This window comes from Roseibium sp. SCP14 (genome assembly GCF_040329475.1).
Classification (GTDB): Bacteria; Pseudomonadota; Alphaproteobacteria; order Rhizobiales; family Stappiaceae; genus Roseibium.
Genome location: NZ_JBDZYH010000011.1, coordinates 55953 through 170170 on the forward strand (window position 1 = coordinate 55953; position 114218 = coordinate 170170).

Genomic DNA, 114218 nt, shown 5'->3' on the forward strand with positions numbered 1-114218 from the left:
CCATCCTGGTAGAGGAAGAGAATCCGAACACATGCCTGAACGGGCCTGTCTCCTCGTTCCCTATCGCCTGAAAACCGGCACGCTCATAAAGCGCACGCGCCCGAGGATTGGTGTCGATCACGTCCAAACGGACACTTGAAAGACCTCGCTGCCTGGCTTCTTCAAAAACCGCTTCCAACAGGGCCGTCCCGATACCTTGTCCGCGCGCTTTTTCGGAAACGAAGATACCGTCCATCAGCAACTGGTCCGGCGTTGCTTCCCGCTCCAGAACATCCAGTACCAGGCCGCGCCAGAAACCACCCCAGAGGCCGTAGACGGAGCGCATGTCCTCCAGGGTTCCGTCAACAAGCGCACCTTCATCGGTTTTGAAACCGGCCATGCCGAGCAATTCGCCCTCTGGGCCCAGTGCACTCAAGGCGAACTCCTGGTTCAGGAGTAATTCGCAAAGCTTGAGCGCTTTGGTCTCAGGGGCCAGGATCTTGCCCAACTTGCCACGGAAGGCCTGCCAGAAGAGGCGCGCAGCAGTTGCCCGCTGGTCTTCCGGAAACCCTCTTTCAATGTGGAATTCGACCGGCATTGCAGAATGTTAGCGGAGATAAACCGCAGTGCCCGTTGCGCTGACCATCAGCATCGACCCGTTTTGGCCAACGGTCTCATAATCGAGATCGACACCGATCACGGCATTGCCGCCAAGTGTTTGCGCGCGGGAGCACATTTCATCCAGAGCGATCTGACGAGCCTTTGCCAACTCTTCCTCGTAAGCAGCGGAGCGACCGCCGACAATGTCCCGAATTCCGGCAAAGAGATCCTTGAACAGGTTGGCGCCCAGGATCGCCTCGCCGGTCACCAGCCCCTTGTAGTCAATGTCCTTGCCCTGAACGGAATTCGTCGTCGTCACCAGCATGCCATGTCTCCTTAGTCCTTTGCCTTTGGACACATGGGAACCGGGCGAACGCAATGCAAGAATGCCATGTCTGTAGGAATACCCACGGAATCAAGGGAGCCTTTGTCGATGCTGGCCTCGGGATTTCTCCCGCAAACGCACCGATAGAAGGGCTTCAGCCAATTCAGCCGCGTCTGTCGGCCAGTATTCTTGAGGTCTGGGATGCACAACAGCTTCTCTGCCCGATGGCCGGCAATCCTCTATCTTGTCGATCCAGCGTCTGGGAACTGCCGACTGACCCTGAGCCGCACCCAGCAACGCGCCGCAGATGGCCGCGTTGGTGTCCGTGTCGCCCCCATTGCCAACGGTCGAGACCACTGCCTCTTCGAAAGTGATGCCGGACAGCAGATGAAAAAAGGCGTTCTGAAACGCCGTCAGGACCCACCCCATCTGATCGAAAAACTCAGGTGGAGGATTCGTTCTTGCCAGGTCCAGACGCTCGCGAACAGCTGCCGCGCCCGGTTCCGATTCAGGGTGATGGTCTGCATACTCGTTTGCGGTCTGCCACATGGCTTCGGCATCCGCTCCAGCTACTCCCACAGAAATCGCTGCGGCAAAGGCCGCGCTTGCCGACTGGCAGACGGGATGAGGATGGGTCAGTGCAGCGTCCAACGCTCCTGCGGTCGCAGCTTCGGCCGGGGTTCCCGCCGCGAACACGCCGATCGGACTGACACGCATCAACGCCCCGTTGGCCTGACTGCCGGACACCGCTCTTTTTCCGTTCGACAGCGCAATGATTGCAGATTTCGTCGTGAAGCCGATGTCAAACGGTGCCGACATCCACCAACGGATATAGGCTTCCGCCACTCTGTCCGGGTCAAAAGTGCCATACTGAACAATGGTTCGGGCAAGAGCCAGGGCCATCTCGCTGTCATCCGTCGGCTGACCGGCGATTAGATTGAAGGTGCCGCCGTCCTTCAGATCCCGAACACCCTCCGGATAGAGCTTTGCTATTTTTGAAGCGTTTTTGAATTCGACAAGCGAACCGAGCGAGTCTCCTGCCAGCTGTCCGAACAGACAGCCTTTGGCCCGGTCTTTTGTTTCTTCGCAAGCAATCTGCAATCTGTTTCTCCTGGTTCGGGCTTCGGTTCAGCTTCTCGAACGGCCGAGGGATGATCTCGTGACCATCGCAACTTTCCGCACCGTACTCCGCGATCACCCATTGTGGTAATCTGAGCGCTTCAAAGGACTATCGAAAGGCTTTCCAGAGTAGGTGAGGTGCCTCCATGTCCGTCAAATCGCTTCTTCTATCGCTTACACTTGTTTTCTGGGTTTCGGCGGGCAGCGCACAGGGCTTGCTGATTTCGCGCATGCAGTGTCAGACGACTTATCAGGGCATTCCGTTCGCCGGCGTCTTCGAAGTTCAGTTGTTTCAATACGCGTCCGCAGTACCCCAGGGTGCTGCAGGATTGCGCCAGCAGCTTAACTTGATGATACGGCGCGGTCAGGCAGCGCAAATACCCGGTACGCTTGTGCTCATGGGCGAATTCCAGGGTGGTGGCGCCATTGTCCATATCGAAGCGCCGAATATGGTCGGTGGTCAGGGCACTGGCGGCATTGTGGTCAACGGCCAGGCCCATCGCGCCACCCACGCGACATTCTATCTGGTTCAGGGCGGCGTCATCGCCCAGACTGAGGATGGCGTCCAGATACAGTATGTCTGTCAGTAGGGGTCGGCCGACCAGCCGTTATGCAGCCAGTCGCGATGCATCCTGGCCCCGATAACTCAAGGCTTCTGCCAGATGAATCCGACTGACTTCGTCCACGCTATCAAGATCGGCGAGCGTACGGGCAAGCTTGAGAACGCGGTGGTATCCGCGCGCGCTCAGTTGGAGCGTTTCGGCGGCATCGCGCAGAAAAGCAAGACCCTTGGCATCCGGTTGAGCCATCGCTTCAACGACTGAGGCAGGCGCCTGGGCATTGGTGCGGCAGGCAATGCCGAGATCGAAGAAGCGCCTTTCCTGGATCCGACGTGCTTCAGCCACCCGTTCCGCCACAACAGCGGAGGGTTCCGCTTCCGCCGGGCCGATCAGATCGGCTGCCGTGACCGCCGGAACATCGATCCGAAGATCGATCCTGTCCAGGAACGGACCTGAGACCCGTGCCTGATATTCACTCACACAGCGCTCCCCCCGGCGGCACTGATGGCCGGGCTCGCCTGCGTGCCCGCAGCGGCACGGGTTCATGGCAGCGACAAGCTGAATGCGCGCCGGATAGGTGACCCGGTGGTTCGCCCGTGCAATCACCGCTTCGCCGGTTTCAAGCGGTTGGCGCAAGCTGTCGAGAACCTGCGGATTGAACTCCGGCAGCTCATCGAGAAACAGGACCCCGTGATGGGCGAGCGACACTTCACCGGGCTTTGCCCGCAGGCCGCCGCCAACCAATGCCGCCATCGACGCGGAATGGTGCGGAGACCGGAACGGGCGCCGGTCGGTGAGTTTTCCTTCGGCGAGCTCTCCGGCAAGGGAAGCAATCATTGAAACTTCCAGCAATTCGCGCGGGGTTAAAGGCGGAAGGATCGAGGGCAGCCGGCTCGCCAGCATGGATTTTCCGGACCCCGGAGGGCCAGTCATAAGCAGATTATGTCCACCGGCAGCGGCAATTTCCAATGCTCGTCTGGCGCTTTCCTGCCCTTTGACTTCGGCAAGATCCGGCAATGGACCAGCGTTGCCATGCAGTTTCGCGGTGGGCCTGGAGAGCACCTGAGTTCCCTTGAAGTGATTGGCCAGCTGGATCAGGGAGCGTGGTGCCAGAATATCCATGTCACTGTCAGCCCAGGCCGCCTCGCCGCCGCTTTCCTGCGGACAGATCAGACCTTTTCCGAGCGCATTTGCACCCATGGCTGCGGGCAGAACTCCGGTCACCGGTGCCAACGTGCCATCGAGACCAAGTTCGCCCAGAACCACAAAGTTTTCCAGAAACTCACCGGGAATTGCACCGATCGCCGCCATCACACCGAGCGCAATCGGCAGATCATAATGAGACCCTTCCTTGGGCAGATCGGCGGGGGCCAGATTGACGGTGACGCGCTTGGCCGGCAGCGCCAATCCGGAGGCGGAGAGCGCCGCGCGCACACGTTCCCGGCTTTCCGCGACCGCCTTGTCCGGCAGACCGACGATGGTGAAGGCCACCATGCCCGGTCCGACATGCACCTGCACATCCACCTGCACAGCTTCAATCCCCTGAAACGCAACCGTCGTAACGCGACTGACCATAAACTGCCCTCTACCTTGAGATGTAGCCAAGCGAAGCATATCTCGTAAAATGATGCAAGAACAAAGACGGAACAATCGTCACTCGATCTGCGCTAACACCTTGAAACATTTGCCAACAACACTTGGCAGTTCGCGGTAAGTCCGAAATCCCATTGCCTCATAGTAGGCCTGCCCAATGGTGTTGGTCTTGCCGATGGTCGCGTCGATGTTTTGCAGCCCGGCTTGTCTGGCCGCTTCAAGCGATGAGGCGAAGAGCGCGGAGCCGGCGCCCTTTCTGCTAGAGGACAAGCTGACATAGGTGCCGATAATGCCCCAGCCGACGGGCAGGTCGAACATGTTGCCATCAGTTGCCATTTTCAGGGCCTGAAAGCCGAAGACGTTGCCTTCATCGTCTGAAATCACCGAGCAACGCACATTGTCAAGGTGCTCGATATAGTATGCGGTCACGAACTCGGGATCGCTTTGCCTGTCGCTGCCCCATTCTTCGAAGATTTCCACCAAGACTGCGCTCATGGCGTCCGCATCGACGCGTGTGGCCTTCCTGACGATCATGTCTTTGTCGAATCCAATTGTATTTTGCCTCTCAAAGCCCGAACATGCCCACAGGTTGCAACCTTCGCAACCTCATATTGCAAGTTTGAGAATGGGGGAGCCGAGCGTTCGCGAAGCTCAAAAACAAATTCTCACTCGGAAAGATGCCGGAACACAATTGCCCGGATATTCGAGACAAACGCCGGAGCCGCTCTGATTGTCGTTCGGTTCAACAGGATTAGGAGGACGCTTTCATGTGTGATCTTTGCGTGATGAATTCCGTCAAGGAGAGGATGCTGTCGCGGCGGGATTTCTTCAAGGCCGCTGCCGTGGGAACCGGAATTGCAGCAACCGCCTCCGTATCGGGAACCATGCCCGCAATGGCGCAGGCTCCGCAAAAGATCACCGACATGACCCATGAACTTCACAGCACATTTCCGACCTATGGAGGCGGGCAGCAGTTTCATGTGAATCAGGTCTTCGAGATTGCCAAGGATGGCTACAACCTGCTGGAACTGACCTTAAACGAGCACACCGGAACGCATATGGACGCACCGCTGCACTTTTCCGCCGATGGCCAGTCCGTCGCCGAAATTCCGGTCGAGAACCTCGTCGCGCCGCTCTGTGTGATCGACATAAAGGCCAAAGCGGCGGAAGACGCCAATGCCCAGGTAACGCCGGACGACCTGAAAGCCTGGATCGCGACCCATGGCGATATTCCCAAGGGTGGTTGTGTTGCAATGAACTCGGGCTGGGATGCGCATGTGAACTCAGACAAGTTCCGCAATGCCGGCAGTGAAGGCGTCATGCACTTTCCGGGCTTTCATCTGGAAGCCGCTCAAATGCTGATGGAAGAAACGGACGCCGTTGGCATCGCGGTCGACACGCTGTCGCTCGACTTTGGCCAGTCCAAGGATTTTGCCGTTCACTATGCCTGGCTGCCAAGCAATCGTTGGGGCATCGAATGCCTTGCCAATCTTGACGCCTTGCCGCCGGTCGGCGCGACGTTGATCGTCGGCGCACCGAAATTCCGGGGCGGTACAGGCGGACCGGCGCGTGTGATGGCGATGATGTGATCCAGTGGGACCGGTGAAACTGAAGACCGGATTCCGGTCCAGGTTCTGCGATCGCATCCATGAACCTCATCGAAATGAGTGAGACGTCGTTGTCTGTGTTCACCTCGACATAATGATCCCGTGACATCAATCGACGAATGCGGCCGCGCTTTGAAAACGGCAACCGCTTCAGCAACGCAGGTTCTTCAGTTCCAGGCTTGCGGCTTCCACCGCAGGTTCCGATGGTATCAGATTGATGACAATCACCACAAAACCCGTCACCGCGGCACAGTTTGGGAGCATCACCCCGCACGGCGGGCCGGAGGCCGCAAAGCAGCAGTCGGCTGGCCTGCTCTTATCCAGCATCTACAAGTTCTGTGTGGTAGTGGAACAACGACAATGACCCCGGATCGATACCGGGGTCACGAGAGTCGTTGAAATACGAACGTTTAGTGCGCTTCGTCCCAGTTGCTTGCGGCGCGGGCATCGACCTTCAGCGGCACCGACAGCTTCAGCGCCGGTTCGCAGGCAGTTTCCATGACCTCGCGGATGACCGGGATCGTGTCGTCCACCTGTGCGTCCGGCACTTCGAAGATCAATTCGTCGTGCACTTGAAGCAACATCTGGGCGTCCAGTCTGGCGGCGGCGAGCTTGTCTTCCATGCGAACCATGGCCCGGCGCAGAATATCGGCGGCCGAGCCCTGGATCGGTGCATTGATCGCGGCCCGCTCATAAAAGGCGCGGTGGTTCGGGTTCTTGGTGTTCACTTCAAGATAATGCGCCTTGCGGCCGAAAATCGTGGTGACGTAGCCGTCGGCATGGACCTTTTTCTTGGTCTCTTCCATGTAGTCCTTGATGCCCGGGAAGCGCTCAAAATAGGTCTTGATGTAATCACCCGCCTCACCGCGCGATATGCCCAGCTGGTTGGCAAGCCCGAAGGCGGAAATGCCGTAGATGATGCCGAAATTGATGGCCTTGGCCTGGCGGCGGACCATCGGGTCCATGCCTTCGATCGGCGTTCCAAACATTTCGCTCGCCGTCATGGCGTGAATGTCGAGCCCGTCCTCGAACGCCTTTTTCAGCTGCGGAATATCGGCGATATGCGCGAGCACCCGGAGCTCGATCTGGCTGTAATCGGCGGAGATCAGCTTGTGCCCCTTTTCCGATACAAAGGCCTGACGGATCTTCCGGCCCTCCTCGGTCCGAACCGGAATGTTCTGCAGGTTCGGCTCGGAGGATGACAGGCGGCCCGTCGTCGTTGCCGCGAGGGCATAAGACGTGTGCACCCGGCCCGTCTCCGGATTGATGTAACCGGGAAGGGCATCGGAATACGTGGATTTCAGCTTCGACAACTGACGCCAGGCAACAATCTTGGACGGCAGCTCATGGCCTTCGGCAGCAAGTTCTTCCAGAACCTGTGCAGAGGTCGACCAGGCACCCGTCTTGGTCTTCTTGCCGCCCGGCAGTTCCATCTTGCCGAAGAGAATGTCTCCGAGCTGCTTCGGCGAACCGATGTTGAAGTTCTGACCGGCCAGCTCGTAGATTTCCGATTCCAGCCCGGCCATGCCTTGCGCAAAATCACCGGAAAGGCGCGAGAGCATCTGACGGTCGACGGAAATGCCACGCTTTTCCATACGAGCCAGCACCGGCACCATCGGCCGTTCCAGGGTCTCGTAGACCGTTGCCATGTGATCACTGGCAAGGCGCGGCTTCAGGATCAGCCACAGGCGCAAGGTGACGTCAGCGTCTTCGGCTGCATAAGCCGTTGCCTTGTCGATGGCCACCTTGTCGAAAGTGATCATCGACTTGCCGGATCCGCAGACTTCCTTGAACGGGATCGGCTTGTGACCGAGCCAGCGCTCGGACAACTCGTCCATGCCGTTGCCGCCCTTGCCCGCGTCCACGGTGTAGGAAAGCAGCATGGTGTCATCAAACGGACCGATATCGATGCCGTAGCGGGTCATCACCAGCCAGTCATACTTGAGGTTCTGCGCAATCTTCAGGACCGACCGGTCCTCCAGCATCGGCTTGAGGACTTCCAGTGCGTCCTTCAGCGGGATCTGGTCGGGCAGCAGGCCACCACCGCCGAGAAGGTCGCCTTCGCCATCAACATGGGCGAGCGGCACGTAACAGGCCTTGCCGGGCTCCGTCGACAGTGACAGGCCAACCAGATCAGCCTGCATGGCATCAAGGGACGTGGTTTCGGTGTCAAAGGCAACATAGCCTTTTTCAAATGCCGCCTCGCACCATTCCTGCAGCCGTTCGACCGTTGTCACGGTCTCATAAGCGTTGGAGTCGATCGCGATTGCCTTGATGCTTTCGGCCCGCGCATCGGCCACCGTCTGCGGCACCATTGCACCGTCAACACCTGAACCGGCGTCTGCCGATCCCGATCCGGAAGCGCTCGTGCTTTCGGGCCGTTCCGCCATACGGCCCTTGTGGTCGGGAACATCCCAGCCCGGCACCTGAAAATCGGTTGCCTCGATATTGGCAAGTTCGGCACCGGTCGTCTCGGCCACTCGCTTGGTCAGCGTGTTGAAGCCCATGGTTTTCAGGAAGCCGACGGCTTTGGGGCCATCCACTTCCATGACCGAGAGATCGGTCACCGGAACCTCGACTGGGACATCCTGCTTCAAGGTCACAAGTTCCTTGGAGACGCGCGCCTGGTCGGCGAACTCGATCAGGTTTTCCCGGCGCTTCTTCTGCTTGATGGTCTCGGCCTGAGCCAGCAGGGTTTCCAGATCGCCGAATTCGTTGATCAGGAGAGCCGCGGTCTTGAGACCAATGCCCGGGACACCCGGAACGTTGTCGACGCTGTCACCCGCCAGCGACTGCACCTCGATAACCTTGTCCGGACCGACGCCGAACTTCTCGAAAACTTCCTCTTCGCCGAAAGTCTTGTTCTTCATGGTGTCGATCATGCCGACATTCGGGCCGATCAACTGCATCAGGTCCTTGTCGCCGGAGACAATGGTCACCGTTGCACCCATGTCGGATGCCTGACGGGCATAGGTGGCGATCAGGTCGTCCGCCTCGAAGCCGGCCTGCTCGATGCAATGAACGGAAAACGCCCGTGTCGCCTCGCGGATCAGACCGAACTGCGGCACCAGGTCTTCCGGTGGTTCCGGCCGTTGGGCCTTGTATTCGGGGTAAATGTCATTCCGGAACGTTTTGGCCGAATGATCGAAAATCACCGCGAAATGGGTCGGCTCATCGCCTTCTTCCGGTGTCAGACCTTCCTGCAGCAGCTTCCACAGCATGTTGCAGAAACCGGACACGGCGCCAACGGGCAATCCGTCCGGCTTGCGGGTCAGCGGCGGCAGCGCGTGATAGGCGCGGAAGATGAAAGTGGAGCCGTCGACCAGGATCAGGTGGTCGTCGGCGGTGAGGGCGGGTGAGGAATCTTGCGTCGACATGGCGCGGATCATGCCCGGACTGGGCCGAGGAGGGAAGAGGGAATTTCAGCCATTCTCAGGAATGTCACGGCGAAATGGTGCGCCCGGTGGCACCCAACTGAGTGTTCACCGAAAGATCGCCATTGGGATGGTTTGTCTCATTGTGAACGCAATGCCGATCCACCAGACTCTTACAAACTGATCTCTTGCCGACCAAGTGCTTGCGATGCCCTTTTCAGACTCTCATATGCAATCTGTTCTCGTTCGGCTGGCCCGGATCGATGAAGCTGAGCTGATCAATGAAATAAAGATCAATGCTTACGTTCCAACATATCAAGGCTTGATCGGAACAGTGCCAAGTCCAGCGCGTGAGGACTACAGGACGCGGATAGAGAGCGGTCATGTCTGGATTGCAGAGTGGTCAGGTACCGCAGCCGCTGTAATGGCCGTTGATGAAAAGATCGGCTACCTGATGATCTACAGCGTTGCCGTTGATCCACGATGGCAGGGTAAAGGACTGGCGAAGGCGTTGTTTGCTCAAGCGGAGCAATACGCAATCCGGAACTCGTTACCGGAATTGCGCCTTCACACCAATAGCAAGATGCTCAAAAACATCGCGCTGTATGAAAAGCTCGGATTCACAAAGACGGGTAAACGCCCCCATCCAAGCCGTGAAGGCCATTATCTGATTGACATGGCAAAACCCATTTTGAATGAAACAATGCATCAAACCGGCGCTGGCTGAGCACTCACGTGATCACTCCGCCGCCTGAGCCTGCCCTTTGCGCCCGAAGGTGCCGCTCAGATAAGCCCATTGCGGCCTCTTGAACAGGAACCAGCCAAGGTTGGTCCAGCGGATCAGCCAGAACAGGATCATCGGACTGACGGAGGCGACGATGGTCACGACCAGTGACGCTGTACCGATATCAAGGATGCCCAGTTTCAGCAGGATCACTCGGGTAACCGCCATCGGAAAGAAGAAGGCGAGATAGATGACGATGGAGTTCTCGCCGAAGTGGCGGAGGAAATCCATCCGGCCCCATTTCACAATCAATGCACTCGTCAGGATGATTGCACCGGCTCCAGCTGCGCCCAATGCAAGGGAAATGATCGGGTCAGCTGCGAGCCCGGCATAGACCAGCCCTCCGTTCACAAGCCCCCAGCCAAGCAGATAGGCAAGGCTGACACCTATGCGCTCACGCGCCCATCCGGCAAGCTTGAAGATCTGCGGAGCGAAGATGTAACCGCAATAGAAATAGACAAAGCGCGAGGCAAACTCATCAACCAGCAGCCAACCGGTATGGATCGGCGCAATCTGCAGGATCGCGGCGACAACCAGCATAGCTTGCCAGGGAACTCCCTTGTCATGGGCCAGTTTGCAGACCAGGAAAAAGACCGGCAGCATGTAGATGAACCACAAAGTGCCGAAAGGCTGGATGAAGCTCAGGAAGTAGAACTCCAGGGCACCGGCCGTGCCCATTTCACCGGCAAAGACAGGAGCCTTTACCGCGAACTGGATCGTCATCCAGAGCACGTAAAAGTATGCGAAATGGACGACCTTTCGATCGAGATATAGCTTCCAGTCGCGGGTGATGACCTTGGAAAGGAACAGGCCGGAAATCAGGAAGAAGTCCGGCATCCGGAACGGCGCGGCAAAAGCGACAATGGCGTGCATCCAACCGGTCTCACCAGCTGCGGCCTCGACACCGAGAACCGAATGCATCATCACAACAAAGATGATGCAGATGCCCTTGGCCGTATCGACCCAGTCAACGCGATGTGCACTCATGGTCCGCACCTTTTTCCTGTTCCGGAACGGTTTTCACCCAGGATCAGCGTGCAGAAGTACCCCCAACTGGTAAATTTGCCCCTACGACCCTAGTCACGATTTGGTGAGCCGGATCGAGGTTCCGTTAGGATTTCGCGTTGTCGGAACCGTCCTGCCAGGGGCTAATTCTGGGTTGGCCGTTTCCTGACGGGCCCTCGGAAGCGCCATCGTTCTTTTCCGACCAGTCGCCTTCATCAAGGTCAACGACATGATCTCCGGGCCTGCGGGGGCCCTGTCCTCCCTGGACGATCACGACATCGGACCGGGAAATGATGAATTTGGCCAGTGCCTCGCGAACCGGCGGGATAAACAGCAATAGGCCGATCGCATCGGTCACAAATCCGGGAATGAGCAGCAGGATACTGGCAAGAACGATCATTGCGCCCTGCATGACTTCATTGCCCGGAGCCCGCCCTGCATCAAGTTCCTTCTGCATGCGCATGAGCAGCGACAATCCCTGCTGACGCAGCATGATTGTGCCCGCCACCGCTGTGACAAGCGTTAGCAAAATGGTCGGGAACACCCCGATCAGACCGCCAACCCAGATGAAGACTGCAATCTCGATCAGAGGCAGCAAAAGAATAGCGGCAATGATATAAAGTCCCACGGGACCTCCAACGTCTGATAAGCTGTTTGGACTTGGGCCACGGACTCACAAATGAGTTTGAAATGGCAAAGGACCACGAAAAATTTTGCGCGGCACGGGTCAATTCCCCGGATGGTTGCGCTGAACCGGCGTGGCCGGGCCGTTTCCATGACCTTCGCATTTGACCGGACAGTTCCTCGCCATTGTCGCGAAAGGCTTGAAAATGAACCACATTTCCTGCACTTTCACTACTATTAGACGAGCAATCCGCCTCAAATCATTTCAAACTCAATTATGAGTCCGAGACCTAAGGTAGACATTCGCTCACAAAAATGCGAGCAGGCAGTCGCGTGAAAGAAGCACTTAGCAAAAAATCTGTCTTGCTCTTGGGTCTGGATGCTGGTTCAAGAACCCCCTAAATAGGAAGATAACAGAGTTGAGTGTGAGCCAGCGCGCACCTTAAAGAACAAAAGGGCGGCGTTAATTGCCTTCAAAGGGTAGCCGGAACGAAAAATGAATGAGATTTTTGACCCATTAAACCTCCTCCTTATGGGACTTGCGGTTTTCATTCTCTTCAGACTGAGGTCTGTATTGGGCAAGCGTACCGGCAACGAACGCCCGCCTTTTGACCCTTATTCCAAGCCCGAGCAATCCAAGGATCAGGCAAACGGACAGGACAACGTCATCCCGTTGCCGAACCAGACAGCTCAACAGTCCGAAGCCATGGAAGAAAACGCGCCCGCCGGCGACGTGGTTATCGACAAGGTCGCTCCTGAGGGATCGGCACTCAACAGCGCGCTGAAGCAAATTCTTTCCGTCGACCGCAGTTTCGAGCCGGAGCCCTTTCTGCAGGGTGCGCGCGCCGCTTACGAAATGATCGTGATGGCGTTTGCCGACGGTGACAAGAAAGCCCTCAAGAACCTCCTTTCTCGTGATGTCTATGAAGGCTTTGTTGCCGCCATCGACGATCGCGAAAAGAGAGGCGAAACCATTGAATCGACCTTTGTCGGCATCGACAAGGCCGAGATCGTTGAAGCGGCGCTCAAGGGCTCGACCGCTCAGGTCACGGTCAAGATCCACAGTCAGCTGATTTCCGCGACGCGCGACAAGGCGGGCGAAGTGGTGGACGGCGACCCTGCCAAGGTGACCGAAGTGGTCGATATCTGGACCTTCGCGCGTGACACGAGCTCCCGCGATCCGAACTGGAAGCTGGTTGCGACCGAATCCGCCGAGTGATCGTGGCGCAGACGGGGCGGCCCAAGAGGGCAATGCCTTTCCCATTGCTCGCCGTAATTTTGAAGGGCGCGGTTCTAGCCGCGCCGCTTTTCTTTGCAGGAGCTGCTTCGGCCATGCAGCAAGGCCCGCAATTTCCCGAACAATTTCAGAAAACCGCCTTCGACCGTGTTCAAGGATGGGAACAGGACAACCAGTTGGCTGCCCTGAGGAGCTTTCTTCGCTTTTGCAAACGCCCGAATGCCATGGACGGTGGCCCCGAGCTGTTGCGTACCACAACTGACGAACTGAACTCGCTGTGTGAGTTGGCACGCGGGCAAGCCATGGAAACCAACAGTTCAGCCCGGCATTTTTTTGAAACCCACTTCACGCCATTCCGCATCAACGAGAAAGGCTTCGTGACCGGGTACTTCGAACCCGAGGTAACGGCTTCTCGCGAGAAAACTGAAGACTATTCCGTTCCGCTGCACAAAAAACCCGCAGGACTGGAGGCTGTAACGGCAAAGAACCGTCCAGTCGATTGGCCTTCGCATCTCAGCCACGGCCGATGGGTAGACGGGACACTTCAGGAGCTGCCGGATCGAGCTGCGGTCATGGACGGCGCATTGGACAAGGAAAACCTCGAACTTGTCTGGCTGGCAGATCCCGTTGACGCCTTTTTCATTCACGTGCAGGGATCTGCTCGTCTGCGTCTGACCGACGATTCGACGATGCGGGTGGGATACGCGGGCAAGTCCGGTCATCCGTATACCGGCATCGGACGACTTCTGGTCGAGCGTGGTGAAGGAACGCCTGAAGACTTTACCATGTCGGGTCTTCGTACCTGGCTGACGAAAAACCATGAAAAACGTGATGCGCTTTTCAAGGAAAACCGTTCCTACATCTTCTTTCGCGAAGTTCATGAAGCGAAACCGGAAGACGGTCCGATCGGCGCTGCCAATCTATCCCTGGTGCCGGGCCGGAGCCTGGCTGTCGACCCGTCACACTTTCCCTATGGTGCACTGATATTCGTTTCCGCCGGGTTTCAGGATCCCGACGCGACCGGGCGATCCTTTGCCCGCTTGATGGTGAGCGACGATACGGGTTCTGCCATCAGGGGGCCGGCTCGCGGGGATGTCTTTACCGGATCGGGAAAACGTGCCGGTCAGATCGCCGGAGATATCCGTCATAAAGCGGAGTTCGTCGTGCTGGTGCCGAATTCGAGACTGGCGAATGCCGGGGCGACAGTGGACTGAGCCATGGCCAAGAGGGGAAAAAAGGGCGCGCTGTCACCGGAAGACCGGGACCTGTGGGGCAAGGTCGCAAAAACCCTGACCCCTTTGCACCCGGATCGCGCCAAGGCGCTTGAAGAAGAACTGACAAAGGCCGCCGCCGAATCCGCACCGCGGAAGTCCGTCAAGTCACAGCAGACAGCGACTGCAATCAGTGCTCCTTCGCCTGCAAAACAGCCGCAGGCGCCATTGCCCTTGCACCAGCTGGAACATCGCTACCGCCGAAAGATTGTTCGAGGCGTCACGGCCATCGATGCCCGTATCGATCTCCACGGCCTGACGCAGTACCAGGCCCATGACCGGTTGCTCGGTTTCCTGTATCAGGCACAGGCCCGCAGACATAGGGTGGTTCTCGTGATTACAGGAAAAGGCGGCAGTCCGGAGCGGGCCTATATGGACGAACGCGGCGTTTTGCGCAGAATGGTTCCCCAGTGGCTGGCAATGCCGGATCTGCGTTCGGTCGTCATCGGCTATGAAGAAGCGCATCCCAGCCACGGTGGGGCAGGGGCGCTTTACGTCCGAATTCGAAAGAAAAGGTAGGAACGTGACACCGCTTGGGGCAAAAATTCGGGAACTGAGGACAAAACAAGGCGTGTCACTCAAAGAGATGGCTGCGGCGCTGTCCGTCTCCAGCGCATATCTGTCAGCACTCGAACACGGAAAACGCGGCAAGCCGACCTGGTTTCTGGTTCAAAGAATCATCACCTATTTCAATGTCATCTGGGACGAGGCGGAGGAAATCCAGCGGCTGGCGGAACTCTCCGATCCCCGGGTGACGATCGATACCGCCGGAATGCACCCCAAGGCAACCGAACTTGCCAATCACCTGGCACTCAAGATCGGTGGTCTTTCGGAGGAGTCCCTCGGTTCCCTGCTGCACCAGTTGCGCGTTGCCGCGGTGAAGGACGATGTTTGAATTGAAATGCTTGGTTGCCCTCAGCTCCAAAAGGATCTGATTTCAAGAGAAGACATGCTTGTTTGACCCGGCGATTGGCGGCAGCAATTGCCCGCCAATACCGCAATGAAAATCTGCACGAAATACCATGGGCATCTGCAATCGAGATTTACGTGTCCTTATCCCTCGTTCCCTATATAACCGGCACGTGGGACCTGGATGTGCCCGCCCCTGCCTCTGTTGAACGGACGCGTGAAGAAAATGAAATTTTCCCAAGACGAACTTGCCGGACTGATCGATTCTGAAGATCTCGGAAAACGATTGAGTGCCTTGACGTCGGGAAACGAGGGCAATGGTTCAGACCTGAAAACCCGATCGGCTGTTCTGGCGGAGCTTAAGTCGACCGTCAAATCTTCCCGGGAAACCGCCCAGAAGCTGCTTAATGAAGACGGCAAGGGGCTGCTGTGTGCCGCCAGGCTGTCCTACATTCAGGACGAATTGATCCGGCTGATTTACGAGTTTGCCGTCAAGCATGTCTACCGGGTGAAGAACCCGTCTGCGGCAGAACGCATGTCCGTTGCCGCGGTCGGCGGGTATGGCCGGGGGACCCTGGCTCCCGGCTCCGATATCGATCTGCTTTTCATCCTGCCATACAAGCAGACCCCCTGGGGCGAGCAGGTGGTCGAATACATCCTCTACATGCTTTGGGATCTCGGCTTCAAGGTCGGCCATGCGACGCGCAATCTGGATGAGTGCATTCGCCTGTCCAAGTCGGACATGACAATCCGCACGGCCGTTCTCGAAGCCCGCTATATCTGGGGCGACGAAGAGCTGTTTCGCGAACTCGTCCGGCGCTTCGATACCGAAGTTGTCGAGGGAACGAGTTCGGAATTCATCGCCGCCAAGCTGCAGGAGCGCGATGAGCGCCATCAGCGCCAGGGCATGTCCCGCTATCTGGTCGAGCCGAACATCAAGGAAGGCAAAGGGGGCCTGCGCGATCTCAACACGTTGTTCTGGATCGCGAAATACCATTTCCGGGTCAACCGTCAGTCGGAACTGGTCAAGAAGGGCGTTCTCACCCGGTCCGAATATTCAAGGTTCGTCAAATCGGAGGATTTTCTCTGGGCGGTCAGGTGTCATCTGCATTTCCTGACCAAGCGGCCGGAGGAAAGACTCTCATTCGATGTCCAGCGCGAGATTGCCGTTCGTCTCAGCTACACCCAGCATCCGGGCATGAAGGATGTCGAGCGCTTCATGAAGCACTATTTCCTCGTGGCCAAGGATGTCGGTGACCTGACACGCATCATCTGTGCCGCGCTGGAAGAGGAACACGTCAAGGCACCACGCGGCAAGGGGCTGTCCAGCATCGTGAAACGGCTGCGCAGTGGCCGGATCTCCGGTGCAGCCAAGGCGGTGAAGGGTGCACCGGGTTTCGTTGTCGAGAACAACCGGCTCAATGTCACCTCAGATACGATTTTCGAAACCGATCCGACCAATATCCTTCGCGTTTTCCAGCTTGCCGACAAGCATGAATACAATCTGCATCCACAGCTGACGCGACTGATCCGCCATTCTCTGAAGCTGGTGGACAGCAACCTGCGTTCCGATCCGGAAGCCAACCGGTTGTTCCTGTCGGTGCTCACGTCGCGCGTTTCACCCGAGAAAACCTTGCGCAAGATGAACGAGACCGGTGTACTCGGGCGGTTCGTACCGGATTTCGGTAAGGTGGTGGCGATGATGCAGTTCAACATGTATCACCACTACACGGTCGACGAACATCTGATCCGGTCCATCGGTGTCCTGTCGGAAATCGAACGGGGGGATTCCGGGGATGACCATCCGCTGGCAACCGATCTGATCCTGACCCTTCAGAACCGCAAGGTGCTTTTCGTGGCGATGTTCCTGCATGACATTGCCAAGGGGCGGCCGGAAGACCACTCCGTTGGCGGTGCGAAAGTCGCCCGGAAAATCTGCCCGCGTTTCGGCCTGAACGACGCGGAAACCGAAACGGTTGCCTGGCTGATTGAACATCACCTGGACATGAGCACGATTGCGCAGTCCCGGGATCTTTCCGATCGCAAGACAATCACGGATTTTGCCCAGACGGTGCAGTCTCTGGAACGTCTGAAACTGTTGCTGATCCTGACGGTTGCCGATATCCGCGCGGTCGGTCCGGGCGTATTCAATGGCTGGAAAGGGCAGCTTCTCAGAACGCTCTACTACACCACGGAACCCCACCTGTCCGGCGGCCACAGCAAGATGTCTCATGCCAAGGCCATCGAGCAAGCCAAGGACAGTCTTTCCGAGCAACTCGATCACTGGACGAAAAAGGACCGCAACGCCTATCTGAAGCGGCATTATCCGGCCTATTGGCTCAGAACCGAACCTGATCGGCTCGTCTCGCATGCCGAGCTGCTGCACAAGGCAGACAAGAACAGCAAGCAACTTGCATTTCAGGTTGTTCCACGCGCATTCGAGGGGGTAACCGAGCTGACGATCATGGCGCCGGACCACCCGCGGCTGCTGTCGATCATCGCCGGAGCCTGCTTTTCCACCGGCGCGAACATCGTGGATGCGCAGATCGACACCACCACGGACGGTTTCGCGCTCGACACGATTTTCATCAGCAGGGAATTGCCGAACAATGAAGATGAACACCGGCGCGGTGAACGGATCTCGCAGCTGATCAAGACGACCTTGCGGGGTGAAGAGCGCCTGCCTGAACCCGTGCCGAAGAAAAGCGCCGTGAAGGGCCGCATGAAGGCGTTCAAGGTTGCCAGCGAAGTCCTGGTCAACAATGCGCTTTCAGACGATTACACGGTGCTGGAGATAAGTGGCCTTGATCGGCCCGGTCTTCTTTACGACCTGACCCGGTCCATCGCCACGCTCAATCTGAACATCGGTTCGGCTCACATTTCGACCTTTGGCGAAAAGGTGGTCGACGTCTTTTACGTCACCGATCTGACCGGGCAGAAGATTTCCAATATCGGCCGTCAGGACATCATCCGTGAACGCCTTGCCAACGCTGTCGAGGGTCAGATCGAGCTGGACCCGGCAGCTCCTGTCGCCCGCAAAGCCCAACGGCAGGTGAGCTAAGTGACCCGCCCCTCTCACGGAGCCCTTCCTGCATGAGCCTTGTCCGCAATTTCGCAACGGTCGGTGGTGCGACGCTGTTAAGCCGGCTGCTCGGGTTTGTGCGCGATGTGCTTCTGGCGGCCGCGGTCGGCGCCGGTCCGGTCGCCGACGCTTTCGTGGTGGCCTTCAGGCTGCCCAACCTGTTTCGCAGGCTTTTTGCAGAGGGTGCCTTCAACTCGGCATTCATTCCACTGTTCGGACGCGCCGTGGAAGAAAGTGGCGAAGAGGGCGCAAGACGCTTTGCCGGCGAAATCGGTTCCGCGTTGTTATTCTGTCTCCTGATCCTGACAGCGGTGGCCCAGATATTCATGCCCGCCGTGGTCTGGGCGCTGGCGCCGGGATTTCTCTCGGACCCGGAGAAATACGACCTCACCGTGCTGATGGCTCGGATTGCGTTTCCCTACCTCATCTTCATGTCCTTGCTGGCTTTCATCGGCGGTATATTGAACACCTATCAAAGGTTTGCCGCAGCGGCCTTCGCGCCGGTGATGCTGAATGTCGTGATGAGTATCGTTCTGGGTACTGTCCTTCTGACCGGCGTAACAGACAATACGCAACTCGGCATCATGCTGACCGTGGGCGTCAGTGTCAGCGGCATCATTCAGCTTCTCGTTGTCGTCATCGACCTGAAGAGACTGGGATTTCGCATACCGGTGTTTCGCCCACGTTATACGTCATCCGCTAAACGTCTGCTGACACTGGGAATTCCCGGCATCATTGCCGGAGGGGTCACCCAGATCAACATCGCTGTAGGCCAGATCATCGCCTCTCTTCAGGAAGGGGCCAACGCGCTTCTCTATTTTGCCGACCGGCTCTACCAGTTGCCGCTCGGGGTCATCGGAATTGCAATCGGTGTCGTGCTGCTGCCAAGTCTGACGCGCCAGTTGCGCTCCGGCCAGTTCAACGCCTATCAGCACAGTCTCAATCGGGCGCTCGAAATCTCTCTTGTACTGACACTTCCGGCTGCCGTCGCCCTGGCTGTCATCCCGCATGAGATCGTTGCGGTTCTGTTTCAGCGTGTGCGCTTTGATTCCGCTGCGGTCGACGGCACCGCTGCCGCACTGATGGCCTTTTCCTTCGGCCTTCCGGCCTTTGTGCTGAACAAGGTGTTCTCGCCTGGCTATTTCGCCCGGGAGGATACCAAGACGCCGATGAAGTTTGCCGCCGTCGGCATGGTCGTGAACGTTACCCTTTCGATCGCTCTGTTTCCGGTTCTGATGCATGTCGGCATTGCACTTGCAACGACACTGGCGGGATGGGTGAACACCGGGCTGCTGGTTGTCGTTCTTTGGCGCCGAGGACACTTTGTGCCCGACTTCCGTCTGTTGCGCAGGCTTGCGCTTGTTCTTCTGGCCAGCTTGCTTATGGGTGTCAGCATCCATTTCGCGGCCCTATTCCTGGAGTCGTACCTGACCAGTCCCTGGCTTGCCATCAGGGTTGCCAGCCTTGCGTTGCTCGTCAGCACGGGCATTGTGACATTCGCCATTTTTGCGCAGATCAGCGGCGGTGCGGACCTGTTGGGCATGATGAAAACGTTGACAAGACGCAACACTCAGGCCTGAAACGCGAATTCTTCCTCTAATCCGCTTGCATAGCTGCTCCGCCGGGCTTACACCCGGCGCGCCCAAATGTTCACAGCGCCCTTCCAACCGGCCGCACCAATAAAGGGAATTGAAATGACGGAGTTCCAGCCCCGTGTTTTTTCCGGCGTTCAGCCGACCGGCAATCTCCACCTTGGCAACTATCTTGGCGCGGTTTCGCGCTGGGTTCCGTTGCAGGATCAGATGCCGACCATTTTCTGCGTGGTCGACTCCCACGCCATTACTGCCGGATTTCCTGATCCGCTCGAATTGACCAATGCCACACGGGAAGTGACCGCTGCCTATATGGCTGCCGGCATTGATCCGAAGAAGTCTATTATTTTCAACCAGTCCCAGGTTCGCGAACACACCGAACTTGCCTGGATCTTCAACTGCGTGGCGCGGATGGGCTGGCTCAGCCGCATGACCCAGTTCAAGGAAAAGGCCGGCAAAAACCGGGAAAACGCATCCGTCGGGCTTTTCGCCTATCCCAACCTGATGGCTGCCGACATCCTGGCCTATCGGGCAACTCACGTTCCCGTCGGCGATGACCAGAAACAGCATCTGGAGCTGACCCGCGATATCGCCGCCAAGTTCAACAACGACTTTGGCGACCGGATCAAGGAACTGGGTATCGGCGTACCTAACCCGACACCTTCGCCGGAATTGCCCGAGCAGCTCTATTTCCCCATGACGGAACCCATGATCGCCGGACCGGCCACCCGGATCATGTCGCTGCGTGACGGTACCAAGAAGATGTCGAAATCCGATGCGTCGGATCTTTCACGCATCAACCTGACCGACGATGCCGACACGATCGCCAAGAAGGTGAAGAAAGCCAAGACTGATCCGGATGCCTTGCCGAGTGAAGTCGACGGACTGGAAAGCCGTCCGGAGGCTGACAATCTCGTCGGTATCTACGCCGCACTCGCCGGTATGACCAAGGACGAGGTTCTGAAGGATTTCGGAGGACAGCAGTTCTCTGCCTTCAAGCCTGCCCTGTCCGAACTGGCTGTCAGCAAGCTGTCGCCCATGACCGATGAAATGCGCCGCCTGATGGACGACAAGACCCAGATCGACGCCGTTCTCAAGGAAGGCGCTGAAAAGGCATCGGCGATCGCGGAACCGGTCCTCAAGGACGTTCGCAAGATCATCGGCTTCCTCGAAGTCCGCTGATTTTCGACAAGCAACACTCAAGCCCGGGCATCGTCCCGGGCTTTTTTGTTGGGTCATTGTTTGCCATCCATGCCGGTTTTGACCGGTCCGAAAACCTTCAGTTTCAGCACACGTCCGAAGCCCTTTCTACCTGCCATCACAAGTCGATGGTTCGTGCCAATTCGAACGCGGAGTGAAACGGTTTATCAAAGATTAAGAGGCACACTCACATCAACTGGGTCTTGTAGTGAGTAGCGATCTTGGTCAACAAAAACAGCGAACGGGCTGCCAAAGCCGTGTCGGAGGCAGACAAAGCCCCGAATGAGCACTTCGTTGGCCGGGACCGCCACGCAGGTTCCGCCTCCCGGGAGTATCAGGACCGCGTCGCACACCAGGACCGGTCCGGATCTGAGACGGCAGCAGGTCCCGACGTCGGTCGCGGGCGCAGGGCAACGGACATACCGGTCTCCGCGCCGAAAAAATCGCTTCAACACCTTGCTGTTGCAGGTCTGGTCATCGGATTGGTTTCCGCGCTCTTCCTGGTATCGACAGATGGCTTTAACCGCTTCCTGGGGATCGGTCTGGCTTTCTTTGCCGGAGGTCTGGCGGTCTGGCGCCTGTTTGCCGATGAGATGCACCGATCTGTTCAGGCACTTCAGATCAAGGACGACAAGATCCGGCGGCTGATGGCCAGGACCGAGGAACTGGAAGACAAGGCGTGGGAATTGGGCGAATCCGACGAACGCCACGCCAGCATTCTCGCCACGCTTGGCGACGTAGTCATCCGGCGCGATGCCGAAGGAGTCATTACCTACGTCAATTCCGCTGCCGAGGATGTGTTCGGACCAGATCATGACCTGAACACCGGCAATCTCATGGATTTGCCGCAGGTTCGTATTACCGATCCGTCCGCTCCGACAGAGTCGGACTTTGAAAGCAATTCCGACGGAATGGGATTTCAGGACCTTCATCTGGAAACGGTTCAGGGACGGCGCTGGTTCTCGCGCATAGATATCCCGGTTCGAGATACCGCCAGCGACCGGCAGCTTGTACAGACTGTTTTGCGGGACGTTACAGAACGCCGCCTCATCGAGGAAGAATTGCTTGCCGCCCGTCATTCTGCGGAAAGCTCAAGCGCCGCCAAATCAAGATTTCTGGCGACCGTCAGTCACGAGATCCGTACTCCGCTCAATGGCGTTCTGGGCATGTCGGCCCTGTTGCGGGACACCCGCCTGACCAAAGAGCAGCTTGCCTATATCGAAGCACTGGAAACGTCCGGTGAAACCCTGTTGCTGCTGATCGACGAGGTGCTCGATTTTTCCAAGGTCGAGGCCGGAAAACTCGATATTCAGGCAGCGCCGGTGCGCGTCGGGACACTGGCCGAAAGCGTCGTTGAACTGCTGGCTCCGAAAGCCCATGCAAAGAACCTTGAAATAGGTACGAAACTGGACGCCCGTCTGCCGGATGAAGTCACGCTTGATGCAACCCGGGTGCGACAGATCCTGTTCAATTTGATTGGAAACGGCATAAAGTTCACCGACGAGGGCGGCGTTGCCGTCCGGTTGTCCGGGCAAGCCAATCCCGCCGGCGGCAGTTTTCTCGAAATCGAAGTTCGCGATACCGGCATCGGATTCGACGAAGCCGAAGCGGAGCGCCTGTTTCAGGAATTCGAGCAGGTCGATCACGGTCCAGCCCGCAAATTTGGCGGTACCGGTCTCGGACTTGCCATCGCACAGCGGCTCGCAAATCTGATGGGGGGCTCGATCAATGCCCGGCCCGCTGCGGATGGCGGCGCGATCTTCCATGTCTCATTGCCCATTCCCGAAATTCTGCTGGACGGGACAGATCCAATCCTCGAAGCATTTGCGGACAAAAAGATCGTTTTCGTGACAGAAAGCCGGATCGAGTGCCCATTGCTTGCCGACTGGTTGACTGACCACAAGGCAGTTGTCTGTGTTCATGCACCGGGCAGCGCCGGCCTCGAAGACGGACTGCCCGAAGCTGACCTGCTTGTGGTCGATAGCGCCGCGATCGCCGACAGTGGCGGCTGGTTGGCTTCCGCGCGCCTTGCGGGATGCGAAGCACCTGCTGTCGTCATGATCTCTCCGCCGGAAAGAGACCGGCTCAACCATCTCAGACAGGCAGGCTATGCCGCCTTTCTCATTCGCCCCGTTCGGATCGAGACCCTGATGCAGATCTTTATGGGTCTGTTGAATGAGGAAGACGCCGAGCACGCCTGGGATGTCAGCGCCGAACCGGTGCAGGGCGGACCAAAGGCGGGCAGAAACAGGCTCCCGGCCCGTCCATTGCGCCTTCTTGTTGCCGAAGACAACGACATCAATCGGCTGCTAGGGGAAGCCTTACTGAGAAAACTGGGCCACGTTCCGATCATGGTTACGGATGGTGAAAAGGCCGTCGAAGAAGCCGCATCCGGATCGTTTGACGCCATCTTGATGGATCTGCACATGCCGGGACTGGATGGATTTCAGGCAATCGAGAAAATACGGGAAGACGAAAAAGTCAGCGGGCGGGCGCCCGTGCCGGTGTTGATTGTCACGGCAGATGTGATGAAAGATGCCCGCGACAAGGCTGCCGAAGTCGGAGCGGCCGGTTATCTGACCAAGCCACTTTCCGTCGAAGCAATCTCCCAGGCACTCACACAGATTGGCCGGGCCTGACCCTATCAATCGACTGCCATCGTATGTGCGACTACAACCTTCTGGCTGAAGTCCTGCAAATTGCTCGTCAGATTTCACAAAAGTCAAAGACTGAGCTAAGCTTTGCCTTGAACCTGCGTGGAAAAGAACCAACTGTCATGCAGCTGTTGGAAAAATATGTTCTACGCCAGGGTCAAAGCACACTGTCCTGCGCCGGGGGATATATGCCGGCGAAGAAAAAAATTTCGGTGAAACAGCACCAAGACTGTGAAACCCGTCAGAGTGCCCTATAACGGAAGTAAGAGGGTGGGATGTCCATAATGCGACAAGGGCTATTTTCTCCACGAAAGCTGGTACGGAAGATTGCGCCGGCATCACGCGCAGGTGCACCCATGGCCAACGCCGCTCGGTTGAGCGCCCCTCTCCAGTCTCCGGTCAAAACCGGTGAATCGCTCGGTCGCATCGGCTCTCTTGAAGTCCGGATGGCCAGAAACTTCAAGGAAGTCAAAAAGGCACAGCGCCTGCGTTACGACGTTTTTTATGAGGAAATGTCGGCGATTGCCGATGCCCATACGCAGACAACCCGCCGTGATGCCGACCCGTTTGACGCGTATTGCGATCATTTGCTGGTCGTGGATCACGACACGCTGAAGCGCAACAAGCTTGGTCGCCTGAAACCGGAAATCGTCGGCACCTACAGGATCCTGCGTCAGGAAGTTGCCGATCAGCACAGCGGCTTCTACACCGCAGGTGAATATGACGTCCAAAAGCTGATCGACGCGAACCCGGGCAAGCGTTTCATGGAGCTGGGCAGGTCCTGTGTCCTGAAACCGTACCGCAACAAGAAGACGGTCGAGCTTCTGTGGCATGGCATCTGGTCCTATGTGCTTCGCCACAAGATCGATGTCATGATCGGCTGCGCATCCATTGAGGGCACAAACCCGGATGCACTGGCCGGCCAGTTGTCGTTCCTGCATCACAACGCGCGGGCTCCGGAACAATGGCGGGTGCGTGCCGTGGATGAACGGTATGTGGAGATGAACCGCTTGCCGGCTGACAAGATAAACGCCAAGGAAGCCTTGCGTGCGCTTCCCCCCCTCGTGAAGGGGTATCTTCGTCTCGGAGCGTTCATCGGCGATGGCGCGGTCGTGGATCATCAGTTCGGCACGACGGATGTCCTGATCATCATGCCGGTGTCCGAACTCAACACGCGCTATGTGAACTATTACGGCGCTGACGCGAGCCGCTACTCCAGCTGACACTCACAATTCGCTGCTTCGCAGACAACCGGCCGGCAAATCGGCCGGTTTTTGCATTTGGGCCGGCGTAAACGCCCAAAGCCTTAACGCCCCCTTAAATTGCCGCATTCTAGGATCATCACCGGGGAAGCCGGCAGATTGCCGGAATTTTTTACGGGACGGATGATCAATGGCGCCTCGGGCGAAACGCCAGCCGCGAATTGAGCCGACATTTGGGGAAACGAGCAGCAGTCTGCTCGACCTGCGCCTCGGACCGCAGGATCGCTCCACCGTGCCTGCAGGCAAGTCCTCCTCCAAATCCAAAACCCGAAAGACATCCACGTCCGGTTCGCAGAAAAAAGCATCTTCGAAAAAGTCGCCAAAGTCCCAGAGTACCCGAGCCAAAAGCAACTCCGGCAACCGGGGAGGCGGCCGGTCCGGCGCGAAACGGCGTAGCCGCAAGCGGAAGAACCGCTTTCAGGCACCGACATTCCTCGGGCGCCTTTTCAAACGCGGCGTCTACTGGAGCGCGGTCCTGGGCATATGGGGCGCGATCGCCGTTGTCTGCATCGTCGGCTATTACGCAGCCTTCCTCCCGCCTACATCCGAATGGCAGGTGCCGGCACGTCCGCCGAACGTGAAGATCGTTGCGGCCAACGGCCAATTGATAGCGAACCGGGGAGATACCGGCGGGGAAGCGGTTCGTCTGGAACAATTGCCGCCTTACCTGCCGAACGCGGTGATCGCCATTGAAGACCGGCGGTTCCGATCACACTTCGGCATCGATCCCATTGGTCTCGCACGTGCTTTCTATACAAATTTGACCACCGGTCGCCTTGCGCAGGGTGGGTCGACGCTGACCCAACAGCTTGCCAAGAACCTCTTTCTGGAACCGGACCGCACGATCAAGCGGAAGATACAGGAACTGGTGCTCGCGTTCTGGCTGGAAGCGAAATACTCCAAGGATGAAATCCTGGAGATGTATCTCAACAGGGTCTATCTGGGATCCGGCGCTTATGGCGTGGATGCGGCGGCGCGTCGCTATTTCGGAAAGTCGGCCAGGCTGATGACCGTGGCGGAGTCTGCAACGATTGCAGGACTGCTGAAAGCCCCCTCGCGTTATTCCCCGGCGCGCAATCCGGATCTTGCCGAAGATCGCGCCCAGCTCGTGCTCGCCGCGATGCATGAGGAAGGTTACATCGGTTCCGATGAGGCCAAGAACGCCATCGCAGCCCCGGCCAAGGTCGTGCGTCGCTACACCACCGCAAGCGAAAACTATGTGGCCGACTATGTCATGGATGTCCTGCCGCATTACGTCGGCTCGATCGAAAGCGACATCATCGTCGATACGACGGTAGATCCGGGAATTCAACGGGCTTCGGAGACGGCCCTGCGGTCCGCATTGAATGACAACCGTCAGAAACTCGGTGTGTCCCAAGGTGCCGTCGTCACGCTTGACACAGCCGGAGCGGTCAAGGCGCTGGTCGGTGGTGCCGATTATTCGAAGAGCCAGTTCAACCGGGCTGTTTATGCCAAGCGCCAGCCCGGATCCGCCTTCAAGCCGTTTGTCTATCTGGCCGCCCTGGAAAACGGTCTGACGCCGCAGACCATACGTCAGGACCAGCCGATCACAATCGGTGGCTGGTCACCGAAAAACTATACCAAAGAGCACTACGGACCCGTTACGCTGACCCGGGCCCTGAGTCTGTCGCTCAACACGGTTGCCGCGCGGCTTGCGCATGAGGTCGGCGCCGGAACTGTGGCAAGCACGGCAAAGCGGCTGGGTATCAGCTCCGATCTGAAGAAAAACCTGTCGCTGTCTCTGGGAACTTCAGAAGTCACGCCTCTTGAAATCGCCGCGGCCTACGTCCCGTTCTCAAACGGCGGCTATGGCGTGCTGCCGCATGTCATCCGCCGCATCAGGACTGTAGACGGCAAGACGCTTTATTCTCGCTCCGGAGACGGCCGCGGGCGGGTGGTCAACCGTCAGCAGGTCGGCAACATGAACCTGATGATGTCGGAGACACTGCTGACCGGAACGGGCCGCAAGGCTCGGCTCGACAGCGGCCGTCCTGCAGGTGGAAAGACCGGAACCAGCCAGGATTTCAGGGACGCCTGGTTCATTGGTTACACTGGCAATCTGACCACGGCCGTCTGGTTCGGCAATGACGACAATTCGCCTACCAGGAAAGCCACGGGCGGCAGTTTGCCTGCTTTGGTCTGGAAAGATGTGATGGACGCTGCGCATAACGATCTGCCGGTGGCTGATCTTCCCGGCGTGCCGAACCTGCCTGCAAATGTCTCGGCCCCGCGCAAGCCAATTCCCGGCGGACAGGAGACCGTCGGCTCCGGCAGCGACCCAATTCCTCCGGCTCCGATAGGCGGTGGAGGTTCCGGCGAGCGCCGCGGACCGCTCAATCTCCTGCGCAACCTGTTTGGCGGTGGTTAGGACAAGCCTCTAGAGCCGGTCCCTGAAAAATCTGACGATGCGTTTTCTGGCGTCGGCATGTGCACCGGCATCGTATTGCAGCCAGTGCCGCTGTCCTGAAGCTCCCGGAAAATAGAAACCGGCCCCAACTGATGGATTGTCAAACGCGTGGAACGCACCGGGATAGACGATTAACTCAACATCGTTTTGCCGCTCCCTGTTGAGTTGTTCCAGCTTCCGGCATTCGGAAACGGGGGTCCAATCATCCGCTTCACCGATCAGGACCAGCAGTGGAACGGGATAGGTCCGGTCAGCTATGCAATAGGGATAAAAGGCAACCGCTGCCTGAAAAGTTTTCTCAAATCGGCTGCCGGGACCATGGGTGTTTGTGGCATTCTGCACCGTAATTCCACCATGAGACCAGCCGATCAGTCCAATTCTGTCCGGATCGACAAATTCGAACCCACTCAGGAATTTCAATGCGCCGAATGCATCAAGCGCCCTTGCCGACGGAGAGGCACTGCTGCTCACGCCCCTGCAATCGCTTGTCAGGTTTCTGGGGCGAAAACTGTCCACGACCAGAGTTACAAATCCCGCATCTGCCAGCAATCGGGCCCAATCAAGATGGGATTGCTGAATGCCTCCGCAACCATGCAGGAGCACGAGCGCAGGGTGCGGCCTGTCTCCTTCAGGCCTGGCCAGATGTCCCCAGATCGGTGTTTCCACATTCCCCTGAGCAGAGCCCGGAAGAGTGCTTGCCGGAAAATGAACGACTTCGAACGGCCTTTTGGCCAGCGAAAGGCCGGTCAAAGCCAGCAGACAGGCAATGCAAAGCAGGATGCGAATACTCGCGCTCGAATGTGTTCCGAAGCTCGGCTGCATGTCGAGCTGGCTCGCTTCACGTCTGACGCGCTGGAAAATCGCATGTTCCGCTTCTCCGCAGTCATTGGTCCAGCGAACCACATCTGCGCATTAATGCAAGATTTCAGGCTTTGAGGAGAAGCGTGGCCCTAGCCGAAGCCATGCAGTTGCTGGCCGTTTTGCTTCAGCCAGATGCGTGCCGTCGGGGTTTGAGGCGCCAATTGCTCACACAGGCGCCAGAAGCGTGCAGAATGGTTCATTTCCTGCAGATGGGCTACTTCGTGCGCCGCGACATAGTCGAGTATGTCCGGTGGTGCGAGGATCAGTCTCCAGGAATAGGAAATCCTGCCGTTGGATGCACATGATCCCCAGCGGCTCCTGGTATCGCGCACGCTGATCCCGGTGATTTTCTTGCCGATCGTCCTGGCATGAATTTCCGAGCGTTGCGTCAGTTCCTTTCGTGCCTGCTCCTTGAGCCAGCTTGTCACTTTTCTCGGAATGTGGTCGTCGGCACCAGGAACCATGAGAGCGGGATAGCCGTCTTCCGTTTCACCGATTGAGACCAATCCGCGCAGCTTTCCGGTGGGAACGATGACATGATCTTCTCCACGAAGAGGCACGATGTCCCCTGGCAGAAACTCGACATGGTCGGGCCGCCCCTGCAAGCGCTCAACCAGCCAGCTGATGTGCTGGCGGGCAAACTTTTCGGCGCGTGCAAGATCCCCTCCCTCGGGGACTGTCAGCACGGGTCCCGAGCGATCCGCGGGGATGCGCAGCAGATACCGCTGAGCCCTCGGGTTCGCACGCAGACGAATGCGCACGTCCTTGGTCTCTGTTTGAATATCAATGTGCTCTGGCAGAGATTTCTTGCCGGCGCGGTACAGCATGAACAGCGGAACCCAAACGAATCAGTTGCGACAAGTTTAAGGGAGAATTTTCCATCCATAAACGGACGAAAGCGACGCCTGAAAAGGCGCCGCTCTCGGACTGGCCGTCAGGAGACGGGTCTGGGAGGAGGAGGACTTACAACCCAGCGGAATCGTTGCCGCCGGTCGTCCGACCCCTGTTGGCCATAAAGCGATCGAATTCCTCCTGGTCACGCGCGCGGCGCAGTTCACGAAGGAAATCATCAAAGTCGGCGCGCATTGCATCGAGTTTCGCGCGTTCTTCTTCCAGGCGCTTCAACTCGCGCTCACGGTAGTCGTCGAAAGCAACGTTGCCTGTACGTGCATAGCCTGCGGTATTGGACATTTGATCGAATGCTCCCTTCAGCGGGCTTGACCGCCATTGATCCTTTGCGTCTCGGGCCATTCCTTCAAATCGGTCGCCCCACAGAATGTAGGCCAGCATGGCAAGGCCAAGCGGCCAGAAAACCACAAACCCCAATACCATCAGACCGATGGTCACAGGTGTCCAGGCAGGTTTGATCATGCAACTTTTAGTCGTCGTCATCGTCCCATCCATTTAAGACATCCACTTCAATCAGGTGGGGATTGTCCGATGCCGCTTCAAGGATTTGTGACCGGGAAACGCAGAAGAAAAAGCGCGAATTGTGAGTAATCCGTTGAGGTAGCTTTTCTGTAAGCAACTGTTTTCATTGAAAAATGGAAATCAGGAATAATCTATTCGCCGCAATCGGTCGTTGCAGTGAATTATTTGAATTTTCATTGGAAATAACGTCGAACATCAGCTGCGGGCGCTTGCAGAAGCGCCCGCAATATCAACTGTCAGCTGACAACTTCCGACAGCTGTTTTGCCTGTTCGATCCATTCATCTCTGGCGATACGGCCACGGAAATCAAGCTTTGTGTCCAGAGCCTCGATCTGCTTTTCGGTCAGGGAAGCAATCTGCCAGTAATGGAAAATCCCTGCCTCGTTGAGCGCGATTTCCAGCTTCGGGCCCACACCGCTTATCGCTTTCAGATCGTCGGCGGCGCCGTCCGGCTTGGTCAGCAGGATTTCCTCCAGGGAACCCGTCGCTTCCCTGGCCTTCACCTTCTTCTTCGCCTGAGGCTTGGCCGGCGACTTTGCGGCCGGCTTCACTGCCTTTTTCTCAAGGGCAGGTGCGGTTGCTCCCGGACGATTGGAGCGGATGAAGTCCATGACCCGCGGCGCGATTTCAGACCGCCAACGAGAACCGTTGAAGACACCATAGTGACCGACATTCGGCTGTTCGTAATGGACCTTTTGTTCATCCGGCAGGTTGTAGCAGAGTTCATGAGCGGCGCGGGTCTGGCCGCGGCCGGTGATGTCGTCCTTTTCGCCCTCAACCGTCATCAACGCGGTGCGCTTGATCTTGCTGCAATCCACGACGCTGCCATTGTGCAGCATTGTGCCGTTGGGCAGCGAATGATCGATGAACACCGTTTCAACCGTCTGCAGATAGAACTCGGCGGTCAGATCCATGACGGCGAGATATTCGTCATAGAATTCACGATGCTTTTCTGCGCTGTCACCGTCGCCTTCGACCAGATGCTGGAAGAAGTCCCGGTGCGCCGTCAGGTGACGATCGAGATTCATGCCCATGAAGCCGGAGAGCTGCAAAAAGCCCGGATAGACATCACGCATGAAACCCGGATGCGGGAACGGCACCTTCATGATGACGTTGCTCTTGAACCAGTCGAGACCCTTCGATACGGCCAGATCGTTCACCGCGGTTGGAGCAACACGCGTATCGATCGGGCCCCCCATCAGGGTCATCGAAGACGGAACATATGGATCCTCCCGTCCTTCCATGACCGCGACGGCCGCCAGAACGGGGACGGATGGCTGGCACACACCGAGAACGTGTGTGTCCGGCCCCAGAAAATGCAACATCGAAATGATGTAGTCGATATAGTCGTCCAGATCGAATTTGCCTTCCTGGATCGGCACCATGCGGGCGTCGATCCAGTCGGTGATGTAGACATCTGCGTCCGGCATCAGGGCTTCTACTGTGCCGCGCAGCAAAGTTGCGTAGTGGCCCGACATCGGAGCCACGATCAGCACTTTCGGATCGTTGCGGTGCGAAGTGACCCCCCGCTCGAAATGAACCATGTCGCAGAACGGCCGGCTCCAGACGATGTTCTCGCGCACAGGAACACGGACTCCGCCCACGACCGTTTCGTTCAAGCCGAATTCCGGTTTGCCGTACCGCCGCGTCGTGCGTTCAAGAACTTCACAGCCGGCGGCAATCGAACGGCCATAGCTGGTATGAGTCAGAGGGTTAAGCGGGTTCTGGAAGTAGAGCTTCGTCATGTCGGCGACAGCTCTGAACGGCGCCATGGCCGCGTGATTCAGCTCGTAAAGATGATAAAAAGGCAAAGACGCCTCTCCTTTGTTTACAAAGCCGCTGCCTTCCCCTTCGGCGAAGTTCCAAAACGCACTAGCGCGGCTCGCTTGTTTTCGCATCACCTATTGCATCGCAACAGAATAGCTAGGCATGCAACCGCGTGCAATACTGCTAATTGTTATCCGGCCGCGAACATAACTTCACATAGTTGCGGTCAAACTCATTTTGGCATCAAATTTCTGTGCGGCGCACAAAAGCAGATAGAGTATTTAAATCAACTTAGTAGAAAAATTTTCCGAAGAGTAAGCTTGGAGCTACGCAGCGAGATCGGCGACGACCGCGTCGAGAACAAAGAAACCTTCTCGGGTCGCTCGCACTCGGTTTTCCCCGATTTCTTCGATCATTCCATGCTCGAGAAGAGCATTCAGCCGCCGTTGATCAACAGATCTGTGCGAAAAACTCTCGTAACGGGACAAATCTATCCCTTCGGTGAGCCGCAGCCCCATCAGAAGAAATTCGTCACCCTGCTCTTCCTCGTTCAAGCCCATATTCTCGATCATGCCGTGACCATGTTGCTCGACATTTTCAAGCCAGGTCTCGGGGTGGCGCTCGATCGAAGTGGCCAGACGGTTAACCCCGACAGTCAGGCGGCCATGAGCGCCCGGACCAACGCCGACATAGTCTCCGTAGCGCCAATAGACCAGGTTGTGGCGGCATTCCGCGCCCGGTCTGGCGTGGTTGGAAACCTCGTAGGCCGGCATTCCGGCATCCGCGGTCACATCCTGGGTCAACTCATAGAATACGGCTCCGAGATCCGGATCCGGCATCTTGAGTTTTCCAGCGTGATAGAGCGTGTGGAAGGGCGTGCCTTCCTCAATCGTGAGCTGGTAGAGAGACAGGTGATCGGCAGCAAGCGCAATGGCTTCGTTCAGTTCTTCCGCCCATCCTTCCGGCGTTTGTCCGGGCCGGGCATAGATCATGTCGAAGGACAGGCGCGGGAACGTTGCGCGAGCCGTTTCGATTGCCGCACGGGCAGTCTGCGCATCGTGCAGGCGGCCCAGAAGCTTCAGATCCCTGTCGATAAGCGATTGAACGCCCAGGGACACCCGGTTGACACCTGCTGAGCGATACCCTTTGAACCGTTCAGCCTCCACCGAAGACGGATTGGCTTCCATCGAGATTTCGACATTCGCGTCAATCGACCAGTTTTTGGCAATGGTCTCGAGAATGCGCTCAACCGTTTTCGGATCCATCAGGGACGGCGTGCCGCCTCCCAAAAACACGGACTCCACGGTCTTTCCCCGGGTCAGTTCCGCAAAATGGGCCAGTTCGCGTTCAAACGCAGCGGTATAGCGGAGCTGATCGACCGGTTGATGGCGAACGTGGGAATTGAAATCGCAATATGGACACTTGGCGGCACAAAACGGCCAATGAACATAGATGCCGAAACCACCATCCCTGGTCGCGTGCGACGTCACTTCATCAATCTCCCAGACAACCAGCGGCAAATTTCTGGAATGCGCGGGCCCGATGAGACAGGGCCGGCGTGTCTTCCGACCAGCCGTGCTTTTGCTCCGACGACATTTCGCCGAAGGTGATGGCGTGGCCGTCCGGCTGAAAGACCGGATCGTAACCGAAGCCCTGGGTGCCACGCGGCGGCCAGACGATGTCGCCTTCGACTTCACCGCGGAAATATTCCTGGTGCCCGTCCGGCCAGGCCAGACACAGAACTGCGACGAACGAACCGCGGCGCTGTTCCGGTGAGGTTGCGCCGATCGACTGGAGCTTCTCCTCGATCGTGCGCATGGCCATGGCAAAGTCCTTGTCCGGACCGGCCCAGCGCGCGGAGTAAATCCCGGGATCGCCATTCAAGGACGCGACACAAAAGCCACTATCGTCGGCCAATGCCGGAAGGCCGGAGGCGTTTGCTGCCGCCACAGCCTTGATGGCGGCGTTTTCCTCAAAGGTCAGTCCGGTTTCTTCCGGCTCCGGCAGATCAAGCTCACCGGCTGAAACCACTTCAAATCCGTAAGGAGCAAGCAGTTCGTTGATCTCTCGGATCTTGCCCTTGTTGTGGCTGGCCACGACAAGTTTTCCAGGTTCCAGTTTCCGGTGGCTCATCACGACGGATCCTTAAAGAATTGCCATTTTCTGCAAGTCGACCAACCGGCCGATTCCGGCTTTCGCCAGACCGAGAAGTTGCCCGAATTCCTCTTCGGAGAAGGGCGCACCTTCCGCGGTACCCTGGATCTCGACAATGCCGCCGGAGCCGGTGAGAACGAAGTTCGCATCGGTTTCGGCCGTGCTGTCCTCGGCGTAATCCAGATCGAGAACCGGCGTTCCCTCGTAAATGCCGCAGGAAATCGCGGCAATATGATCCTTCAGTACTTCACTGGAGACCATGTCGCGCGATTTCATCCATTCAATGCAATCGCGAAGCGCCACCCAGGCACCGGTGATTGCTGCCGTGCGTGTTCCGCCATCAGCCTGGATAACGTCACAATCGACGGTGATCTGGGCCTCGCCCAGCGCTTCCAGGTCAACCACTGCCCGAAGGGAGCGGCCAATCAGGCGCTGAATTTCCTGCGTGCGCCCGGACTGCTTCCCGGCGCTTGCTTCACGACGCATGCGATCGCCGGTTGCGCGCGGCAGCATGCCATATTCAGCAGTTACCCAACCGCGGTTCTGACCACGCAGCCACGGCGGAACGCGTTCTTCAAGGCTGGCGGTGCAAAGAACATGCGTGTCTCCGAACTTCACAAGACAGGAGCCTTCCGCATGTTTGGAGACACCGCGCTCAAGAGTGACCGCACGGAGTTCATCGGCTGCGCGTTTTGACGGACGCATGAAAATCCCTTTCGACTTTCGCTTAAATGAAACAGCTGTTTCCCTTCATTCCTGAGGGCCTTGTAGACCTCAACTCGACAAGTCGTAAAGGGCCAGCTTCACGCCGGACCCATTTTGGGCCTATATCTTGGGAGCAAGACCTTTCCGGACCCCGGTTTGCAGTCATTCATACGGAGAACATGCCTTGAGTCTCAGCGACCTCGACAAGAGATCCCGCGAAATCTTCCGCTCAATCGTGGAAACCTACCTGGAAACCGGCGAACCGGTCGGATCGCGCAATGTGTCGCGCAACCTGACCATGTCACTGTCGCCGGCTTCGGTGCGCAATGTCATGTCGGACCTGGAACATCTGGGTCTGCTTCATTCGCCCCATACCAGCGCCGGGCGTCTGCCGACCGAAATCGGATTGCGGTTCTTTGTCGATGCGCTCCTGGAAGTCGGGGACCTGACACAGGACGAACGCCAGCAGATCGATGTTCAGGTCCGTGCTTCCCAACAGACGAATTCCACCGAGCAGGTGCTGACCGAGGCAAGCCAGATGCTGTCCGGCCTTTCGATGGGCGCAGGCGTGGTCCTGACCCACAAAACGGACATGCGGCTCAAACACATCGAATTTGTCCGTATCGAACCGCAAAAAGCACTGGTCATTCTGGTCAGTGAGGACGGATCGGTGGAAAATCGCGTGATCGATCTTCCGGCCGACCTGCCGTCTTCAGCTCTCGTGGAAGCAACCAACTATCTGAACGCCCAGCTGCAGGGACGGACCATTGCAAATATTCGCGCTGAACTGGAACGGGTGCGCGATGCCGACCAGGCCGAACTCGACCAGCTGAGTCAAAAGGTGATCAATGCGGGTCTCGCGGTCTGGAGCGGGGAGAACAACAGCGATCCGGGCACGCTTATCGTCCGCGGCCGGTCCAACCTCCTGACCGACCTGGAAGCCGTGGAAGATCTTGAACGCATCAGGTTGCTGTTTGACGATCTGGAGAACAAGAAGGATCTCATTCAGTTGCTCGGCCTGGCCGAACAGGGCGACGGAGTGCGGATCTTCATCGGATCGGAGAACAATCTGTTTTCCCTGTCCGGTTCCTCGCTCGTCGTTTCTCCCTACCGCGACAGCAACCAGCGCATCGTGGGTGTTCTGGGTGTCATCGGTCCGACGCGGCTGAATTACGCGCGAGTCATTCCGATGGTCGATTACACCGCACGCCTCGTCAGCAAGATCCTTGGGTAGGATTTGATGTCATGACAGAAACATCAGCCTGCAAATGTTGCGGATGCTACACGCTCGGTCCGATAGACAGTTTCATCTTTGAACTATGCGACGTCTGCTATTGGGAAAGCGATCCCGTGCAGGCCGCGGATCCCGACTTTGAGGGCGGTGCAAACCGCGTCAGCCTGAAAACCGCCAGGCAAAACTACAAGAGCTTCGGCGCTTCCGAGTTGCAGTTTGTGAAATCCGTTCGTAAACCCACCGCAGATGAACTTCCGGAAAACAACTAATCAACGGACCCGATTCAGATATGCTTTCCCAAGCTGAACTTGAACGTTACGCCCGTCACATCGTCATGCAGGAAATTGGCGGTGCGGGGCAGCAGAAGCTGAAGAACGCTCGCGTTCTTGTCATCGGTGCCGGCGGTCTGGGTGCTCCGGTCCTGCAGTATCTGGCAGCTGCCGGCATCGGCACGCTCGGGATCGTCGATGACGACACCGTGTCCCTGTCCAACCTGCAGCGCCAGGTCATTCACGACACGGACCAATTGAGTGAACCGAAGGTCGCCAGCGCAGCGCAGGCCATTGCCCGCCTCAATCCGAACGTTGCCGTAGAACCGCATCCGACACGTCTTGCGGCACATAACGCACTGGCGCTGATTTCCAAATACGACCTCGTCGTGGACGGCTCGGACAATTTCGACACCCGCTACCTGGCATCGGATGCATGTTTCTTCGCTCAAAAGCCGCTGGTCACGGCAGCCGTGGGTCAGTTCGACGGCTCGATCACCACGTTGCGGCCGTTTGAAGCCGATGAGGACGGCAATCTCAACCCCACCTATCGTTGCCTGTTTCCGAAGAAGCCACGCGACGGATTGCTGCCGACCTGCGCCCAGGCCGGTGTATTGGGCGCGCTTACGGGAATTGTCGGTGCAATGCAGGCGATGGAAGTCATCAAGGAGATAACCGGAACCGGTGAGGGACTTGTCGGCCGTATGATCATGTTCGACGCGCGCAGCTTCCGGATGGAAACGATACGCTACAAGCGCTCACCCAGGAACCCGCTGAACGGTGACGAGCCGAAGAGCTGGACAGAGCTACTGGAAGAGGCGTAACGCCCGACTGCAAAAAGGAACCTCCGATGGCGACCGTGAAACTGATGACAGATGCCGAAGCTGACTCCATTCCGGAGGTCAAGGAGGTTTTCGACGATATCAGGGAGACTCGGGGCTCGGACTTCATAAACAACGTCTGGCGTGCACTTGCCTATGACCCAAAGGGACTGAAACGGACCTGGGAGCACCTCAAATCCGTGATGGCGGTTCCCGGAGCAATCGATCCGAAGGTCCGCGAAATGATCTATATCGCCGTTTCGGCTGCCAATGGCTGCGGCTATTGCGTGCATTCCCACACCGCAGCGGCCAAGGCCAAGGGCATGAGCGAAGAAGAGCACGGCGAACTGATGCAGATCATCGCGCTTGCAGGCATGACCAATCATCTCGTGACCGCGCTGCAGGTACCCGTCGACCCGGAATTCGACGCCAGCACGGCCTGATACTTCTCCGGCATCAAAAAACCCGCGCCGAAACCGGCGCGGGTCTGATGATGTTCCGGAAGGATGAAGAAACTTAGTTCGGCTTCTGATCGCTCGCCTGCTGGGTCGCTGCCTGTTGCGCCATGTTCTGGCGGTACAGCTGAGCAAAGTCGATCGGATCGAGCATCAGCGGCGGGAAACCGCCGTTGCGAGTTGCTTCGGACAGGATGTTGCGTGCGAACGGGAAGATCATGCGCGGGCACTCGATCATGACGAACGGATGCATATGCTCTTTCGGCACACCGGTGATCTTGAACAGACCGGCATAAACCAGCTCAACGTTGAACATGACCAGATCCGGGCGCTCAGCCTTTGCAGTCAGCGTCAGAATTACTTCGAACTGATCTTCACCCATCTGCTGGGCGCCGACATTTACGTTGATGTCCAGCTTCGGCTGCTCACCCTGAGCCAGGGAGCGCGGTGCATTCGGGTTTTCAAAGGACAGATCCTTGATGTACTGGCCAAGGATGTTCATGCCCGGTGCAGCGGTGGCTTCCGCCTGCGGCTGTGCGCCGCCGTCATTCGTATCGGTCATTTTGTTCATTCCGTTTCGCGGGGCTGATCTGAAATGAAGAGCTATGAAATCCCTCCGGTTGGCCGCCGGCCCGCGTGATCCGGACAACCGTGTTAGCGGCTGGCTACCATCTACGACCGGTTGGCACAAGAGCCACGGCCTTGCCAGAGGGATGAATCCGATTCAAAAGAAACTTATGGCGGATCATCCAACTTCCAATATCACTTTGCCACACAGGCGCTTGAAGCTCGACACGCTGGTACGATTGCGCTGGCTGGCCGTTGGCGGCCAGTCTGCGGCCCTGCTGGTCGTCTACGTGGGTCTCGGCTATCCACTTCCGGCCGGCCCCGCATTCGCGATGGTGGCGTTTTCGGCCTGGCTTAACATCTTTTTGAAGATCAGATGGCCTTCAGCGCTGCGTCTGTCCGAGAATGCGGCAACCTTGCAGCTCGCTTACGACATTCTGCAAATGAGTGGACTTTTGTTCCTCACTGGCGGCCTGGGCAACCCGTTTGCGTTTCTGCTGATGGCACCGGTTATGGTCTCGGCCACAGGTCTTTCGGCACGCTACACTATTATTCTCGGCATTCTGGCAACCACATGCGCCAGTGTTCTGGCGGTCTTTCACCTGCCGTTGCCGTGGCCGGTCGGAGCCGAGTTCAAACTTCCGGTCGTTTATTCGGTCGGCATCTGGATCGCGCTGGTCTCGACGCTCGGTTTCATGGCGATCTACGCCTTCAGGGTGGCCGAGGAAGCCCGCCAGCTTGCCGATGCGCTGGCCGCGACAGAACTTGTGCTTGCGCGCGAACAGCATCTGAACGCCCTGGACGGTCTGGCGACGGCCGCCGCCCACGAACTTGGGACTCCCCTTGCGACCATCTATCTGGTTGCCAAGGAGCTGACCGATGAGTTCGAGAGCGGCGATCACCGGGGGGAAGATGTGGCGCTGATCCGCTCGCAGGCGGAACGCTGCCGCGGAATCCTGCAGCAGTTGAAAGGCCTTTCCAGCGAAGAAGACCAGACCTATCAGCGCATGCCCGTCTCCTTGCTGCTGGAAGACGTCATTGACCCGCACCGGGGATTGGGCGTGGCCATACACTCCGCAAGTCAGGGTGAAGGGGCTGAACCCGTCGGCACCCGAAATGCTGCCATCCGCTATGGTCTCGGCAATCTGGTGGAAAATGCCGTCGATTTCGCCAAGTCACGCGTCGATGTATCGGCCAAGTGGGACGACAAGACCCTTTCAATCTCTATCAGGGACGACGGCCCGGGTTTTTCCGTCGACATACTCGGCAGGATTGGTGACCCTTACGTTTCTGTACGCGGCAGCAAGACCCCGCAAAGCGGAACCGGCGGCGGTCTCGGTCTGGGCATTTTCATAGCCAAAACATTGCTGGAACGCACCGGTGCCAAGCTTCACCTGGAAAACCAGGCACCTCCTCAAAGCGGTGCCCATATTCGCATCAGCTGGCCCCGCGAACTGTTTGAGCGCGGTAGCGGAGTGGACGAAACGCCTTTTTCGCCCCATAACGGCAACAACTAACGAAAAATGCAGGTTAAACATTGAATATTCATCCGGCCTGCCCAATAAGAGCTGAGAATAAACGGTAAGACGAGATGACGGACCAGATGACTTCCTTGAACGGAACGGAAGATATGAGCCTCCTTATCGTCGACGACGATAAGCCGTTTCAGCAGCGCCTTGCGCGCGCCATGGAAAAGCGTGGCTTCGATACTGAAACAGCGGACGGCGTGCAGGATGCAGCCGCGAAAGTCGCTCGCAGGGCTCCGGCCTTTGCGATTGTTGATATGCGCCTGGAAGACGGCAACGGGTTGGACGTTATTCAGCAAATCCGCGAAAAACGTCCTGATTGCCGCGCAATTGTCCTGACCGGCTACGGTAACATTGCCACTGCCGTCACGGCTGTGAAACTTGGCGCAATCGACTATCTGGCCAAACCCGCCGACCCGGACGACATCATGGCCGCGCTTGCCCGCAAGCCCGAAGACAAGGCGCAACCGCCGGAAAACCCGATGTCCGCCGACCGGGTTCGCTGGGAGCATATCCAGCGTGTTTACGAGCTTTGCGACCGCAATGTTTCGGAAACGGCGCGCCGTCTCAACATGCATCGCCGAACCCTGCAGCGTATTCTGGCAAAACGCGCGCCGCGATAAGCGGCGACCGTTTTGATCCTATTGCGGGGTTGCCCTTTCAGCGCCACTTTGCCTAAGTAATCCAGTCGGTGGTTCCCTAGCGCTCCCATGGAGATCGTTCATGCGGCTTGTTGCTGCTCACGCTTGTTATACACCCTTGCTGAAATCCGGCCTTCTGACGGCTTGCAGTATCGTTTTCCTGACGTCAGGCCTCAACGCGTTTGCCCAGTCGGCCCCCGAAACGGTGCGCATCAATGTGGAACCGCCGGAACCCGGCATCCGCTCGATTACCGTCAACAAGAAGTACCGGCCGATCATCAGCCGGGACGCCAAGGGTGTCGTCATCGACACGATGGGCAGTGACAGCAAACTGCCGCCATGCGAGGTGATGCTCGAAGTCACGCTGGAAAACAGCCGGGTGCTTCACCGGGATGCTGATATCTGCAGTGGCAACACCCTGGTCGTGGATGTTTCGAGCGACGGAAAGCCCGGCGCTACCGCCCGCGTGGTCGGTACCTCCTCCGGCGTTGCAGCCGGCCCGGTCAGCAACAACACGCCCGGCGTTTCTTCCTCCGGATCATCGACTAGCGCGCCTACGCAACAGCCAACGGCACCGAGCGCCTCGGGAAACCAGAGTGAAACATCAGTTGCCGAAGTGGATCCGACCTCAGAGACGGGCGGCTTGAAACCTCTTGAGCAGGTGGATACGGCGATTTCCACACCTGGCACGGATACAAATGGTTCTCCCGCGGTCTCCGGCGATCTGGAAACAATCGTGCGCGAAAGCATTTCAGGAAGCGGACCCGCCAATTCGCAACCTGTTCTTGTTTCGCCGGCTGAAGGACGGCAATGGCTTGCGGAACCCGGCAGCCAGCCGGGCTCGCAGTCGTTCCTGCAGCATGCGATCCCGCAAACGGACAATCGCGACTTCCGTGCCGAATGCGGCACGCAATCGGGCTTTGCCAAGATCACTTTCCAGCAGACTCCTGCCGGCCTCCTGGAAGGTATGCCTCAAGCCGTTCGCATCACGGCCGGCGACTTTAGTGCAAGCTACAACGCCTTCGGCTCTTCAACCGCAAACGAGGCCGGTGTCTCGCTTCCGGAAGTCAATATCGAAATGACCGATCCGCTTTGGGAAGCGATGATCCGGCAGTCTGAACTGTCGATTTCGGTCGAGGGCATGCCCGCTTACGGCGTTTCCCTGAGTGGCAGCGCCAATCCGGTGCGATTGTTTGTGGCGACCTGTTCGCTTCCGCAACAGATCGTCGCGGACGGGGCTCCGGGCCAGGAGCCCGGTTCCGATCTTTCCTGTAGCGAACTTGGCCGGGTTCGTTCGGTCGAGGCAGTTCGCCCCGGCCAGATCGTGTTCCGGAATTCCAGCCGTCAACCGGTCGAAGTTCACTGGGTGGACTATCGCGGCGGAGAACGTCCCTACGCCCGTCTTGAACCGGGCCAGATCCTCGAACAGCAGACCTACGTTTCCCACGCCTGGACGGTTCGTGGGGCAAGTGGAGAATGCCGCGGTATCTACGTGACCCGCACGCCTTACAGGGAAGTGGTGATCAACGGTCCCGCCAATTTCGGCAATAATGGCGGCTTCGGAAACAATCCGGCCGGAGGCTTCGGCAATAACGGAGCAGGCGGTTTCGGTGGACAGCAGGGCGGCTTCCAGGGTGGACAACCCAACAATGGATTTCCTGCAGGACCCATCCCTCCGGGAAGCGTTGGCGGTGCTAACCAACAGGTATTCCAGCAGCAGCAGACCGCACGCACGAATGTCGCCGACTATCTGTGCACGGCCGGTATCGATCTGAATGTCGTCTTTTCGCCGGATGGCCAGTCGGCAACGGTTGCCGAGATGGGGTATGGAGCGGTGACGTTGCAGCGCCAGGGCAGTGCCAATACTTTCTATTACGAAGCACAGGGTCATGTTCTGAAAGGACAACTTCACAATGCAACCTGGTCCCGCCCAGGTCTTCGTGATGTATTTTGTGCCCGCAGGTAAAGCAAACTCAGGTTGTTTTCGTAGTCGGTTTCCCTTAGGTAGAATTCGCAATAGCCTAATACTCTTTGGTATAACTAATCGATTAAATCGGCGGATATGCTGAAAGTTTAAGCTTTTGGTCAGGTGTTTCATTGACGTTCCTCTCAACGAATTTTGAGAGGAATCATTTCGTTATGTCATTCGCACGCTGGCCAATTACCTGGAAAATCAGTCTTCCTATTGCAACTATTCTTCTTTTCACTGTCGCGATCTGTGTCGTCAGCCTGAATAGTCTTTATTCTGCAATGTTCAACGAACGCCTTGGAAAGATTGAGGAAATTTCGAATAGTGCGGTTTCCATCGCCGCCTATTATCAGGGTCTCGAGCAAGCAGGCGAATTGACCCGGGACGAGGCCCAGGCCGCTGCGAAGGCGGCCATCGGAGCCGTCAGGTTCGAAGGCAACAATTACGTCTTCGTCTATGACTATGACGGCACCAATCTGGTGCATCCGAAGAGTTCGATCGTCGGCACCAACATGATCGGCTTCAAGGACAAGTCCGGGGTTCCGATCGTTGAAGAGCTGATCAAGCAAGCCAAGACCGGTGGCGGATCGCTGCTTTACTTCTGGCCGCGCGCAAACAGCGAAGTCGCGATCGAAAAATACGGCTGGGGCGCTGGATTTGCCCCCTGGAACTGGATGATCGGGACGGGCGTCTATGTCGATGACCTCGACTCGGCCTACTGGAGTGCAGCGGCAACAATCCTTGCCCTGGCGGCGGTGGGCGCCCTGATCGCGATCACGATTGCGGTGGTCGCGGTTCGCAACACCGTGCGTCCGCTTCGTGCCCTGACAGCCAATATGTGCACACTGGCGGACGGCAATACGGACATTGCCATTGAAGGTACGGACCGGGGTGACGAGATCGGCCAGATGGCCGCGGCAATGGAGATCTTCGTCCAGAACGAAGCCGCCCGCCGTGACCTGGAAGATCAGCAGAACGCTGTCCAGGAAGACCAGGCCCGCAAGGGTTCTGAAATCCAGCAATTGAGCAGCGACTTCGACCGCCAGATTTCCGAGATGATGAACATCATCGACAGTTCGGTGCAAAATCTTCAGGTCGCTTCGGCCGACATGACAGGTGTTGCCGCGCAAACGACCGAACAGAGCGGCCTGGTGTCCAACGCGTCCTCACAGGCCTCGCACAACGTTGAAACCGTTGCAGCGGCCGCCGAAGAGCTGTCGGCATCCGTCAACGAAATCCGCAGACAGGTTCAATCCTCCAGCGAGATCGCCGCCCGCGCGGCCGGGGAAGCGCAATCCACCAATCAGCGCATGAACGGCCTGTCGGATTCCGCAAGCCGCATCGGTGAGGTCGTGACGCTCATCCAGGCGATTGCCGAGCAGACCAACCTCCTTGCGCTGAACGCAACAATCGAGGCTGCACGAGCCGGTGAAGCCGGCAAGGGCTTTGCGGTCGTCGCGGCAGAAGTGAAGGAACTGGCAACGCAGACGTCCAAGGCGACCGAAGAGATTTCCAGCCAGATCTCGGCGATCCAGGAAGAGACAGGCCATGCGGCAACCGCGATTTCCTCGGTGACCGAGATCATCAACAACATGAATGAAATCGCCTCCTCCATCGCCTCTTCGGTTGAGGAGCAGGGTGTTGCCACGCAGGAGATTGCAAGCAACGCCACCGAAGCCTCCCGCAGCACCGTGGAGGTAACCACCAACATCGAAACCGTTGCCTCGGCTGCGGAAAACACACGCGACACCGCCGAGAAGGTCGACAGTTCCGCGCAGCAGTTGAAGGAAAACGCAACCATGTTGCGTGATCAGGTTGCTTCGTTCCTGCAGGAAGTCCGAAATCGTTCTGCGGCTTAAACTGCCTGCGTACCAAAAACGAAGACCCGCAATCCGAGAAGATTGCGGGCTTTTTCGTGAAGATCAGAGCTTGCGCAGCGCTACCTTCGAAATCCGGTGGCTTGCATTCTTGGACAGGATCAGATCCGCCCGCGGCCGGGTCGGCAGAATGTTTTCGCGCAGGTTCACCAGGTTGATCTCGTTCCAGATGCGGGTCGCGGTTTCGACCGCTTCCTGATCGGTGATCCGCGAGTATTTGTGAAAGTAGGAGCCCGGATCACGGAACGCCGTTTCCCTCAGACGCATGAAACGTTCCACGTACCATTTGCTCAACAGGTCTTCATCGGCGTCGATGTAGACCGAGAAGTCGAAGAAATCCGAAACGAACGGCACGGCGCGTCCGTCCTTCGGCAGTTCCCGCGTCTGCAGGACGTTGAGACCCTCGACGATCAGAATGTCCGGCTTGTCGACCGTAACCGTGTGGCCGGGCATGACGTCGTAGTAGAAGTGCGAATAAACGGGTGCGCGGACATTCCGTCGTCCGGCCTTGATGTCTGACAGGAATTTCAGCAGACGAGGCCTGTCGAAGCTTTCCGGGAAGCCCTTCTTGGACATCAGACCTTCTGCTTCCAGGATCGCATTCGGGTAGAGAAAGCCATCCGTGGTGATCAGATCGACGCGTGGGCTGGCCGGCCAGCGGGCCAGGAGCTCGCGCAGAACACGCGACGTCGTTGATTTTCCGACAGAAACAGAACCGGCCACACCGATGATGAACGGTGTCTTGCCATCCCGGTGACCAAGAAAGTTCTGGGTTGCCTGGTGAATGCTGATGGTCGCTTCGGCATAGAATGCCAGGAGGCGTGAAAGCGGCAGGTAAATGGTCTCCACCTGCTCTATGGAGACCGGAGCGTTCAGACCCTGAAGTTGCGACACTTCATGCTCGCTCAGGGTCATTGGCGTGTCAGCACGTAATTTGGCCCACTGGCGCTCGGAGAACACCCGGTAAGGGGACAAATCCATGTCCAGGGCCGTGGCGACTTTCTGATCCATCTTTCTCGCAGTTCCTGCTGCGGTGGCTAAGGCGAGCCTGCTGTCATTCCTCAGGTCGGGATGCTTTTTCTTCCAGTCCGGTTTGTCCCGTACGGCCCGCGAGTTCGCTCATAACGTCCCCGAGCGGAACATTAGACACGTTCAGAACAACCAGCAAATGATAAAGCACATCGGCGGCTTCAGCCGTCAATTCCTCCCGATCTTCCCTGACAGCGGCAATAGCCGCCTCGACCGCTTCTTCCCCCAGTTTCTGGGCGCATTTCGCAACGCCCTTGCTCACGAGCTTGCGCGTATAGGACTTCTCATCCTCGCTCTTCGCACGTGCAGCAATAATGGCGTCCAGATCGTCCAGTGTGAACTTCGTCATTGGTCTTATATCCCAGGTCTCGAATGCAGCGTCGTTCAGGCGTCCAGTCGCATCGGAACGCCCGCATCATTCATGTGCTGCTTCGTTTCCTGAATTGTGTATTCGCCAAAATGGAAAATGGAGGCCGCCAGGACTGCGGTCGCATGACCGTCCCGCACGCCTTCGACCATGTGATCCAGGGTTCCGACGCCGCCAGAGGCAATCACGGGCACCGGCACGGCGTCGGCGATCGCACGGGTGAGCGCGATGTTGTATCCGGATTTGGTGCCATCCCTGTCCATGGAGGTCACCAGCAATTCGCCAGCTCCGAGCTCGACAACCTTTTTGGCAAACTCAACGGCGTCGATGCCTGTGGCATTGCGGCCGCCATGGGTGAAGATCTCGAACCTGTCCGGTTCGCCCGACTCGTTCACCTGTTTGGCATCGATGGAGACGACGATGCATTGCGCGCCGAATTTTTCCGCCGCTTCACGCACGAAATCCGGGTTTTTGACCGCTGCGGTGTTGATCGACACCTTGTCGGCGCCCGCAATCAGAAGCTTGCGGATGTCCTCGACCGTGCGCACACCACCTCCAACGGTGACCGGCATAAAGCAGGCTTCGGCCGTGCGCCGGACAACATCATAGATCGTGTCGCGGCCTTCATGGCTTGCAGTGATATCAAGAAAGCAGAGTTCGTCGGCACCGGCTGCGTCATAGGCCTTCGCGGCTTCTACCGGGTCGCCGGCATCGACCAGATCCACGAAGTTCACGCCCTTGACGACGCGGCCGTCCTTGACGTCAAGACAAGGAATGACACGGGCTTTCAAAGTCACGATGCTTTACTCCGCGCTTCCAGGATCAGATCCATGGCCTCTTTCGGGTCAAGCCGTCCGTCATAAAGAGCCCGTCCTGATATCGCTCCTTCCAGGATCGAGCAATCGGGCTCCACAAGACGATGAATGTCATCAATGGAAGCAAGGCCTCCGGACGCTATTACCGGTATGGAGACGGAACGGGCAAGTTCCAGGGTAGAAGGAATGTTGAGCCCCTTCAGGACGCCATCCCGATCGATATCGGTGTAGATGATCGCCGAAACGCCGGCATCTTCGAACTGTTTGGCAAGATCGACCGCCGTCAGTTCAGAAGTTTCCGCCCAGCCTTCCACGGCGACGTAGCCGCCCTTGGCATCAATGCCGACGGCGACCTTGCCCGGAAACTTGCGGCATGCCTCCTTCACCAGCTCGGGGTCTCTGACAGCCACAGTGCCGAGAATAACCCGCGTGATGCCCTTGTCGAGCCAGGTTTCAATATGCTCCAGCGTCCTGATTCCGCCACCGAGCTGGACCGGGTTCTTCGTCGCCGACAGAATTGCATCGACGGCAGCTCCGTTGACGCTTTCACCGGCAAAGGCACCGTTCAGATCGACAACATGCAACCATTCGAACCCCTGGTCTTCGAAGGCCTTGGCCTGGGCACCCGGGTTGTCGTTGAACACCGTCGCCTGGTCCATGTCACCAAGCTTCAGGCGTACACACTGGCCGTCTTTCAAGTCGATGGCGGGAAAGAGGATCATGCTTCTTACATTCCTTCAACGATGACGATTTCGCCATCGGCTATTTGCTGGCGGATTTTGACCGCAACCTGATATTCGGGTGAGTTATAACAATCGACCGCATGTTGAAAGCTCGGAAATTCGATGACGACATTGCGGGCCCGTCCCGGACCTTCGATGGTGTCGGTTTTGCCGCCACGCGCCAGGAATTTTGCGCCAAAACGTTCAAATGCCGGTTTTGCCGCCTCGACATATTTCGGGTAGTCGTCCGGATTGTTCACATCCACCCTGGCGATCCAATAGCCTTTGCTCATCTGATATCTCCCAAATCCAGTTATGGCGTCCAGTCCAGAAAATTGGCGATGAGCTCAAGGCCCAGCCGTTGGCTCTTTTCCGGGTGGAATTGCGTGCCGATCATGTTGTCCTGCGCAACCATTGCAGTGAACGTACCGGCATAGTCGAATGTTGCCAGACGGCTCGCATCGTTCGCACAGGCGAAGTGATAGGAATGCACGAAATACGCATGCAGTCCGTCAGGCCCGGTTTCAATGCCCTTGAAAACCGGATGGCTTTCGGCACGCACATCGATGGTGTTCCAGCCCATATGCGGGATTTTCAGGGATGGATCGGACGGCTTCATCTCCGAGACGTCGCCGTTGATCCAGTTCAGGCCTTCGACGGTTTCGAATTCTAGGCCGCGGCTGGCCATCAGCTGCATGCCAACGCAGATACCGAAAAACGGCTTGCCCTGCCCGCGCACGGCTTCCTGCAGGGCTTCCGGCATGCCTTCAACGGCCCACAGGCCACGCTTGCAGTCCGCAAATGCGCCAACGCCCGGCAGGACGATGCGGTCGGCCTTCAGAACCCGCTCCGGGTCGGCCGTTACGATAACGTCCGGCACGTGGGCATGAGCGCGGGCCGCGCGCTCGAATGCCTTCTCCGCCGAGCGTAGATTGCCCGAACCGTAGTCGATAATTGCAATTGTCATTGACGGGTCTCCGGACCAAGCGTCAGGCCCACGACCTGTTCGCTGCCGACCCTTGGGACGATCGGTGAGCGGTGAGGGCGCTGTTGCTGGTCAATTTGTTTTTCAACCGGCGCAACGGGCACGGCTGTCTTGTACAGGAAACGGAATTCGGCTTCGTCCCGGCTGGAGCCTTCCGCGATCCCGATAATACGCCAGCCCTTGCGCTCCAGCGACCAGCGGCGGAGGGCCTGCGCTTCAAATCCGAACAGAAGCGACAGCAAAAGCGCAACGATGCCCATGGCCTCCGGCCCCACCGAAAGCGCCAGTGTTTCGATCACCAGGGTCACGGCCAGATAGCCGAGCAGTACCAGCCACATCCGGTGCACCAGCAGCCAAATGATTGAGAACAGGAATGCCAGGAACGAGAACCTGTCCGGAACAAAAGCAAGCCGGTCGGTCTGGCGAGGGTCTCCGTCCAGATCCTTAAATTCCGGCGGTGCCATCACAACATAGGTGCTCATGCGCTCTTCCGTTGGTTAGAGCTCTAGCCGCCGAGCTGACCTTTGGTGGTCGGAACCCGGTCGGCTTGCCGCGGATCGATCTCAATCGCCTTGCGCAAGGTGCGGGCGACGGCCTTGAAACAGGTTTCGGCTATATGATGACAATTTGAACCGTAAAGATTGGCGATATGAAGGGTGATCCCGGCATTCATGGTGAATGCGCGGAAAAACTCCTCAAACAGTTCCGTGTCGAACTCACCAACCTTGTCGCGATCGAACGTCACGTCCCAGACGAGGAACGGCCGTCCGGATACGTCCAGCGCACAGCGGGTCAACGCCTCGTCCATGGCCAGATGCGTGTCGGCGTAGCGGGTGATGCCGGACATGTCTCCCAACGCCGACGAAATGGCCTGGCCGAGCGCAATGCCGGTGTCTTCCACCGTGTGATGAAAATCGATATGCGTGTCACCGTCGGCGCGAACCTTGATGTCGATCAGCGAATGTCGCGACAACTGCTCCAGCATATGATCGAAAAATCCGACACCGGTCTGGACGTCATAGGCGCCAGTTCCGTCCAGATTGATCTCGACTGAAATGCGGGTTTCCTTGGTATCGCGCGATACACTCGCAGTACGCATGAGTGACGGTCTCCTTAAAGGCCGGATGTCCCGGCAAGCGGCGATGTTGTAGCAGCCTGAACCGACTAATGAAATAGCGACGTATAGGCTCATGTGATCCAAGTTGACGCCGGAGCCGGATCGATCAGGTAATTGGCGTCATCTGCAAGTCCTTTGACGCGCCTTGCCAGCGCGGTTTTCGGCAAAACGCGCACATTAGTGCCGACCCAGACGCAAAGCTCTGGAAACCGGTACTTTTCAGGAGATGACCATGTCCGGAACCATTCTTATCACAGGCGCCTCCACGGGCATCGGACGCACCACCGCGGAACTTTTTCTGAACAATGGCTGGAATGTTGTCGCGACCATGCGTTCACCCGAAAATGCGGGAGATCTGGCAGATCATGCCAACGTACTGGTCACGCGTCTGGATGTGACCGACGAAACCTCGATAGCGAGCGCCGTCGACCGGGCACAGTCGCGCTTCGGCAGTATTGATGTTCTCCTGAACAATGCCGGCTACGGCGCCTATGGTCCGCTGGAAGCCACGCCGATGGAAAAGATCCGCCGCCAGTTCGATACCAACGTCATTGGCCTCCTGGCAGTCACCAAGGCAATGTTGCCGATCTTTCGCGCGCAGACATCGGGCACGGTCATCAACGTATCCTCCATTGGCGGTCAGATGACCTTTCCGCTCGGCACGCTTTACCACGGAACCAAGTTTGCGGTCGAAGGATTGTCGGAAGCCCTTCATTTCGAGTTGGAAGCCATTGGCGTGAAGATGAAAATCATCGAACCCGGCATGATCCGCACGGATTTCGGCGGAAGATCGTTTGACTTCAGCAACGACGAAACCATGTCTGAATATCAGGATACAATCCAAAAGCTGTTTGCCGTCTTCGGTGATGCGGCCAATGGCGGCTCCGATCCGTCCGTCGTCGCCGACGTCATCTGGCAGGCGGTCACAGATGGTACAAACCAGTTGCGCTACCGGGCCGGTGCGGATGCGGAAGAATTTCTCGACAATCGCAAGAACCTGGATGACGCCACCTTTATCGCCGGTCTGAAGGCGCAGCTTGGTCTCTAAATGGTACGCAGATAGAGGTTAACTCCATGTTTGAAAAAGCAGTTTCCGAAGGTGGTCTTGCGGTGGTAACGGGGGCTGCGAGTGGAGTCGGGCTTGTTTCCGCGATCCGTTTCGCCGAAGCCGGGTTCGGTGTCGTCCTCGCCGACCTGGCAGGTGAGCCGCTGAACGCAGCCACAGAAAAGGTGCGCAAGGTTGCAAGCCCAAATGTGGATGTGTTGGCGGTACCGACCGATGTCACCGACATGGCCCAGGTGGAAGCCCTTGCCGACAAGGCGTTTGCCACCGGGCCTGTTGCTGTCCTGATGAACAATGCAGGCATCGGCCTGAGTTCCAAGTGCTGGGACAGTTTCGACAACTGGACCCGGATGATGGATGTCAATTTCTTCGGCATTCTGCGAGGTGTTCAGGCATTTGCCCCGCGCATGATCGAAGCAAGCCGTCCCGCGGTCATCATCAATACCGGTTCCAAACAGGGAATTACGACGCCTCCCGGAAATCCGGGCTACAACGCGTCGAAAGCAGCGGTAAGGGTGCTGAGCGAGCAACTTGCACATGAACTCAGGGAAGCCGGTGCGCCGATATCAGTTCATCTCTTTGTTCCCGGTTTCACCTATACCGGCATGATCTCTGCGCACATTCCTGAAAAACCGGCTTCCGCCTGGACCAGCGAACAGACGGTCGATCACTTCATCGCCCGGATGACGGCAGGCGATTTCTACATTCTGTGCCCGGACAACGATGTCGACAGCACACGCGATCGGCGCCGGGCGGAGTGGGCAATGGGCGATATCATTGAAAACCGGCCTCCGCTTTCCCGCTGGCACAAGGACTACAAGGAGGCCTTTGCGGAGTTCGAAAGGACCGGAAAGGTGTAGTTCTGGCGATTCAGCCATCATAATGTTATGGACGGATCGCCTTCCCAAACGCCATCCAGGAGATCCGTCCATGCCGACCAGCCCGTTCGCCCCGAAAACCGCCCTAGACCGCCTGATGGTCGCCATTGATGTCCCGACAATCGGTGAAGCCGAAGCATTGGTGAGCAAAACCGAAGGCAAGGTCGGCGTCTACAAGATCGGCATGGAACTGCAATTTGCCGGTGGACTGGAATTTGCGCGCGAGCTTGCTGCCGACGGCAAGAAGATCTTCCTGGACGTGAAACTGCACGACATTGACAACACCATCACCAAGGCGGTGCGCAATGTTGCCAAGATGGGCATGACTTTCATGACCCTGCATGGATATCCCAAGACCATGCGTGCGGCCGTGAAAGGCCTGGCGGAAGAAGGCAACCCGAACCTCTGCCTCCTTGGCGTGACGGTTCTGACGTCTATGGATGAAGACGATCTGATTGCTGCCGGCTACCGTGGACCGTTGTCCGATGTGGTGGAAACCAGGGCAAAGGATGCGAGGGCTGCCGGGATGGGCGGCATTGTCTGCGCGGCGACGGAATCCGAGAAGATGCGCACCATCTTGGGTGATGAACTTGTCATCGTGACCCCGGGTATCCGCCCCGCCGGCAGTGCTGCCGGAGACCAGCGACGGGTGATGACACCAGAAGACGCGATCCGCGCCGGCAGCGACTATCTGGTCGTCGGACGCCCGGTCAACCAGGCTGCAGACCCCGCTGCCGCAGCTGATGCCGTAGTCGCGGAAATCGAAGCCGCGCTTTCGCGTTAGTCAAAAACCAGAACGACAGAGAAAAGGCCACCGCCGGGGCGGCGGCCCAAGTTTCTATAACGCGGTCTTGGTTTCGTTCAGGCCGCTTGGTTGCCGTTTTCGGGCGCAGAGCGCAACACCATTCCGTAAAGATCACGCGGATCGTCCGGATCGGCCAACAGATCGAGCTTTTCGAAGTGGTCGGTCTTCGGCAGAAGGTCGTGCACATAGCGAAGCGCAGCGAAGTCCTCGATTGCAAAGCCGACGCTGTCGAACAGGGTGATCTGATCGTCGGAAGTACGACCCGCGACCTGCCCTGCAAAGACCTGCCAGAGCTCGGTCACCGGATGGTCTTCAGGCAGTTGCTGCAATTCGCCTTCGATCCGGGTCTGCTCGGGATATTCGACGAAAATGTCAGACCGGAGCAGGATATCCTTGTGAAGCTCCGTTTTGCCCGGGCAGTCACCGCCAATCGCGTTGATATGGATGCCGGAGCCGACCATGTTGTCGGTCAGGATCGTTGCGTATTTCTTGTCCGCCGTCACGGTAGTGACGATCTGGGCCCCTTCAATGGCATCTTCCGGTGTCTTGCAGATAGTCACGTTGAGACCGGAATCGGCAAGGTTCCGCGCCAGGCGCAGACTGGCGGAATGATCTATGTCGTAGGCACGGATTTCGGTAATGCCAAGCATTTCCTTGAAGGCCAGGCACTGGAAGTCGGACTGCGCACCATTGCCGATGATGGCCATGGTGGTGGATCCCTTCGGCGCCAGATACTTCGCGGCCAGAGCGGAGTTGGCCGCTGTGCGCAGAGCCGTCAGGATTGTCATTTCGGTCAGAAGGACCGGATATCCGGTGGCCAGATCGGACAGGACACCGAACCCGGTCACGGTCTGCAGGCCGTCGCGAATGTTCTCAGGGTGGCCATTGACGTATTTGAAGCCAAAAGTCTTGCCATCGCTTGTCGGCATCAGTTCGATAACGCCCTGAGGTGCATGTGCGGGAATGCGCGGCTTCTTGTCGAAGCTTTCCCAGCGCAGAAAATCCTGTTCAATATATTCGGCAATCCCCACCAGCGCCTTTTCGACCCCGATGGCACGGACATTGCGCATCATGTTGTCGACGCTGACGAACGGCACATAGGCCAGTTCAGACGGTTTCGGATTGTGGTTCACGGCTGACATATTGATTTCCTCTAGAAGCTTCTTGTCGGACGGTCGAAGACACGGCGGCCAAATAGAGAGCCGGTCAGATCGACCATCAGGCGCGCGGTTTTTCCGCGGTCGTCCAGGAAGGGGTTTAGCTCGACCAGATCGAGCGATGTCACAAGAGCGCTGTCATGAAGCATCTCCATGACCAGATGCGCCTCGCGGAAGGTGGCACCGCCCGGAACCGTTGTGCCGACGGCAGGCGCAATTTCAGGATCGAGAAAATCGACATCCAGACTGACATGCAGCAGACCATTGGCCTCACGGACACGGTCCAGAAACGGCCGCAGCAATGATCCGATGCCTTCTTCATCGATGCGGCGCATGTCGCTGACGCCGACACCGTGGCTCAAGAGCATGCTGCGTTCGGCAGCATCGATGGACCTCACGCCAAGAATCTCGACATGGTCGGGTCTGACCGTGTGTTCGATTGGCGTACCGAGCAGACCTTCAAATCCGGGCAGGCCGCAGGCAAAGGCGAGGGGCGTGCCATGAAGATTGCCGCTGTCCGTGCTGTCCAGCGTATGAAAATCGGAATGCGCGTCCAGCCACAGGACGAAAAGGGGGCGCCCGTGTTTTGCGGCGGCCTTCGCCTGTCCCGAAACCGTTCCCGCCGCCATGGCGTGATCCCCACCGAGATAGATCGGAAAGACCGGCGCGGTTCCAAGCTCCGCGGCCTTTGCGTGCAGTGCCCTCGTCCAGGCAACGTAAGCCGGATAGTTCTTCAGGACCGGGTTGGGCGGTGTCAGGTTGTCGACCTCTGCCGGGACGAGATTGCCATGATCGGCAACCGTGTGGCCCAGCGCCTCAAGCGTATCCGCAAGACCGGCCGTGCGAAATGCGTCAGGGCCCATGACGCAGCCTTTCTGACCGGCACCTTCGTCGACGGGAGCTCCCACAAGAACAATCTGTTTCTTGGCGACGTTCACTTGTTCCTCCGAATGAAATCTCTCCTTCAAAGTGTGTGAAAACGTCCCGGCGGAGTAAATCCCGTCACTTGATCAAATGTGCAGTCGGATTTATCATTTTGATAAGCCTGAATTACCGGATTGAAACAATGGATGATCTGGATCTGCAATTGATCTCGCTCCTGCGTCACGATGGGCGCAGGTCAGTGTCCGATTTGGCAAGCGATCTGAAAGTCTCCCGCGCGACGGTGCGCTCAAGAATGGAAAAGCTTGTCGAATCCGGCGAAATTCTGGGATTTACTGCGGTTCTTCGTGACGACTGGCGCGATCTTCCGATCCGCGCCGTAACACTGGTCGTGGTAGACGGACACAATACGGAGCCCGTCATTCGTTCCCTGAGCGCGCTTACCGAAGTGCGGGCTATCCATTCCACCAACGGCAAGTGGGATCTTGTTCTGGACATTGCGACAAGGGATCTGGTGGGTTTTGACGATGCGCTGAACCGCATTCGTCTGATCGAGGGCATCACCGGCACGGAAACCAGTCTGCTTTTGAACACCCGAAAGGGGCCTGCCGTTCCGGCCGATGAATTCAACGACGTGCTCGGCTGAGCAGACCCATGTGCGACCATCTCGCAAATCGGGTCGCGTGGCATTGGCTTGCCGACTATGATCGGATCAGACTTGAAGACGCGAAGTATTCGATATGACCAAAGCACTCGATCTTTCCGCCATTGCCTCAGAACCCAAGCCGATCTCGGTCGGTGAAGAGGCATCTGAAAACTATGCTGTTGTCCGCCAGACACTGAAGCGGATCACAGAAGATTGGCGCGACCAGCCCACCCTTGAAGAACTTGCCAAAGAGGTTGATCTGCAACCCATTCAGCTTCAACGGGTGTTCTCGCGCTGGGCCGGGCTGACACCCAAGCAGTTTCTGCAGGCCATCACCCTTGATCACGCCAAGGCTCTCTTGCGGGACTCGGCCAGCATCATGGACGCATCCTTTGAAGTCGGCCTGTCTGGATCATCGCGCCTGCACGACCTTTTTGTCACCCACGAAGCCATGACACCGGGCGACTATCGGAACAGGGGCGGTGGGCTAAAGATCATCTATGGCTTTCACCCTTCGCCGTTCGGCCAGGTCCTGGTCATGGCAACGGACAAGGGACTTGCCGGCCTAGGTTTTGCCGATCCGGGTGAAGAGGAAAATTCGCTTGAGGACATGTGCAGCCGCTGGCCTGCTGCGCAATATGTTCACAATCAGGATGCGACCGCGCGTTATGCACAGCGGGTATTCGATCCGAAGAAATGGCAGGAAAACCAGCCGCTGAACATCGTCATGATCGGCACGGACTTCGAAATCCGGGTGTGGCAGACCTTGTTGAAGATCCCCATGGGACAGGCGACCACCTATTCCGACATCGCGGCCTGCCTCGGAAATCCGAAGGCTTCAAGAGCCGTTGGATCAGCCGTCGGCCGAAATCCGATTTCCTTCGTCGTGCCTTGTCACAGGGTATTGGCGAAAGGAGGCAAGATTGGCGGCTACCACTGGGGTCTGACCCGCAAACGCGCCATTCTCGGTTGGGAAAGCGGCCTTTCCGCACCTGTGCTGGAGTGTGTCTGAGCCTCCGGATCCGGAGGCTCAAAGATTGTGCTCCTAGTGAACAGGGCCTTCAGGCATCGGATAGTTGCCGGTGATTTCCCAGCCAAAGGATGTCAGCCGCTCGGCAGTCATCGGAGTGAGATCTCCCGTGATCAGAAAGTCGACGCCCGAGGGCGGGAAGGGCAGCTGGCCCAGGCCTTCATTCATGTTGGAAAAGGTCTGAGCGACCGTCTTGGTCCAGGACACCATGTCAAGCGGCAGGATAATCGCTGCAATACCGTCCCGGCGAATGGCAATCGGAACTCCGTTGACTTCCTTGATCTGGCCAAGACCGGAGACTGTCCGGCTATAGGTTTCAAGAAGAACAACGCGGCGCAGCTGGAAGTAAGCAATGTCCCGGCTTTCGGCATCGGCAGCTTTCGCCGCAATCAAATCCAGATCCTGAACGCTCGGCATCGCCTGCAGCTGATAGGCGATCGCAGCTTTTTCGGAGATCGTATAAAACGGATTGGCGGCAACTCTCGAGATCGTCTGCTCCGAAACTCCGGCCTTGCGGAAGGTCTCGGCGGTTCGCTCCTCAAGTTCCGAGGGGGTGCTGTCCACGATGAGCGTGCGGAAATTGTCCGCCTGACGCGCGGCCGAAACGATCAATCCGCCCGGAAGCAGGCTTGTGATCGCGGTAACTGTCCAGTTTCCCGCCGTCGTCACGCTGGCGGTTTCATTCAGTTTTTCAGAAAGCGGCTTGTAGAAGGTATAGGGGTCGACACCGAGTTCATAAGCCAGTTCGCGCTCCGCGCGCGCCTGACCGGTAATGGACTTTGCAATATCGGCTGCTGAACCGCCCTTGCCGGAAACCGCGGCTTCCACACCCTTGGTCAACCGTCCGAACATGCGTCCGACGCCCGATACCGTGCTCTTGGCAGTACCGACCGGGTCAGTGACCGTGCTTTCAACCAGTTCTACCGGTTTCATGGCTGCCTGTTTCAGACCGTCGACGAAGCTCTGATCGTTCTTCAAACCTTCCAGCGCGACGAGAACCTTGAGCTCGGCAAGCCGCTGCTTCAGCAAGCCGTCTCCCTCGATCCGCTCGACGCCGAGGTCGGTCTGCAACTGGTAGATACGCAGGAAACCATCACTTCGAACCGGGGACAAAACGGCATATCCCGGACCAAGTTCCTTTCCATCCAGCACAACCGAAGGGTCCTGCTCGGGTGGCGTTTCATATTGTTCAGAAAGTGAAAAAGCGGGCGCCGTCGTCAGGACGGCACCTATCAATAGACCAGCAGCACGTACGGGCAGACCAAAAGTCCCAAACATCAATCAGACCTCCATAGGCCCGGTGATGCGTCAGTCCGGAGGTGTTCCGTTCCGTGCCAAGGCCTCACCGGCAAGATAGAGCGAACCGCAAATCAAAATACGCGGCGGCTCACCATCCTTCGCGGCACAAGCTGCCACATCCGCAAGGGCCGCGTCCAGTGATTGGAACGGTGTTGCTTCGAGGCCGGCGCAACGGGCAAGGTCCGCCAGGTCTTCCGGAGATCTTGCTGTCATCGTTGAAGAAATCGGCACCGTGCCGACATGGCGGACCAAACCGTGGAAAGGGCGGAAAAACCCGACGGGATCCTTGGTTGTCAGCATTCCGGAGATCAGATAGAGCGGGCAGGGGTTTCTTTCTTCCTGTTCGCCCATGAACTGGGCAACGGAAACACCCGCACCTGGATTGTGACCGCCGTCGATCCAGACTTCCGCCCCTTCGGGGCACAGGTCCAGAAGCCGTCCGTGAGTGATCGGCTGCAGCCGCCCCGGCCAGTTCACCGATCTCAGCCCCTGGGCAATGATGTCTTCGGCAGGCAGCAGGCCTGCAGCCTTCAGGGCAGCAATGGCAAGTCCCGCATTTGCGAACTGGTGACCTCCTCCCAGAACCGGGAGCGGCAGGTCGATCAGCTCTTCCTCGTCCTGAAAGATCATCCGGCCCTGATCAGCCTGAGCGATAAACTCCTGTCCGTATACCGACAGCCTTGCCCGCTTGCGGGCGGCCTGGCGAACGATCTCCGGAAGCGCCGTCGTTTCCTGGGCTGCGCAGACCACCGGAACACCCTGCTTGATGATACCGGCCTTTTCTGCCGCGATTTCAGTGAGATCGTCTCCCAGGAACTTTTCGTGATCCATGGAAACCGGCGTTATCACCGTCGCAATCGGATCGTCGATGACATTGGTGGCATCCAGCCGGCCACCAAGCCCGACTTCCAGGAGCAGAACATCCGCAGAATGTTCTGCAAAAAGAAGCAGTGCCGCTGCCGTCGTGATCTCGAAGAAGGTGATTTCCTCGCCGCCATTTGCTTCTTCGCAGCGATGGAGGGCGTCATAAAGTTCGGGATCGGATACGAATTTGCCGTCCGTCCCAAGCCGGATACGTTCGTTGAACGAAACAAGGTGTGGCGAGGTGTAGACGTGGCAACGTTTTCCGGATGCCTCCAGAATGGCGCGCATCGTCGCGGTCACGGACCCTTTGCCGTTGGTCCCGGCAACATGAATGACCGGCGGCAGCCGTTTTTCCGGATTTCCCAAAGCCGCCAGCAAACGATGCATGCGCCCAAGCGAGAGATCTATCTCCTTGGGGTGCAGTGCCAGCAACCGGTCCAGGATTTTTGTGATTTGATCCAAGGCGCCCTCCGAAGGGTCCTCTGTCCCATGTTCAGCGTGACCCAAGATATAGCCGCCTGCCTGTCGCGCAGACGGCCTTGAATCGTCCGGTTATACCGGATTTGCGACAATTTCGACTGTCGTTGCGCTCTTAGCTTGCAGCTTCGGCTTCCTTCGCCGGCTCTTCAGCAGGCTTTTCGGTCTCAGCTTCGACGGGTGCTTCCACTTCCTTCGGCGCTTCGAGCTTCGGCAGTTCGACTTCGCGCTTCATCAGAATGCCGCAGATCCTGGAAATTGTCTCTTTCATCTGCGGACGCGGAACCACCATGTCGATCATGCCGTGATCGAGAAGGTACTCGGCGGTCTGGAAATCGTCCGGCAGTTTCTCCCGAACCGTCTGCTCGATGACCCGACGCCCGGCAAAGCCGATCTGTGCCCCCGGTTCGGCAATGTGAACATCGCCCAGCATTGCGTAAGACGCGGAAACGCCGCCGGTGGTCGGATTGGTGAGAACAACGATATAAGGAAGACCGGCTTCGCGAAGCATCTGTACACCGACGGTGGTGCGCGGCATCTGCATCAGCGACAGGATGCCTTCCTGCATGCGGGCGCCGCCCGACGCAGCGAAGATGACAAAGGGCGTCTTGTCCTCAACCGCTTTCATCATGCCTGCCAGGATAGCTTCGCCAGCTGCCATGCCGAGCGAACCTGCAATGAAGTCGAAATTCTGGACAGCCGCCGTGATCTCCATTCCGTTGACCTTGCCCTGACCAACCAGAATGGCTTCGTTTTCACCGGATTTGGAGCGCGCCTCCTTCAAACGGTCGGTATAACGCTTGGAATCGCGGAATTTGTGCGGGTCCGCCTGTACTTCCGGTGTTTCGACGTCCTTGTACTCGGCATTGTCGAAGAACGCCTCGAGACGCTTGCGCGCCGGCATGCGCATGTGATGACCGGAATTCGGAATAACCCAGAGATTGGCCTCCAGATCGCGGTGAAACACCATTTCACCGGTTTCCGGACACTTGATCCAAAGATTTTCCGGAACTTCGCGCTTCTTCCAAAGATCGCGGATCTTGGGGCGTACGATAGAGTTGATCCAGTTCACGACAAACGCGTCCGTTACTCGAGTTATCAATCAGCGGAGATATGGGGTCCGCCGGAATTCATTCAATTCATTTTGCCCCGATGGGGCATACCTGCCGCAGGCGCACCAGAGTCAGGCCGAACGCGCCCGTGCACATCCCGAAGCCAGGTCCGCGACCACATCGGTGACCGCCTGGACGGTCTTGTCAGTTGCCTTTCCAGCCTCATCAAGGCTGTCGCGAATGGCATTCACGAGGACGGAACCGACGACAACGCCGTCCGCGTCCTTGCCGATTTCGGCTGCCTGGTCGGCTGTCTTGACGCCAAATCCGACCGCGACGGGCAAATCGGTGTGTCCCTTGATGCGGTTCACGGCCGAAGTGACCCTGCCCGTATCCGCAATATTGGCACCGGTGATACCTGTCACGGAGACGTAATAAACGAAACCGGAAGTGTTGGCCAGAACGGCGGGAAGGCGCTTGTCATCTGTTGTGGGGGTTGCAAGACGAATGAAATTCAGACCGGCTTCCAGTGCCGGAATGCAAAGCTCATCATCTGCCTCGGCAGGTATATCGACAATGATGAAACCGTCGACACCGGCATCCTTGGCAACCTGCACGAACTTCCGGGGTTCACGGACATAGATCGGATTGTAGTAGCCCATCAAAATGATCGGCGTGTCCTGATCCTGCTTGCGGAACGCCCGCACCATGTCGAGCGTCTTGTCCATGGTATGACCGGCCGCCAGCGCGCGCTGGTTGCCCAGCTGGATCGGAATGCCTTCGGCCATCGGGTCTGAAAACGGCATGCCGAGTTCAATTACATCAGCACCCGCAGCGGGCAAAGCGTTCAGAACAGCCTGGGAGGTCTGCAGATCCGGATCACCTGCAGTGATAAACGTGACCAATGCTGGCCGGCCTGCTTCCGCACAGGCTTTAAAACGGCGGTCGATACGCGTTTCCGTCATACAGCTCTACCCCTGCCGCCAATTCGCGGCCCTGCTTTTCCAATTGGACTCAATGCGGTGTAGGGGAGCGGGCAAGCCTATGTCAATCAAAGAACGCGACAATCGAAGAAGAAGCGGGGCCGAGGGAGCCGGTTTGCGGCTCCAGCCGGGCCTTCAGCGCTGATTGAAGTGCTTTTTGAACGCGTGGCCGGAGATTTCGGTGCGCGCCAGGCCAAGCTGAGCCAGTTCGCTGTCGTTCATACGGTTCAAACGTTCGATCTCATTCGCGGTGCGGCGTGCTGCACGAACGTCGCGAACAAAACCTGTCAGAAGATCGAAAGCCATTTTCGGTTCCTTTCGTGTCCTTGAAGACCATGTGCCGTGCACCTCTGGTCTGGCGTGTTGAATTTAGTCGGAGACCGGTCCGTCACAACCGACATGTTTGCATTGCAGCAATTCGCCCAACGAATAACTCTTCGGGTTTTGCGGCTCGCGGAAGGATCCAATGCATAGCTGTTTAAGCAGGACTGCAAAATTTGCAGCTGCAAAAGTGCACAAAGTGCGCTTAAATAACTCGGTGAATCGGAAACGGATAAAAAGGAGCTGAAATTGGCCCATTCCCTGTTTGAGCCAACCCCAACCCCGCTTGGCGAAAAGCTGTGGCGGCGTGTGAGAGAATTCAATCTCGGCCTGCCTGCAAAAGAGCCGCAGGAAACGTCACTCCCCGCACAGACGGATATCGTCGGAACAACGCAGGCAGAACAACTGGATGCCCGTGGACGGCAACACTTTCTTCTGGCCGCGCTGACGGCCGACCCGATCAAAAAATAAAGGCCGCGCGCCTTGCGGCGCACGGCCATGCTCAATTGAAGACCGGCGTTCCGGTTACAGATCAAATCCGAGCATCTGTCCAACCGCGAAGACGTCCTTGTCGCCACGGCCACACAGGTTCATGACGATGATCTGATCCTTGTCCATCTGCGGCGCCAGTTTGACCACATGCGCAAGAGCATGTGACGGCTCCAGCGCCGGAATGATGCCCTCGACCCGGGTCAGCATCTGGAAAGCGTCGAGAGCTTCGTTGTCCATCACCGGCACATATTCAACGCGGCCGATTTCCTTCAGCCAGGAATGCTCCGGGCCAATGCCGGGATAATCGAGACCTGCCGAAATGGAATGTCCTTCGAGGATCTGACCGTCGTCATCCTGAAGAAGATAGGTCCGGTTGCCGTGCAGAACACCAGGCTTGCCCGCTGTCAGGGAGGCACAGTGTTCTTCGCCTTCCAGGCCACGGCCGCCAGCTTCGACCCCGTAAATCTTGACTTCACTATCATCGAGGAACGGATGGAAGAGGCCAATGGCGTTGGAGCCGCCACCGACGGCTGCGACCAGCGCATCCGGCAGACGACCTTCGGCTTCCATCATCTGCTCACGCAGCTCTTTGCCGATCACAGACTGGAAATCACGAACCAGTTCCGGATACGGATGCGGCCCGGCGGCAGTCCCGATCAGGTAATACGTGTTGTCTACGTTGGTAACCCAGTCACGCAGAGCTTCGTTCATGGCGTCTTTCAGCGTACCGGCCCCGGCGGTCACCGGAACGATTTCGGCACCCAGCAACTTCATGCGGAACACATTCGGCTTTTGCCGTTCCACATCAGTCGCGCCCATATAGACCACACACGGCAGGCCGAAGCGCGCGCACACGGTCGCGGTCGCCACGCCGTGCTGACCGGCGCCGGTCTCGGCGATGATCCGGGTCTTGCCCATGCGCTTGGCCAAAAGGATCTGGCCAAGGCAGTTGTTGATCTTGTGAGATCCGGTGTGATTCAGCTCGTCCCGCTTGAAATAGATCTTCGCTCCGCCGAGCTCTTCGGTCAGCCGTTCAGCGAAGTAAAGCGGCGAAGGACGGCCGGTATAATGCTTGTTCAGATTTTCGACCTCGGCATGAAAGGCCGGATCGTTCTTGGCGTCCTTGTAGTGCTGCTCCAGGTCAAGGATCAGCGGCATCAGGGTCTCGGCGACGTAGCGGCCACCGAAGATACCGAAATGACCGCGATCGTCCGGACCGGTCCGGATGCTGTTCGCCATATCGTTCACGCGTTTACTCCTTAACCCGAATTTCCGGCGCTTTTGGCCGCCGCCATGAATGCGCGAATGAGGGCGCTGTCCTTGACACCCTTTTCGCGTTCTACACCGGACGAGACGTCCACTTCCTTGGCGCCGCTCAGCCGAATGGCCTCCACGACATTGTCTGGATCCAGTCCACCCGAAAGCATGAAGGGCTTTGCAAGGTCAAGATCTTTCAAAAGCGTCCAGTCATAGGCAACGCCATTGCCACCCGGCAGCTCGGAACCCTTGGGTGGTTTGGCGTCAAACAGGATCCTGTCGGCAACAGTGGCGTAATACTGCGCTTTTTCCAGATCTTCCCTCGCGGATACCGAGACAGCTTTCATGATCTGCGTGCCCTGCATCACCTTGGTTGCTGCACAGGCTTCCGGCGGCTCGTTGCCGTGAAGCTGGAAGGTATCGGGCGCAACAAGCTCCTTGATCCGCGACAGTCCGTCCAGGTCCATATTCACCGTCACCGCGACGATTTCGGCCTTGCCGCGAGCCATGTCGGCCAGTTTGCAGGCCTGGCTGAGCGAAACGTGGCGCGGACTCTTCGGGAAAAACATCAGACCGACCATGTCCGCCCCGGCATCCAGCGCGGTTTTCATGGTTTCCTCGGTCGACAGACCACAGATTTTGACTTTTATCTCAGACATGGTTTCGAGGTATCGCCGCTGGGAAAGGGTTTGTCAAAGAGGAAAGGGCGATTTCACTTATTCCCCGGCCTCACACCCCTTGTCCGTGCTGAAACGGGAACCGTAAAGGCTATTTTTCAATTCGTCATCCCGGTCACGTAAAGCGTGAACCGGGATCTGAGAGCCGCCGGGTGCCGAATTGTCTATGGTACAACGAAGTCAATGGCTCCCCGATCCCGGCTCGAACTTCCATTGACGGCGCCAGCGCTTGATTTGCTTTTCGCGTGAAATAGCCGACGAAATCTCGAAGTGGTTTTCGTACCAGACGAGTGATTTCACTCCATAGCGCTCGGAAAATCCTTCGATCAGTCCTTCTCGGTGCTCGTAAATCCGCCGAACCAAATCAGTGGTCACACCGGTATAGAGTGTTTCATAGGGGCGAGACGCCAATATATAGACCCAGGCGGACAGCGGGACAGCCTTTGGAGTTATTAGCTAAATTGGTGGCTCTCCGATCCCGGGTCTCCCGATGGTCGCCCGGGATGACGACGGTAGGTCGGGTAGTACCCCTTCCATCGTCATCCCGGCCAAACAAAGTGCGAGCCGGGATCGGAGAGCCAAAGGCGTCTTAGAAGTTTAACAAGCTCAATACCAATCCTTACGTCACATTGAACGCCGCGATTGCGGCCATGTTGACGATGTCGCTGTCCTTGGCGCCGAGGGGGACGATCTGGATCGGTTTGTCGAAGCCGACCAGAAGCGGGCCGATGACCGTGGCGCCGCCCAGCTCCTGAAGCATCTTTGTCGAGATGGATGCAGAGTGAAAGGCCGGCATGACCAGAACGTTGGCCGGACCGGACAGGCGGCAGAACGGGTAGGCAGCCATCCTGCCCATGTCGAGCGCGACGTCTGCGGCCATTTCGCCGTCATATTCAAAGTCGACCCGGCGCCGGTCGAGGATTTTCACCGCTTGCTGGACCTTTTCCGAACGCTCGCCCTTCGGGTGACCGAAGGTGGAGTAGGCCAGCATGGCAACCCGCGGCTCATAGCCGAGTTTACGCGCCACATGAGCTGCTTCTTCCGCAATGTCGGCAAGCTCTTCGGATGTCGGCATGTCGATCACCGCCGTGTCGGCAATCAGCACGGTGCGCCCACGGGCAAGAGCCAGTGACACCCCGATCACGCGGTGGCCCGGTTTCGGGTCGATGGTCGCCTTGACCGTATCGAGCGCCACGGAATAGTTCCGGGTCAGACCGGTTACCATGGCATCGGCATCGCCGCGCGCCACCATGATCGCGCCCCAATAGTTACGGTCGTTGTTGACCATGCGCTGACAGTCGCGCAGCAGATAGCCCCGGCGTTGCAGGCGGCCATAAAGATACTGCGCATAATCGGTGTTGCGGTCGGAAAGCCGGGCATTCTGAATGGAAAGTCCCGGCCGATTGATATCGATACCAGCCTGGTCGGCCATCGACTGGATCTCATCTTCCCGGCCGATCAGGATCGCCTCGCCAAGGCCCTGCGAGACAAAGCTTGTGGCTGCGCGGATGACCGGCTCTTCCTCGCCTTCGGCGAAAACGACACGTTTCGGCTGCTGACGCACCTTGGTGAAAATGCGCTGCAAAGTTCCGGCCACCGGGTCGCGGCGGGCCGAAAGTTGGTGCCGGTAGGCCTCCATGTCGACGATCGGTCGTTTCGCGACACCCGAATCCATCGCCGCCTGGGCAACGGCAGGTGGAATGGCGTGGATCAGCCGTGGGTCGAATGGCACCGGAATGATGTATTTCGGACCGAATTTCGGCCGGTTGCCCCGATAGGCGGCAGCCACTTCGTCCGGCACTTCCTCACGAGCAAGTTCCGCCAGGGCCCGGGCACAAGCTACTTTCATCTCGTCATTGATTGTGGTTGCCTGAACATCGAGGGCACCGCGGAAAATATAGGGAAAGCCCAGAACATTGTTCACCTGGTTGGGATAGTCCGAGCGACCGGTTGCGACAATGGCATCGTCGCGAACGGCCGCGGCTTCTTCCGGCGTGATTTCAGGATCCGGGTTGGCCATGGCGAAGATGATCGGGTTCGGCGCCATGACGCGGAGCATGTCGGGAGTCAGCGCACCCTTTACCGATACGCCGAAAAAGACATCCGCTCCTTTCAGGGCATCATAAAGTGAACGATTGTCCGTCTCGATCGCGTGAGCGGACTTCCACTGGTTCATACCCTCTTCGCGGCCCTTGTAGATCACGCCCTTGGTGTCGCACAGGGTAACGTTTTCATGCGGGACGCCCATTGCCTTGACCAGTTCGATACAGGCAATGCCTGCAGCACCCGCGCCGTTGCAGACAACCTTGGCGTCCTTCATGTCCCGGCCTGTAAGGTGCAAGGCGTTGATCAGACCCGCGGCCGCGATGATGGCCGTGCCGTGCTGATCGTCGTGAAAGACGGGAATATCCATCAGTTCGCGCAGACGCTGCTCGATGATAAAGCAGTCAGGCGCCTTGATATCCTCCAGATTGATGCCGCCGAAGGAGGGTCCGAGATAGCGAACCGAGTTGATGAATTCCTCGACTTCTCCGGTATCGACCTCCAGATCGATGGAATCGACATCGGCAAAGCGTTTGAAAAGAACGGACTTGCCTTCCATCACCGGCTTGGAAGCCAGGGCTCCGAGATTGCCCAGACCCAGGATAGCGGAACCGTTGGAAATCACGGCCACAAGATTGCCCTTTGTGGTGTAGTCATAGGCACGGCTCGGATCTTCCGCGATCGCCCTGACCGGCACCGCCACACCAGGCGAATAGGCCAGCGACAGGTCGCGCTGCGTTGCCATCGGCTTGGTCGGCGTGATCTCAAGCTTTCCGGGCCGCCCGTTCTGGTGAAACTGCAGGGCTTCCTGGTCGGTAAAGCTGACATTGGTTTTGGACGAAGTGTTGTCGGCGGACATGATTGGGGCGTTTCCTCTTGATCACGCTCACTAAGGGCGGAAGACCGACCTTATCCCCTGGAAAATGAAGCCTCAAGCCAAGATGACATAACCCTTTTGTGGAATGCCCCGGCAGGTTTGGTACGTATCGGGCATGAGTGGACAAAGCGCGCAAAAGGCAGCCCCGGCGGAGACCAAGGTCACGCCGATGATGGCTCAGTACATCGAGATCAAAACCGCCAACCCGGACAGCCTGCTGTTTTACCGGATGGGCGACTTCTACGAACTGTTTTTCGATGACGCTGAAGTAGCCTCCAGAGCGCTTGGCATCACGCTGACCAAGCGAGGCAAGCATCAGGGTGCCGATATCCCGATGTGCGGTGTCCCGGTGCACGCCGCAGATGACTATCTGCAGAAGCTGATTGCGCTCGGGCACCGGGTTTCCGTGTGCGAACAGACCGAAGACCCGGCAGAAGCGAAGAAGCGCGGTTCCAAATCCGTGGTCCGGCGCGACGTTGTCCGTCTGGTCACACCCGGAACGCTGACCGAAGAACGCCTGCTGGATTCGGGAGCCAACAACTACCTGATGGCTTTGACACGGCTGAAGGGCGGTTCGCTTACTGGCGATGCGGTCTATGGCCTTTCCTGGATTGATATGTCGACCGGATCGTTCCAGGTGTCGGAAACCGATCACCAGCGACTGGCTGCCGACCTGGCACAGGTCTCGCCGCGAGAGCTGATCCTGGCCGACAACCTGCTTCAGGAAAGCGATCTGCGGCAGATTGCCGAACAATCCGGCGGTGCCCTGTCGCCAGTACCAAGAGCCTTTTTCGACAGTTCGACTGCCACGGACCGGCTGGCTCACTATTTCGGCGTGAAGACGCTGGACGGCTTCGGCACATTCAGCCGGGCGGAGCTTTCTGCCGCAGCAGGCATCCTCTCCTATATTGAAAAGACCCAGCTCGGCGAACGTCCGCCGCTGGATCCACCGGTCCGTGAGGCTGGTGCCGGGCGTATGCTGATTGATCCGGCAACCCGCGCAAACTTGGAACTCTCCAGGACACTTTCGGGCGAAAAGCAGGGATCGCTTCTCGCGACGATCGACCGGACGGTTACCGGCAGCGGATCGCGCCTTCTGGCCAGTCGCCTGGCCGGACCGCTTGTCAATGTGGATGCCATTCACCGGCGCCACGACGCGGTGGCTTTCTTCCTCGATAATGAGATCATGCGCGAAGGCCTGCGGCAAACGCTGAAAGGCGCTCCAGACATGGCGCGTGCTCTATCGCGGATCGCGCTGAACCGCGGCGGCCCACGTGACATTCTTTCCATTGCACAGGGTCTTGCCGCCGCAAGGGCCGTCTTAGACCAGACTGCCAATGGTGCAGGGGAAATTCCGGCTGAAATCGCGGCGGCACGTGCGAGCCTGGAACAGGCACCGCATGAAATGGGCGCCGAACTGATCGCTGCAATCAAGGAAGAACCGCCACTTTTGAAGCGGGATGGTGGTTTTGTCGCCACCGGCTACAACTCCGATCTGGATGAATTGCGTTCTCTGCGCGATGAAAGCCGCAAGGTGATCGCCAAACTGCAGGCCGATTACTCCGAAGAGCTTGGACTGCGTTCGCTGAAGATCAAACACAACAACGTGCTTGGCTGGTTCATCGAGGCGCCGACAGCGCAAACGGAGAAACTGACTGCCGATCCGGCACGCTTCATCCATCGCCAGACCATGGCTGGTGCAATGCGCTTCACCACGACGGAACTGGCAGATCTTGAATCCAAGATCGCAAGCGCCGGAGAACGGGCTCTTGCCATCGAGCTGGAAATCTTCGACCGCCTGGGCCAGGCAATCATCGAAGCTGGAGAAGCGATCAAGTCTGCCGCACAGGGTCTCGGTATCCTCGATGTATCGGCAGCGCTTGCCAAACTCGCCCAGGAAGAGAACTACTCACGTCCGATAGTCGACGACACGCGTGCTTTCGACATCAAGGGCGGCCGCCATCCTGTTGTTGAACAGGCCCTGAAAAAGTCCGGCGGTGATAGTTTTGTTGCCAATGATGCCAATCTCGGACCGGAAAATTCCGAGGAAATCGGTCACATCTGGCTGATCACCGGTCCGAACATGGCTGGTAAATCGACCTTCCTGCGCCAGAACGCTCTGATTGCGGTCCTGGCGCAGATGGGAGCCTTCGTGCCGGCCGCGGAAGCTCATATCGGCATTGTCGATCGATTGTTTTCCCGCGTTGGTGCAGCAGACGACCTGGCGCGTGGCCGCTCCACCTTCATGGTCGAGATGGTGGAAACGGCTGCCATTCTCAATCAGGCCGGAGATCGCTCCCTGGTCATTCTGGACGAGATCGGCCGTGGAACGGCGACTTTCGACGGTTTGTCGATTGCCTGGGCAACAATTGAACACCTGCACGAGGTCAACAGATCCCGTGCCCTGTTCGCGACCCACTATCACGAACTGACCGCACTATCCTCCAAGCTGGAACGGCTCTCGAACGCCACGGTTTCGGTGAAAGAGTGGAAGGGAGACGTCATCTTCCTGCACGAAATCGTTCCGGGAGCCGCAGACCGGTCCTACGGCATTCAAGTTGCCAAACTTGCCGGGCTCCCGGCCATGGTGGTCGAACGTTCCAAGCAGGTGTTGAGTCAACTGGAAGAGCAGGACCGGAATTCACCTTCCGAGACGCTGATCGACGAGTTGCCGCTGTTTGCCAGCCTGGCAACGCCGCCGCCCAGCGCCACAGCAGATCCGCTCAAACCGAACCCGGTACTGGAGGCGCTGGAAGCGTTTGACCCGGATGACATGACGCCTCGTGAAGCCCTTGAAGCGCTTTACCGTTTAAAAACGCTCAGGGCGAGCGAGGATGACATCAGCTAAGGCATCTCACGAAACGCTGGCGTCTTACCAGGCGAAAAGCCTGGCAGCTTCTGCATTGGTGCGGGCAGATATGAACTCTGCCTCGGTGCGCAGATCATCAAGGTCATAACGCGCCGAACTCAGATCGAATTCCGCATCATCGAGCCGCTGGCGAAGCTTCTTGCGTTCCTTGCGGCATTCCTTGCGCTCGTCATTCTTTTTGTCCTTGCAGTTCAGCCCTGAAAGACTTTCCTCCAGGTCATCAACCCGCATTTCATGTGAGCGCACTTCCGTCTCCGCTCGCTCAACCCGGTCTCTCGCACTCCAGACCACATAGCCGAGCTGGTAAGCCTGATTGAAGCCGGCTGCCATCTGAGGAGGGCAAATGGGAGATTTCTGCTTGTTCTGTTTGCCGAGCGTGAACCCGTTCAAAGGTGTACAATAATTCTGGAGCCCGCGATTCCAGCCGGACATGTAAGCCTCAGTGTTTGGCGTGATGCCATGCTTGCCGCAGCTTTTGACTACTTCATCGAGGTGGTTGGCCGGCTTGCCGACAGAAGCATGAGCCTTGCCAAGTTCGCTCCAGTCGCCGGCAACACATTGTTCCTTCGTGACGGCGGCACAACCACCAAGACCGACCAGAGCAACGGCAATGACTGCAATTCCTGCAATAGACTTCATCTTCAGCAAACCTGTCCGCGCGAAATCGAGCATTGCCACAGGCAGGGGTGACCGTTTCCGCTCGTATTTCGAGTTGAGAATCAAAGAGATGAGGCGTTTTAGCGTTTCAAACCTGAACGGGAGATGAGCAACTTGCTCAAGTTGTCTTCAGGAATGAGAACGATCGTTGGAAACGTTGAGCCACCGCCCGGCTGGACAATCTTCAGGTTGCGAAAACTGGGGCAACAATCCTTTTGACGTGACAGAACCACTGTTCCGCTCTAACATCCGGCTCCCATATTCTTTCGCCATCCATCAGGTTTCATTCCATGCGTTCCTTGCTGCAACTCCCTCGACCGGTGTTGCTGATAATGCTGTTGCAGTTCACCAAAAGTCTTGGCGCGTCTTCGCTCATTCCCCTGATGAGTTTTTTCATCGTCGAGGGTCTGGGATCCGAACCATGGCAGGTGGGTCTTTATACCGGACTGGTCATGCCGCTGACGCTGCTCGCCAACCGCTGGGCAGGCGAGCGGCTGGATCATGGTTTCCCAGTGAAGCGGCTTCTGCTGATTTCGATATTCGCGTTTATCACGCTGACCGCCCTGCTGACGCAGGTCTCCAGCCTGCTGATGCTGGTCTTGCTGATTGCTCCTTTGATGGGACTTGCCAACATGGGATCAGGCACGATTTTCACCTATGGCCGTCTCTATGCCGAACGCAATGGACTGGATGTTACCCAAGTCAATTCATGGCTTCGCATGATGGTGTCTCTCGCCTGGATGATCGGACCGGCGGCGTCCTTCTCGCTGGTTTCACAGTTCGGCTTTTCCGTCACATTCTTCTGCACATTCACAGTCGGCGTCCTGTTTCTGGTTCTTGCCTGGACTGTCGTGCCGCGTGAATTCAGATCCAGTCGAAAATCGAGCGCAGCGAAGGATCGCGAACCCGTCAACTGGGGCCTTCTGATCGCCGGGTTCACCTGTCTCGGCTTCATCATCACGAACACCCTGTTCGTGTCAGCCATGCCGCTGTTCTTCGTTCAGGAAACCGGGTTGCCCGGATCCACCCCTGGACTTTCCCTGTCGGTCAAATGCCTGATTGAGGTTTTCATAATCTTCTGGTCGGTGAAGCTGGCAGAACGGATCGGGATCCGGCAGGTGCTGCTGCTTTCTGCCGTTCTTGCGGCCACAAGCATGGTTCTGTTTGCCCAGGTTACCGAGCTTTGGCAGGTCATTGCCATTTCGGTGCTTGAGGGGACTTACTACGGCCTGTTCGCCGGTGTTTCGATCAGCTTCGTTCAGAGTTTTGCGCCCGACCGGCCCGGACGGGCGACGGCCGTTTACATGAACAGCCTGTTTCTGGGTGGGATGATCGGAAGTGTATCAATGGGCATCATCGCCAGCGCCACGGATTTCAAAACGGTGCTTTACGTCGCAGCCTGTGCGTCGATCGTAGCTATGGTGGTTCTTTTTGCGACGTTGAAGGTCCAGCCGCGCGTATTGGAAGAACAGGTCTAAAGCTTTTCACGAAACGCTATGGCCGCCACCCGCTTTCGCGAGCGACAGGGCATTGGCGATCGCACCGGCGAAACTTGTCCGGTCGTCCGGATTGAGAAAATTGCCGAGGTCGACCGTTTCGCCCCGGCTTGTCAGTGAAATCCTGACAACGCCTTCGTCTTCCAGGCGCTCGATCTCAAGGCGAACCCAGACGGGATTGAAGCGGTACTCCAAATGACGCTTTCCAGGACCGACCTTGCGGATCACGATTTCATTTTTGGAGATAGCAACCTCTTCATACGCCTTCGCCGAACGGTAATTCATGCGGAAGGCGAACCAGAGCAGCGCGATGTCCAGGCCAAAGAAACCGAAGACCGGCCAGGCCCCGATACGCCAGAACAGGAGACCGGCAAAGAAACTGACGGCGGCGAAACACAGCATCAGGATCATGAAACCCTTGGGGCCTAAAGACCGATAGGGAGTAAGTACAGCCGTGAAAAACGGCTTCTCGCCCCCAGTGAAATTGTCAAAATTATCGGGTTTCGGATTGTTCTGGTTCATAGGGAATGATTATAGAGAGAACATGACCCAAGCAAAGAGCCCGGTAACAAGCAAGACTTCGAAGCGGTCCGCCAAACCCAAACAGGCCCGCAAGAAAGCACCTTCCGTGGACAACCCCGGCAAGGTCCTGAGGCGGTCCCGCTACAGCAAAGCGGAGACCTACGCGATCTTTCAAAGATTTCATGCGGACAATCCTGAGCCTGAAGGCGAACTGGACTATGTGAACGCCTTCACGCTCCTGGTTGCCGTTGTCCTGTCTGCCCAGGCGACCGATGTCGGTGTGAACCGGGCAACAAAAAACCTGTTTCAGATTGCCGACACACCGGAAAAGATGATTGCGCTGGGTGAGGACAAGGTACGCGAGGAAATCCGGACGATCGGTCTTTACAAGAACAAGGCCAAGAACGTCATTCTCCTGTCCGAACAACTCATTCGTGATCATGGCGGCGAAGTCCCGGAAAACAGGGAAGCGCTGGAAAAACTGCCTGGCGTTGGCCGGAAGACCGCGAACGTGGTTCTGAATATTTTCTTCGGGCATCCGACAATTGCCGTCGATACTCATCTATTCAGGCTCGGGAACCGGATCGGCATCGCGCCGGGCAAAACACCGCTCGATGTCGAGAAGGCCATGGAAAAGGCCGTTCCGCCGGAATTTTCCCTCCATGCCCATCACTGGCTGATCCTGCATGGCCGCTACATCTGCAAGGCACGCAAGCCTGAATGCAAACGTTGTGTGATTTATGACCTTTGCAAAAGTCCGGAGAAGGAAAAATTCGATGCAGTTCCAGACATCGCATTGCGCACCAAAGCTTTGATTGAAAAGGATATTTCCGCTTGAGTTTTCCCCTCGGCCCCTTTCCGGCAAGTGAGCGGCTTCGCTTTCGTTTGCCATCCAGCAACGATGCCGGCTTTTATCTCAAACTGATGAACGAACCGGATTACCATCGTTTCATCGCCGATCACGGCATCGGCTCCCATGAAGATGCTGCTCTCTATATCAAGAGCAAGTCGCTTGCACGCTTTGCCGCTCATGGGGTCGGTTTGTGGCTAGTCGAATTGAAGGAAACCAACCAACCCGTCGGTGTGTGCGGGCTCGTGGTTCGCAAGGAACTCGAGTATCCGGATCTCGGCTTTGCCTTTCTGGAAGACTTCCGCGGACTGGGACTGGGAAAAGAGGCTGGTCTTGCGGTTCTGGACTTCGTTCAAAAGGAACTCAAGCTGCGCACCTTGTGCGCGATTACCCACCCCGAGAACACACGCTCGGCAAATCTTTTGAAGAAGATCGGATTTGAGTCAGACGGACAGCGCCACCTGACCGAGATCGGAGCGACGGCAGACTACTATCTCTGGAAGTTAAGATATGTCGAAGCGGGGCTTTCCTAGCTTACGGCAGACAGGTTCAGCGCTTCTCACGCACCCGGACGACCACGTCGACCCGAACGACTTCCATGCCTTCCGGTGCAACGGGAAGCTTGCCAATGCCGACGCCTTCTCCCGGAATGTCGATCACCCGGTTTTCGCCTTCGATGAAGAAGTGATGGTGATCGGAGACGTTGGTGTCGAAATAGGTCTTGTTGCCTTCAATGGCGACTTCGCGCAGCAAGCCTGCTTCGGTGAACTGGTGCAAGGTGTTGTAAACCGTTGCCAGCGAGACCGGGACGTCCGCGTCAACCGCTTCTTCGTGTAGAAGTTCTGCGGAAACGTGACGATCGCCCTTGGAATACAGGATCTCCGCCAGCGACACACGCTGGCGCGTCGGCCGTAAACCAGCCGTCCGCAGCATGTCGGTCACATCTTTGCCGGCAGTATCCATTACCATGCGCGTCGTCATTCCGATCTAATCCACGTCTAATGCTTTGTTCTGTATAGGAAAATTTGATTTCATTCCTAACGAACAAGTGCTTGCTTCAAAAGGCAGTCACCTATATCTGCCATTTCTTGCACCCAAGATGCAAGTTTTTCGCTAATCAAACGATAATGCCTGGGTGCTCGTTTTCTGCATTGATTGCCCTCAATTCTTCGAAAATAGCCAGAAAACCCCGCAAGTTGGCGCAAGTGACATCTTTCGGTCATGGTTCCCCTGTGTTAGGAAGGCGCCACAAACGAACCAAAAACAACCCGTCTCCCCTTGGATGTTCAGGGTAGGATACAAGAAAACGGATCTTGAATGACCGAGCGCCGCTCAAGCTACGACTATGAAGCTCTACTCGCCTGCGGCCGCGGCGAGCTGTTTGGCCCTGGCAACGCCCAATTGCCGCTTCCCCCGATGCTGATGTTTGACCGGATCACGGAAATTTCCGAAACCGGCGGCGAATACGACAAGGGTTTTGCCCGTGCCGAATTCGACATCAAGCCGGATCTGTGGTTCTTCCCGTGTCACTTCCAGGGAAATCCTGTAATGCCGGGTTGTCTCGGTCTCGACGCCATGTGGCAGCTGACCGGGTTCTATCTTGGCTGGCTCGGTCTGCCGGGTAAGGGCATGGCGCTTTCAACGGGTGAGATCAAGTTCAAGGGCATGGTCACACCGGACGTCAAGAAGGTCGAATACGGCGTCGACTTCAAGCGGATCATGAAGGGCCGGCTGGTCTTGGGAATTGCCGACGGCTGGTTGAAGGCGGACGGTGAACAGATCTACAAGGCAACCGACTTGCGTGTTGGCTTGGCCCAAACCTAAGGCCATTTAAGTCTTTATCGAATTGGACCGGCGTTTCTTTTTACTTGGGGGCGCCGGTTTGCGCATTATGTAAGTGTCATGCTGGCTTGAGATCTGATCCTATGGCCATGCCGCACTCTTAAAGAAAGTAGGAGACCGCAATGAGACGCGTTGTCGTCACCGGTATCGGAATCGTGTCATCCATCGGATCGAATGCCCAGGAAGTTCTGGCGAGCCTGCGCGAAGGCAAATCCGGTATCAGTTTTGCCCCTGACTACGCCGAACACGGCTTCCGAAGCCAGGTTCACGGGATGCCGGATATTGATATCCCGTCCCTGATCGACAAGCGTCAGCTTCGCTTCATGGGCGACGGCGCAGCTTACAACTACATTTCCATGCAGCAGGCAATCGCCGACAGCGGACTGGAAGAAAGCGACGTTTCCAATACTCGCACCGGTCTGATCATGGGTTCCGGCGGTCCGTCCACCAAGAACCTTTTCCAGGCGCACCAGATCGTCCTGGAAAAGGGCTCGCCGAAGCGCATGGGCCCGTTCATGGTGACCCGCGGCATGAGCTCGACCAACTCTGCCTGCCTGGCGACACCGTTCAAGATCAAGGGCATCAACTACTCGATCACGTCTGCCTGTTCCACCTCCGCACACTGCATCGGTGCTGCGACCGAACAGATCCAGTTCGGCAAGCAGGACGTCATGTTTGCCGGCGGCGGCGAAGAACTCGACTGGACCCTGTCCTGCCTCTTCGACGCCATGGGCGCCATGTCTTCCAAGTACAATGACACCCCGGCAACCGCTTCCCGCGCTTATGACGCGACCCGCGACGGTTTTGTCATCGCCGGCGGTGGCGGCGTTGTCGTTCTGGAAGAGCTGGAACATGCCAAGGCACGCGGTGCGAAGATCTACGCCGAAGTGACCGGTTATGCCGCCAACTCCGACGGCTATGACATGGTGGCTCCGTCAGGTGAGGGCGGCGAGCGCTGCATGCGTCTTGCCATTGAAACCCTTGGAGATCGCAAGGTCGACTACATCAACACGCACGGTACGTCGACGCCGGTTGGCGACATTGGCGAAATTGAAGCCATTCGCCGCGTCTTCGGCGAGAACCAGCCACCGGCATCTTCGACCAAATCGTTGACCGGTCACAGCCTGGGCGCAACAGGTGTGCAGGAAGCGATCTACTGCCTGCTCATGCTGCAGAACGATTTCATGACGGCCTCTGCCAATATCACTGAACTCGATCCGGCCCTGAACAAGGACGAGATCGTCACGGAACGTGTCGACAACGCAGGTCTTGATACCGTTCTTTCCAACAGCTTCGGTTTCGGCGGCACCAACGCTTCGCTGGCCCTGTCGCGCTACCACGGCTGAGGAGTTTTAGATGTCTGAATTGATGAAGGGCAAACGCGGCCTGATCATGGGCGTTGCCAACGATCACTCCATTGCCTGGGGTATTGCCAAGACCCTGGCAGATCAAGGCGCGGAACTCGCGTTTACCTATCAGGGCGAGGCCTTCGGCAAGCGCACGAAGCCGCTGGCTGAATCCGTCGGGTCCGATATCCTGCTGCCTTGCGACGTTGAAGATATCGACTCCGTCGATTCCGTTTTCAGCGCGCTCAAGGAAACCTGGGGCAGCATCGACTTCCTGGTTCATGCCATCGCATTTTCCGACAAGACGGAGCTGCGCGGCAAATATGCAGATACCACCCGGGAAAACTTCGCCCGCACAATGATGATTTCGTGTTTCTCGTTCACTGAAATCGCCAAGCGGGCCGCGGAAATCATGCCAAATGGCGGATCACTGGTGACCCTGACTTATGGTGGATCCACGAAGGTGATGCCGAACTACAATGTCATGGGTGTTGCCAAGGCTGCGCTGGAATCTTCCGTGCGCTATCTGGCGGTCGACTATGGCGAGCAGAACATTCGCGTGAACGCGATTTCCGCAGGTCCGGTACGCACGCTGGCAGGCTCGGGTGTTTCCGACGCCCGGCTGATGTTCAATTTCCAGAAGCGGAATTCCCCGCTCTGCCGGACTGTTTCCCTCGACGAGATCGGCGGAACCGGCCTTTACCTCCTCTCGGATCTTTCCGGTGGAGTGACCGGTGAAGTGCATTTCGTCGACAGCGGTTACAACATCATGTCGATGCCGAGACTGGAAGAGCTGAAGGCGCAGGAAACCAAGACCGACTGAGGGTCACCAGAACGGATTCCAAGCAAACAAAAAGGGCGGCCAGAGTGCCGCCCTTTATCAATTGGACCGACAGAACGTATCAATCTTCAATCAGTTCGTCCGGATAAACACCGAACAGACGGGTCTGATCGAGCCAACCGTCGTAATTCGTGCCATTCACCCGGCACCAGCCACCAGCGCACTCTGCAACCGATGTCAGGACGAAAGGTTCAAGCTCGGCAACTATGTCCGCGTCAGACCGCGACCGGGCCCGAAGAGGTGTACGGTCGGATTTTTCCCACGGAGTGACAAGGGCAGTGCGGCGACCGGACAGCAACGAGTGGAATACCCAACCCTGCTTGCCTTCCCAATCGCGGATACGGCGCCAGTTTTCAAATTCCTGAACGATCTCAACCGGGAGCCCCGATTGCACGAAGGTCCAGGCAACGCCATGTTCCCGGGAAGGGCCGAGGCGAACATTGACGCGATCCGATTTCAAACTGACAAAGCGGGGAACGGGAAGTCCGGTTGCGCCCGTTGACGTTCCTTGTGCCGCGGCGGGAAGGGTAGCACCGTAGAGCGCGAAGACAATTGCCATTGCCGCGAGTGCGAGACGGGTACCTGGAATCGAACGAGCCATATTGTCCGGTAGTCCAATTGTTATTGATCGTTAAGTTGGGGCAAACCTGTACCGAAAATTCCGCGCGAAAACCAGCAGGGCCCAACTTGCTGGTTAGCAATGCACGGCGATTGAAACCGATCCCTTGTTTCTGCCGAACCATCTGGTAAGGAAAAGGGTGTGGTCTCTTTCGCTGGCGCAACGCGCAGCGTAAAGGTGAATCCGTTGAGGTTAATAAAGTCTCAACGAAGCGCGAAAGGCAGTTGATATGGCGAAAAAGAAGCCTGTCGTTGTTGTGACCCGGAAGCTTCCGGACGTTGTTGAAACCCGGATGCGTGAACTTTTTGAAACGCGTCTTAATGAAAATGACAGGCCCTTTAGCCAGGCGGAACTGGTGGAAGCTGTCAGAACTGCCGATGTTCTGGTGCCCACCGTTACGGACAGGATCGATTCCTCCGTTCTTTCTCAAGCCGGTGAAAATCTCAAACTGATCGCCAACTTCGGTAACGGTGTCGACAATATCGACGTGGTCACCGCCAACAATCGCGGGATCAACGTCACCAACACGCCTGGTGTTCTGACAGAAGATACAGCAGATATGACCATGGCCTTGATGCTGTCAGTGCCGCGGCGTCTTGCCACAGGCATCAGGGCACTTGAGGACGGCAACTGGGCAGGCTGGTCACCAACATGGATGCTCGGTCACCGGATCTGGGGCAAAAGGCTCGGAATCATCGGCATGGGTCGCATCGGGCAGGCTGTTGCCCGCCGTGCCAAGGCGTTCGGCATGTCGATCCACTATCACAACCGCCGCCGCGTGCCTGAAGAGATCGAAGAGGAACTGGAGGCAACCTACTGGGAGAGCCTGGACCAGATGCTGGCGCGTATGGACGTGGTTTCCGTTCATTGTCCGCATACTCCGGCAACCTTTCACCTGTTGTCCGCACGCCGCCTGAAACTGCTGAAGTCGGACGCCTACGTGGTCAATACGGCCCGCGGTGAAGTGATCGATGAAAACGCGCTGATCCGCATGCTTGAAGCGGGTGATCTTGCCGGTGCCGGCCTCGACGTGTTCGAGCACGAACCAGCCGTCAACCCGAAGCTCGTCAAGCTGGAGAACGTCGTGCTGCTGCCGCACATGGGCTCGGCGACCCTCGAAGGCCGCATTGAGATGGGCGAGAAGGTGATCATCAACATCAAGACCTTCATGGACGGTCACCGTCCGCCGGACCGCGTTCTTCCGTCCATGCTGTGACCCGTAACGACGGATCCTCAATTGAACACTGTGCAGTCAGGCTCCCAAATCCAGATACCTGAAAAGCTATTGTGGCTCAGGCGAAAGGAAAGCGGGAGATCCTGGCTGGACTCCTTGCCCGGACTTGTCGAAGCAGCGAGACACCGGTTTGGTCTGGAGACAATAGGGCAGCCGTTTTCCGGCGGTTATGTTTCCTATGTGCTGCCGGCGAAGCGCAACGATCAGGACGTTGTTCTGAAAATTCAGTTCACCGACCGTGAATCCCGCTTTGAAGCCGACGCCCTGCGCCATTGGAGCGGGCAAGGCGCAATCCGGCTTCTGGATCATGCGCCTGAAATCGGCGCTATTTTGCTGGAGCAGTGCAAGCCGGGCCGTTATCTTGCAGATGCTCCTTCCACCGACAAACTCGGCGTGCTTGCAGGTTTGCTCCGGAAACTGCTTGTCCCGGCCGGTGAGCCGTTCCTGTCTTTGAAAGAAGAAGCGGGCATCTGGTGCAGCAACCTGGAAGCGGACTGGGAAACGGCGGGAAAACCTTGCGATAGGCGACTGGTGGACATTGCAATCGCCGCATTGCAGGACCTTCCTTCAGACGAAACGGCCCAGGTTCTTCTTCACCAGGATCTCCACGGTCACAACGTCTTGTCCTCCGTACGCGACCCCTGGCTGGCGATCGATCCCAAACCGCTCGTCGGCGACCCGGCATTTGCTCTCAGCCCGATCGTTCGTAGCTTCGAATTCGGGCATTCCAGGGAAGCAGCCCGCTACAGGCTGGACCGATTGTCGGATGAACTCTCTCTTGACCGGGAACGCGCAAGACTCTGGACAATAGGACAGACCATGGCCTGGGCCTTCGAAAGCGACTATTCGGAGCGGCATTTTGAAACGACGCGATGGTTGCTGGATTAAAGCGTAACTTCAAAATGCCGGCGCCAGGCCGAGTGATGGGTGAAATCTTTCTCTTGCGACCAAGCGAGCATGAGAAAGACTTGCGCGCCTTCCCTCAGATTGATGTTTCGCGGCCCCGGCAGGTTCATCGGAAGAACAAAGGAAACGTGGGTTTGTCCCAGTTCTTCTCTACCGGCGACATGGCCAAGCACCGGTGAATACCCAAGAGCACCAGTCCCCCTGTGACCGGAGGACACCGCAATCCTCTCCTGCGCCTCCACGGTGCCATCTTCAATGCGCAGCATGACAAAGTATGTGTCCTTCAATTCAATGCTGCTGTTAAGACCAGCGGCCAGCCAACCGGTCGTCGGCGCGGACATTCGCGCTCGAAATCTGCCTTTGTCGAACCTCCAATCAAACGTGACGCCATCTTTTTCCAAACGATCTGTTTCAGTATCGGACCTTCCGGCGGCGAAGCCAGCTGTCGGCAGGAATGGAGACATGATCAACGATCCTGGAATGCCGGCAATCAGCATACGCCTTGTAATCTTGCCTTCATCAGACATCTGATTGCCTCTACAGAGTTAGTCAAGTAGCTTGACTATATGGATGGAACTTCAATTTCGTCAAGGTACTTGACTAAATCTTCGAGGTGGCAATGAGCAAATCAGATGACCAGAATCCGGACCATATAGGCTGGGACCTATGGCAGGCGGCGGCTGTCTGGAAAGCGCGTTTCACGCGAGAAATGGTCGCAAAGGGTCATGACTGGTTTGGCGAAGCGCGAGGTACTCTTCTGCAGCACTTGCCAAGCGATGGCATCCGTCAAAATGCCCTGACAGGGCTGTCCGGCATGACGAAGCAGGCTATCCAGCAACATCTGGACGATCTTGAGAAGGACGAGATCGTCACGCGGGAGAACGATCCGGACGACAAACGCAAGAAACGGGTTATGCTGACAGAGAAAGGTTGGCAGGCAGTACGGGATGCAGCGGAGATAAAGGTTCAAATCGAAAACGCTTATGCGGGCACTCTCGGCCGCGACGCTCTGAAGAACCTGAAATCCAGCCTGAAATCGATTATTGACCTTGAGTCATAATATGAGGCTGATGCGATCATAATATCAGCTGTCGTACTTACCCCAGATCGCGTTTTCCCCCATGCCTTCAATAAAAGCCTTGTGAGCGGTGTGTTCGCCGTCGGACAAAAGAGCGGAAAGAGGCGCGGGGCGGGGAGTTGCGTTGAACGTTCCAAGCTCTCCGGGTTCAACGGATGCGCTGCTGGAAGACGTCTCCTCTTCCTCCGGCATCAGACCTAGCGCCTTCTGCCTGCCGCCGATCAGCTCCAGATAGACTTCGGCCAGGATTTCCGCATCGAGCAACGCGCCGTGCTTGACGCGTTTGGAGTTGTCGATGCCGTAGCGCGAACACAGCGCATCGAGCGAGTTCGGGCCGGTGGGGCGTTTGCGCCGGGCGATTTCGAGCGTATCGATCACCTGGCTGTTTGGGATGGTCCTGCGGCCTACCTTTTCCAGCTCGTGGTTGATGAACCCCATATCGAAGGCGGCGTTGTGAATGACCAGTGTCGCATCACCGACAAATTCCAGGAATTCATCGGCTACCTGCTCGAACAACGGCTTGTCGGACAGAAACTCTTCTGACAGTCCATGAACCCGGAACGCCTCTTCCGGCATGTCCCGCTGCGGGTTGATATAGACATGGTAGACGTTGCCGGTGGGAATGTGGTTGATCAGTTCCACTCCACCGATTTCCACCAGACGATCACCGCCGCGCGGATTAAGACCCGTGGTTTCCGTATCGAATGAAATTTCGCGCATTCTTCAGCCCTTTGCCTCTGCTTTCACTGTGCAGTTCGACCTTTCCGATACAAGCCTGGCCGCCGGTTTTCCCCGGTCTTCAATTCAGTTTGCCGCCTGATCAGCCAGAATTGCCAGAATTTCGTCCACCCGGCGTTCCGCTGCTTCCATCCCGAGACCGGTATCGACCAGATGATCGGCCCGGCGCCGTTTCTCCGCATCCGGCATCTGTTTTCCAAGGATAGACAAAAACCGCTGTTCACTCATGCCCGGGCGCTCCAGAACTCGCTGTTTCTGAATCTCCGCATCCGCCGTCACGACAACAGTCACATCAACCCGGCCATCGGCATTCGTTTCGAAGAGGAGCGGAATATCGAGCAGAACGACTTCATGACCGTTCATTTCCGCCTTCTCAAGGAATTTCCGTTCTTCCTCATGTACGAGAGGGTGCACGATCGCTTCCAGGCGCTTCATTGCCTCCGGCTTTCCCAGCACATGCTTTGACAGCAAAGTCCTGTCGACCTTGCCATCCACCACCGTTCCGGGAAATTCCGCCTCGATCAGCGGTGCCGCTCGTCCTTCATAAAGTGCATGAACCGTCGCGTCGGCATCATGTACCGGCACGCCACGCGCTGCGAACATTTTTGCAGTCGTCGACTTGCCCATGCCGATGGATCCGGTCAGGCCCACCCTGATCACGCCGACACTCCAAGGTCACGCAAGATCAGCTTACGCAGATCCTCGTCCACCTCAGGACGAATTCCGAACCAGCGCTCGAAACCCGGGACCGCCTGGTGCAGCAGCATGCCCAGGCCATCGACGGTCCGGTTACCTTGTGCCGCAGCCTGTTTGAGCAGATCCGTCTCCAGAGGCGCATAGACGATATCGGTGACGAGGGCCGACCCCGGAAGGGTCGACAGGTCGATTTCCAGCGGTGGCTTGCCTGACATGCCAAGAGATGTGGTGTTTACCAGAAGATCCGCTTCTCCAAGCAGGTTCCCCAGCTTATCCCAGGAATGGGCAACCGTTTTGGAACCAAATTCATCGGCAATTTTTTGCGCCTTTTCCTGAGTTCGGTTCACAATATGCACAGCTGTGTAATTTCTGGAAAGCAGTGCCCAGACAATTGCCCTGGCAGCGCCTCCGGCGCCAAGAACGAGCGCCATTCCCCGATTTGCATCCCAACCGGGGGCCAGTTGATCGAGATTTCCCAAAAAGCCCAGGCCATCGGTGTTGGCACCGCACAGTTTTCCGGTTTCATCGATCCAGAGCGTGTTCGCCGCCCCCATGCTTCTGGCCGCGTCATCCAACCAGTCGCAGGAAGCCGCTGCGGTTTCCTTGTGAGGTACAGTGACGTTTGCCCCCACAAGACCGGATGCGGCAAAATCCCCGTAAAACCGTTCAGCGTCGTCCGGCGCGACATCCATCCGGCCATAATCACCTTCAATGCCGTGCTTTTTCAGCCAATAGCCGTGAACCAGTGGTGAGCGGGAATGAGCAACCGGATGCCCGGTCACCGCTGCCTTGCGCAAGGTATCACTCATGTTTCGATTACCCCGAGCGAGCGCAGTTGACCAAGAAGCGGCAGCATGGGCAGTCCAAGAATGGTGAAATAGTCGCCTTCTATCTTTTCGAACAGCTGTACGCCCAATCCTTCGAGCTGATATGCGCCGACGCTCGAGAGAACATCACTACCGGCAGCGGCCAGGTAATGTCCGATAAAGGGCGGTGACAGATCGCGCATTGTCAGGCGAGCCGTCGAGACATGGCGCCAGATGGCTTCACCGTTCTGGGAAATCACGACAGCTGAATGGAGTTCGTGCGTCTTGCCGGAAAAGGCAAGCAACTGCCGACGGGCCGCTTCCATATCTTCCGGTTTTGTGCGTCGTTCACCCTCAAATGCCAGGATCTGGTCGGCACCAACCACGAGATCGCCGGGCCTGCGGCCGCTGACATCATTCGCTTTGGCTTCCGCCAGCACGCTTGCCAGGTCTTCCGGCAGAAAGTCGGCTTCAAGAAGCGGTGCTTCCACAGCCCGTTCATCGACATCGGCTGGATCAATCTCAATCGACAATCCGGCATTTTGCATCAATTCAGCGCGGATCCTGCTGCCGCTCGCCAGAACAAGTGCCATGTCTACCTCTCAAATGTTTTCCGGTCATTCTGACTCGGGAATGTCTTCCTGCTCGACCTTGTAATCCTTGAAAAGAGTCAGGATTTCGGCAGCCGTTTCTTCAACGGAACGACGGGTCACATCAATCAGCGGCCAGCCGAGCTCAGAGCAGAGCCGCCGGGTCATGTTGATTTCCTGCGAAATTTCCTTCCGGTCGACATATGTATCGTTATAGCCCTCGGAATTCAGCGAAAGCACCCTGTTCCTCCGGATCTGCTGAATGCGTTCCACGGAGGCGATCAATCCGACGATCATCGGTTTCTTCAGCCCCTTGACGTGATCGGGAAGAGCAATGCCCGGTACCAAAGGAACATTCGCGGCCTTGATCCCCCGATTGGCCAGATAGATGCAGGTCGGAGTTTTCGAAGTTCTGGAAATGCCAATCAGGACAATATCCGCAGATTCCAGGTCGTCCCAGATCTGTCCATCGTCGTGCATCATCGTGTAGTTGAGGGCTTCCATCCGTCGGAAATATTCCGCATCGAGCTCATGCTGGCCACCGATCCGATGGGTTTGCGTAACGTTCAGATAGGACTGGAACACCGCAAACACCGGATCCAGAATGTTGACGAAGGGCACACCGAGTTCCCGGCATTTGTGTTCGAGGCGTTTGGCGATTTCATCATCGACAAGCGTGTAGAGAACAATACCCGGCGCCTTTTCTATTTCGCTGATCACCCGGTCGAGTTGTTTCGGTGAACGCACCAGCGGATAGACGTGTTCGATTTCCTGAACATTGTCATACTGAACTGTCGCCGCGCGCGCCACGGTCATCAGCGTTTCACCGGTAGAGTCGGACACGAGATGCAGATGGAAGTAGTGTCTCGACTTGTTCACGTTGTCATCCCCAGACCTGTTGACGAATTGGGAGTCTTGCTCCGGTCCCTGTCCTTAGCACGAAGTTTATGCACGCTTGGCAGGATTTATTAACAATGCTTAAAGGAGCGGAAACTGACTCCGAAACGGTTGTGAGCAGATGTGGATTCACAAATGAGCTGTGACATATCGACAGATTGTCCACCAGCGCCTAAATTCTTAACGAAAGGTAAACACACTCACAAGTGATTGTAATAAAAAAACTATTCACGTTATTGACTCCTGGGGAGTGATTCAGCTGAACAAGCCTGCCGTTTTTTCCCGGCGAGAAAATTGAGCTGACGCATTGTGGATAGAAAATGATCCCGGTAATCCACGCACAAATATAAAAAACAGATTCAAAATAAGAATCTTATTAGATTTGAAATGTGGGAAAGGCGACCTCATGAAATCCCAAGACAGAGCCGTGATGCGGGTTCTCTCCGGAGAAAAGTTATGGCCACCTCCCATCTGGATGATGCGTCAGGCAGGACGCTACCTTCCCGAATACCGGGAAGTCAGAGCCAAGGCCTCCAACTTCCTGGAGTTCTGCTATTCTCCCGATCTGGCAACAGAGGTCACTCTCCAGCCGATCCGCCGATATGGTTTTGATGCGAGCATCCTGTTTTCCGATATCTTCGTCGTCCCTGACGCAATCGGATATCCGGTTCGTTTTGAAGAAGGACGTGGACCGGTTCTCGAACCTCTTTCTTCCGATCTCCTTGATCGCCTCGAACAGGAACGGGCGGAAGATCACCTAAAACCGGTCATAGAGACGGTTTCCCGTCTTCGTGCGGAGCTTCCCACCGAAACCACGCTCCTGGGCTTCTGTGGCGCTCCCTGGACCGTTGCGTGCTACTCGGTTGCCGGTCACACTACCCAGGACCAGGTCGCAGCCCGCGTTGGTGCTTACCGCGACCCGGATTTGATGCAGCGATTCATCGATCAGCTTGTCACGGCGTCCATCCGTTACCTCATTCGCCAGCTCGATGCGGGTGCGGATGCGGTTCAGATTTTCGACACCTGGGCAGGAGTTCTGGACGATGCCGGGTTCAAGCGTTGGTCCATTGAGCCGACGCGGCAAATTGTCGAAGGCGTGAAGGCCGTCAGACCGGATGCGAAAATCATCGGGTTCCCCAAAGCCTCCTCCGCCCGGATGATGGCCTATATTGACGGAACGGGCGTTGATGCGGTCGGCTTCGACTGGACAGCGCCGGATCACGTGGCTCTGGACATCCAGAAGAAAGTTCCGATCCAGGGCAATCTCGATCCGATGCGGCTCGTGGCTGGCGGCAAGGCGTTGGAAGAAGGCGTCGATCACATTCTGAAGACCTTTGACAAGGGTCCACTGATCTTCAATCTCGGTCACGGCGTGACACCCGACGCAGATCCGGAAAATGTTGCGCGCATGGTCGAGCAGGTGAAGAAAGGCTGACGTGATGGATCTGTTTCTCTGGATCAAATCCCTTCACGTCATTTCGATCATCGCCTGGATGGCCGGCATGCTCTATCTGCCGCGGCTGTTTGTCTATCATGCCGATGCAGAGGCGGGATCGGACAAGTCCGAGACCTTCAAGGTCATGGAGCGCCGGTTGTTGAAGGCGATCATGAACCCGGCGATGATCGCCGCCTGGGTCTTCGGGCTTTGGGCGGCATACGAGCTTGATGCGTGGCGAGACGGCTGGTTTCATGCAAAGCTCACGCTCGTGTTGATAATGTCTGGTGTTCACGGGTACCTGAGTGGCTGCGTCAAGAAGTTCGCCAGGGATGCAAACACCAAACCGGCCCGGTTCTACCGGATCATGAACGAGGTTCCGACCTTGCTGATGATCGGTATCGTGATCCTTGTGATCGGCAAACCATTTTGATTTTCCGGACTTGATTATCGTGGGGCAGCTTCGAATTTGAGGCTGCCCTTTTTTCAACCAATTCGGCATCTAAGCAGGCTCGGAAAATCCGCAGAAATCCGAACTTGCGATTTGTTTCAAAACAACGTATCGTCCGCCAACTTCCGAACGGTGCAGCGTTTGTATTCAGTCGCTAATTCATCACCGTACAATCTGGACACGTCTAAATAGTCTTTCAGATATCTTCTGGCCGACCCATCTCATGCGGCTCAGAACGACCTTCCAAACCAATTATCCATAACAACTCCAAGACCCCAACTCGATGCGGGAAATGAAACTCAAAGACCTAAAAGAAAAAACACCGACAGAGCTGCTTCAATTTGCTGAGGAGCTTGAAGTCGAAAACGCCAGCACCATGCGCAAGCAGGAGCTGATGTTCGCTATCCTGAAAAATCTTGCTGCTCAGGATGTGGAGATTATTGGCGAAGGTGTCGTAGAGGTTCTTCAGGATGGCTTCGGCTTCTTGAGATCACCCGACGCAAACTATCTTCCCGGTCCGGACGATATTTACGTCTCGCCGTCTCAGATACGTCGCTTCTCATTGCGGACAGGGGACACCGTTGAAGGCCAGATCCGAAGCCCGAAAGAGGGGGAGCGGTATTTTGCGCTACTCAAGGTCAATTCGATTAACTTCGAAGACCCGGAAAAAGCCCGGCACAAGGTTCACTTCGACAATCTGACACCGCTTTATCCGGATGAACGTTTCCGGATGGAGATCGAAGACCCGACCATCAAGGACCTGTCCTCCAGGGTTATTGACCTTGTGGCACCTTTGGGAAAAGGCCAGCGTGCCCTGATCACGGCGCCGCCGCGTACCGGTAAAACGGTCTTCCTGCAAAACATTGCCAAATCCATTACGACCAATCATCCGGAATGTTATCTTATCGTTCTTCTGATCGATGAGCGCCCGGAGGAAGTCACCGACATGCAGCGCACGGTGAACGGTGAAGTGGTTTCGTCGACATTTGACGAACCTGCATCGCGTCACGTACAGGTCGCTGAAATGGTGATCGAAAAGGCAAAGCGCCTGACCGAGCACGGCCGTGACGTTGTCATCCTGCTCGACTCCATCACCCGTCTGGGCCGGGCCTACAACACCGTCGTACCATCTTCCGGTAAGGTTCTGACCGGTGGTGTCGATGCCAACGCCCTGCAGCGCCCGAAGCGTTTCTTCGGCGCGGCCCGTAACATCGAAGAAGGCGGATCTCTGACGATCATCGCGACCGCCCTGATCGATACGGGCAGCCGCATGGACGAAGTCATCTTTGAAGAATTCAAGGGCACCGGTAACTCCGAAATCATCCTTGACCGGAAGATTTCCGACAAGCGCGTTTATCCGTCAATCGATATTCAGCGCTCCGGCACGCGTAAGGAGGAGCTGCTGGTTCCGCACGAGCGCCTCAAGAAGACCTTCGTTCTGCGCCGTATTCTCAATCCGATGGGGACGGTCGATGCAATCGAGTTCCTTCTGGACAAGCTCAAGCAGACCAAGTCGAACGACGAATTCTTCGACAGCATGAACACTTGATCCAAGAGGATCAGACAACCAGAAGAAGGCGCGACCGAAACGGTTCGCGCCTTTACTTTTTGTTAAGAATTGTTTCACGTGAATCCATCGTCCCGAATCGGAAGTGCCTTTATGACCAGAACCGTATTCCTTGAAACCGACCGTTTGTATCTGCGCGCCTGGCAAGAAGACGACATCGAACCCTTCGCGGAACTGTGCGCCGATCCGGTCGTTATGCAATTTTTTCCAGAACCGATGAGCCGCGAAAATTCCGAGTTGCTGGTACGTCGCTGCATTGCCAAGCAGGAGCAGGACGGTTTCTGCATGGCACCGGTAGAAGTGAAGGAAACAGGCGAATTTCTCGGCATTGTCGGTTTGAACAGACCCACATATGCAGCACCGCTGCCTTTCGATCCTTGTATTGAAATCGGCTGGCGGATGAATAAGTCTGTCTGGGGCAAGGGCTTTGCGAGTGAAGCTGCCAGAGAATGGCTTCGATTCGGTTTTGAAACCATTGGCCTTGATGAAATCGTGGCCTTCACCATTCCAGCCAATCTCCCGTCCCGGAAGGTCATGGAACGTGTTGGCATGACACAGGATCCGGAGGGAGATTTTCTTCATCCTTCCTTGCCGTCCGATCATCCGATCGCCATGCATGTCCTTTACCGATTGGCCAGCGCGGATTGGTTGGCAAGGGAACAGGCCAAACAGGACGCTCTGGCAGATAGTTGATTTGCGATTCACGTGAAACAGCATTGCTTAGTCGCGGGCCGAAGCCTTCAGGTTTGTTTCACGTGAATCCGAAATTGAATCGGACCCGTTTCATGTCTCAAGAATTTGCGATTGAAACCGAGCGGCTGTTGCTGCGAGGCTGGAGGGAAGGGGACATCGAGCCTTTCTCTGAGATCTGCTCTGATCCGGAAGTGATGCGATACTTTCCTGAACCATTGACGCGTCAAAAGACGGAAAAACTGATTGCAATGGGACGCGGCTGTTTCAAGGCACATGGAGCTTTCTACAGTCCCGTCGAAGTGAAGGCGACCGGGGAGTTCATTGGCTTTGTCGGCCTGGATGTGCATGCGGATAGAACCTCGCTTCCCGCAGCGCCATGCATCGATATTGGTTGGCGATTGAAACGGTCGGCCTGGGGCAAGGGGTATGCCAGTGAAGCGGCAACTGCTTGGCTTCGATTCGGCTTTGAAACCAAATGCTATGACGAGATCGTGTCCTTTACTCCGGCCATAAATGAAGCATCGCAAAAAGTCATGACGCGTTTGGGAATGACCAGAAACCCTGAGGAAGATTTCGACCATCCCTATTTTTCAAAAGGTCACAAACTTGCTTCGCACCGGCTCTACAGAATGACCAGAGCGTCATGGAACCACCTGTCGCAAAGCTCGAGTGGTACCTGATCCGAAAAGATGACCTTTTTAAGGTTCCGGAAGCGGCCTATCCGTTTTCAGGTGAGTATCCTGATGGCGAGAAATGCTACCAATGCCTCGGTTTCAGAATGACTTCGAAGCAGATTGATTCACGTGAAACACACTCAAACGTTTCACGTGAATCCGTTCAATCGCAATTCATCAATCGATTCGTACGCGGAATGTCCTGACCTTGGCAATGTGCTTGAGGACACAGAAAACCGTATCAAACGGTCTACGTTCTTTCGCATCAAGGATGATGTTGCTAAAGAGGCGTTGGAACCATCTACCTGATCAAGAGCACAAACAATCCGTGCCGTCTCTTCGGAAGAACAACAATGGCTGAAACAATCTACGCTCTCTCCAGCGGTGCAGTGCCGTCAGGCGTCGCAGTGATCCGCGTCTCCGGAGAAAAGACGAGGGAGATTGTGGCAGCGCTTTGTGGGCAAGTGCCATCACCTCGGTCAGCCCTTCTTTCGAAGCTTTCCGATCCCCAGTCTAATGAAATACTGGACGAGGCTCTGGTTCTCTACTTTGAGGGTCCTCGGAGTTTCACCGGCGAAGATGTGGCTGAGTTCCAATGTCACGGGGGCAGGGCAGTGGTCAGCCGGATGCTCGCCGTCCTGGGGACGTTCGACAATTGCCGTCCTGCCGAGCCAGGCGAATTCACGCGACGGGCCTTCGATCATGGTCGAATGGATCTGACCGAAGTGGAAGGACTTGCGGACCTCATTGCAGCGGAAACAGAAAGCCAACGCAAGCAGGCCATGCGACAGATGGGTGGAGCGCTTGGCAAGCTCTATGAGGACTGGCGCAAACGGCTCATTCATATGCGGGCGATGATCGAAGCTGATTTCGATTTCGCTGACGAAGAAGACATCCCCGGCAGCGTAGCCGACGAAGTCTGGCAGGAAGCGGCCATGCTTCATTCCGAAATTGCACGGCATCTGGAACGCTCAAGGAGCGGGGAACGTCTGCGGACAGGTTTGCAAGTGGTGTTGATGGGCGCGCCGAATGCCGGCAAGTCCAGCCTTTTGAATGCGATTGCCGGGCGGGATGTTGCTATCGTAACTGAAGAGGCAGGGACAACTCGGGACGTTATTGAAGTTCATCTTGATCTCGGCGGTTACCCGGTGACCCTGGTAGACACGGCGGGTCTGCGCCAGACAGAGGGTGTGGTCGAAAAGGAAGGTATCCGACGCGCCGAGGCCAAGGGAAGAGAGGCAGACCTGATCCTTTGGGCCATTGAGCCCAGGGGAGTGGATCTGGAGGACGCAGGGTCAGGCCTACCTGAAGACCTCAGACAGGAAGTTCCAGTGTGGAGGATCTACACGAAGGGAGATCTTGAGACTCATCCGAAACAAGACTCTTCCGGAACAATCAAGGAAATTGCTTGTTCGAGTAAAAGTGAGGAAGGAATGTCTGAGCTCTTTGCGGCTCTGACCCATTTTGCTGAAGAAACGATTTCCCTTGGTGAAGCCCCCCTGGCAACGCGGGAAAGGCACCGGCATTTTCTGAAGGACTGTCTGGCCGGTCTTCGGACGGCTATCGATGCTGAGCATCTGCCAACGGAACTCCGGGCCGAGGACCTGCGCCGCGCCGCCGATGCTCTTGGTCGGATCACTGGACGCATCGATGTTGAAGATCTTCTTGATGTTATCTTCCGGGATTTTTGCATCGGTAAGTGATGTTTCACGTGAATCATTTCAAGGAAACTCTCGGTCGATTCATAACCGGAACATGTTTCACGTGAATCATGACGATGGAGTTCATCTGGTTTGGAGAGACGAGTCCGTCGTAAGTGAGTCCCTGATCTAATTCCACTTTGACCTCTCACGCTTCCCGCCGTATAAGTTTCGCGAACATGTGCCGGTCTGACGGCCTGTGATAGTCTGGCTTTGAAGCCGGAAACCGATCCCGAAAATTGATAAGGGTATTGCCAGGTACTTGTGGCGTTGCTGAAGTGCCTGCGTGAGCGGTGAGAGAATGAGCGATCAGGAACTGAAATACGATGTCGTGATCATCGGTGGTGGTCATGCCGGATGTGAAGCCGCTGCGGCTGCCGCGCGCGCCGGAGCGATGACTGCGCTGGTGACACACAAGTTCGAGACCATTGGTGTGATGTCCTGCAATCCGGCGATTGGCGGATTGGGGAAGGGGCATCTCGTTCGGGAGATCGATGCACTGGATGGTCTGATGGGCCGTGTTGCCGATCAGGGTGGTATTCAGTTTCGTATGCTCAACCGGCGCAAGGGGCCAGCGGTTCGTGGTCCGAGAGCACAGGCCGACCGGAAGCTCTACCGTGAAGCAATGCAGAAAGAGATTGCTGCGATTGATGGCCTGACCGTGGTCGAAGGGGAAGCAGACAAGATCCTGTTCGATGGCGAAGCTGACACTCGCCCGGTCTCAGGTATAGTGCTGTCGGATGGCCGTACCATTGCCTGTGAGGCGATTGTGCTGACAAGCGGAACCTTCTTGCGTGGGCTTATTCATATTGGTGACAAGAAGATACCTGCGGGCCGGTCAGGTGAGGCGCCGGCCATGGGTTTGTCAGGGTCACTTGAGGAGATCGGTTTTGAGCTGGGCCGATTGAAAACCGGTACCCCGGCGCGGCTCGACGGCAGAACAATCCATTGGGACCGCTTGGAAGAACAGCCAGGCGATGAGGATCCTGTTCCGTTTTCCACTCTGACGGACAGGATCGAAACGCCACAGATTCCTTGCCACATCACCAGGACCACTCCAAAAACTCATCAGATCATCCGGGACAACCTGTCCAGGTCTGCAATGTACTCTGGCGAGATCCAGGGCAGGGGACCGCGTTATTGCCCCTCCATTGAAGACAAGATCGTTCGCTTTGGCGATCGTGACGGGCATCAGATCTTTCTGGAGCCGGAGGGCTTGGACGATCACACCGTCTATCCGAACGGGATTTCGACTTCACTGCCGGAAGATGCGCAGCTCGAGTTTCTGAAAACAATTCCGGGCCTGGAAGATGTGAAGGTCATCCAACCTGGATATGCCATCGAATATGACCATGTCGATCCGCGTGAGCTGCGTCCGACGTTGGAGGCCAAACGTTGCCCGGGTCTATATCTAGCCGGCCAAATCAATGGAACCACCGGCTATGAGGAAGCAGGGGCCCAGGGCCTTGTGGCCGGTGTCAATGCCGCTCTGCAGGTGCAGGGTAAAGAGCCGTTCGTTGTCGATCGCTCACAAGGCTATATCGGCGTGATGATTGACGACCTCATCACGAGGGGCATCACGGAACCCTATCGGATGTTCACATCCCGCGCGGAGTATCGCCTGTCGCTCAGAGCCGATAACGCCGATCAACGCCTGACGCCACTTGGTGTTGACTTTGGAATTGTCTCCGACACGCGTCGAAGATCCTTTGACGACAAGATGTCGAAAATAGCCGAGGCGAGAGAACTTCTGATACGGCTGACCGTGACACCATCCGAGGCTCAGAAAAAAGGCCTGCCCGTGAATCAGGACGGGATCAGGCGAACGGCTTTCGATCTTCTTTCTTATCCCAATGTCACCTATGAAGGGCTGGCGGCGATCTGGCCGGAACTGAAAGACATTGAAAAAGAGATTGCAGAGCAGGTGGCAACGGATGCCCTTTACGCGGTCTACCTTGAGCGGCAGCTGGCCGATGTGGAAGCTCTCAAACGCGATGAAGCGTTGAGAATCCCGGATAGTTTCGATTACGAAGCAATTGTCGGATTGTCCAATGAAGTCAAACAGAAACTGAGCGATATTCGCCCGGCAACCCTTGGACAGGCATCGCGGATGGATGGCGTAACACCCGCCGCATTGACCCTGGTCCTTTCTCACTTGAAGCGGCATTCTGAAAAGGGAGCTGCCTGATGGGGCGTCCGATGGTGTTGAACGACTCTGGACAGGTTGTGCATAAGTTTGGGGATGTTTCACGTGAAACGTTGGATCGTTTGCAGATCTATGTGGATTTGGTTCTGAAGTGGCAGCCTGCTCAGAACCTGATTGCGCCATCAACCATTCCCGATATCTGGACCCGGCATGTGGCCGATAGCCTACAGACTCATTGGAGTTTTCCCGAAGCGAAGACGTGGGTAGACATTGGCAGTGGTGGGGGTTTCCCTGGCGTGGTGACTGCAATTCTGTTGGCAGATGATCCACAGGGACATGTCCACATGATCGAAAGCAATCAGCGCAAGGTCGCGTTTCTCCGAACTGCTTTGAGAGAAACCGGGTCGAATGGAACAGTCCATGCCGGTCGGATCGAATCGGTAGCGAAAGATTGGCAGCATGGAACAGTAGACGCTGTCTCGGCCCGAGCTCTGGCGTCTCTTGACCTTCTGTTTCAACTGGCGAAGCCCTTTACTGCAAAGGGGGCGAAGGCTGTTTTCCACAAAGGTCAGGATTTTCAGCGCGAAGTTAACGAAGCCGCTGACTCATGGGACTTTGATCTGTTAGAAAAAGAAAGTCTTGTTGATCCTGCGAGCCGGATGCTTCTCTTTTCAAATATTTCAGCCCGGCCGGAGTAGCCCAGGAAGGTATTTTGGTAATGGCCATGCTTCCCGAAGCGCCACGCGTACTGTCGCTTGCAAACCAAAAGGGTGGGGTGGGGAAAACCACCACAGCCATCAATCTCGGAACTGCTCTTGCGGCCATCGGGGAAAAGGTACTGGTTATCGATCTCGACCCTCAGGGCAATGCCTCGACGGGCCTGGGTATCGAACACCGGGATCGCGGGCTTTCCACTTATGAAGTTCTGAGCGGTGACTGCTCTCTTGCAGAGGCAATTCGCGAGACCGCTGTGCAACGTTTGTGGGTGGCCCCTTCCACAATGGATCTTCTCGGTCTTGAGCTCGAGATTGCTTCGACCAGTGACAGGGCGTTCCGCTTGCGGAATGCAATTGAAGGTTTGACGAGGTCGAATCTCTATCGGGAACTCGGCTTCACCTATGTGTTGGTTGATTGCCCGCCTTCGCTCAACTTGTTGACGATCAACGCTCTTTCGGCGTCACACTCCATTCTGGTGCCGCTACAATGTGAGTTCTTTGCGCTGGAAGGCCTCAGCCAGCTGCTCAGTACCGTCGAGCAGGTCAAAGGTGCGCTGAACCAGGAACTCAGCATCCATGGCATTGTTCTGACCATGTATGACAGCCGAAACAATCTATCGAACCAGGTTGTCGCCGATGTCCGCGAAACCATGGGTGACGCGGTTTACGAGACGGTGATTCCACGAAATGTGCGTATTTCCGAGGCACCTTCCTATGGCAAACCAGCGTTGCTCTATGACCTGAAATGCGCCGGCAGCCAGGCCTATCTGCGGCTTGCTTCTGAAATCATTCAAAGAGAACGCAAATTGCGGCGTGTTGCCGCCTGATTGCGAACGGATTCGGGTCCGAACTGACAATAGAGGCGGGTACGTTTTGCAGGAAGTTGCGACGTTATCGGCTAACTGATTGATATATAAAAAGAAAAAGGTGCGGTATGGCGGAGAAAGACGGCAAAAACAAACGTTTGGGCCGCGGACTGGCGGCGTTGATCGGAGATTCAGCTCCTGAAGCGGCTGCTCCGCCGGAAAAGATCGTCCGTGATTCCAGAAAAGTTCCAATCGAGCATCTGGAGCCCAATCCGCGCAACCCGCGCAAGACGTTTACCGAGAAGGATCTGGCGGATCTTTCCGAATCGCTCAAAGCCAAAGGCATCGTGCAGCCGATCCTCGTGCGCCCTGCGACTGGCAAGACAAACAGGTTCGAGATCATTGCCGGTGAACGCCGCTGGCGTGCTGCACAGCGGGCGGGGCTCCACGAGGCTCCGATCATCATTCGGGATGTGACCGATCAGGAAGCCCTTGAGCTTGCCATCATCGAAAACGTTCAACGCGCCGATCTCAATCCGATTGAGGAGGCGATGGGCTATGAGCAGCTGACGGCTGAATTCAGCTATAGCCAGGGCGAACTTGCGAAGGTTATCGGCAAGAGCCGTAGCCATGTGGCCAACACGATGAGGCTGTTGAAGCTGCCGAATTCGGTTAAGGACTACCTTGCAGAGGGACTTCTGACGGCGGGTCACGCGCGTGCGCTGATAACGGTGGACGATCCGGCGACCCTGGCCGAATTGATCGTAGAGAAGGGATTGACCGTTCGTGACGCGGAAAGGATTTCGCAGGATCCGGACGCGCTTGCCAAACTGATGGGCAAGAAAACGTCAGGCGAACGGCCGCAAAAGGATGCGGATACCAAGGCATTGGAAAAGCGTCTGACCGATACGCTGGGTCTGAAAGTGTTGGTAGGACATAAGCCGGGCAAGGAATCCGGCGATGTGAAAATCAAGTACACGTCGCTGGAGCAACTCGATGAAATCTGTAAGAAGCTAGGCGTAGAAACACGTTAAGACATTGATTTCAAATGTTTATCGTAGCCGGGTTTGATTTCAGACCCGGCTTTTTATGTGCTCGGTTGACGTGGTGCCTATGCTGCCTGGAGAAGGACCGGCCAGCGTGTGATCAATTGCGGGGCCTGCGGAATGTCAACGCCGCTGGCTGCGGGCCCTGGCGGCCCTGCCGAGCTTCAGGAGTGCTTCAGATAGCACAGGAACACCCAGTGGGTCGTTCAGCCTGGAAATCCTCGTCGCCTCGCTCAGAATGTCCATGGAGCGCTCCAGGTCCTTCAGCGACCAAATCCGCAGCTGCTGCGCGAACTTTGGTTTCCGGCTAAAGAAGATCGGTGGGCGCTGGCTGTCGATAACCTGTTGCGCGCCCTTGCCCTGATCGACATCGATTCGCATCCGATGCAGATGTTGGAAGTGTTTCAGCGCCTGATTGGCTATTACAGAAGCCTTTGATCCAGCTTCAGAAAGTCGTTCCAGGCCGTGATCAAGCGTTGCCAGGTCTCCGGATGCTGCCGCGTCGATCAGCTCAGACATTTCAAAGGAGGAGGCATCACCGATAATCGCTTCGATGTCCTCGCTTTCTATACGGCCCTTGCCGAGCGCATAGAGGCACAGTTTCTTGAGCTCGCCCCGACTGGCCATGCGATCGCCGCCAAGGAGGCTGTGAAGCGCTGCACGGGCTTCACGCGTGATGGTCAGGCCTGCTTCGCGGGTTTCCTCATCGATGAGCTGATCAATGCCGCGGTCGTTGTCCGCGTAGCAGGGCAGGGCTACCGCACGCTTGTGGGTTTCGATCAACTTTCGGAGGCCGACACCCTTCTTGATGTCACCGCCTTCGAGAACGACCAGGGTCTGCCAATCATCGAGCTTCAGAACAGGTTCAAGCGAAGGGTTCAGGTTCTTACCACTGGCATCCTTCACCCAGATGATGCGCCGGCCGCCAAACAGTGGCACGGTCAGAACCTCATCGATCAGGCGGTTCGGATCGGAGCTGAGTTCCGATGCATCGATCTTGACCAGATTGAACGGGTCGCTGTCACCCTCGGAGGCCTTGGTGACAAGCAAAGTCGCCCGTTCCGAAACCAGACCGATATCAGGGCCGAATATCAGCACGACACCGCCAGCTTCAGGCGGATTTGCGATGAAACGGTCGATTTCCGCAGCTTTCAAGACGGCCATGAACGATCGTCTCCAGGCAACGGTTTAAGACTGGCTGGCAAAATAGCCTGCGACACGCGCGGCAATATCGTCAGCAACTGACTTGGCAACACGTTCTTGCGCGTCCCGGTAAGCCCGAGTGTTGGCAAAACGCTGGTCCGAAAAGTCATACGATGCCGATTTGAAAGAACGTCCCGACATGAGCGTTTCATCGGTTTCAATGTCGCTCAACACGAAGGTGGAGTTCATCGTTGTGGTATAGGCGGAAGGAACATCTGCGAAACGCTCGACAGCCACCGCCGCATTGTTGACGTCCATGAGGACCTTCAACCGGTATTTTTTCGCCGGTGTGCCAGCTCCTCTTTCGAACTTGAAGGTGAGTTCGTTGTAAAGGACCCGCGCAGCGTCATCGTTTGCATACTGGCTGGAGATGCTTTCGAGATCGATCGCCGCCAGCTCGGCCGAGACCGGTGACGGTGTTGACGTGAAATCACCCGTGCTGGTGCCGTAAAGCGGACGCACCTGGCATCCGCTAACGACGACAGTGGCCGCAATGCCCGCACAAAGGGCAGCGCGCCGCAGCGCGCCTCTGCTTTCGAAGATGCTGTTAAACAACGACATTCACGATCCTCTGCGGCACCACAATGAGTTTCTTCGGCGTGTTTCCGTCCAATGCCTTCTGCACGAAATCCAAAGCCAAGGTAGCTGCTTCGACCTCTTCTTTGGAAGCCTCTTTTGCAATTTCCAGCTCGCCGCGACGTTTGCCGTTGATCTGGATAGGATAAGTGACCGAATCTTCTACCAGCAATGCGTCGTCGGCAACCGGCCAGCTGGCTTCGGAAATCAGGTTGTCGTGGCCGAGAACGGTCCAGCATTCTTCGGCCAGGTGCGGCATCATCGGCGCCATCATCTGCACGAGAAAGTCCGCGGCTTCGCGAACGGCATATTCCCTGTCGGCGTCGTCCAGGCCTTCGCTGACGGTCTTGCTGATCATGTTGACGAATTCGTAGAGACGCGCGACCGCTCGGTTGAAACCAAGATTTTCCAGGTCGTTGGAAACAGCTTCCAGCGTTTTGTGACTTGCACGGCGCAAATCAAGCGCCTTGCCGGAAACTTCCGGAGCCTTGCCGCTGCGCGGTTCACTCTTTTCGGCAATATCGCCGATCAGGCGCCAGACGCGTTGAACGAAGCGCCAGGCACCCTGGACGCCGTCTTCAGTCCAGATGACATCTCGCTCCGGCGGGCTGTCGGACAGCATGAACCAGCGTGCGGTGTCGGCACCATAGGTGTCGATGATGTCAGTCGGATCGACGGTGTTCTTTTTCGATTTCGACATCTTCTCGATGGAGCCGATGGCAACTTCTTCGCCGGTCTCCAGCAGGGACGCACGGCGCTTTCCGTCGACATCCACAATCTTGACCTCAGCCGGAGAGACCCATTGTCCGTTGGCACCTTCGCCGATCCGGTAAGTCTCGTGGGTCACCATTCCCTGGGTGAACAGGCCCTTGAACGGCTCCTTCAGGTCCAGTGCGCCCACCTTCTGCATCGCGCGTGTGAAAAAGCGGGAATAGAGCAGGTGCAGGATCGCGTGCTCGATACCGCCGATATACTGATCGACTGCCAGCCAGCCGTTTGCCGCCTTCGGGTCTGTCGGCTGATCACAGTCAGGCGCCGTGAAGCGGGCAAAATACCAGGAGGAATCGACAAAGGTGTCCATGGTGTCGGTTTCACGCTTTGCAGGCTTGCCGCAGCTCGGGCACGTGGTGTCTCGCCAGGTCGCATGACGATCCAACGGATTACCGGGCTTGTCGAAGTTGATGTCATCCGGCAGCTGGACCGGCAGGTTTTCGTCCTTTTCCGGAACAACCCCACAATCGTCACAATGAATGACCGGGATGGGACATCCCCAATAGCGCTGACGGGAAATACCCCAGTCACGCAGACGATAATTTACCTGGCGTTCTGCCTGTGGGCGGCCATCAACCTTGATGCTTTCCAGTTTCGCAGCGACCGCTTCCTTGGCGTCGGGAATGGAAAGACCATCCAGGAAATCGGAGTTGAAGATTGTGCCGTCATCCGTGAAGGCTTCGTCGCCGACGTCGAATGTTGCGGCGTCCGCTTCCTTCGGCAGAACAACCGGTTTGACCGGCAGGTCGTATTTGCGGGCAAAATCCAGGTCGCGCTGGTCGTGTGCCGGGCAAGCGAAGATCGCGCCCGTGCCGTAATCCATCAGGATGAAGTTGGCGACATAGACCGGCAGCTCGATTGAACTGTCCAGCGGATGTTTGACACGAAGACCGGTGTCCAGTCCCTTTTTTTCAGCTTTTTCAATAGCTTCTTCAGAAGTTCCGACCCGTCGGCATTCTTCGATGAACGCCTTCAGTTCAGGATTGCTTTCGGCCAGCTTGTCGGAGATCGGATGATCCGGAGACAGACCCATGAAAGACGCGCCGAACAGAGTGTCCGGACGGGTGGTGAAGATCTCCAGCGTCTTGTCGCCTGTGGGTGCTGCTTCGGCAAATTCGAAGCGGACGCGCAAACCTTCCGAACGGCCGATCCAGTTTTTCTGCATCAGGCGTACCTTGTCCGGCCAGCGATCCAGCGTATCGATCGCGTCCAGAAGATCTTCCGAATAGTCGGAAATCTTGAAGAACCACTGTGTCAGCTCACGTTGCTCTACCAGTGCTCCGGAGCGCCAGCCGCGACCGTCGATCACCTGCTCATTGGCCAGGACGGTCATGTCGACCGGATCCCAGTTGACCTTGGCGTTTTTGCGGTAAACCAGCCCGGCTTCGAGGAATTTCAGGAACAGGCGTTGCTGCTGTGTGTAGTAGGCCACGTCGCAGGTTGCGAACTCTCGGCTCCAGTCCAGCGACAGGCCCATGATCTTGAGCTGGTCACGCATGGTTGCGATGTTTTCGTAGGTCCAGTCCTTGGGGTGAACCTTGTTCTGCATGGCAGCGTTTTCCGCCGGCATGCCGAATGCGTCCCAGCCCATCGGATGCAGGACGTTAAAGCCCTTTGACCGCTTGTAACGGGCAACCACGTCACCCATCGCATAGTTGCGCACGTGACCCATATGAATGCGGCCGGACGGATAGGGGAACATCTCTAGGACGTAGTACTTATCGCGCGGGTCGTCGTTATGCGTGACGAAGACGTCTTTGTCGTTCCAGACTTTCTGCCAGCGCGCTTCCACTTCGCGCGCATTGTACCGATCCGTTGCCATCAAATGTGCCGTTTGTTCTTGCCGCCTGACACGGCGGATTTCCTGAATGATTGACTGCCGGACTGTCACCAGAAATCCGGCCCGGGGTCAACATGTGAGATTAAATTGATCCTTCAGTAGCCTGTTTATTTCGCAATGCCGCATTCGTAAAGCTATCGTATGGCCGGACCTTCAAATGATTCCGCGTCTTCAGCTTCAAATGAATCCCATATTTCCAGCATCTTGGCACCGTCAGGGTGGTTCTTGCTGAACAGAATGAACAGCGGTTCTATGCGGATCGGTTCCGACATCCCGATCCCGGCAGCTTCTTGGCCGAGAATGGTTCGGCTGTGTTCCCGACCGACGATGTCATTTTCGATATAGATATCGGCCCGTCCGTGTAACAGCATCGTCCAGGCCTGTTCTTCCGTCGCAACGCTCTGAAAGGTCACGCCAATTTTTTCAAGTGGTTCCTGATACCAATATCCGGCGATGCCGACGACGGTCAGTCCGCGCCCCTTGAGATCTTCGAAGGACAGAGGTGGCAGTTCTTCGGGAAAACGATGCTTTGCGTAGAAATAAACATCCTTCAACGTGTCGATGGGTGTTTTCGGATAATGGTAATCTGCTGTTCGCGCCTTGACGTAAGACCAGGAAAACGTTGCTGCCAGGCTGCCTTGCTTCGTCAATGCGAGAGAACGTCGCCAGGGCAGGAACTCGAACTGGGCGTCATGTCCCCTGGACTTGAAAACCTCTGTAACTTTCTGGGAGTGCAACCCGAACCCGGGTGCATGTTGCGAGATGAAAGGAGGCCACTCGCCAATCGCGAAAGTAAAGGTCTCTGCCCGTACTTGCGATGCAAGGGATGTCATCATCAGCATTGAGAGGAATGTGCGGAAACACTCCTTGACCATTCAATTCCCCAAAAGAAGAAAGACATCCATAGTTTATCAGGTGGAGATATAACGAAACCATTAATTGCGTCGGTATTACCCGGCCTTGCGACATATGCTTTGTCGTGACCGAACAAAACACGGCATAGTCGGATCGCTTGGCAATTCCACTCTCTCATAGTGAGCTGAAACACATCTTTGCTTTCGGACATTCATTGTCCTCGAGCTCTTGTGATTGAAGCCTTGCCGGGCGTAAGAGAGAACTTCAAAGGAAGTCCGTTATCTGAAGGGAAATTTCATGACGTCCGCAGCAGACCGTCTCGCAGCAGTTCAGGCCGATATTCGCAGTGCGGAAGCCGAATATGACCGGAACGATGGTTCGGTGACGTTGATTGCGGTGTCAAAGACTTTCGATGCTGAAGATATTCACCCAGTGCTTGATGCGGGCCAGCGGGTGTTCGGCGAAAACCGCGTTCAGGAAGCCATGGGCAAATGGCCGGGGCTGCGCAGTGAATACGAAGGCATCGAATTGCACTTGATCGGACCTTTGCAATCAAACAAGGCCAAGGAAGCGGTGGCGACCTTTGATGTGATACACACTGTCGACCGGCCGAAAATCGCCAAGGCACTGAAAGCGGAGATGGACAAGCAGGGAAGGGCTCTTCCTTGTTTCATCCAGGTCAATACGGGCGAAGAGCCGCAAAAGGCCGGTATCCCGCCCAAAGAGGTTGATGACTTCATCAGGGAATGCCGCGAAGAGACGGGGCTCAGCATCGTCGGCCTGATGTGCATCCCCCCGGTGGATGAAGCGCCGGGTGAGCATTTTGCACTGCTGGAAAAAATCGCGAAACGCAACGGTCTGGACCAGCTCTCCATGGGAATGTCGTCCGACTACCATACCGCAATCGGCTTCGGAGCAACCTGCGTTCGTGTTGGATCGGCCATTTTCGGGGCAAGAGACTACGGATAAGTCCCAATTGAACGATGAGCGGCCTTACAACCGCCGAAAATCGACAATAGTGACGTGAATTTGACCGGCCTATGGCTGAATTGATTTGCCAGTCACAACAATGCCCTGACGTTTCCCAAGAGCAGCCCTTTAGCAGTCGATATCAAGCAGCACATTCCTCCTCGTTCCGGGTCGCTGGATCGCAGGGGTCCTGCAGACCGACGGAACATTAAGACCAAAAACCAAACTTGGAGGTCATATCATGTCCAAACGTCTTACCGCTGCTCTTCTCCTTGGCGCTTTCACCGCATCAACAGCAGCTCTTGCACAGGGCATGTCTTTTGAGGCGGTCGACAGCAATCAGGATGGTTTCGTGAGCTTCGAAGAAATCACGGCTGCAAACCCGTCCATGTCAGAGGATCTTTTCAAAGCAGCGGATGCGAACCAGGACAGCCTGCTTGATGCAGATGAGTTCGCTGCCGTTCAGCCGTAACGCCGGCTTCGGACGGTCTGACCCCCCTTAAGCTGCGCAAGCGGCAGGGCCGTCTGATCAAGACCACCGCCGGATCGGTCACGCCGGCGGTGGTTTTGCGTTTTGTGCCTGATTATTCGCGCCAGAAGTCGGGCATCAGCAGCAGTATCGCTGCCAGAATTTCAAGCCTGCCGAAAATCATTTCGATTGCCAGCAACCACTTTGCCGCGTCCGACAGGGTCTGAAATGTCCCGGACGGACCGATGGTGTCTCCAACGCCAGGGCCGACATTTGCCAAAGCGGTGATCGAAGCACTCAACGCCGTCTCAAGATCCATACCAAGCATCAGGTAGACAACCGCGAAACCGGCAAATGCCCCCGCATACACAACCGCGAAAACGAACACGCCTTCCAGCACCGGGTTGCATACTGCCTGTTTTTGATATTTCGGTTCCACGATGCGATGGGGATGAACCATTCGGCGCAACAGACACCGGCAATAGCTGGCCAAAATCGCAATCCTGAACATCTTGAAGCCACCGGATGTCGAGCCGCTGCAGCCTCCGAAAAATGTCAGCACGAAAAAAATGGCAATCACCGCCGGGCCGAACTGAAGATAGTCATTTGCAGCATATCCCGTGGTCGTGATGACCGAAACGACGTTGAACACGGCGAGCGTGAACATGTGAAACGGCGTGTCATGGACGATGTAGCGTTCGAAATAGAACACTGCGAACGAGGCGAACGCGACGATGGACAGCAGCAGAACCACCTGGATGTCCCGTTTGAAGTGTCTGTATTCAAGGCTTCTGATCAAATAGAGAAACGGAATGCTGGATGCGAGCATGAAAACGGTCGCGACCCAATAGACCGCAATGCCCGGAAACTGACCAAACGACTGATCCGACGTGGAAAAACCGCCGGTGGAAACGGTGGTCATGGCGTGAACAGCCGCATTGAAAAGGTTCATGCCGCACAGCGCATAGAGCGTGGTGCAGGTGAGGGTCAGGCCGCCATAAAGCGCCAGCAGCCGGTAAACGAATGGCCAGGTGTGGCCATAGGGTTTGGACGTGTTTTCAGACGATTCCAGAGCAAAGAGCTGACTTCCGCCGACCCGCAATCCGGGAAGCAGCCAGATCCCGATCGCGATGACGCCGATACCGCCAATCCACTGTAGGAGAGCACGCCACAGCAAGATACCCGGCGGAAAAGAATCCAGTCCCGTCAGGACCGTCGACCCGGTCGTCGTCAGTCCGGACGCGGTTTCGAAAAATGCATCGGTGAAACTGATGTTCAAATCGCTGAAATAAAACGGAATTGCTCCGGCAAAGGAAAAGGCGAACCAGGCCGCATTTACGAAGATAATGGCTTCCTTGAAATGGCTTGGAGGTCTTTGACCGCGAAACGCAATGACCGTCAGGACGCCGGTCGTAAACAAAATGACCGCGGATACCAGAAATACCTGCCAGTCCACATTCGACGCAAAAACATCTGCGATGGCAGGAACGATCATCAGCAGCGAGATCAGGACGAGCAGGCGTCCGATTGGCAACGCGATGGCTCGAAAATTCATGCACCGAACATCCGGATGGTCGGCTGTCAGAACGGCAGTCGAGGTTTAGAAGACAATATTTATCTGCGCCTGCCTGCGAAAATGCAAGTGTTGCAAACCTGCCGGAATGCGCGGTCAGAGCGAGCACCAGTCGCGACGTGGTGTTCGGTTACCTCAAAAGACACTTGAACTATTGTCATCTTTACCGGGTTTACCCCGTATTGACCGCAAATTGCCGCTTTGCAAAACTGCTCGCGTTAATTGGGAGGAAAATATGAAACCGATTGCTTGGGCGCTTGGCGCCCTGATGGCATTTGGCCTGTCGGCAGGTACTGCCGACGCAGCCGACACCACTTTGCGCATTTCATTGCAATTGCCGCTCAAAAGCCACCTGGGTCAGAATCTGCTTCTGTTCAAGGAGGAAGTGGAAAAGAACTCAAATGGCGATATTGCCGTCGAGATCTACGATTCAGCGCAGCTTTACAAGGATAAGGAAGTGCCTGCGGCAGTCGGATCCGGCGCCATTGAAATGGGCGTTGCATCCCTGACGCGTTATGTCGGAGACATTCCGGCCGTCGATATCTTCTACCAGCCGTTCCTGTTCGATACCGAAGACAAGGTCCGGGCAGCTGTTGCCCCCGGTTCGCCGGTCCGTGGCCCGCTTGACGAGGCGATCAAGGATACCGGATCGAATGTGCTGTGGTGGCAGGCCTATGGTGGTGCCATCATGCTGTCCAAGGACGCTCCGGTGAAAACGCCTGAAGACATGAAAGGCAAGAAGGTTCGTGTCTTCGGCAAGACCCTCGGAGATTTCGTGACGGCCGCCGGCGGTGCGCCGACCCTGATTTCAGGATCCGAACAGTATCTTGCCTATCAGCGTGGAACGGTCGATATCGGCATGACTGGTGTTTCCGGCGTCAAATCCAGAAAGCTCTGGGAAGTGATGGACACCATCACCGTTACCAACCACGCCGACATCGAGTTCATCGTGGTTGTGAACAGCGACTTCTGGAACGGCTTGCCGGATGAGCACAAGGCAATCATCGAAGCGGCTGCACTCACAGCTGAATCCGACGTCCGTGACCGCGTTTCCCAGATCGAGGCCGATGCCTACGCGGCAGCGGAAGAAAACGGCATGACGGTTTACAAGCCGACCGCCGAAGAGATCTCTGCCTGGAAGGCAGTCAGCCAGCCGGTCTACGACGCCTACAAGGAAAAGGCCGGAAAGCTGGGTGAGACCGTGCTCGACGCGGCGAACAATCTCTGAACGTCATTGATTGATCAAAATCCAGGGTGGCCGGACTGCCGGCCACCTCTTTTCTGCTTCCAGCCTCAATTTCAGTCGCGACTTGTCGCGCGGCTGTTCCGATTATCCAAGCTGCCGAACGTTTCATGAGAGCCTTTCACACCCTTCTCCGGGCACTCGCCTGGATTTCCGCATTTCTGTTTATCCTTGCCGGCTGCATGCTCACCTATGAAGTGACGGCACGCTATCTGTTCGTCGCGCCGACGATCTGGGCGGCGGAATTGTCCCAGCTCTGCCTGATCTGGGGCACCATGATCGCAATGCCCTGGCTGCTGAAGACCAACCGGCACATCGCCGTGGATGCGATGACCGAACGGCTCGGACAATCGGCGAAGCGGCTTTGCGCGACGCTGGCGATGATCGTCATCGGGGTTTTCAGCGCAATTGTCGCCTGGAAGGGGGGCGGCATTTTTCTCGATTCATTCGAAAGAGGTCGAACGACAGGGTCGATGCTCGATCTGCCGACCTGGGTTTCGGAACTGGCCATACCGGTCGGCTTTTCATTGCTGTTTGTTCAGGCCGTGATCCTCATGGTCAAGGCCATAAAGGGGACCGCGGAAGAAAGCAGGTCCGTAACATGACGACACTTCTCATTCTGGCGGTTCTCTTCGGTCTGCTGCTCATTCGCGTGCCCGTGGCTTTCACGCTTGGCGGTCTTGGTCTCGCGATGCTGATGCTTGGCGGGTTTTCGCCATTGATGGCGCCGCAGGCAATTCTGTCGACGCTCGATGGATTCATCCTGCTTGCAGTTCCGCTCTTTCTTCTGATGTCGAACATTCTGCTGAAGGGAGGTGTCGGCAAGGATCTGTTTGCTGCCGTTCACGCCTGGGTGGGTCACTGGCCGGGTGGCCTTGCGGTCGCCACCATCCTTTCCTGTGCGATCTTTGCCGCGATTTCGGGGTCTTCGGTCGCCACGGCAGCAACGATCGGAACCGTCGCCATTCCGGAAATGATCGACCGGGGTTATGAGCGCCGCTTTGTCTATGGTCTTCTTGCTGCCGGGGGAACGCTCGGCATCCTCATCCCGCCATCGATCCCGATGATCGTCTATGGCTTCGTCACTGAGCAGTCAGTCATCGCCCTGTTTCTGGCAGGGATAGGGCCCGGCCTGTTGCTGGTGGCTTTTTTCATCGCTTTTTCAATGATTTATGCACGCTGGTTTGGGGGATATACGGCGGAGCCCGCCGCAAGCGGACGTGAACGAATGCAAAGCTCTCTGAGAGCATTGCCATCTGTTGTGCTGGCAGGGTTCGTGATCGGTGTGATCTACACAGGGATCGCAACACCCACAGAGGCAGCCGCAATCGGATTTGCCGTCGCGCTGATCATCACGGGTCTCGTCCTGAGAACGCTTACCTGGCAGGGACTGAAGGAAGCGGCATTCGATTCCATGGTGACGACGGTTGCCATCCTGCTGATTGTCGCCGGTGCCAAGGTCTTCGGCAAGGCGATCACGCTTTATCGGATTCCGCAGGAAATCTCCGTCTTTATCGGACAGAACATCGATACGCCGATTGCCTTCATTCTTGTTGTATCGGTCGTGCTCCTGATCATGGGCCTTGTCTTTGAGGCACTTTCCATGGTCCTGATCATGACACCCGTTCTGCTGCCTGCCGCCATGGCGCTGGGCTTCGATCCCATCTGGTTCGGTGTCTACATGGTGGTGATGGTGGAATGCGCCCTGATCACGCCGCCGGTGGGGCTCAATCTCTATGTCATTCAGTCGGTGGCGCGGTCCAGCCTTGCAGATGTTTCACGTGGAGTATTGCCGTTCCTGGCGTTGATGCTGGTGTCTGTTGTGATCCTTTACATGTGGACCGATCTGGCTCTCTATATCCCCTTCAAATTCTGAGGATGTTCCATGCCGTCTCCGGCCGAAAAACTTCGTGTTCTGCTGAGGCAGGACAAGCTTCACGTGATGCCCTGCTGCTATGACGCCCTGTCGGCAAAACTGATCGAGCAGGCTGGTTTCGACATGACTTTCATGTCCGGCTTCGCTGCGTCCGCTTCCCGGATCGGTCAGCCGGATCTCGGCCTGATGTCCTATGGCGAAGTTGTCGATCAGGTCGGAAACATTGCCGATGCGATCCGGATGCCGCTGTTGGCCGATGGCGATACCGGCTACGGCAACGCCATGAACGTGCGCCGGACCGTATCCGGATTTGCCAAGGCAGGTGCTGCTGCTGTTATGATCGAGGATCAGGTTGCCCCCAAACGGTGCGGTCACACGCCGGGCAAGGAGGTGGTGTCACGCGAGGAAGCTTATGATCGCGTCCGGGCGGCCGTGGACGCCAAGGAAGCCGGGGCAGATATTCTCATTCTCGCGCGCACCGATGCACGTCACGAGCACGGTCTGTCCGAAGCAATTGAACGTGCTGCCAAATTCAGTGAACTGGGAGCAGACATTCTTTTTGTGGAGGCACCCAAGACGGTGACCGAAATGGAAACAGTCTGCCGCGAGCTGCCAGGTCCCAAGATGGCCAATATCGTCGAAGGTGGCGAAACGCCCGATTTGCCTCACGCGGAGCTCAAAGACATCGGTTACGCCATCGCTGCTTATCCTCTGACGCTTCTTGCCAGTGCCATGAAAGCCATGGTGCATACGCTTGAACAACTGAAAACCGACGACCACCGAACCTCTAGTCTCATGGAATTCCACGAGCTTCGCGACAAGATTGGTTTCAACGACTATTATGACGTGTCGTCGCGCTACGAGACTTCGCGGCGAAAACACTGATCAAGCAATTGAGATAACAGCGATTTGCCGAGCGATTGAAGCTGTCCGATCTTTAACTGGGAACGGACAGGCTTTCTTATTATAGTTGTAGGTTGAGAAGTGTTGCATCCAGGGAGAATGCCGTGACTTCTTTTCTTTCTGCTCCGTATGTTTCAAGACGCATGTTTCTGGCCGGATCGCTGAGCACTCTGGTGCTGCCTGGCCTGATGAATGGCCCGGCCCGTTCCGAGACAGCCAGACCTGACCTGCCGATACCCAAACAGCTTGCGCCTGACGCCAATGGCAAAATCACACTTCAGGCCATGACAGGCGAGGGGGCTTTCGTCGAGGGATTGAAGACGCCCACTTACGGGATCAACGGTCCCTATCTCGGACCGGCAATACGCGTTCGCCGCGGTGACACCGTGATGATGGAAGTCCAGAACACGCTGGAAGAGCCGATCACGATGCATTGGCACGGGCTCAAGGTGCCCGGCGATGTCGATGGCGGACCGGCAGAACAGATCCTGCCGGGCAAGACCTGGTCGCCCCAGCTCACCATCAACCAGCCGGCAGCAACCTGCTGGTTCCATCCTCATTTTTATCCGACTACCGCCGAGCCTGTCCTGAAAGGGCTTGCCGGACTGTTTTTGATCGATGACGAAGACAGCGACAGTCTGCAATTGCCGTCGGAATGGGGTGTCGACGACATCCCGGTCATTCTGCAGGACCGAAGATTTAATGCCGACGGCAGCTTCTTCCATCGCTTCAACCTGGCAGCGGTCACCGTTGGTTACGTCGGCGACACGATGCTGGTGAACGGCGCTGCTTATCCGAGGGCGCAGACGGCCAAAGGATGGTTGAGATTGCGGATACTGAATGGATCGAACGCGCGCAGCTACCGGCTGGCGCTGTCTGCCAACCGGTCCTTCTTTGTGATTGCAGGAGACGGTGGGCTCCTGGAGACACCTGTCGAACTCAGCGAACTTCTGGTTCATGCAGGCGAGCGCTTCGAGATTCTGGTCGATGCCAGAAACGGTGAGAATTTCGACTTGCTGACGAGACCGGTCGACCAGATGGCGATGAACCTTCCGCCCTTCGACCAGGACCTGGCACTCATGACCTTCCAGCCGAATGGAAAGGACGGTGCGGGATCTCTTCCGGAAGGCCTGGTCAAACTGCCTCCGATTGCGGAATTGTCCGACGAACCGACACAGAAGCTCGAGTTCGGCATGAACCTCGATGACGAAGGCATGGGGCTTTTCATGAAAGCCGGTTTGCCGAAGCTGATGGCAAGCGGGAAGGCAAATCCTGAAATCGCTGATGCCGTGACCAACGCGATTGTCGATGGTCAAGAACTGTCAATGGAAACGCAGCTGTCGGCGAATGCCATCAACGGCAAGTCCTTTGACATGAGCCGGGTCGACTTCGACGTGTCCATCAATCAGGACCAGCACTGGGTGTTTTCCGAGGGTACGGACAGGATGCTGCATCCGGTTCATATTCATGGATGCCAGTACCGCGTACTGACCGTGAATGGGAATGCTCCACCGCCTGAACTAACCGGATGGAAGGATACCATGCCGATTTCCAAGGGAGGTACGGTGGAAATCCAGGTGCGCTTTGACTATCCGGCAACGGCGGACAAGCCCTATATGGCTCACTGTCACATTCTGGAGCACGAGGATTCGGGAATGATGGCCGGGTTCACTGTGTCCTGATGGGATTGCCATGAAATTTGGCGAGTTTCTTGACTCTTCGCGATGTTTCAGGCATAGACCCGCGAACTCCATATGAGTGACCGACAAATTGAACCGCCGACCGGGACCCGAAAAGGTGTAAAGAGTTCCCGGAGGTCAACACCCGACAGCGCGATGCGCCCTCGGGTGCGAAACTGCTTTGTGCGGCTCTGTCTGCTTGGAATTGAGCTGCGGTTGCCCATATGGTTCGGGAAATATCCCGAAAACGATGACTTAAGGACCAGTTGATGTTTGAAAGCCTGTCCGATCGACTAAGTGGAATTTTCGACAAGCTCACCGGCCGGGGTGCGCTGTCGGAAAATGACGTCAATGAAGCGATGCGCGAAATCCGCCGCGCGCTCATTGAAGCCGACGTTGCCCTGCCGATCGTGCGCTCTTTCACGGACAAGGTTCGTAATCGCGCCGTTGGTGCCGAGGTCGTCAAATCCGTGACCCCGGGTCAGATGGTCGTGAAGATCGTTCATGACCAGCTGGTGGAAATGCTCGGCAGCGAAGGTCAGCCGATCGATCTGAACGCGCCGGCACCGGTCGCGATCATGATGGTCGGTCTCCAAGGGTCCGGTAAAACGACCACCACAGCCAAGATTGCCCGCCGCCTGACCCAGCGCGACAAGCGCAAGGTCCTGATGGCGTCTCTCGATACCCGGCGTCCTGCTGCGCAGGAGCAGCTGAAGGTTCTGGGTGAGCAGAACGAGATCGATACACTGCCGATCATTGAAGGGCAGGGGCCCGTCGAGATCGCCAACCGAGCGATGTCCGCGGCCAAGCTCGGCGGCTACGACGTTGTCATGCTTGATACCGCGGGCCGCATCCACATCGACGAACCGTTGATGGTGGAGATGGCGGACGTGAAGTCAGCCGCACAGCCTCATGAAATTCTGCTGGTTGCCGACTCCCTGACCGGTCAGGACGCCGTCAATCTTGCCAAGAGCTTCGATGAGCGTGTCGGGATTACCGGTATCGCACTGACCCGTATGGACGGTGACGGACGCGGCGGTGCGGCGCTTTCCATGCAGGCGGTTACCGGAAAGCCGGTCAAGCTGATCGGTACCGGTGAAAAATCCGATGCGCTGGAGGACTTCCATCCCAAGCGGATCGCCGACCGTATTCTCGGCATGGGCGATATCGTTTCGCTGGTTGAAAAAGCCGCGGAGGCGATCGACGCCGAACAGGCCGCCAAGATGGCCAGGAAGATGCAGAAAGGTCATTTCGACCTGGACGATCTGGCCGAGCAGCTGAAGCAGATGGAAAAGCTGGGCGGCATGTCCGGCATGATGGGCATGTTGCCGGGCGTCGGCAAAATGAAGAAGCAGATCGAGGCTTCGAATATCGACGACAAGATGTTCAAGCGTCAGGTTGCCATTATTCAGTCGATGACGCCGACCGAGCGAAGCAAGCCGGAACTGCTGAAAGCCAGCCGTAAGAAGCGCATTGCAGCGGGTTCCGGTGTGCAGGTGGCCGAGGTCAACAAGCTGCTGAAGATGCATCGTCAGATGGCCGACATGATGAAGGCCATGGGCAAGAAAAAGGGCATGCTTGGCAAGCTGATGGGTGGCATGGGCGGCGGAATGCCGGATGTTGACCCCAGGCAGCTGGAAGAAATGGCCAAGTCCGGTCAGATGCCCGGTGGTATGGAATTGCCGAAAGGCCTGCCCGGCGGATTGGGTGGCGCCGGACTTCCTCCGGGAATGCCGGGCCTGCCTGGATTGGGCGGACCGAAACTTCCCGGACTGCCGGGCATGGGCAAGGGTAAGAAGCGATGAGTGAGGCGGAGACCCAGCTGGGCGAAAGCCAGGCCCTGAAAGAGCTGAAAGCGCTCAGGGCATCCATCGACAATATTGACGCAGCTCTCGTGCATATGCTGGCCGAGAGATTCAAATGCACCCAGAAAGTGGGCTTTCTGAAAGCCAACAATGACCTGCCGCCGGCCGATCCGGCGCGGGAAAAAATTCAGATCGAACGGCTACGGCAGCTCGCCGGTGATGCCAATCTCGATCCTGACTTTGCCGAGAAATTCCTGAACTTCATCGTTCGAGAAGTAATCCGGCACCATGAAGCCATTGCCGCTGAAGCCGGCAACTGAAAAAACTGGAGAAACTAAATGGCTACGAAAATTCGCCTGGCACGCGGCGGTTCCAAGAAGCGCCCGTACTACCGCATCGTTATTGCTGACATCCGCTCACCGCGCGATGGCCGTTTCATCGAAAAGGTCGGCACCTACAACCCGATGCTGCCGAAGGATTCCGAAGACCGCGTCCAGCTGAACGTCGAGCGCATTCAGTACTGGCTCGGCACCGGCGCAAAGCCGACCGACCGCGTTCACCGTTTCCTGGATGCTGCCGGTCTGCTGAAGCGTGAGCCGCGCAACAACCCGAAAAAGGCCGAGCTGGGTGCGAAGGCGAAAGAGCGTCTGGAAGCCAAGCGCATGGCTGAAGAAGAAGCAGCCGCTGCTGCTGCTGAAGAAACTGCCGCAGAATAAGCCAAATGATCAGTGCTGCGCCGAATTGGCAGAAGGAAACCTGCTGACATGAGTAATTCTGATAGTCAGAAGGTCCTGATGGCCAAGATCGGCGCGGCGCATGGCATTCGCGGGGAAGTGCGGGTCAAGCCGTTCGGCGACGATCCGCTTTCCTTTACCGATTACGGTGTCCTGACGACGAAAGATGGCAAGCAGTCCTTTGAAGTCGAAAAGGCGCGGGTGCAAAAGACGGTCGTGGTTACCAAGTTCAAGGAGATCAGGGACCGCAATCAGGCTGAAGAGCTGAACGGTGTCGAACTTTATATCGACCGGGACCAGTTGCCCGAGCCTGAAGAAGACGAATTCTACTATTCCGATCTAAATGGCCTGAATGTTCTGGATCAGAACGGCGAAACGCTTGGCAGGATCGTCGCGGTGCAGGATTTCGGTGCTGGTGACCTTCTGGAGATCAGGCCCAAGCGCGGCAAGACGTTCTACATCCCCTTCACCAGGGAATTCGTGCCGGAAATCAGCCTGGCCGATGGTCGGGTAACAGTGGATCTGCCGGAAGACTATTTGTCCGAAGGCGAACCGGTTTCTTCCGAAGACGCTCCGGACAGATAACGGACCGGCACGGGCTGCAGCCCCATCTCCCCCAGATAGAGACCTTCCGTCTCATCTCTGAGCACCTGCTTTGTTTCCGAGCGGATCAGGGCGATAAATGCACAGACGAGGGCCACGCCGATCCCGTTGGCAATGGCATCCGGCAGCGACATCTCGTGATGCGGCAGAAACCCCTGCACAACCTCACCACCAATTCCCATGCCGAATGATACGATCGCCGAGATCCTCAGTCGGCAGCAGAAGAGTGCATGGATAGACAACGTCAGCAAGGCGAAGAAGCCGATATGTATGACCTTGTCATAGGGGTGACCGACACCGGTATTGAACACCAGACCGGCGAGAACACCGAACGTCACCAGGCAGATAAGCGGCAATATCCGGGTCAGAGAAAAATCGAGATAATGCTGGTCAACTCGTTCTTGCACGATCGCCGGAAGCTTGAATCGAAATACAGGAAACTTGACCACGGTAGACTACCCGATTGAAACGCTCTTGCCAGTTTGCATCGAGAGCCTTAATCAGAGCTTTCTTTCGGGAAACTAGCCGGTGGATGACCTGAATTTTTGATGGCCAGGGTTAATGCATACTTAGCTCGCGGCCGGTTCGGGTGCCGAAGCTGGCGCAAACGCTAATACTGACAGGGGCGGTCATGCCGTTCAAAGCCACAATTCTAACGCTCTATCCGGACATGTTTCCGGGACCTTTGGGGCACAGTCTGTCCGGCCGGGCACTGGAAAAGAATCTGTGGCAGCTGGAAACGAGCCAGATCCGTGATTATGCGGCGGACAAGCACCGCTCGGTGGACGACACGCCAGCTGGAGGGGGTGCCGGCATGGTTCTGCGTGCCGACATTCTGGCCAAGGCAATCGACGCTGCTGCGCCTTCGGCTGATCCCCGTCCAAGACTGCTGATGAGCCCGCGCGGCAAACCGTTCACACAGGCGCGTGCGCACGAGTTGGCCGAAGGACCGGGAGCGATTATTGTTTGCGGGCGATTTGAAGGCGTTGATCAGAGGGTTATCGATTCCCGGGAGCTGGAGGAAGTTTCCATAGGCGACTACATCCTCTCGGGGGGCGAGATCGGCGCGATCACCATGCTTGATGCCATCATCCGTCTCATTCCGGGTGTGATGGGAAACATGGAAAGTGCCGACACCGAAAGCTTCGAGACCGGACTGCTGGAACATCCTCACTACACGCGCCCTGCATTGTTCGAAGGACACGCGATTCCCGACGTCCTGACCTCAGGCAATCACAAGAAAATTCACGAATGGCGGATGTCGGAAGCTGAGCGCCTGACCCGTGAACGGCGTCCGGATATGTGGGATGCCTACATGGCGGATGAGGATGACGTGGACTAAGGCTCGCTCTGGCCTGATCCCAAGGACGCATCACCCAGCCTGGCCAGGATCTGGGTGCCACGCCGGATGATGTCGCTTTGCGAGTGCGAGCCGGTTTTCGACGTTGCGCTTGCCAGTTGATTTCGTGCCGTGTTGTAGGAGATCTGCAGGTTGTTCGACGCCTCCCGCAAGGAAGCGCCGAGGATAAGCTCCTGAACAAGAAGGCTTTCCCGTTCGCTTAGACCAAGGGCAGCTGCGAGAATACGCTCTGATTTCTTTGGAGCTTCGTCAGGATCGAAGATTGTGACAAGCAGTGGCAATGTCGGCGCAATGAACGGTGCGAGACCTGGATGGATCTGTTCTCTTTCATGAATTGGGAGAATGAAGGCGAACGGCCCGCCTTGCCGTCCGGGCACGAGCGGAACAGGACCGACTGCCGTCGAACTCATCGAAGCCTTTTGCAGGGCATTGTGCAACGCCTTGTGCGTATCAGCCTTGCGGGCGGACAAACGAACCATTTTGTCCATGTAAAGGTTTCGGGCGAGCTGAAACATTCGTGCGGCCCGGCCATTGAAATGTTGAACCTTGCCGTCTGGTGATACGACACAGGCCGAAGTCGGAATCTGATCCAGCCAGAAAGTCGGATTGGTCAGGGTTGATTTCCGCTTGGCGACTTCGAGGATCAGATTGAAGGCGCCCTGCAAATGCGGTCTGAGAAAACGGAAGAGTTCCAGAACATGCCGTTCTTCCCGTTTTTTCATCGTTCGTGGCAGATTGGCAGCTACGAAGGCGGAATCCGCGCCGTGCCGGTGCAGGATGATGCCGAAGGCACGATTGATCTCGCGGTGGTGTTTCAGATACTCGTCGTAAAAGTCCGTTTTCTCCACATCCTGCGGTCGTATGAAGTGTTCCGTGATTGCGACGTCCGATACGTCGCATTTCAAAGCAATCGGCGGAAACGGATTTGCGGATTGCGCCTGGCTGAGATGGATTTCGGCATCGCTGCCATGATTGAACATCGCGCAATCATAAACCTGCGTTTCATAAACGCATTGAGCCTGATAGGTGATTGGCAATTCCGGATAGATGATTGCCAGATCAGACAGCACGCCCGAGAGACCGCCGTCCAGCAAAGCTGATGTGTAAAGCTTCCCAAGTAAATCTGAACGATCCATAACCACGAAAGGGTTCCTCCCAAGGTTGAGCGAGGCATCCTGTCGCCTATTATCTAGCAAAAGTTATGGTTGTAGTGCAATT

General features: G+C 56.9%; 111 protein-coding genes (1 of these 111 only partly in view). 59 read left to right on the top strand and 52 right to left on the bottom strand.

Annotated features, from left to right (window positions below; translation table 11 throughout):
- The 3 genes from ABLQ08_RS28830 to ABLQ08_RS28840 form a co-directional block, all read right to left on the bottom strand.
- A protein-coding gene (locus ABLQ08_RS28830) for a GNAT family N-acetyltransferase (protein WP_352949766.1) crosses the window boundary here: on the bottom strand, positions 1–577 show its 5' portion. 17 nt of this gene lie to the left of the window's left edge; 577 of the gene's 594 nt are visible here — the first part of the coding sequence; it begins with the start codon at positions 575–577; its stop codon lies beyond the left edge, outside the window.
- 9 nt (positions 578–586) lie between these two features.
- Positions 587–904, bottom strand: a complete 318-nt coding sequence (locus ABLQ08_RS28835) for a heavy metal-binding domain-containing protein (protein ID WP_352949768.1) — start codon at positions 902–904, stop codon at positions 587–589.
- A 90-nt stretch (positions 905–994) separates the two neighbouring features.
- Positions 995–2005, bottom strand: a complete 1011-nt coding sequence (locus tag ABLQ08_RS28840; protein WP_352949770.1) for an ADP-ribosylglycohydrolase family protein — start codon at positions 2003–2005, stop codon at positions 995–997.
- A 164-nt stretch (positions 2006–2169) separates the two neighbouring features.
- Here ABLQ08_RS28840 and ABLQ08_RS28845 point away from each other — a divergent pair, with 164 nt between their 5' ends.
- Positions 2170–2613, top strand: a complete 444-nt coding sequence (locus ABLQ08_RS28845; RefSeq protein ID WP_352949772.1) for a hypothetical protein — start codon at positions 2170–2172, stop codon at positions 2611–2613.
- 18 nt (positions 2614–2631) lie between these two features.
- Here ABLQ08_RS28845 and ABLQ08_RS28850 read toward each other — a convergent pair whose 3' ends face one another.
- Positions 2632–4158, bottom strand: a complete 1527-nt coding sequence (locus tag ABLQ08_RS28850) for a YifB family Mg chelatase-like AAA ATPase (protein ID WP_352949774.1) — start codon at positions 4156–4158, stop codon at positions 2632–2634.
- Positions 4159–4236: 78 nt separating this feature from the next.
- Positions 4237–4710, bottom strand: coding sequence for a GNAT family N-acetyltransferase (locus ABLQ08_RS28855; protein WP_352949776.1), 474 nt, complete (start codon positions 4708–4710; stop codon positions 4237–4239).
- Positions 4711–4943: 233 nt separating this feature from the next.
- Here ABLQ08_RS28855 and ABLQ08_RS28860 point away from each other — a divergent pair, with 233 nt between their 5' ends.
- Positions 4944–5765: a cyclase family protein gene (locus ABLQ08_RS28860; RefSeq protein WP_352949778.1), complete on the top strand. Its 822-nt coding sequence runs from the start codon at positions 4944–4946 to the stop codon at positions 5763–5765.
- A 428-nt stretch (positions 5766–6193) separates the two neighbouring features.
- Here ABLQ08_RS28860 and polA read toward each other — a convergent pair whose 3' ends face one another.
- Positions 6194–9172 (bottom strand): DNA polymerase I, encoded by a 2979-nt coding sequence (polA, locus tag ABLQ08_RS28865; protein WP_352949779.1) that lies wholly within the window; start codon positions 9170–9172, stop codon positions 6194–6196.
- A 214-nt stretch (positions 9173–9386) separates the two neighbouring features.
- On the opposite strand from polA, the gene ABLQ08_RS28870 reads away from it, so the two are divergent.
- Positions 9387–9884 carry a GNAT family N-acetyltransferase gene (locus ABLQ08_RS28870; protein ID WP_352949781.1) on the top strand — a complete coding sequence of 166 codons (498 nt, stop codon included), beginning with the start codon at positions 9387–9389 and terminating at the stop codon, positions 9882–9884.
- A gap of 12 nt (positions 9885–9896) precedes the next feature.
- On the opposite strand, the gene ABLQ08_RS28875 is transcribed toward ABLQ08_RS28870, so the two are convergent.
- Both ABLQ08_RS28875 and ABLQ08_RS28880 read right to left on the bottom strand, forming a co-directional pair.
- A complete protein-coding gene (locus ABLQ08_RS28875; protein WP_352949783.1) occupies positions 9897–10928 on the bottom strand; it encodes an acyltransferase family protein in 1032 nt (343 codons plus the stop codon).
- Positions 10929–11052: 124 nt separating this feature from the next.
- On the bottom strand, positions 11053–11574 hold the full coding sequence (locus ABLQ08_RS28880) for an FxsA family protein (protein WP_352949785.1): 522 nt from the start codon (positions 11572–11574) through the stop codon (positions 11053–11055).
- 492 nt (positions 11575–12066) lie between these two features.
- Between ABLQ08_RS28880 and ABLQ08_RS28885 the strand changes: the two genes are divergently transcribed.
- From ABLQ08_RS28885 to ABLQ08_RS28930, 10 genes are all read left to right on the top strand, one after another.
- Entirely contained in the window at positions 12067–12789 is a 723-nt protein-coding gene (locus ABLQ08_RS28885) for a Tim44/TimA family putative adaptor protein (RefSeq protein WP_352949787.1), read from the top strand.
- Between the two features lie 32 nt (positions 12790–12821).
- A complete protein-coding gene (gene mltA, locus ABLQ08_RS28890) occupies positions 12822–14021 on the top strand; it encodes a murein transglycosylase A (protein ID WP_352949789.1) in 1200 nt (399 codons plus the stop codon).
- 3 nt (positions 14022–14024) lie between these two features.
- The gene (locus tag ABLQ08_RS28895) at positions 14025–14597 is read left to right on the top strand and encodes a Smr/MutS family protein (protein ID WP_352949791.1); all 573 of its coding nucleotides are present in this window, start codon (positions 14025–14027) and stop codon (positions 14595–14597) included.
- Positions 14598–14601: 4 nt separating this feature from the next.
- Positions 14602–14973, top strand: coding sequence for a helix-turn-helix domain-containing protein (locus ABLQ08_RS28900; protein ID WP_352949793.1), 372 nt, complete (start codon positions 14602–14604; stop codon positions 14971–14973).
- Between the two features lie 240 nt (positions 14974–15213).
- Positions 15214–18048, top strand: a complete 2835-nt coding sequence (locus ABLQ08_RS28905) for a [protein-PII] uridylyltransferase (RefSeq protein WP_352949795.1) — start codon at positions 15214–15216, stop codon at positions 18046–18048.
- A gap of 32 nt (positions 18049–18080) precedes the next feature.
- A complete protein-coding gene (gene murJ / locus ABLQ08_RS28910) occupies positions 18081–19649 on the top strand; it encodes a murein biosynthesis integral membrane protein MurJ (RefSeq protein ID WP_352949797.1) in 1569 nt (522 codons plus the stop codon).
- Positions 19650–19763: 114 nt separating this feature from the next.
- The gene (gene trpS / locus ABLQ08_RS28915) at positions 19764–20843 is read left to right on the top strand and encodes a tryptophan--tRNA ligase (RefSeq protein WP_352949799.1); all 1080 of its coding nucleotides are present in this window, start codon (positions 19764–19766) and stop codon (positions 20841–20843) included.
- A 239-nt stretch (positions 20844–21082) separates the two neighbouring features.
- Positions 21083–23500 carry a hybrid sensor histidine kinase/response regulator gene (locus ABLQ08_RS28920; RefSeq protein ID WP_352949800.1) on the top strand — a complete coding sequence of 806 codons (2418 nt, stop codon included), beginning with the start codon at positions 21083–21085 and terminating at the stop codon, positions 23498–23500.
- A gap of 299 nt (positions 23501–23799) precedes the next feature.
- Entirely contained in the window at positions 23800–24738 is a 939-nt protein-coding gene (locus tag ABLQ08_RS28925) for a GNAT family N-acetyltransferase (RefSeq protein WP_417714964.1), read from the top strand.
- A gap of 169 nt (positions 24739–24907) precedes the next feature.
- The gene (locus ABLQ08_RS28930) at positions 24908–27166 is read left to right on the top strand and encodes a transglycosylase domain-containing protein (protein ID WP_352949804.1); all 2259 of its coding nucleotides are present in this window, start codon (positions 24908–24910) and stop codon (positions 27164–27166) included.
- Between the two features lie 9 nt (positions 27167–27175).
- On the opposite strand, the gene ABLQ08_RS28935 is transcribed toward ABLQ08_RS28930, so the two are convergent.
- From ABLQ08_RS28935 to rph, 7 genes are all read right to left on the bottom strand, one after another.
- Complete coding sequence (locus tag ABLQ08_RS28935; RefSeq protein ID WP_352949806.1) at positions 27176–28108, bottom strand: dienelactone hydrolase family protein; 933 nt, start codon at positions 28106–28108, stop codon at positions 27176–27178.
- Between the two features lie 47 nt (positions 28109–28155).
- Positions 28156–28893: a M48 family metallopeptidase gene (locus tag ABLQ08_RS28940; RefSeq protein WP_352949808.1), complete on the bottom strand. Its 738-nt coding sequence runs from the start codon at positions 28891–28893 to the stop codon at positions 28156–28158.
- 136 nt (positions 28894–29029) lie between these two features.
- Entirely contained in the window at positions 29030–29458 is a 429-nt protein-coding gene (locus ABLQ08_RS28945) for a DUF2852 domain-containing protein (RefSeq protein WP_352949810.1), read from the bottom strand.
- A 275-nt stretch (positions 29459–29733) separates the two neighbouring features.
- Positions 29734–31308: a polyhydroxyalkanoate depolymerase gene (gene phaZ / locus ABLQ08_RS28950; RefSeq protein WP_352949813.1), complete on the bottom strand. Its 1575-nt coding sequence runs from the start codon at positions 31306–31308 to the stop codon at positions 29734–29736.
- Positions 31309–31590: 282 nt separating this feature from the next.
- Positions 31591–32754: a radical SAM family heme chaperone HemW gene (gene hemW, locus ABLQ08_RS28955; protein WP_352949815.1), complete on the bottom strand. Its 1164-nt coding sequence runs from the start codon at positions 32752–32754 to the stop codon at positions 31591–31593.
- Between the two features lie 4 nt (positions 32755–32758).
- The gene (gene rdgB / locus ABLQ08_RS28960) at positions 32759–33397 is read right to left on the bottom strand and encodes an RdgB/HAM1 family non-canonical purine NTP pyrophosphatase (RefSeq protein ID WP_352949817.1); all 639 of its coding nucleotides are present in this window, start codon (positions 33395–33397) and stop codon (positions 32759–32761) included.
- Between the two features lie 12 nt (positions 33398–33409).
- Positions 33410–34123, bottom strand: coding sequence for a ribonuclease PH (rph, locus tag ABLQ08_RS28965; protein ID WP_352949819.1), 714 nt, complete (start codon positions 34121–34123; stop codon positions 33410–33412).
- A 127-nt stretch (positions 34124–34250) separates the two neighbouring features.
- On the opposite strand from rph, the gene hrcA reads away from it, so the two are divergent.
- From hrcA to ABLQ08_RS28985, 4 genes are read left to right on the top strand one after another with little or no spacing between them, the layout of a single operon-like run.
- Positions 34251–35357 carry a heat-inducible transcriptional repressor HrcA gene (hrcA, locus tag ABLQ08_RS28970; protein ID WP_352949821.1) on the top strand — a complete coding sequence of 369 codons (1107 nt, stop codon included), beginning with the start codon at positions 34251–34253 and terminating at the stop codon, positions 35355–35357.
- An 11-nt stretch (positions 35358–35368) separates the two neighbouring features.
- Entirely contained in the window at positions 35369–35626 is a 258-nt protein-coding gene (locus tag ABLQ08_RS28975; protein ID WP_352949823.1) for a CPCC family cysteine-rich protein, read from the top strand.
- A 20-nt stretch (positions 35627–35646) separates the two neighbouring features.
- Positions 35647–36450, top strand: coding sequence for a HesA/MoeB/ThiF family protein (locus tag ABLQ08_RS28980; protein ID WP_352949825.1), 804 nt, complete (start codon positions 35647–35649; stop codon positions 36448–36450).
- A 26-nt stretch (positions 36451–36476) separates the two neighbouring features.
- Positions 36477–36890: a carboxymuconolactone decarboxylase family protein gene (locus ABLQ08_RS28985; RefSeq protein ID WP_352949827.1), complete on the top strand. Its 414-nt coding sequence runs from the start codon at positions 36477–36479 to the stop codon at positions 36888–36890.
- A 73-nt stretch (positions 36891–36963) separates the two neighbouring features.
- Here ABLQ08_RS28985 and secB read toward each other — a convergent pair whose 3' ends face one another.
- The gene (gene secB / locus ABLQ08_RS28990) at positions 36964–37464 is read right to left on the bottom strand and encodes a protein-export chaperone SecB (protein WP_352949829.1); all 501 of its coding nucleotides are present in this window, start codon (positions 37462–37464) and stop codon (positions 36964–36966) included.
- Between the two features lie 175 nt (positions 37465–37639).
- Here secB and ABLQ08_RS28995 point away from each other — a divergent pair, with 175 nt between their 5' ends.
- The 4 genes from ABLQ08_RS28995 (at position 37640) to ABLQ08_RS29010 (ending at position 43464) form a co-directional block, all read left to right on the top strand.
- Positions 37640–38986, top strand: coding sequence for an ActS/PrrB/RegB family redox-sensitive histidine kinase (locus ABLQ08_RS28995; RefSeq protein ID WP_352949831.1), 1347 nt, complete (start codon positions 37640–37642; stop codon positions 38984–38986).
- 86 nt (positions 38987–39072) lie between these two features.
- Positions 39073–39618 (top strand): ActR/PrrA/RegA family redox response regulator transcription factor, encoded by a 546-nt coding sequence (locus tag ABLQ08_RS29000; RefSeq protein WP_417714965.1) that lies wholly within the window; start codon positions 39073–39075, stop codon positions 39616–39618.
- Positions 39619–39718: 100 nt separating this feature from the next.
- Positions 39719–41602, top strand: coding sequence for a hypothetical protein (locus ABLQ08_RS29005; protein ID WP_352949836.1), 1884 nt, complete (start codon positions 39719–39721; stop codon positions 41600–41602).
- Positions 41603–41775: 173 nt separating this feature from the next.
- Positions 41776–43464, top strand: a complete 1689-nt coding sequence (locus ABLQ08_RS29010; protein ID WP_352949838.1) for a methyl-accepting chemotaxis protein — start codon at positions 41776–41778, stop codon at positions 43462–43464.
- 63 nt (positions 43465–43527) lie between these two features.
- On the opposite strand, the gene coaA is transcribed toward ABLQ08_RS29010, so the two are convergent.
- Genes coaA through hisB form a run of 8 tightly spaced genes read right to left on the bottom strand, consistent with a single transcriptional unit; the run spans position 43528 to position 48499 of the window.
- Positions 43528–44493 (bottom strand): type I pantothenate kinase, encoded by a 966-nt coding sequence (gene coaA, locus ABLQ08_RS29015; RefSeq protein ID WP_352949840.1) that lies wholly within the window; start codon positions 44491–44493, stop codon positions 43528–43530.
- Positions 44494–44536: 43 nt separating this feature from the next.
- Positions 44537–44860, bottom strand: a complete 324-nt coding sequence (locus ABLQ08_RS29020) for a phosphoribosyl-ATP diphosphatase (protein WP_352949842.1) — start codon at positions 44858–44860, stop codon at positions 44537–44539.
- Between the two features lie 35 nt (positions 44861–44895).
- Entirely contained in the window at positions 44896–45675 is a 780-nt protein-coding gene (gene hisF, locus ABLQ08_RS29025; RefSeq protein WP_352949844.1) for an imidazole glycerol phosphate synthase subunit HisF, read from the bottom strand.
- A complete protein-coding gene (hisA, locus tag ABLQ08_RS29030; RefSeq protein ID WP_352949845.1) occupies positions 45672–46415 on the bottom strand; it encodes a 1-(5-phosphoribosyl)-5-[(5-phosphoribosylamino)methylideneamino]imidazole-4-carboxamide isomerase in 744 nt (247 codons plus the stop codon). The genes hisF and hisA overlap by 4 nt, the downstream gene beginning before the upstream one ends.
- A 5-nt stretch (positions 46416–46420) precedes the next feature.
- A complete protein-coding gene (locus ABLQ08_RS29035) occupies positions 46421–46708 on the bottom strand; it encodes a DUF1330 domain-containing protein (RefSeq protein WP_352949847.1) in 288 nt (95 codons plus the stop codon).
- Positions 46709–46728: 20 nt separating this feature from the next.
- Entirely contained in the window at positions 46729–47382 is a 654-nt protein-coding gene (hisH, locus tag ABLQ08_RS29040; RefSeq protein ID WP_352949849.1) for an imidazole glycerol phosphate synthase subunit HisH, read from the bottom strand.
- Complete coding sequence (locus ABLQ08_RS29045; RefSeq protein WP_352949851.1) at positions 47379–47882, bottom strand: DUF2628 domain-containing protein; 504 nt, start codon at positions 47880–47882, stop codon at positions 47379–47381. Before ABLQ08_RS29045 ends, hisH begins: the two co-directional genes overlap by 4 nt.
- Positions 47883–47905: 23 nt before the next feature.
- Positions 47906–48499 carry an imidazoleglycerol-phosphate dehydratase HisB gene (gene hisB / locus ABLQ08_RS29050; protein WP_352949853.1) on the bottom strand — a complete coding sequence of 198 codons (594 nt, stop codon included), beginning with the start codon at positions 48497–48499 and terminating at the stop codon, positions 47906–47908.
- 250 nt (positions 48500–48749) lie between these two features.
- Here hisB and ABLQ08_RS29055 point away from each other — a divergent pair, with 250 nt between their 5' ends.
- The 3 genes from ABLQ08_RS29055 to pyrF all read left to right on the top strand — a co-directional run bounded on the left by ABLQ08_RS29055 (position 48750) and on the right by pyrF (position 51242).
- On the top strand, positions 48750–49565 hold the full coding sequence (locus tag ABLQ08_RS29055; protein ID WP_352949855.1) for an SDR family oxidoreductase: 816 nt from the start codon (positions 48750–48752) through the stop codon (positions 49563–49565).
- Between the two features lie 26 nt (positions 49566–49591).
- On the top strand, positions 49592–50440 hold the full coding sequence (locus ABLQ08_RS29060; protein ID WP_352949857.1) for an SDR family NAD(P)-dependent oxidoreductase: 849 nt from the start codon (positions 49592–49594) through the stop codon (positions 50438–50440).
- A 70-nt stretch (positions 50441–50510) separates the two neighbouring features.
- Positions 50511–51242 (top strand): orotidine-5'-phosphate decarboxylase, encoded by a 732-nt coding sequence (gene pyrF, locus ABLQ08_RS29065; protein ID WP_352949859.1) that lies wholly within the window; start codon positions 50511–50513, stop codon positions 51240–51242.
- A 77-nt stretch (positions 51243–51319) separates the two neighbouring features.
- On the opposite strand, the gene ABLQ08_RS29070 is transcribed toward pyrF, so the two are convergent.
- Entirely contained in the window at positions 51320–52405 is a 1086-nt protein-coding gene (locus ABLQ08_RS29070) for an ornithine cyclodeaminase (RefSeq protein WP_352949861.1), read from the bottom strand.
- An 11-nt stretch (positions 52406–52416) separates the two neighbouring features.
- Positions 52417–53283 carry an arginase gene (gene rocF, locus ABLQ08_RS29075; RefSeq protein ID WP_417714968.1) on the bottom strand — a complete coding sequence of 289 codons (867 nt, stop codon included), beginning with the start codon at positions 53281–53283 and terminating at the stop codon, positions 52417–52419.
- A 203-nt stretch (positions 53284–53486) separates the two neighbouring features.
- Between rocF and ABLQ08_RS29080 the strand changes: the two genes are divergently transcribed.
- Together ABLQ08_RS29080 and ABLQ08_RS29085 are read left to right on the top strand one after the other, a co-directional pair.
- Entirely contained in the window at positions 53487–53948 is a 462-nt protein-coding gene (locus tag ABLQ08_RS29080) for an Lrp/AsnC family transcriptional regulator (RefSeq protein WP_352949865.1), read from the top strand.
- A 94-nt stretch (positions 53949–54042) separates the two neighbouring features.
- Positions 54043–54960 (top strand): bifunctional helix-turn-helix domain-containing protein/methylated-DNA--[protein]-cysteine S-methyltransferase, encoded by a 918-nt coding sequence (locus ABLQ08_RS29085; RefSeq protein ID WP_352949867.1) that lies wholly within the window; start codon positions 54043–54045, stop codon positions 54958–54960.
- Positions 54961–54993: 33 nt separating this feature from the next.
- On the opposite strand, the gene ABLQ08_RS29090 is transcribed toward ABLQ08_RS29085, so the two are convergent.
- From ABLQ08_RS29090 to ABLQ08_RS29110, 5 genes are all read right to left on the bottom strand, one after another.
- Entirely contained in the window at positions 54994–56256 is a 1263-nt protein-coding gene (locus ABLQ08_RS29090) for a hypothetical protein (RefSeq protein WP_352949869.1), read from the bottom strand.
- A 30-nt stretch (positions 56257–56286) separates the two neighbouring features.
- On the bottom strand, positions 56287–57603 hold the full coding sequence (locus ABLQ08_RS29095) for a bifunctional folylpolyglutamate synthase/dihydrofolate synthase (protein ID WP_417714966.1): 1317 nt from the start codon (positions 57601–57603) through the stop codon (positions 56287–56289).
- A gap of 130 nt (positions 57604–57733) precedes the next feature.
- The gene (gene accD, locus ABLQ08_RS29100) at positions 57734–58690 is read right to left on the bottom strand and encodes an acetyl-CoA carboxylase, carboxyltransferase subunit beta (RefSeq protein ID WP_352949871.1); all 957 of its coding nucleotides are present in this window, start codon (positions 58688–58690) and stop codon (positions 57734–57736) included.
- A gap of 111 nt (positions 58691–58801) precedes the next feature.
- Entirely contained in the window at positions 58802–59635 is an 834-nt protein-coding gene (trpA, locus tag ABLQ08_RS29105; RefSeq protein WP_352949873.1) for a tryptophan synthase subunit alpha, read from the bottom strand.
- A 153-nt stretch (positions 59636–59788) separates the two neighbouring features.
- Positions 59789–59959 (bottom strand): hypothetical protein, encoded by a 171-nt coding sequence (locus ABLQ08_RS29110; protein WP_352949875.1) that lies wholly within the window; start codon positions 59957–59959, stop codon positions 59789–59791.
- A gap of 264 nt (positions 59960–60223) precedes the next feature.
- Between ABLQ08_RS29110 and ABLQ08_RS29115 the strand changes: the two genes are divergently transcribed.
- Positions 60224–60445, top strand: coding sequence for a hypothetical protein (locus ABLQ08_RS29115; protein ID WP_352949877.1), 222 nt, complete (start codon positions 60224–60226; stop codon positions 60443–60445).
- 54 nt (positions 60446–60499) lie between these two features.
- On the opposite strand, the gene trpB is transcribed toward ABLQ08_RS29115, so the two are convergent.
- The 4 genes from trpB to ABLQ08_RS29135 all read right to left on the bottom strand — a co-directional run bounded on the left by trpB (position 60500) and on the right by ABLQ08_RS29135 (position 65302).
- Positions 60500–61705 carry a tryptophan synthase subunit beta gene (gene trpB / locus ABLQ08_RS29120; protein ID WP_352950036.1) on the bottom strand — a complete coding sequence of 402 codons (1206 nt, stop codon included), beginning with the start codon at positions 61703–61705 and terminating at the stop codon, positions 60500–60502.
- Positions 61706–61725: 20 nt separating this feature from the next.
- Complete coding sequence (locus ABLQ08_RS29125; RefSeq protein ID WP_352949879.1) at positions 61726–62382, bottom strand: phosphoribosylanthranilate isomerase; 657 nt, start codon at positions 62380–62382, stop codon at positions 61726–61728.
- Between the two features lie 198 nt (positions 62383–62580).
- A complete protein-coding gene (locus ABLQ08_RS29130) occupies positions 62581–62832 on the bottom strand; it encodes a GIY-YIG nuclease family protein (RefSeq protein ID WP_352950038.1) in 252 nt (83 codons plus the stop codon).
- A gap of 187 nt (positions 62833–63019) precedes the next feature.
- Positions 63020–65302 carry an NADP-dependent malic enzyme gene (locus ABLQ08_RS29135; RefSeq protein ID WP_352949881.1) on the bottom strand — a complete coding sequence of 761 codons (2283 nt, stop codon included), beginning with the start codon at positions 65300–65302 and terminating at the stop codon, positions 63020–63022.
- A gap of 133 nt (positions 65303–65435) precedes the next feature.
- Here ABLQ08_RS29135 and mutS point away from each other — a divergent pair, with 133 nt between their 5' ends.
- Entirely contained in the window at positions 65436–68168 is a 2733-nt protein-coding gene (gene mutS / locus ABLQ08_RS29140; protein WP_352949883.1) for a DNA mismatch repair protein MutS, read from the top strand.
- A gap of 24 nt (positions 68169–68192) precedes the next feature.
- Here mutS and ABLQ08_RS29145 read toward each other — a convergent pair whose 3' ends face one another.
- The gene (locus ABLQ08_RS29145) at positions 68193–68828 is read right to left on the bottom strand and encodes a DUF2799 domain-containing protein (protein WP_352949885.1); all 636 of its coding nucleotides are present in this window, start codon (positions 68826–68828) and stop codon (positions 68193–68195) included.
- A gap of 308 nt (positions 68829–69136) precedes the next feature.
- Here ABLQ08_RS29145 and ABLQ08_RS29150 point away from each other — a divergent pair, with 308 nt between their 5' ends.
- Complete coding sequence (locus tag ABLQ08_RS29150) at positions 69137–70324, top strand: MFS transporter (RefSeq protein WP_352949887.1); 1188 nt, start codon at positions 69137–69139, stop codon at positions 70322–70324.
- Positions 70325–70330: 6 nt separating this feature from the next.
- Here ABLQ08_RS29150 and ABLQ08_RS29155 read toward each other — a convergent pair whose 3' ends face one another.
- Positions 70331–70753: a DUF2244 domain-containing protein gene (locus ABLQ08_RS29155; protein WP_352949889.1), complete on the bottom strand. Its 423-nt coding sequence runs from the start codon at positions 70751–70753 to the stop codon at positions 70331–70333.
- A gap of 133 nt (positions 70754–70886) precedes the next feature.
- On the opposite strand from ABLQ08_RS29155, the gene nth reads away from it, so the two are divergent.
- A complete protein-coding gene (nth, locus tag ABLQ08_RS29160) occupies positions 70887–71702 on the top strand; it encodes an endonuclease III (protein ID WP_352949891.1) in 816 nt (271 codons plus the stop codon).
- Positions 71699–72247 carry a GNAT family N-acetyltransferase gene (locus ABLQ08_RS29165; protein WP_352949893.1) on the top strand — a complete coding sequence of 183 codons (549 nt, stop codon included), beginning with the start codon at positions 71699–71701 and terminating at the stop codon, positions 72245–72247. Before nth ends, ABLQ08_RS29165 begins: the two co-directional genes overlap by 4 nt.
- A 16-nt stretch (positions 72248–72263) precedes the next feature.
- Here the strand turns inward: ABLQ08_RS29165 and irrA are convergent, their stop codons facing one another.
- The gene (gene irrA / locus ABLQ08_RS29170; RefSeq protein ID WP_352949895.1) at positions 72264–72695 is read right to left on the bottom strand and encodes an iron response transcriptional regulator IrrA; all 432 of its coding nucleotides are present in this window, start codon (positions 72693–72695) and stop codon (positions 72264–72266) included.
- A gap of 336 nt (positions 72696–73031) precedes the next feature.
- On the opposite strand from irrA, the gene fabA reads away from it, so the two are divergent.
- The 3 genes from fabA to fabI all read left to right on the top strand — a co-directional run bounded on the left by fabA (position 73032) and on the right by fabI (position 75725).
- Complete coding sequence (fabA, locus tag ABLQ08_RS29175; RefSeq protein ID WP_352949897.1) at positions 73032–73538, top strand: 3-hydroxyacyl-[acyl-carrier-protein] dehydratase FabA; 507 nt, start codon at positions 73032–73034, stop codon at positions 73536–73538.
- A gap of 140 nt (positions 73539–73678) precedes the next feature.
- Positions 73679–74902: a beta-ketoacyl-ACP synthase I gene (gene fabB / locus ABLQ08_RS29180; RefSeq protein ID WP_352949899.1), complete on the top strand. Its 1224-nt coding sequence runs from the start codon at positions 73679–73681 to the stop codon at positions 74900–74902.
- Between the two features lie 10 nt (positions 74903–74912).
- Positions 74913–75725 carry an enoyl-ACP reductase FabI gene (gene fabI / locus ABLQ08_RS29185; protein WP_352949901.1) on the top strand — a complete coding sequence of 271 codons (813 nt, stop codon included), beginning with the start codon at positions 74913–74915 and terminating at the stop codon, positions 75723–75725.
- Between the two features lie 79 nt (positions 75726–75804).
- Here the strand turns inward: fabI and ABLQ08_RS29190 are convergent, their stop codons facing one another.
- Complete coding sequence (locus tag ABLQ08_RS29190; RefSeq protein WP_352950040.1) at positions 75805–76302, bottom strand: SH3 domain-containing protein; 498 nt, start codon at positions 76300–76302, stop codon at positions 75805–75807.
- A 289-nt stretch (positions 76303–76591) separates the two neighbouring features.
- Here ABLQ08_RS29190 and ABLQ08_RS29195 point away from each other — a divergent pair, with 289 nt between their 5' ends.
- Both ABLQ08_RS29195 and ABLQ08_RS29200 read left to right on the top strand, forming a co-directional pair.
- Positions 76592–77578: a 2-hydroxyacid dehydrogenase gene (locus tag ABLQ08_RS29195; protein WP_352949903.1), complete on the top strand. Its 987-nt coding sequence runs from the start codon at positions 76592–76594 to the stop codon at positions 77576–77578.
- A gap of 114 nt (positions 77579–77692) precedes the next feature.
- Entirely contained in the window at positions 77693–78484 is a 792-nt protein-coding gene (locus ABLQ08_RS29200) for an aminoglycoside phosphotransferase family protein (protein ID WP_352949905.1), read from the top strand.
- Here the strand turns inward: ABLQ08_RS29200 and ABLQ08_RS29205 are convergent.
- Positions 78481–79029 (bottom strand): DOMON domain-containing protein, encoded by a 549-nt coding sequence (locus tag ABLQ08_RS29205; RefSeq protein WP_352949907.1) that lies wholly within the window; start codon positions 79027–79029, stop codon positions 78481–78483. The two genes, ABLQ08_RS29200 and ABLQ08_RS29205, sit on opposite strands and share 4 nt — an antisense overlap.
- A 92-nt stretch (positions 79030–79121) precedes the next feature.
- Between ABLQ08_RS29205 and ABLQ08_RS29210 the strand changes: the two genes are divergently transcribed.
- Positions 79122–79562: a MarR family winged helix-turn-helix transcriptional regulator gene (locus ABLQ08_RS29210; RefSeq protein WP_352949909.1), complete on the top strand. Its 441-nt coding sequence runs from the start codon at positions 79122–79124 to the stop codon at positions 79560–79562.
- Positions 79563–79586: 24 nt separating this feature from the next.
- On the opposite strand, the gene dnaQ is transcribed toward ABLQ08_RS29210, so the two are convergent.
- From dnaQ to ABLQ08_RS29235, 5 genes are all read right to left on the bottom strand, one after another.
- The gene (gene dnaQ, locus ABLQ08_RS29215; RefSeq protein ID WP_352949911.1) at positions 79587–80300 is read right to left on the bottom strand and encodes a DNA polymerase III subunit epsilon; all 714 of its coding nucleotides are present in this window, start codon (positions 80298–80300) and stop codon (positions 79587–79589) included.
- 84 nt (positions 80301–80384) lie between these two features.
- Complete coding sequence (coaE, locus tag ABLQ08_RS29220; protein WP_352949913.1) at positions 80385–80978, bottom strand: dephospho-CoA kinase; 594 nt, start codon at positions 80976–80978, stop codon at positions 80385–80387.
- Positions 80975–81823, bottom strand: a complete 849-nt coding sequence (locus tag ABLQ08_RS29225) for a shikimate dehydrogenase (RefSeq protein ID WP_352949915.1) — start codon at positions 81821–81823, stop codon at positions 80975–80977. The genes coaE and ABLQ08_RS29225 overlap by 4 nt, the downstream gene beginning before the upstream one ends.
- Positions 81820–82413 carry a Maf-like protein gene (locus ABLQ08_RS29230; RefSeq protein ID WP_352949917.1) on the bottom strand — a complete coding sequence of 198 codons (594 nt, stop codon included), beginning with the start codon at positions 82411–82413 and terminating at the stop codon, positions 81820–81822. The genes ABLQ08_RS29225 and ABLQ08_RS29230 overlap by 4 nt, the downstream gene beginning before the upstream one ends.
- 24 nt (positions 82414–82437) lie before the next feature.
- Positions 82438–83289 carry a pyruvate, water dikinase regulatory protein gene (locus tag ABLQ08_RS29235; protein ID WP_352949919.1) on the bottom strand — a complete coding sequence of 284 codons (852 nt, stop codon included), beginning with the start codon at positions 83287–83289 and terminating at the stop codon, positions 82438–82440.
- Positions 83290–83713: 424 nt separating this feature from the next.
- Here ABLQ08_RS29235 and hemE point away from each other — a divergent pair, with 424 nt between their 5' ends.
- The 10 genes from hemE to ABLQ08_RS29285 all read left to right on the top strand — a co-directional run bounded on the left by hemE (position 83714) and on the right by ABLQ08_RS29285 (position 94529).
- The gene (gene hemE, locus ABLQ08_RS29240; protein ID WP_352949921.1) at positions 83714–84742 is read left to right on the top strand and encodes a uroporphyrinogen decarboxylase; all 1029 of its coding nucleotides are present in this window, start codon (positions 83714–83716) and stop codon (positions 84740–84742) included.
- Between the two features lie 4 nt (positions 84743–84746).
- Complete coding sequence (hemJ, locus tag ABLQ08_RS29245; RefSeq protein ID WP_352950042.1) at positions 84747–85175, top strand: protoporphyrinogen oxidase HemJ; 429 nt, start codon at positions 84747–84749, stop codon at positions 85173–85175.
- Between the two features lie 301 nt (positions 85176–85476).
- Positions 85477–86742 (top strand): transcription termination factor Rho, encoded by a 1266-nt coding sequence (gene rho / locus ABLQ08_RS29250; RefSeq protein WP_352949923.1) that lies wholly within the window; start codon positions 85477–85479, stop codon positions 86740–86742.
- A gap of 111 nt (positions 86743–86853) precedes the next feature.
- Complete coding sequence (locus tag ABLQ08_RS29255; RefSeq protein ID WP_352949925.1) at positions 86854–87453, top strand: GNAT family N-acetyltransferase; 600 nt, start codon at positions 86854–86856, stop codon at positions 87451–87453.
- Between the two features lie 92 nt (positions 87454–87545).
- On the top strand, positions 87546–88133 hold the full coding sequence (locus tag ABLQ08_RS29260) for a GNAT family N-acetyltransferase (RefSeq protein ID WP_352949926.1): 588 nt from the start codon (positions 87546–87548) through the stop codon (positions 88131–88133).
- A 347-nt stretch (positions 88134–88480) separates the two neighbouring features.
- Complete coding sequence (gene mnmE, locus ABLQ08_RS29265) at positions 88481–89830, top strand: tRNA uridine-5-carboxymethylaminomethyl(34) synthesis GTPase MnmE (protein ID WP_352949928.1); 1350 nt, start codon at positions 88481–88483, stop codon at positions 89828–89830.
- A gap of 298 nt (positions 89831–90128) precedes the next feature.
- Positions 90129–92015 (top strand): tRNA uridine-5-carboxymethylaminomethyl(34) synthesis enzyme MnmG, encoded by a 1887-nt coding sequence (gene mnmG, locus ABLQ08_RS29270; RefSeq protein WP_352949930.1) that lies wholly within the window; start codon positions 90129–90131, stop codon positions 92013–92015.
- Positions 92015–92671, top strand: coding sequence for a 16S rRNA (guanine(527)-N(7))-methyltransferase RsmG (gene rsmG, locus ABLQ08_RS29275; protein WP_417714967.1), 657 nt, complete (start codon positions 92015–92017; stop codon positions 92669–92671). The genes mnmG and rsmG overlap by 1 nt, the downstream gene beginning before the upstream one ends.
- Positions 92672–92691: 20 nt before the next feature.
- Positions 92692–93516, top strand: a complete 825-nt coding sequence (locus ABLQ08_RS29280) for a ParA family protein (RefSeq protein WP_352949932.1) — start codon at positions 92692–92694, stop codon at positions 93514–93516.
- Positions 93517–93623: 107 nt separating this feature from the next.
- On the top strand, positions 93624–94529 hold the full coding sequence (locus tag ABLQ08_RS29285; protein WP_352949934.1) for a ParB/RepB/Spo0J family partition protein: 906 nt from the start codon (positions 93624–93626) through the stop codon (positions 94527–94529).
- Between the two features lie 135 nt (positions 94530–94664).
- Here ABLQ08_RS29285 and holA read toward each other — a convergent pair whose 3' ends face one another.
- The 4 genes from holA to ABLQ08_RS29305 form a co-directional block, all read right to left on the bottom strand.
- Entirely contained in the window at positions 94665–95705 is a 1041-nt protein-coding gene (gene holA, locus ABLQ08_RS29290; protein ID WP_352949936.1) for a DNA polymerase III subunit delta, read from the bottom strand.
- 24 nt (positions 95706–95729) lie between these two features.
- A complete protein-coding gene (locus ABLQ08_RS29295) occupies positions 95730–96305 on the bottom strand; it encodes a hypothetical protein (protein WP_352949937.1) in 576 nt (191 codons plus the stop codon).
- Positions 96292–98913, bottom strand: coding sequence for a leucine--tRNA ligase (gene leuS / locus ABLQ08_RS29300; RefSeq protein ID WP_352949939.1), 2622 nt, complete (start codon positions 98911–98913; stop codon positions 96292–96294). Before leuS ends, ABLQ08_RS29295 begins: the two co-directional genes overlap by 14 nt.
- 152 nt (positions 98914–99065) lie before the next feature.
- Entirely contained in the window at positions 99066–99806 is a 741-nt protein-coding gene (locus tag ABLQ08_RS29305; RefSeq protein ID WP_352949941.1) for a substrate-binding periplasmic protein, read from the bottom strand.
- A 277-nt stretch (positions 99807–100083) separates the two neighbouring features.
- Here ABLQ08_RS29305 and ABLQ08_RS29310 point away from each other — a divergent pair, with 277 nt between their 5' ends.
- Together ABLQ08_RS29310 and ABLQ08_RS29315 are read left to right on the top strand one after the other, a co-directional pair.
- Complete coding sequence (locus ABLQ08_RS29310; protein ID WP_352949943.1) at positions 100084–100755, top strand: YggS family pyridoxal phosphate-dependent enzyme; 672 nt, start codon at positions 100084–100086, stop codon at positions 100753–100755.
- Between the two features lie 241 nt (positions 100756–100996).
- Positions 100997–101227: a hypothetical protein gene (locus ABLQ08_RS29315; RefSeq protein ID WP_352949945.1), complete on the top strand. Its 231-nt coding sequence runs from the start codon at positions 100997–100999 to the stop codon at positions 101225–101227.
- A 112-nt stretch (positions 101228–101339) separates the two neighbouring features.
- Here ABLQ08_RS29315 and ABLQ08_RS29320 read toward each other — a convergent pair whose 3' ends face one another.
- Positions 101340–102779: a TrkH family potassium uptake protein gene (locus ABLQ08_RS29320; protein ID WP_352949947.1), complete on the bottom strand. Its 1440-nt coding sequence runs from the start codon at positions 102777–102779 to the stop codon at positions 101340–101342.
- Between the two features lie 253 nt (positions 102780–103032).
- Between ABLQ08_RS29320 and dctP the strand changes: the two genes are divergently transcribed.
- The 9 genes from dctP (at position 103033) to rimM (ending at position 111622) form a co-directional block, all read left to right on the top strand.
- The gene (gene dctP / locus ABLQ08_RS29325; RefSeq protein ID WP_352949949.1) at positions 103033–104025 is read left to right on the top strand and encodes a TRAP transporter substrate-binding protein DctP; all 993 of its coding nucleotides are present in this window, start codon (positions 103033–103035) and stop codon (positions 104023–104025) included.
- Between the two features lie 125 nt (positions 104026–104150).
- Positions 104151–104645, top strand: coding sequence for a TRAP transporter small permease (locus ABLQ08_RS29330; RefSeq protein ID WP_352949951.1), 495 nt, complete (start codon positions 104151–104153; stop codon positions 104643–104645).
- On the top strand, positions 104642–105916 hold the full coding sequence (locus ABLQ08_RS29335; protein ID WP_352949952.1) for a TRAP transporter large permease: 1275 nt from the start codon (positions 104642–104644) through the stop codon (positions 105914–105916). The genes ABLQ08_RS29330 and ABLQ08_RS29335 overlap by 4 nt, the downstream gene beginning before the upstream one ends.
- 9 nt (positions 105917–105925) lie before the next feature.
- Positions 105926–106801: an isocitrate lyase/PEP mutase family protein gene (locus ABLQ08_RS29340; protein WP_352949954.1), complete on the top strand. Its 876-nt coding sequence runs from the start codon at positions 105926–105928 to the stop codon at positions 106799–106801.
- Between the two features lie 122 nt (positions 106802–106923).
- Positions 106924–108501, top strand: coding sequence for a multicopper oxidase CueO (gene cueO, locus ABLQ08_RS29345; protein WP_352949956.1), 1578 nt, complete (start codon positions 106924–106926; stop codon positions 108499–108501).
- A 266-nt stretch (positions 108502–108767) separates the two neighbouring features.
- Positions 108768–110303, top strand: a complete 1536-nt coding sequence (ffh, locus tag ABLQ08_RS29350; protein WP_352949958.1) for a signal recognition particle protein — start codon at positions 108768–108770, stop codon at positions 110301–110303.
- The gene (locus tag ABLQ08_RS29355; protein WP_352949960.1) at positions 110300–110623 is read left to right on the top strand and encodes a chorismate mutase; all 324 of its coding nucleotides are present in this window, start codon (positions 110300–110302) and stop codon (positions 110621–110623) included. Before ffh ends, ABLQ08_RS29355 begins: the two co-directional genes overlap by 4 nt.
- An 18-nt stretch (positions 110624–110641) precedes the next feature.
- The gene (gene rpsP / locus ABLQ08_RS29360) at positions 110642–111019 is read left to right on the top strand and encodes a 30S ribosomal protein S16 (RefSeq protein WP_352949962.1); all 378 of its coding nucleotides are present in this window, start codon (positions 110642–110644) and stop codon (positions 111017–111019) included.
- A gap of 48 nt (positions 111020–111067) precedes the next feature.
- Positions 111068–111622, top strand: a complete 555-nt coding sequence (gene rimM, locus ABLQ08_RS29365; protein ID WP_352949964.1) for a ribosome maturation factor RimM — start codon at positions 111068–111070, stop codon at positions 111620–111622.
- Here the strand turns inward: rimM and ABLQ08_RS29370 are convergent.
- Positions 111571–112089 carry an antibiotic resistance protein VanZ gene (locus ABLQ08_RS29370; RefSeq protein ID WP_352949966.1) on the bottom strand — a complete coding sequence of 173 codons (519 nt, stop codon included), beginning with the start codon at positions 112087–112089 and terminating at the stop codon, positions 111571–111573. The genes rimM and ABLQ08_RS29370 overlap by 52 nt on opposite strands.
- 182 nt (positions 112090–112271) lie before the next feature.
- Here ABLQ08_RS29370 and trmD point away from each other — a divergent pair, with 182 nt between their 5' ends.
- Positions 112272–112982 carry a tRNA (guanosine(37)-N1)-methyltransferase TrmD gene (gene trmD / locus ABLQ08_RS29375; RefSeq protein WP_352949967.1) on the top strand — a complete coding sequence of 237 codons (711 nt, stop codon included), beginning with the start codon at positions 112272–112274 and terminating at the stop codon, positions 112980–112982.
- Here trmD and ABLQ08_RS29380 read toward each other — a convergent pair.
- Complete coding sequence (locus ABLQ08_RS29380) at positions 112979–114142, bottom strand: helix-turn-helix transcriptional regulator (RefSeq protein WP_352949969.1); 1164 nt, start codon at positions 114140–114142, stop codon at positions 112979–112981. The genes trmD and ABLQ08_RS29380 overlap by 4 nt on opposite strands.
- Positions 114143–114218 lie beyond the last annotated feature (76 nt).

Excerpts from the sequence above, each read along its gene's own strand:
- ABLQ08_RS29230 (WP_352949917.1), bottom strand. The coding sequence starts at position 82,413 with ATGGCACTTGTTCTGGCGAGCGGCAGCAGGATCCGCGCTGAATTGATG.
- mltA (WP_352949789.1), top strand. The coding sequence starts at position 12,822 with ATGCCTTTCCCATTGCTCGCCGTAATTTTGAAGGGCGCGGTTCTAGCC.
- hemE (WP_352949921.1), top strand. The coding sequence starts at position 83,714 with ATGAAATCCCAAGACAGAGCCGTGATGCGGGTTCTCTCCGGAGAAAAG.
- ABLQ08_RS29335 (WP_352949952.1), top strand. The coding sequence starts at position 104,642 with ATGACGACACTTCTCATTCTGGCGGTTCTCTTCGGTCTGCTGCTCATT.
- irrA (WP_352949895.1), bottom strand. The coding sequence starts at position 72,695 with ATGACGACGCGCATGGTAATGGATACTGCCGGCAAAGATGTGACCGAC.
- ABLQ08_RS29110 (WP_352949875.1), bottom strand. The coding sequence starts at position 59,959 with ATGGCTTTCGATCTTCTGACAGGTTTTGTTCGCGACGTTCGTGCAGCA.
- ABLQ08_RS29225 (WP_352949915.1), bottom strand. The coding sequence starts at position 81,823 with ATGAGTGATACCTTGCGCAAGGCAGCGGTGACCGGGCATCCGGTTGCT.
- ABLQ08_RS29355 (WP_352949960.1), top strand. The coding sequence starts at position 110,300 with ATGAGTGAGGCGGAGACCCAGCTGGGCGAAAGCCAGGCCCTGAAAGAG.
- ABLQ08_RS29320 (WP_352949947.1), bottom strand. The coding sequence starts at position 102,779 with ATGAATTTTCGAGCCATCGCGTTGCCAATCGGACGCCTGCTCGTCCTG.
- dctP (WP_352949949.1), top strand. The coding sequence starts at position 103,033 with ATGAAACCGATTGCTTGGGCGCTTGGCGCCCTGATGGCATTTGGCCTG.
- fabB (WP_352949899.1), top strand. The coding sequence starts at position 73,679 with ATGAGACGCGTTGTCGTCACCGGTATCGGAATCGTGTCATCCATCGGA.
- ABLQ08_RS29205 (WP_352949907.1), bottom strand. The coding sequence starts at position 79,029 with ATGTCTGATGAAGGCAAGATTACAAGGCGTATGCTGATTGCCGGCATT.
- ABLQ08_RS29000 (WP_417714965.1), top strand. The coding sequence starts at position 39,073 with ATGACTTCCTTGAACGGAACGGAAGATATGAGCCTCCTTATCGTCGAC.
- ABLQ08_RS29260 (WP_352949926.1), top strand. The coding sequence starts at position 87,546 with ATGTCTCAAGAATTTGCGATTGAAACCGAGCGGCTGTTGCTGCGAGGC.
- murJ (WP_352949797.1), top strand. The coding sequence starts at position 18,081 with ATGAGCCTTGTCCGCAATTTCGCAACGGTCGGTGGTGCGACGCTGTTA.
- ABLQ08_RS29085 (WP_352949867.1), top strand. The coding sequence starts at position 54,043 with ATGACCAAAGCACTCGATCTTTCCGCCATTGCCTCAGAACCCAAGCCG.
- ABLQ08_RS29145 (WP_352949885.1), bottom strand. The coding sequence starts at position 68,828 with ATGAAGTCTATTGCAGGAATTGCAGTCATTGCCGTTGCTCTGGTCGGT.
- rph (WP_352949819.1), bottom strand. The coding sequence starts at position 34,123 with ATGCGTCCGTCAAAACGCGCAGCCGATGAACTCCGTGCGGTCACTCTT.
- hisH (WP_352949849.1), bottom strand. The coding sequence starts at position 47,382 with ATGACAATTGCAATTATCGACTACGGTTCGGGCAATCTACGCTCGGCG.
- ABLQ08_RS29340 (WP_352949954.1), top strand. The coding sequence starts at position 105,926 with ATGCCGTCTCCGGCCGAAAAACTTCGTGTTCTGCTGAGGCAGGACAAG.
- coaA (WP_352949840.1), bottom strand. The coding sequence starts at position 44,493 with ATGGATCAGAAAGTCGCCACGGCCCTGGACATGGATTTGTCCCCTTAC.
- ABLQ08_RS28870 (WP_352949781.1), top strand. The coding sequence starts at position 9,387 with ATGCAATCTGTTCTCGTTCGGCTGGCCCGGATCGATGAAGCTGAGCTG.
- ABLQ08_RS29080 (WP_352949865.1), top strand. The coding sequence starts at position 53,487 with ATGGATGATCTGGATCTGCAATTGATCTCGCTCCTGCGTCACGATGGG.
- secB (WP_352949829.1), bottom strand. The coding sequence starts at position 37,464 with ATGACCGATACGAATGACGGCGGCGCACAGCCGCAGGCGGAAGCCACC.
- mnmE (WP_352949928.1), top strand. The coding sequence starts at position 88,481 with ATGGCTGAAACAATCTACGCTCTCTCCAGCGGTGCAGTGCCGTCAGGC.
- ABLQ08_RS28855 (WP_352949776.1), bottom strand. The coding sequence starts at position 4,710 with ATGATCGTCAGGAAGGCCACACGCGTCGATGCGGACGCCATGAGCGCA.
- ABLQ08_RS29060 (WP_352949857.1), top strand. The coding sequence starts at position 49,592 with ATGTTTGAAAAAGCAGTTTCCGAAGGTGGTCTTGCGGTGGTAACGGGG.
- ABLQ08_RS28905 (WP_352949795.1), top strand. The coding sequence starts at position 15,214 with ATGAAATTTTCCCAAGACGAACTTGCCGGACTGATCGATTCTGAAGAT.
- mutS (WP_352949883.1), top strand. The coding sequence starts at position 65,436 with ATGAGTGGACAAAGCGCGCAAAAGGCAGCCCCGGCGGAGACCAAGGTC.
- ABLQ08_RS28940 (WP_352949808.1), bottom strand. The coding sequence starts at position 28,893 with ATGCTGTACCGCGCCGGCAAGAAATCTCTGCCAGAGCACATTGATATT.
- dnaQ (WP_352949911.1), bottom strand. The coding sequence starts at position 80,300 with ATGCGCGAAATTTCATTCGATACGGAAACCACGGGTCTTAATCCGCGC.
- ABLQ08_RS29155 (WP_352949889.1), bottom strand. The coding sequence starts at position 70,753 with ATGATCCTGATGCTGTGTTTCGCCGCCGTCAGTTTCTTTGCCGGTCTC.
- rpsP (WP_352949962.1), top strand. The coding sequence starts at position 110,642 with ATGGCTACGAAAATTCGCCTGGCACGCGGCGGTTCCAAGAAGCGCCCG.
- ABLQ08_RS29020 (WP_352949842.1), bottom strand. The coding sequence starts at position 44,860 with ATGACGAAGTTCACACTGGACGATCTGGACGCCATTATTGCTGCACGT.
- ABLQ08_RS29305 (WP_352949941.1), bottom strand. The coding sequence starts at position 99,806 with ATGGTCAAGGAGTGTTTCCGCACATTCCTCTCAATGCTGATGATGACA.
- ABLQ08_RS29285 (WP_352949934.1), top strand. The coding sequence starts at position 93,624 with ATGGCGGAGAAAGACGGCAAAAACAAACGTTTGGGCCGCGGACTGGCG.
- hemJ (WP_352950042.1), top strand. The coding sequence starts at position 84,747 with ATGGATCTGTTTCTCTGGATCAAATCCCTTCACGTCATTTCGATCATC.
- ABLQ08_RS28835 (WP_352949768.1), bottom strand. The coding sequence starts at position 904 with ATGCTGGTGACGACGACGAATTCCGTTCAGGGCAAGGACATTGACTAC.
- rimM (WP_352949964.1), top strand. The coding sequence starts at position 111,068 with ATGAGTAATTCTGATAGTCAGAAGGTCCTGATGGCCAAGATCGGCGCG.
- ABLQ08_RS29090 (WP_352949869.1), bottom strand. The coding sequence starts at position 56,256 with ATGTTTGGGACTTTTGGTCTGCCCGTACGTGCTGCTGGTCTATTGATA.
- polA (WP_352949779.1), bottom strand. The coding sequence starts at position 9,172 with ATGATCCGCGCCATGTCGACGCAAGATTCCTCACCCGCCCTCACCGCC.
- rho (WP_352949923.1), top strand. The coding sequence starts at position 85,477 with ATGCGGGAAATGAAACTCAAAGACCTAAAAGAAAAAACACCGACAGAG.
- ABLQ08_RS29045 (WP_352949851.1), bottom strand. The coding sequence starts at position 47,882 with ATGAGCACCTATGTTGTGATGGCACCGCCGGAATTTAAGGATCTGGAC.
- ABLQ08_RS29195 (WP_352949903.1), top strand. The coding sequence starts at position 76,592 with ATGGCGAAAAAGAAGCCTGTCGTTGTTGTGACCCGGAAGCTTCCGGAC.
- nth (WP_352949891.1), top strand. The coding sequence starts at position 70,887 with ATGACCCAAGCAAAGAGCCCGGTAACAAGCAAGACTTCGAAGCGGTCC.
- ABLQ08_RS29255 (WP_352949925.1), top strand. The coding sequence starts at position 86,854 with ATGACCAGAACCGTATTCCTTGAAACCGACCGTTTGTATCTGCGCGCC.
- hisB (WP_352949853.1), bottom strand. The coding sequence starts at position 48,499 with ATGCGTACTGCGAGTGTATCGCGCGATACCAAGGAAACCCGCATTTCA.
- trmD (WP_352949967.1), top strand. The coding sequence starts at position 112,272 with ATGCCGTTCAAAGCCACAATTCTAACGCTCTATCCGGACATGTTTCCG.
- trpA (WP_352949873.1), bottom strand. The coding sequence starts at position 59,635 with ATGACGGAAACGCGTATCGACCGCCGTTTTAAAGCCTGTGCGGAAGCA.
- ABLQ08_RS29280 (WP_352949932.1), top strand. The coding sequence starts at position 92,692 with ATGGCCATGCTTCCCGAAGCGCCACGCGTACTGTCGCTTGCAAACCAA.
- ABLQ08_RS29005 (WP_352949836.1), top strand. The coding sequence starts at position 39,719 with ATGCGGCTTGTTGCTGCTCACGCTTGTTATACACCCTTGCTGAAATCC.
- pyrF (WP_352949859.1), top strand. The coding sequence starts at position 50,511 with ATGCCGACCAGCCCGTTCGCCCCGAAAACCGCCCTAGACCGCCTGATG.
- ABLQ08_RS29125 (WP_352949879.1), bottom strand. The coding sequence starts at position 62,382 with ATGTCTGAGATAAAAGTCAAAATCTGTGGTCTGTCGACCGAGGAAACC.
- ABLQ08_RS28860 (WP_352949778.1), top strand. The coding sequence starts at position 4,944 with ATGTGTGATCTTTGCGTGATGAATTCCGTCAAGGAGAGGATGCTGTCG.
- ABLQ08_RS28885 (WP_352949787.1), top strand. The coding sequence starts at position 12,067 with ATGAATGAGATTTTTGACCCATTAAACCTCCTCCTTATGGGACTTGCG.
- fabA (WP_352949897.1), top strand. The coding sequence starts at position 73,032 with ATGACCGAGCGCCGCTCAAGCTACGACTATGAAGCTCTACTCGCCTGC.
- ABLQ08_RS28945 (WP_352949810.1), bottom strand. The coding sequence starts at position 29,458 with ATGACGACGACTAAAAGTTGCATGATCAAACCTGCCTGGACACCTGTG.
- ABLQ08_RS28985 (WP_352949827.1), top strand. The coding sequence starts at position 36,477 with ATGGCGACCGTGAAACTGATGACAGATGCCGAAGCTGACTCCATTCCG.
- mnmG (WP_352949930.1), top strand. The coding sequence starts at position 90,129 with ATGAGCGATCAGGAACTGAAATACGATGTCGTGATCATCGGTGGTGGT.
- ABLQ08_RS28845 (WP_352949772.1), top strand. The coding sequence starts at position 2,170 with ATGTCCGTCAAATCGCTTCTTCTATCGCTTACACTTGTTTTCTGGGTT.
- trpB (WP_352950036.1), bottom strand. The coding sequence starts at position 61,705 with ATGGCGAACAGCATCCGGACCGGTCCGGACGATCGCGGTCATTTCGGT.
- ABLQ08_RS28980 (WP_352949825.1), top strand. The coding sequence starts at position 35,647 with ATGCTTTCCCAAGCTGAACTTGAACGTTACGCCCGTCACATCGTCATG.
- ABLQ08_RS29210 (WP_352949909.1), top strand. The coding sequence starts at position 79,122 with ATGAGCAAATCAGATGACCAGAATCCGGACCATATAGGCTGGGACCTA.
- leuS (WP_352949939.1), bottom strand. The coding sequence starts at position 98,913 with ATGGCAACGGATCGGTACAATGCGCGCGAAGTGGAAGCGCGCTGGCAG.
- ABLQ08_RS29010 (WP_352949838.1), top strand. The coding sequence starts at position 41,776 with ATGTCATTCGCACGCTGGCCAATTACCTGGAAAATCAGTCTTCCTATT.
- ABLQ08_RS29150 (WP_352949887.1), top strand. The coding sequence starts at position 69,137 with ATGCGTTCCTTGCTGCAACTCCCTCGACCGGTGTTGCTGATAATGCTG.
- ABLQ08_RS28895 (WP_352949791.1), top strand. The coding sequence starts at position 14,025 with ATGGCCAAGAGGGGAAAAAAGGGCGCGCTGTCACCGGAAGACCGGGAC.
- ABLQ08_RS29055 (WP_352949855.1), top strand. The coding sequence starts at position 48,750 with ATGTCCGGAACCATTCTTATCACAGGCGCCTCCACGGGCATCGGACGC.
- ABLQ08_RS29315 (WP_352949945.1), top strand. The coding sequence starts at position 100,997 with ATGTCCAAACGTCTTACCGCTGCTCTTCTCCTTGGCGCTTTCACCGCA.
- ABLQ08_RS29295 (WP_352949937.1), bottom strand. The coding sequence starts at position 96,305 with ATGTCGTTGTTTAACAGCATCTTCGAAAGCAGAGGCGCGCTGCGGCGC.
- rsmG (WP_417714967.1), top strand. The coding sequence starts at position 92,015 with ATGGGGCGTCCGATGGTGTTGAACGACTCTGGACAGGTTGTGCATAAG.
- ABLQ08_RS29070 (WP_352949861.1), bottom strand. The coding sequence starts at position 52,405 with ATGTCAGCCGTGAACCACAATCCGAAACCGTCTGAACTGGCCTATGTG.
- hisA (WP_352949845.1), bottom strand. The coding sequence starts at position 46,415 with ATGATCCTCTTTCCCGCCATCGACTTGAAAGACGGCCAGTGTGTACGC.
- ABLQ08_RS28975 (WP_352949823.1), top strand. The coding sequence starts at position 35,369 with ATGACAGAAACATCAGCCTGCAAATGTTGCGGATGCTACACGCTCGGT.
- ABLQ08_RS29330 (WP_352949951.1), top strand. The coding sequence starts at position 104,151 with ATGAGAGCCTTTCACACCCTTCTCCGGGCACTCGCCTGGATTTCCGCA.
- ABLQ08_RS28925 (WP_417714964.1), top strand. The coding sequence starts at position 23,800 with ATGCGACAAGGGCTATTTTCTCCACGAAAGCTGGTACGGAAGATTGCG.
- holA (WP_352949936.1), bottom strand. The coding sequence starts at position 95,705 with ATGGCCGTCTTGAAAGCTGCGGAAATCGACCGTTTCATCGCAAATCCG.
- ffh (WP_352949958.1), top strand. The coding sequence starts at position 108,768 with ATGTTTGAAAGCCTGTCCGATCGACTAAGTGGAATTTTCGACAAGCTC.
- trpS (WP_352949799.1), top strand. The coding sequence starts at position 19,764 with ATGACGGAGTTCCAGCCCCGTGTTTTTTCCGGCGTTCAGCCGACCGGC.
- fabI (WP_352949901.1), top strand. The coding sequence starts at position 74,913 with ATGTCTGAATTGATGAAGGGCAAACGCGGCCTGATCATGGGCGTTGCC.
- ABLQ08_RS28875 (WP_352949783.1), bottom strand. The coding sequence starts at position 10,928 with ATGAGTGCACATCGCGTTGACTGGGTCGATACGGCCAAGGGCATCTGC.
- ABLQ08_RS28930 (WP_352949804.1), top strand. The coding sequence starts at position 24,908 with ATGGCGCCTCGGGCGAAACGCCAGCCGCGAATTGAGCCGACATTTGGG.
- ABLQ08_RS29310 (WP_352949943.1), top strand. The coding sequence starts at position 100,084 with ATGACGTCCGCAGCAGACCGTCTCGCAGCAGTTCAGGCCGATATTCGC.
- rocF (WP_417714968.1), bottom strand. The coding sequence starts at position 53,283 with ATGGGCCCTGACGCATTTCGCACGGCCGGTCTTGCGGATACGCTTGAG.
- ABLQ08_RS29135 (WP_352949881.1), bottom strand. The coding sequence starts at position 65,302 with ATGTCCGCCGACAACACTTCGTCCAAAACCAATGTCAGCTTTACCGAC.
- ABLQ08_RS29035 (WP_352949847.1), bottom strand. The coding sequence starts at position 46,708 with ATGAGCAAAGGCTATTGGATCGCCAGGGTGGATGTGAACAATCCGGAC.
- ABLQ08_RS28850 (WP_352949774.1), bottom strand. The coding sequence starts at position 4,158 with ATGGTCAGTCGCGTTACGACGGTTGCGTTTCAGGGGATTGAAGCTGTG.
- ABLQ08_RS28995 (WP_352949831.1), top strand. The coding sequence starts at position 37,640 with ATGGCGGATCATCCAACTTCCAATATCACTTTGCCACACAGGCGCTTG.
- rdgB (WP_352949817.1), bottom strand. The coding sequence starts at position 33,397 with ATGAGCCACCGGAAACTGGAACCTGGAAAACTTGTCGTGGCCAGCCAC.
- ABLQ08_RS29190 (WP_352950040.1), bottom strand. The coding sequence starts at position 76,302 with ATGGCAATTGTCTTCGCGCTCTACGGTGCTACCCTTCCCGCCGCGGCA.